Genomic DNA, 115,343 nt, shown 5'->3' on the forward strand with positions numbered 1-115,343 from the left:
TTAGTCCCGGAGGTATAGCTGACGCAGGCCCCCCGGTCAGGCGAGCTGCCGATATAGGCTGCGGAGCGGGGCCGGGCGCCCTCAGTATCGCGTTGGCTCGGCCAGCCTCTGAGGTGCTGGCATTGGATATTAATCCGCGAGCGCTCAGCTTTAGCTGCATCAATGCCACCGCAGCAGGGGTCTGCAACGTGCACGCACTGCACAGTGACCTGCTAAAGGACGTCGAAGGAGGTTTTGATCTTATTGTCGCCAACCCGCCTTATATGGCAGATCCAGAATGTCGTGCCTACCGTAACGGTGGCGGACAACTGGGATTGGGGCTGACACAGGCGATAGTAAAGGCCGCATTGCCGAGGCTGACAGTAGGTGGAACTCTGCTGCTCTACAGCGGAGTCGCCATTACGTCCAAGGGTGACCCGTTATATCCGTGGTTGCAGCTGCTACTGAACGAGCCGCAATACAACTGGCACTACCAAGAACTCGATCCTGATGTTTTTGGTGAGGAGCTGGAGGAACCCGGATATGAAAATGTGGAGCGCATCGCCGCTATTTTAGTGCGCATAACTCGCAAAAGTTAGCAGTTAGATTAATCTGGTGCCACGTCGAGCTGCGGTGAATTTTGTGGGAAAGACTTAACGCGGTTATACAACGCGAACAATTTCCAGAACCCTGGTTAGTTAAGTCATTCAGTAGGATCCCGCAGGGCCAACAGTAAGTACAAAAATGCTTCTACGATGTTTGTCCGCGAGCTTACACTCTCTACTTAAGAGCAGCGTAAACACTGTATAGCTACAAACAGAAACAGAGGGAAATGAACAACAACGCAAAAGCCCGCCATAGGCGGGCTTTTCAGAGCTCATCGCTACAACAAGAAACAATGAGAGACAGGATTATGGTCGGAGAGACTGGATTCGAACCAGCGACCTTCTCGTCCCGAACGAGACGCGCTACCAGGCTGCGCTACACTCCGTTATGAGCCGGCATTTTACCGAATTGGTCGTATCGCACAAGAGGGTCGCCGGAAAAATATGACCGTTTTCCGACAGTTAGCGTGACTCCCAATCATTCGGGCTGTTGCCGTTATGCAGCCTTGGATCATCTGCCGAGAGATCCAATACCCTGGCCCCTTGCGCCAATAACCAGCGCAAGGGGCTGCGCTGCCCCTGTCGCCAGGCGGCCTCCAGTTGCGGCAATAACACCTGCGGGATAACGCACAACAAAGGTTGCCAGCGCTCGCCCGCGCGCACCATGCAAGGCAGCTGCGGCGCCTCGGCCGCACGCGCCAGTAACGCCTGCAGCAACGCTAAATCTACCTTGGGCATATCGCAGGGCAGCACCACCAGGTGCGAACTGCGGCAAGCGTGCAGGCCGGCCAGAATACCGGCCAGTGGTCCGGGGAAGCCCGGTTCCACATCGCTCACCAACCTATCCGCCAAGGGCGCATAAACGGCCTGGTTGCGATTGCAACTGATCAGCAACTCACCGCCCAGTTGACGCAACAGGCGGCTGAGGTGGGCAGCGACCGGCTCGCCTGCGTACCTCATCAGGCCCTTATCGCGCCCGCCCAACCGACTGCCCTGCCCGCCGGCCAGTAGTAAAGAAGTGGGGACAAGGCTTTGCTGCATGGCTGAGGGCTCGGGTAATCAACAGCTGTGTGTTATAACACCCGGCCCAGCCCAATAGAAAGTTGGCCGTCGCAAGCTAGCCTGCGATGGCCAGCGCAGCCGTATCAAGGAACTCAGCATGGCCAAGCCAGACGCACCCTTCACTCCCCTGTCCATCGCCGTTCTGACCGTCAGCGATACCCGCACACTCGACACTGATACCTCAGGTCAACTGCTGAGCGATAGCCTGATCGAGGCAGGCCACCAACTGACCGACCGCCAGTTGCAGCCCGACGACATCTACCAGATTCGGGCCACGGTCTCGGCCTGGATTGCGCGGTCAGACGTGCAGGTCGTGCTGATTACCGGTGGCACCGGCTTTACCGGCCGCGACAGTACGCCCGAGGCAATTACGCCGCTGCTCGACAAGCTGGTGGACGGTTTCGGTGAGCTGTTCCGGCATATTTCCTGGCAGGAAATTGGCACTTCCACCCTGCAATCGCGCGCGCTGGCCGGTCTGGCCAATCGCACCCTGGTGGTCTGTGTGCCCGGCTCCACCAACGCCTGCCGTACCGCCTGGACCAAGATCCTGCAGGAACAACTTGATGCGCGCACCCGGCCCTGCAACTTTGTGCAGCACCTGGGCAGCACTGAGCTGTGCGACAGCCGCGCATGAGTCTGATGCCGGTCGATCAAGCCTTGTCGCAGTTGCTGAGCAGCGCGCGCAACCACGCTGCGCAGCCGGTCGACGATCTGCCGCTGGAGCAGGCGCTGGGCCATGTATTGGCCGCTCCCGTAATCGCCGCGCACGATGTGCCGCCCTGGGATAACAGCGCCATGGACGGTTACGCGCTCAATAGCGCGGACGCGGAGCAAGCCAGACAACAGGGCCTGCCGGTTAGCCAACGCATCACCGCCGGCATGGCGCCGACACCGCTGCAACCTGGCACCTGTGCGCGCATTTTTACCGGTGCGCCGCTGCCGGCGGGCGCCGATTGCGTCGAGATGCAGGAAAATATCGAGCTGGCCGACAACGGGCTGGCGCGACTCACCCAAGCGGTACAACCCGGCCAGAACGTGCGGCCGCAAGGGCAGGATGTACGCAGCGGTAGCACCTTGTTGCCCGCCGGGCTGCGCCTGCGGCCACAGGATCTTGGCGTCATAGCCTCGGTTGGGCTGGCCCGCGTCGCGGTGCGCAGGCCATTGCGCGTCGCGGTGGTGTCGACGGGCGACGAGTTGGTAGAGCCGGGTTCGGCATTGCTGAGCGGAAAAATCTACAACAGCAACCGTTTTACCCTGATCGGCGCCTTGCAACGGCTTGGGCAACAGATCATCGACGGCGGTATCCTGCCCGATGACAAGGCGCAGACCAGCGCTCGGCTGCGCGCGCTGGCCGAGCAGGCCGACCTGATCATCAGCTCCGGCGGCGTCTCCGTGGGAGAGGCCGATTGCCTCGGGCAAGTGCTGCGCGAGCAGGGTGAAGTCGCACTCTGGAAGCTGGCCATCAAGCCCGGCAAGCCTTTTACCCTGGGCCGCTTTGCCGACACTCCCCTGCTCGGCTTGCCCGGCAACCCGGCCGCTACACTGGTGACCTTTCTGCTGCTGGTGCGCCCCTACCTGCTCACGCGCCTCGGCTGTAACCAGGTAGACGCCGTCAGCTACCAACTACCCGCCGAATTTGACTGGCCGCGCTCCGGCTCCCGTGACGAATACCTGCGCGCCGGCCTGCGCGATGGCCGCGTAGTGCTCAGCGGCAACCAAAGCTCTGGCGTGCTAAGCAGCGCCAGCCAGGGCAGCGGGCTGGTGTTGATTACCGCCGGCAGCACAGTCGCCGCAGGCGAGTCCGTGCCCTTTCTACCCTTCAGTGGCCTGCTCGACTGAGCGGCCGCACACCCGCTCCCGGCGCTTATCCCCTGCTATCAACCTTGCCAATGCCACGGGCATTCAGGCGCAGGCCGGCTAGAATCGAGACAAACCAACAATAACAGGATCTCGCATGAAGCCTCCCTTTCAGGCTGCCGTTGTGGCCGCCCTCGTCAGCCTCAGCAGCGCCAGCATGGCCATCGAATACCAAGCACCCGAAGCGCTGGTGGCACCGTCCGCCTTCAAGGGCGTACACGGTCTGGCGGTAGATCAGCAGGGCCGCTTGCTGGCCGGCAGTGTGGTGGGCAGCAGCATCTATCAGGTAGACATCGACAGCGGCGAGGTGAGCACCTTGATCGGACCGGACCAAGGGCAGGCCGACGATATCGCCATCGGCCCCAACGGCGAGATGGCCTGGACCGGGTTCCAGACCGGCAAGCTGCTGATGCGCGATAACGACAATGCGCCGATACGCGAAGTCGCCAGCGGCCTGCCCGGCATCAACTCGCTCGATTTCAATGATGAAACCGGCCAGCTATACGCCAGCCAGGTATTTCTTGGCGATGCACTGTGGGAAATCGACCCGACCGGCAAGCAAGCACCGCGCTTGATCGCCAAGGATCTGGGCGGCTTCAACGGTTTTGAGGTGGGCAGCGATGGCTGGCTGTACGGCCCGCTCTGGTTCAAGGGCGAGGTAGTACGCATCAACCCCGCCGATGGCACGGTAGAAACCGTGGCAACCGGATTTGGCACACCGGCTGCGGCCAACTTCGACTCCCAGGGCAATCTCTACGCCATAGATACCCTCAAGGGCCTGCTTAAACGAATCGACCTTGCCAGCGGTGAAACCACCAATATCGCGCAGCTCAGCAGCTCGCTGGACAATCTGGCCATCGATAGCCAGGATCGCATCTTCGTCTCCAACATGGCGGACAACAGCATCCAGCAAGTTGATCCGACCACCGGCAAAGTGCGCATGATCACCAGCGGCGAACTGGCGGTGCCCGCCGGCATGGCGCTGTCCGAAGACGGAAATGCGCTGTATATCGCCGACATATTCGCTTTCCGTAAGGTCGATACCGCTACCGGCGAAGTAACCGATCTGCGCCGCGCCCATGGCTCGGATATCGAGTATCCGAGCAGCGTGGGGTTGAGCGCGCAGCGCTTGCTGCTAACCAGCCTGGCTACCAACACCTTGCAGATCATCGACCGCAACGACCACACCACCTTGCATCTTCTGCATGGCCTGCAAGCGCCCTCAGGCGCCGTCGAACTGGACAACGGCGACATCGTGGTCAGTGAAATGGCCAGCGGCAAGCTGCTGCGCCTGAGCGGCCCGAAGCTGGATCAGCAAAGCGTTCTGACTGAGGGACTGCAAGGCCCGGTGCAGATGATTCGGGGTCGCGACGGCAACCTTTACCTGACCGAAATGGCCGGCTTTCTCACCCGCGTCGATCCCGCCAGCGGTAAGCTGGAACGTCTGGTGAAGGACCTGCAGTTGCCCGAAGGCCTGAGCGAAACCGCGGACGGCAAGTTTGTTATCGCCGAGGGCGCGGCCCACCGCCTGCTATTGGTAGACCCTGCCAATGGCGACAAAACGGTGCTTGCCAGCGACCTGCCGATTGGCCTGCCTCCCGGCCCGGTCCTACCCCCCACCGGGATTCCCACCGGCGTAGCAGTTGCCGCAGACGGCCGGATTTTCTTCGGCTCGGATATCGACAACGGCCTGTACGAGCTGACGCCAAAATAAGCTGCCGGCACCCACGCGAGAGGCCACTGGCATGGGCGCCGCAACATTCGGTCAAACTCCGCTTTAAGCTTTTGGGTGAACGTTTTTACAGCGCATTAGTCCATTTCAACATATCGATTTGCACTGAGAAGCTGAAACAGGAGACGTACATGCACCATCTGCTGAAGAAATCGCTGGTTCCTGCCCTCGCTATTGCCGCCCTCGGCGCGTCCGCCATCAGCCACGCCGACACTGCCAAGCCACTGGGCTGGGTGGAAGAAGGCGTGATCATGCCGGAAGACCTGACGGTCAAGTTCAAGCTGGACTCCGGTGCACTCACCTCCTCCATGCACGCCGAAGACATTGAACGCTTTGAAAAGAATGGCGAGGACTGGGTACGCTTCCGCGTCGAATTGCAGGACATCAATACCGAGGAAACCGTGGCTTCGACTTTCGAACGCCCACTGGAGCGTAACCTCAAGGTACGCGGCGCCGGCGGCTCGGAAGAGCGCCCGGTGGTGAAGATGGATGTGTGTGTCGGCAACGAGATGCTCAAGGAGGAGTTCTCGCTGCGCGATCGCAACAACATGCACTATCCGGTACTGCTCGGCCGTCGCACGCTGAACGAACTGGGCCCGGTGGATACCTCACGCACCTTCACCACCAAACCCGCCTGCAACAGCGAACAGGCCTGAACCTCCGCTTACGGCCAGGCGGTTCAAACCGCCTCGGCCGCCTGCTCTGCCTGCATCAACGCGATCTCCCGGCTGACCGTCACCAAGGCGTCATACATGGGCGAACTGGCCTGGGTATAGTTGATGCGCAGGCAGTCGCGGTACTTGCCAGAAGCAGAAAACAGTGAGCCCGGCGCGATCTGAATCCCGGACGCCGCCAGGCGTTCATTCAGCCTGACCGAGTCCAACCCCTTTACCTCGACCCACAATAGAAAGCCGCCCTGCGGGTAACTCACGCCTGTACCCAGCGGAAACAGCGCCTGCACCCAGCCCAGCACCACATCCAGATTGCGTTGATACTGGCGCACCACATTACGCAGGTGACGCTCGTAATGCCCCTGGCCTATAAAGTCTGCCACCGCCAGTTGTGGCAGGGTCGCCGAGGCGCCGGTGGAGACGTATTTCATGTGCATCACCTGGTCGCGATAACGTCCCGGCGCTATCCAGCCGACCCGCAGCGACGGAATCAGGGTCTTTGAAAAGGAACTGCACAGCAGCACGCGACCGTCATCATCAAAGGACTTCAGGGTGCGCGGCCGTGGCGCACGGTAGGCCAGGTCACCGTAGATATCGTCCTCGATGATGGCGACGTCAAAGCGTTGCGCCAGCGCCACCAGTTCACGCTTGCGCGCCTCCGGCATGGTATAGCCCAAGGGGTTGTTGTGCGTTGGCGTGATTTGTATGGCCTTGATCGGCCACTGCTCCAGCGCCAGCTCCAAAGCCTCCAGGCTGATACCGGTTTGCGGGTCAGTGGGGATTTCCATGGCCTTGAGTTGGTGCGCCTTGAGAATCTGCATGCTGCCATAGAAACTCGGCGAATCGACTGCCACCACATCACCCGGCACTGTCAGGGTACGGATGGCGATCGACAGCGCCTCCTGACAACCGGTGGTGATCAGTATGTCGTCGGGATGCAGCAGACACCCCGAGCTGGATGCCAGGCGCGCCAGTTGCTCACGTAGCTGCGGACTACCGGCCAGTGAGTCGTACTTGAGACCGGCAGCGTGGCCGCGGCGATGCAGCGCGGCCAACTGCTGAAACAGCGGTTTCAGGGTCTTGGCCTCGACATCCGGAATACCGCGCCCCAACGAAATAACATGCTCGGCCCCTGGTTCACCCACCAGGTTCAGCACATGATCCCACTGCGACACATCCAGCGGCCGCTGCGTTGGCCGGGTTACCCCCGGCAACACCGGCGGCGCCGAACGCGGCAATACGTAATAACCCGACTTGGGCCGCGCCTCGATCAGCCGCTCTGCCTCCAGCCCGGCGTAGGCTGTCTGTACCGTGGAAATACTCACGGCAAACTCCCCGCACAGCTCACGGATCGACGGCAAGCGATCGCCCGCCCGGTACAAACCGTGCTCCATACGCTGCCGGATGGTAGCGGCCACCTCTTCATAACGTTTCATGACAACCCTCAGCCCACTGGTCACTATCAGTACAGATTGCGCATCAGAGCAGCATACAGCGCCTATTCCACCGACACTGTATCTGTTTTTTAATTTTCCGCTGTATCTGTATGCAAAAACAAGTCTCCCTTACCATTTCTCCACGCTAACCGGAGACCCGACCATGCCTATACCCTCACTTTTCAGACTTCTGCGCCTGGCGCTGCAACACCACCAGCAAAGACGCGACTATCGCCACCTGCTGAAACTCGACGAGCACTTGCTGGCCGACATCGGCCTGACCCGGGAACAAATCCAGCGGGAACTGGCCAAGCCGTTCAGCGCAGGCCTGCGGCTGAACCTGCGCTGCAGTCAGATGCTGAGCCAGCGTCACACCGCGCTCGACACGCGTCATTGAGCGCCATGTGATCACTCGGGCTTAATTTCCGCGCGGATCTTGAGTACGCTTGCACGCGTTCATCCCCCGCAGCGAATCAGCCCATGACCAGCCCTACCGCATCCACTCCCGATTTACCGGCGCGCTATGCGCTGGCCCAGCGCGTGGCCCAACAGGCCGCCGAACGTGGCCTGGCCTATTACCAGGGTCGCGAAGACCTGAATATCGAGCACAAGGGTGGCGACCGCCGTGATGTGGTCAGCGCCGCCGACCGCGCACTGGAAGACTTCATCCGCGCCGAATTGCAGGCGGCCTTCCCTGAAGACGGCTTTCTTGGCGAAGAAAGTGGTTCCGCTGACCTGCAGGCCCGCTGCCTCTGGGTGGTCGACCCCATCGACGGCACCGCCTGTTTCCTCAACGGCCTGCATAACTGGTGCGTGTCGATCGGCATGCTGCTGGATGGCGAACCGTATATCGGCGCGGTCGCCGACCCCAATCATCGGGAGCTGTTCCATGGCATGCGCGACCAGGGCGCCTTCGTCAACGATCAACCCTTGCGGGTCAGCTCCGCGAGCCATGTACGCGAAGGTCTGCTGGGCGTGGGCACCTTCTATGCCCGCGGCACCGAGCACTTTATTCCGTTTCTCACGCAACTGCTGGCCGAGGGCGGCATGTTTCTGCGTAATGGCTCCGGCGCGCTGATGACCGCCTACGTCGCCGCCGGCCGGCTGCTGGGCTACTATGAAACCCTGTTGAAGAGCTGGGATTGCGTCGCCGGACTGGTATTGGTGGCGGAGGCAGGCGGGCGCAGCAACGATTTCCTGCGTGGCGACGGCCTATTGCAGGGCAACCCCTACCTGGTGGCCTGCCCTGGCGTGTACCAGCAGGTGCGCGAGATGATCGGGCCCATGCTCGATCAAGACTGAAGCCAACACAGCTCTCGTTGAGGGCAGAGGCAAGGAAGCAACATGAACAGATTATTGATGCAATTGACCGCACTGGGCACGGCCGCCGGCATGGCGCTGCTATGCACCCACCTGCACGCCGCGATGCGCTGCGCCGGCGGTTTGATCGACGAGGGCGACAGTATGGATCAAGTAATGCAGCAATGCGGTGAGCCCGATCAGCGCGAAACGACGCCGCAATACATAGAAGCCGATGGCTTCCCGGCTGAAGGTTCGGTCAACGAAGAAGACTGGGTGTACGGGCCAGACAACGGCATGTACCGCTATCTGCATTTCATCGACGGCAAGTTGGTGCGTCTGCGCAGCCAGCGCAACTAGCCTAGCGCCAATTCCACCCGGTTGCGCCCCGCCGACTTGCCCGCATAGAGCGCGTGGTCGGCCCGGGCAATGGCGTTACTCAGGGCTTCTTCGGCACGGTACTGGGTAATACCGATCGAGAGCGTCACGCTGATGCGGGCGCCGTCGTTTTCGACCACCAGCGCCTCTACCGCTTTGCGAATACGCTCGGCGCTCGCCCACGCCTGATCCGTATCGGTCTCGGGTAGCACCGCCAGAAACTCCTCACCACCCCAGCGGCCAATAAAGTCCTGCTCTCGCATCGACTCCTGTAGCAACTGGCTCACTGCGCTGAGCACACGGTCACCGGTGTCGTGCCCGTAGTCATCGTTGATCTGCTTGAACAAGTCGATATCCATCAGCATGAACGTCAGGTCGCGTGGCCGCCGATGGTGGCGCGCCAGCTCCTTCTCGGTCAGGGCAATCATGTGCCGCCGATTGAACAGGTTGGTCAGCGAATCCGTGGTCGCCATGCGCGCCAGGTGCTTGTGCGCGCGGGTGACGGTAATCACGTAATACAGCGCCAGGTAGCTGAACATGAAGAACACGGTGGTCAAGTTGAAGATATGTACACCGAGCAGCGCGTTCGACGAGATGGGCTGCAGCGGCTCGATGTACCACATGAGCACATCCAGAGCGACGTAATAAATCCACAGACAGATGGCCAGTATCCAGGCGCTGCGCGCATGCATGCTGACAAAAAGTGCCGGAATGAACATCAGCAGAAAGTAGTGAAAGCCGCTTTCCCAACCCACCAGCACTGTACCCAGGCCAGCGTGCACCAATACCTCGATGCGAATCAGCAAGATCGCCAGGCTGTTGCGGCGTTGCTTGAAGGCGCGATAGGCATAGACATACATCGCCACGCTGATCACGTTGACCCAGGCCAGTATCGGCGAGCCCAGAATCAGAAAGATGAAGAAGAAGGCCACATCCACACTGCCGGCCAATTGGCAGCAGCGCATGGACAGATCCCAGAATTCCGGGCGCGCGTCTCTTTTTTGAGACTGGGCTGAATGCTTCCCTTGCATTGATTCTGCTACCTCAAACCCCGGGACTGCACCCGGTTTTCCTTGTATTTCCCACCGCAAAAGCGGCGGCTGAGCGTAGCCTGGAGTATAGAAAGGTATTGCGGCCGCAGCCATCCCTGCACGACTCACCGGGCTATTGGGTAGCATAGTGCCACCCTGCCCAGCTTATCGGCCGACATTAAATTTAATGCAGTATCTGACTGAGAAATAATTGCGTGCGCTCGTTTTCGGGGTTACTGAAAAATTTGTTGGGCTCCGCCTCCTCAACAATCTCACCCCTGTCCATGAAAATAACCCGGTTGGCCACCGTGCGCGCAAAGCCCATCTCGTGCGTTACACACAACATGGTCATGCCGTCCTCAGCCAGACCGATCATGGTGTCGAGCACCTCTTTTACCATTTCCGGGTCAAGTGCCGAGGTCGGCTCGTCAAACAGCATGATCTTCGGCTGCATGCACAGTGCGCGGGCAATGGCCACGCGCTGTTGCTGGCCGCCGGAGAGCTGACCGGGGAACTTGTGCGCCTGCTCAGGGATGCGCACACGCTCCAGGTAATGCATGGCCATTTCCTCCGCCTCACGGCGTGGCGTCTTGCGCACCCACATCGGCGACAGGGTGCAGTTTTGCAATACGGTCAGGTGCGGGAACAGGTTGAAATGCTGAAACACCATACCCACTTCACGGCGCACCGCCTCGATCTGCTTGAGGTCGTGGGTTAGCTCGGTGCCATCCACGATAATGCGCCCCTGCTGGTGTTCCTCCAGCCGATTTAGGCAGCGAATGGTAGTGGACTTGCCCGAACCTGAAGGCCCGCAAAGCACAATGCGTTCTCCCTGCTGCACATTCATGTTGATATCTTTGAGCACGTGGAACTGGCCATACCACTTGTGCACGCCGTCCATCTGGATAATCCCCTCGGGGAGTGTCGGCTGCATACTTGCTTCACTCATGTCGTACTCCTAACGCTTGTGGCCGGTATCCAGCTTGCGCTCCAAATGCATGGAGTAGCGGGACATGCCGAAACAGAAAATCCAGAACACCAACGCCGCAAAGACATAGCCTTCGGTCGCCATGCCCAGCCAGGCCGGGTCGGTGGTCGCTTGTTTGATGCTGTTGAGCAGGTCGAACAGGCCGATGATGATCACCAGACTGGTGTCCTTGAACAGCGCGATAAAGGTATTGACGATGCCGGGAATAACCAGCTTCAGCGCCTGCGGTAGAATCACCAGACCCATCATGCGCCAGTAGCCCAGGCCCATCGCCGCGGCAGCTTCGTACTGCCCCTTGGGGATCGCCTGCAGGCCGCCGCGCACCACCTCGGCGACATAGGCCGACTGGAACAGGATGACGCCAATCAGCGCTCGCACCAGCTTGTCGAAATTCATCCCCTCAGGCAGGAACAGCGGCAGCATCACCGAAGACATGAACAGCACCGTAATCAACGGCACACCGCGCCAGAACTCGATAAAGGTCACACAGATGACGCGAATGGCCGGCATGTCGGAGCGCCGTCCCAGCGCCAGCATGATGCCCAGCGGCAAGGCCCCGGCGATGCCTACAGCGGCGATCACCAGCGTCAGGGTCAAACCACCCCACTGACTGGTCGGTACGGTTTCCAATCCCAAAAAGCCACCGTGCAGCAGCCAGTAGGCCAGCAATGGATAGGCAACCAGAAAGCCAATGCCGTAACGCGCCTTGTGCCGCATGGCGTCAATAAACAGCGGCGCCGCCCCGACTATCGCCAGTATGACCGTCAGGTTCACCCGCCAGCGCAGCTCGGTGGGATAAAAGCCGTACATGAACTGGCCAAAGCGCTGTTGAATGAATACCCAACAGGCGCCCTCACTGGTGCAGTCCGCGCGGGTGGTGCCCACCCAATCGGCCTGGATGAAGGCCCAGTTGATCAGCGGCGGTACGATCAGCCACACCAGATACAGGGCAAATAGCGTCAACAGGCTGTTGAACCAGCCGGAGAACAGGTTCTCGCGCAGCCAGGCCAGCACGCCAATGTTCTGCTTGGGCGGCGGCATGTCCGGTTTGAAAGTATGTGTTTGCATAGCGGCTCCTCAGCGCTCAATCAGCGCTATGCGCCCGTTGTACCAGTTCATGAACAGCGAAATGCTGATACTGATGGCCAGGTAAACGCTCATGGTGATGGCAATGACCTCAATCGCCTGCCCGGTCTGATTGAGCACCGTCCCGGCAAACAGCGAGACCATATCCGGATAACCGATACCGGCAGCCAGCGACGAGTTCTTCGCCAGGTTGAGGTACTGACTGGTCAGCGGCGGGATGATGACACGCAGCGCCTGCGGGATGATGACCAACCGCAGCGTCTTGCCAGCCGGCAGCCCCAGTGAGTGAGCAGCTTCAGTCTGACCGTGATTGACCGACTGAATACCGGCGCGCACGATCTCGGCAATAAAGGCTGCGGTGTAGATACTCAAGGCCAGGGTCAGCGCCATCAGCTCGGGTATCAGCACCCAGCCGCCGGTGAAGTTGAAGCCCTTGAGTTCGGGCACCGTCCACACCAGTGGGTTGCCGGCAATGAGCACTGCCAGGCCGGGAATCACCAGCAGCAGTGCCAGCACCGAAATCAGCAGCGGGAAAGGTTGCCCCGTCGCTTCACGGCGCTTCTTTGCCCAGCGCCCCAGCAAGAACGAGGCAATAATCGCCACCAGCAGTGCCGCAAAAAACAGCCCAAAGGATTCGGACAGCCCAGGGGACGGCATGTACAGGCCGCGGCTATTGAGAAAAAAACTGTCCAGCACACCCAGGCTCTGTCGCGGCCCGGGCAACGCCAACATCACCGCAAAGTACCAGAACAGGATTTGCAGCAGCGGCGGAATGTTGCGGAAGGTTTCAATGTAAACCGTCGCCAACTGGCGGATCAGCCAGTTCGGCGATAGCCTCGCTACCCCCAGCAGAAAACCCACCAGCGTAGCCAGAATGATGCCGATAAAGGACACCAGCAGCGTATTGAGCAAACCAACAAAAAACACTCGGCCGTAGCTGTCAGTCTGGGTGTAATCGATCAGGTGCTGAGCTATACCAAAACCGGCGGTGTTATTGAGAAAGGCGAACCCGGAGGTGATACCCCGTTGTTCCAGGTTGGTCTGTGTATTGTCGAACAGATACCAGCCGAGCCCCACTACTGCAGCAATGGAAATCAGCTGAAAAATCAATGCCCGCCATTTCGGATCAGTCCAGGCCGACCCACTACGTCGCGGCGCATTGGCAACATTTTGCATATAAGCCTCTCGCATCCTCTGCTCGCACGGCGAGCGAAGATTTGCTTGTCAGAACGACATCAGCCCGACCGCAAGGGCCGGGCTGATGTGGCGGTAGAGATCAGCGCACCGGTGGTGCGTACTGGAGTCCGCCTTGGTTCCACAGGGCATTGAGGCCACGCTCAATCTTCAGCTCACTGCCGGCACCGACATTGCGCTCGAAGCTTTCACCGTAGTTACCCACCTGCTTGACGATCTTGACTGCCCAATCAGCCGGCAGCTTCAGATCCTTGCCATACTCGCCTTCGGCGCCGAGCAGACGCGCGACGTCCGGATTGGCAGTCGACTTGGCTTTCTCTTCCACATTGGCCGAGGTCACACCCAGCTCTTCGGCGTTAACCATGGCAAACAACGACCAGCGTACGATGTTGAACCACTCATCATCGCCCTGACGCACGACCGGACCCAGCGGCTCCTTGGAGATTACCTCAGGCAGCACCACGTACTCGTCTGGCGCACCCAGCTTGATGCGCTGCGCGTAGAGCTGCGACTGGTCAGAGGTCAACACGTCACAACGGCCTGATTCCAGCGACTTGGCGCTTTCATCCGAGGTGTCGTAGGTGATGGGGGTGAATTTCAGGTTGTTGGCGCGGAAGTAGTCAGACAGGTTGAGCTCGGTGGTGGTACCGGCCTGGATGCAGACGGTGGCGCCGTCCAGTTCCTTGGCACTACTTACACCCAGCTTCTTGTTGACCAGAAAACCCTGACCGTCGTAGTAGTTAACGCCGGCGAAGTTCAGGCCCAAGCCGGCATCGCGTGAACTGGTCCAGGTGGTGTTGCGCGACAGCATGTCGACTTCACCGGATTGCAGCGCAGTGAAGCGCTCCTTGGCTGTCAGCGGGCTGTACTTGACCTTGGTCGCATCGCCAAACAGCGCAGCGGCCACGGCACGGCAAACATCCACATCCAGGCCCAGATAATTGCCCTTGTCATCGGCATAGGAGAAACCGGGCAATCCGTCACTGATACCGCATTGCACAAAGCCCTTTTTTTGCACTGCATCCAGCGTGGCGCCTGCTTGTGCAAAACTGCTGACGCCCAATACTGCGGCGGTGGTAAATACTGCCAGGGTGGATTTCACCATCTTCATTTGTATCTCCAGTTTGCTATTTTTGTGTAGGAGTCTCGCGCCGACCCTGACCACTCTTATGGAGGGCGGGCTGGCAAGCCAGCGACAGGTCACGGTGTCGACCTGCCTGTTGACTATAGCGGACGCGGGACTGATAGCAATTTGCCTATGGTCGAACACAGTGCACTCGACCTTCCGTTTTAACCGCCTGAAAATTGCGCGGCCCTCTGCGACGCTGCTTTCGGCAAAACCGGTGATTTTGCCCAAGGGCATGCGCCAACAGCCGGAAGCATTAATGCAAGTGCCGTACCAGCGCCCGGAATAGAGCGGTCGGCGAATTGGCCATCAGATGAACTTGTATCAGTGCGACATTTTCTTCTTAAATTCGCCACAGAGTGTTCCGGGCCGCGCATCAAATAGGCGCAGCACGGTTACCAAGGGTGACAAAAGGGGGGCAATGGAGGGAAAACTGGGGGATATGCCGAGGCTGCTACGCGAAGCAGCCTCGCCAGACGATGCTTGCCTGAGGACAGTGCAAAACCGTCAGCCACGTTACGCAGCCGACCGCACTCGCGGTAACACACTCGGGTTACTTGCTGGGTATCTCCTGGACGCTGTCCAGGCTAGCCAGCAACTTTTCAGCCGCTACCGGGCGTCCCAGGTAATAGCCTTGCAATGTATTACAGCCGAGCCGCGTCAGCAGCGCCTGTTGCTCCGCAGTCTCCACCCCTTCGGCAACAATCTTCAAGCCTAGCGTTTTACCCAGCGCAATGATGGCCGAGACGATCGCCGCGTCATCATTGCCCTGAGCCAGTTCGGTGACAAAGCCGCGGTCGATCTTCAGCTCGTTGGCGGGCAGCCGCTTGAGGTACAACAGGCTGGAATAACCGGTGCCGAAATCATCAATCGAGATGCTCACACCCAGGCTGGTCAGTTGATCGAGAATGATCAGGCTGGTCTCCGCATCGCGCATAGCGGTGGACTCGGTCACCTCCAACACCAGACAAGCGGGCGCCACGTCATGCCGCTGCAAGGCATCGCGTACGGTGTCTACCAGCCCGGGGTGGCCCAACTGCACGGTAGAGAGATTAACCGCGATGCTCCAGCTGTCATGGCCCTGCCGGTGCCAGAGCTTGAGTTGGCGGCAGGCCTCGTTGATCACCCAGTTGCCGATCGCGACTATCAACCCGGTGCGTTCAGCCAGTGGCAAAAAGGCATCCGGCGCCACCATGCCGCGCTGCGGACTATTCCAGCGCAGCAAGGCTTCCACGCCGATCATTGGCCCTGCCGGGGCCACTACCTTTGGCTGGTAGTGCAGCAAAAACTCGTTGCGATCCAGCGCGCCAAGCAGCTCCTGCTGCAGCTGCAGCTGCGCGTGTGCGTTGGCGTTCATCTTTGGCTCAAAGAAGCTGTAGCAATTACGCCCTGCTTCCTTGGAGTGGTACATGGCCGCGTCCGCGTTAACCATCAGCTCATGCGCGGTTTCACCGTCGCCGGGGTACACCGCCACGCCAATACTCACCGACACATGCAATGTATTGCTCTCAACCTGATACGGCTTGGCCAGGCTCTCGACCAGACGCTGTGCCAATGCTGCCGCGTCCTCCGGCTCACCCGGATCAATCAGCAGCACGAACTCGTCGCCGCCCAGGCGGGCCGCGGTATCCTCACTACGTTTGGTATCCAGAATGCGCTGCGCCACTTCAGCCAGCAGGCGGTCGCCAGCATGATGCCCGTAGATGTCATTCACCGATTTGAAGCCGTCCAGATCCATGAACAGCACCGCAAAGTTGCGTCGCTCACGGGTCGACTTCTGGATCGCCTGATCCAGTCGGTCATCGAGCAGAATACGGTTGGGCAAACGGGTCAGGTTGTCGTGCAGTGCCAGCTGCACTAACTCGCTGTTGGCTTCATCCAGCGAGGACGCCAGCAAGCTGGTGCGCGCATCGAGCATGGAAATGATCAGTGCAATGGCAAACACCGCCAGGGTCACCACGATGACCACAATCGCCAGCCACTGGGTATCGATACCACTGTTGGCCGCGCCGCAGAAGCTACCAACGGGAAACTGCGCCGCCGCCATGCCGGTGTAGTGCATGCCGACGATAGCGACGCCCATGACCAGCGAGGCGCCGATGCGCGCAAAAAACACCTTGTCCGAGTCGCTGCGCAAACGAAAGGCGATCCACAGCGCCGCGCCGGAAGCCACAATGGCAATGACCACAGACAACACCAGAATCCAGGGCACATAAATCACCTGCGGCGTCATCAACATGGCCGCCATGCCGGTGTAGTGCATCGCGGCGATACCCGCGCCCATCAACAACGCACCGAGCACCAGATGCAGCCTGGGCATATCACGTTGGCACACCAGCCAAAGCGCAAAGGCGGATGATCCAATGGCAATCAGCAACGACAGGAGCGTCAACTCCAGGTCGTACCCCAGCGGTATCGGCAAGCTGAAGGCCAGCATACCGACAAAGTGCATCGACCAGATGCCGAACCCCATGGCAAAGGAGCCCCCGACCAGCCATAACACTGCAGCACGGCCCCGCGCGCTGGCCACGCGCGCCGCCATGTTGAGCGCCGTATAGGAGGCGAGAATGGCAACGATCAGAGAAAAGGTGACAAGAATGGTGTTGTAACTGCTGGCGAGCATGGTTCAGCGAGTCCGGATTGATATGGCAACTACGTGGCTTATGGCCATTATACGGATCAGCGCTGATGTAGAGCCCTAAAGCCAGCGCCAACCGACAGAAGGTAGCATGCCAGCCCTACCGCTCTCCAGCTCAAAATCGTCTCAGCATCACTGCGAATCCCCACCGTGAAGCGACAGGCACAGTGCAGGCCTATTATATTATTATTGACATCTAATAATTATAGGCATCATATTAAACACCAGATCAGATCGCCAAGCACGCGTGCGGGCGTCCCGCAAAATCCTCCAACCACGGAGCAATGACAATGAACAGCATCACCGCTGCCAACGCCCCTACCTTCTCCGCCGACCAAATTTTTCAACAGGCCTGCCGCGCCTTCAGCCGTCCCAGGCGCATCGCCGCCAGTCCGGCAGAGCAGGAATTATTGGCTCAGGCCAGCCACAGCGTGCATCGCCATGCCGATCAGGAAATCCAGGTGTGGACGCTGGGCAGTGGCCCACGCGTTCTTCTGGTACATGGCTGGGACAGCCGCGGCTCACACCTCGCCGCCTTCGTTGAGCCGCTGCTGCGGGCCGGTTTCGCGGTGACCCTGTTTGACCTGCCGGCACATGGCGACTCCAGCGGCGATCACAGCAGCGTCGTTCACGCCAGCCAGGCACTGCTGTCGCTGACCCGCGAGCTGGGTGATGTGCAAGCAGTGATCGCCCATTCGATTGGCTCTGCCGCTGCGCTGATTGCCTTCCAACAGGGATTGCAGGTGAAAGCCAGCGTGCACCTGTGCGGGCCGAGCTCCCTGTCCGCCATGGTCAAGCTGCAGGCGCGCGGCTTTAGCTTGAACCCCGCGCAGAGCGAGGCATTCCAGCGCTGGGTAGAAGACTTCATCGGCCAGCCGACGCAGTCGGTGGACCTGCCAAGCTTGCTCGACGGCCTGCGCCACCGCGCCCTGATCATGCATGACCCAGAGGACAAGGTGGTACCAGCTGCCGCCTCGCAAGACCTGCACGCTGCCTGGCCCGGCTCGGAGTTGGTGACGCTGCAGGGATTGGGGCATCGCCGCGTACTGACCGACACTCAGGTGATCACACGTGCGGTAACCCATGTGAGCCAGCAACTTGTCGCGAGCACAGCCCCATGAGCGTGCCGACACCGCCCGATCTGGCAGTCAGCGCGGCTGCGCCTGTAGACCGCCGTCTCAGTAGCTCGGTGCTGGTCGTGCTGGCGAGTCTGGCAGCACTGGGTACGCTATCGACCAACATCATCCTGCCCTCGTTCCCGGCCATGGGCGCAGACCTGGGCATGACATCACGCGATATGGGACTGACGCTGTCCTACTTCTTTGTCGCCTTTGCTATCGGCCAACTGGTGGTCGGCCCCCTCTCGGATCGCTGGGGTCGCAAGAAACTGGTCATCGGCGGCCTGCTGATCTTTGCGGCCGGCAGTGTGCTCTGTGCCTATGCCAATGACCTCACTACCCTGCTGACCGGGCGGGTGGTGCAGGCACTGGGCGTATGCGCAGCCTCGGTGCTATCACGCGCGATCGCCCGCGATTTGTTTGAAGGCGAAGCGCTGGCGCGCACGCTGGCGCTGATCATGGTCGCCATGGCGGCGGCCCCCGGCTTCTCACCGCTGCTGGGGAGCGCGTCCGAGAGCTTGCTGGGCTGGCGCGCGACCTTCGGCATTGTTGGCGGGCTGGGCATTCTGGCAGCGCTCGCCTACGCCAGCCGTATTGGTGAAACCCACGCGCTCGAACGGCGCCAATCGGTATCCGCACCGGCCATGCTCGGCCAGTACGTGGCGTTGCTCAACGACGCACGCTTCGCTCGCCCGGCGCTGGCTGTGAGTCTGATTGTCGGCGCGCTGTACGCCTTCTTCGGCGCGGCCCCGGCGGTGCTGATGGTCGGCATGGGCCTGAGCGCCTTTGAACTCGGTCTGTTGTTCGCGGGCACGGTAATAGTGGTATTTGCCTCGGGCTTGCTGGCACCAAAGCTCGCCCAGCGTTGGGGCGCTGTGCGCGTGGCGACCGGCGGCATACTGCTGGCCCTGTTTGGCGGCACCGCCGTGTATCTGGTACAGGATCAACACAATCTGGTGCTGTTCACCCTGGCACTCACCGTCTTCCTGGCGGGCATGGGCACGGTCAATCCGCTGGGTACGGCGCTGACCCTGCAACCCTTCGGCCAGCAGGCTGGCGCCGCCTCTGCCCTGCTCGGCTTTCTGCAAATGAGTTGTGCCGCACTGGGCACCTGGCTCACCAGCGCGCTTCCGCTCCCGGCCACCGCAACACTCGGCCTGACCCTGGCGGCCTTTTCGCTACTCGCGTTGTTTGCCTTCAGCTTTGCCCGCAGCACGGCGCGCGCAGCTTAAGACCAGGCCCTCGCTACAACTATAGCCAGACAACCATTGACTGGCTGCCCGGCTACAGGCGGATAATCAACCCCGCAAGGCGTCTGCTGCCCGCAGCAGCGCCTGCGAGGTACTCTCCCAACCAAGGCAGGCATCGGTCACCGACACGCCATACTTGAGCTCTTTGGACAGCGGCTGGCCGCCTGCAAACAGATGGCTCTCCAGCATGACGCCGCGCAGACTGGCTTGCCCTGCCAAGCGCTGCGCGACTACCGACTCCAGCACTTGGGGTTGCCGAGCCGGGTCTTTGCCGCTATTGGCGTGACTGCAATCGACGATCAGGCCCGGTGCAATGCCCTGCGCCTGCAACGTCGTGCAGGCGGCTGCCACGGCGTCGGGCTGGTAGTTCGGCCCGGCATGACCGCCCCGCAGCACCAGATGGGTATCCGGGTTACCGCGGGTATGAATCATGGCCGCACGCCCCTGCTCGTCCATACCAAAATGCTGATGCGCATGCGCCGCCGAGCGCATGGCATCGCAGGCAATAGCAATGCCGCCGTCGGTGCCGTTTTTGAAGCCTACGGGGAGATCCAGCCCGCTGACCATTTCCCTATGAATCTGCGATTCACTGGTGCGCGCACCAATCGCCGCCCAACTCAGCAGATCATCGAGGTAACCGGCGGCAAGCGGCTGCAGCAACTCAGTCGCCAGGGGTAAACCCAATTCAGCGATATCCAGCATCAGGCGGCGCGCCAGGGCCAACCCGCCGGCCATATCGCCGCTGCCATCCAGCTGAGGATCGTACAACAGGCCTTTCCAGCCAACGGTCGTGCGCGGCTTCTCTACGTAGGCACGCATAACCAACAGCATCTGGTCACTGACCTGCGGCGCCAGTTCGGCCAAGCGCTGCGCGTAGTCCAGCGCGGCATCCGGGTCGTGCAGCGAACAGGGGCCGGCGATGACCAGCAGCCGGGCATCCTCACCGCGCATGATCGCGCGAACAGCCTCGCGACCCTGCTGCACACTGGCAGCAGCACGCACGCTGAGGGGCAGCCGGGCACGCAGCTGGGCTGGTGTCGGCAAAGGCTGCGAACTGCGCGGGGCAGGCAGTGATGTAGGGGTGCAAAGAGCAGAAACCGTGGCGTTCATATAATGCTTTCCTCAGTCGGGCGATGTACCGCGCCGACGCTATCTGGGTGTTCGTTGATTACCGGTGCAATGGCCTGAAGTTGCGCTGCCGCCGAGCCAGCGGCTGACAGTAAATCGGCAGGTAAAGCGTGAATAAGTGCAATAAGTCAGCATCTGTAAACCCTCATCAAAGTTCGAATAAAAACCAATAAAAAACCCCGGGCGGGAGGCCGACCGGGGTTTGCGTACTGCGGGTGGCGTCCCTTTGATTCAGGGCGCCTGTGGGGTATCAGGCGCGCCTATGGCTAAACCAATACCCAAAATAAAATGCGTTCATTGCCAGTGCCGGCAGCGCGCGCAGCGATGCAACGCGAGATGCGTTGGCAGCAGACACAGTGCGATGAACAGGCATGACAGACATGTAACTCTCCGTTGAACTGGTGACGACTCTAGCCGATCACGCCAATGCTTGGCAACCACCCGCTGCCAGGCATCGGCGCCAAGGCACTACTTACGCTTGGGTGGGGCCAGCCCGTCAGAACTGGTGACCACCTGGCCCTGTAGTGGGCGCGATGGCCGTTTCCCCGCCTTGGGCTTCTTCGATTTGGCCGCCGGCTTCTTCTTGTCGTCTTTTTTCTTCTTCGCGCCAACCGGCTTGCCGGAGGACTTGACCTTTTTCGGACCCTTGAAGCTGCCGGGCACTTCCTTGAGGATGCGCCGTTCGAACTGGCGGCGCAGGTAGCGCTCGATGCTCGACATCAGATTCCATTCATGCGGACTAATCAATGAAATCGCCAGCCCGCTGGCGCCCGCGCGTCCGGTTCGACCAACGCGGTGCAGATAATCATCACCACTGCGCGGCATGTCAAAGTTGATCACCCGGTCCAGCTCGGCAATATCCAGGCCGCGGGCGGCAACATCAGTGGCTACCAGTACACCGCTCTGCCCCTGTTTGAAGCGCTCAACGGCGAGGTTTCGCTCCTTCTGGTCCTTCTCACCGTGCAACACATAAACCCGCAGGTCCATTGCTCGCAACACGCCATTCAAGCGATCTGCCGCTACCCGGGTGTTAGTAAAGACGATGCTCTTGCCTTCACCCTGGTTAACCAACAGCCATTTGAGCATGGCTTCCTTGTGGGGGTTGTCATCGGCAGGTATCACCTGCTGGGCGATGGCTGGCGTATCGTCGCGTACGCTGGTCAACTCCAGAATGTCCGGCTCGTGCAGTACCGAGTCGATCATCCGTTGCAAGCCACGGTTACCCTTGGTAGCCGAGTACAGCGCCGTCTGGCGCGGTTGCGGGCAGGCTTCTGCCAGCGTGGTTACATCTTCACTGAAGCCCATGTCCAGCATGCGGTCGGCTTCATCCAGCACCAGCGTCTGCACGCTGCCCAGCTCAAGGTTACCTGCGGCGAGTTGTTCCAACGCACGCCCCGGCGTGGCGACCACAATATCCGGATTCTTGCGCAACCGCGCTGCCTGAACCTTGAAGTCTTCGCCACCGGTGACCAGTTCGGCCTTGAGGAAGGTGAACTGGGCCAGGCTGGCAATATCCTTGACCACCTGACGGGCCAACTCACGGGTAGGCACCAGAATAAAACCGCGTGGTGCCAACGGCTTGGATTCGTCCTGCAATAGACGCTGCAACAGCGGCAGTACAAAAGCTGCCGTCTTACCGCTGCCAGTCTGGGCAATGACATACAGGTCCTTGCCGGCGATAGCAGCAGGAATGGTTGCACTCTGCACCTGCGTTGGCTGCTCGAAGGAGAGTTCTTCGAGCGCCTTGAGCAGGCGTTCATGCAGATCAAGTTGATTAAACGTGGATTCGCTAGACAAGGGCATCACTCTGGAAGGTCGGTATCAAGGCCGGTGCGGCAATGCCAACAGTCTAACAGATGTGCAGTCGTTCGCCGGCTGAAAGCCGCGCGCAAGGAAAATCGCAGACAAAAAAAGGGGTATCCGAAGATACCCCTTAAAAACCCAAACTTCTTACTAAAGCAGCATTAAAGCTTAACGGATACCCGAGGAGCGCAGGGCCGCCGGGGTGAACTGGTTGTAGTTCGGATCGTAATCGAAGTTAGGCGCGTAGGCCTCTTCGGTGAACATACCCAGTGCGATGTAACGACCAGCCAACAGGTCATACAGGGTCTCGATGGAGTAGCCCGGAATCTTGTTGGCATAGTTGAAGCCGATATGGCCTTCACCTACGCGCCACAGAGTGCCACGACCGTCGTAATGGTCAGCCAGGTTGATCATCCAGGAATCTTCGTCAACGAAGAAGTTACGCTGGGCGTAAATATGACGCTGACCTTCCTTGACGTTGCCCTGTACTTCCCACACGCGGTGCAGCTCGAAGCGAGTGTAGTCGGGGTTGATGTGGCCTGCATTGAGCACGTCTTCATACTTGACGCCACGATCGGTCAACTTGCCGCTGTTGTAAGGAACGTAGATTTCCTTCTTGCCAACCAGCTTCCAGTTGTAGCGGTCGGGTGCGCCGTTGTACATGGCGAAGTTATCCGACGTACGCATGCCGTCAGACGCGGTACCTGGGCCGTCATAGGCGACCTGAGGTGCGCGACGCACACGACGCTGACCGGCGTTGTAAACCCACGCCATGCGCGGCTCTTTCAACTGATCCAGGGTGTCGTGTACCAGCAGTACGTTACCCGCCAGACGTGCCGGGGCGTTTACGCGCTGTTTAAAGAACAGCAAGGTGTTCGGCATGGTGGACTCATCCACGTCGGACATTTGCTGCGGGTAACCCACTTCTTCTTCCAGCTTGATCAGCGTGAAAGAACCGTTGGTCTGCGGCATGGCCTGCATGTACAGACGCTGCACGTTCAGACGATAACGGGTGTTGTGGTTCCAGATCACTTCTACGCCCGATTGCGGAATCGGGAAGGCGAAGGTGCCGTGCGAGAAGTTGGAGATACCGTCGCCGCCGTTAACCAGCTTGGCTTGACCGGCGGTCTGCTTGACCTGGTCGTATACAGACTGCGGGTAACCAACAGTACGCTCGGACTTGTACACCGGCATCTTGAAGGTTTCCGGGTAGCGCTCGAACATGGCGACCTGACCGGGCGTCAGATTCTCTTTGTACTGCTGATAGTTCTGCGCAGTAATTACCATCTCGGGCTGCTGGCCCTTGAAGGGGTCTTCGTAGAAATTGTCGCCCAGTGCCTTACCGGCATCCGTCGGAAGGCCGCCGGTCCACTCGGGAATGGTACCGGCCGCGTTACCGGCCTTCTCGGCGCCAATGGGCGTGAGCGAGGAGCCCAGCTCATCGATCTGCGCCTGGGTCAGGCTTTGTGCCATGACACTGGAAGCCAACAGGCTCAGCGCCAAACCGCCTGCGCCCAATAGAGTTTTTTGCATACGCATATTGTTATTTCTCCTTTAAGCCGGTCTTAGAAGCTTACGCTGAAGGTGAGGGACGCGTAGTCACGGTCAACGTTGGTGTTGTACTTGCCATCAAAGAAGCTGGTGTAGCTGATACCGGCGTTGTAGCGGTTCGCGTAATCGGCATCCAGGCCAACGCTGATTGACTTGGCGTCTTCAGTGAAGTTGGGGCCAGTACCATCCACGTCATGAGACCACGCCAAGGTTGGAGTCAAGTTTACCCCGGCAAAAACGTTGCTGTAGTTAAGCGACGCTCGGATACGATAACCGTAAGACCAATCGGTGTAGAACCCTTCATTTTCGCACCAGCTGTCAGCGTTAGGGGACTGATCAGCAGGATCCGGTGCAGCCTGGGAAGAACAGGTTCCGTTAGCATACGGGCTCTGACCAAACAGAGAGTCACGACCGTACATGGTATCGCCCGCGCTATCGCCGATGCCGCCGATATAGTTAACACCCGCTTCACCAACCAGGGCCAAACGACTCGCACCAAGCACGCGCTCCACGAACTTAATGGCGGTTACCTGAGCCTGATAAAACTCTTTACGGTCGTAACCTTGGATGTAGTCGCCCGGCGCATAGGTAATGCCCCGATGAATATTATCACCGGCCAAAGTCAGCGCTGTCCGGCTCATGTCGCCCGTATTGAGCTGCATAGGCATGTTGGGACGATAGCTGACTTCACCGCCCAAGGACACGCCGGAGACGCTAGTTTGAAAGCTAACACCGTACAGCCGGATATCTTCGGGATATTCAAAGAAGTAGCCTGCAGCACCGCCTACACCGTCAATGCCCACCGAGGGACCAGCTCTATTTGAATAAATAGGTGCACGGCTGTGATAGTTCATCGCGTAAAAGCCAAACTCGGAATCATTCAGCTCAGGCGCAAAATAACGGAAGGCAACGCCAAACTGGCCATCATCCCTTGCTTCTTCGTTATGCTGAGTTCGAACGATATAAGTACCTGGGATCTGTTCGCCTTGGGGAGCGTCCGCTGGACCCGCGAAGTTCAGACGATCTACGCAACCTTCAGCCAACGTATCAGCGCCAAAGAATGTACCGCAGTTATCAATCGCATAAGGATGCCATTTCAACTGATAGAACGCTTCCATACTCAAGTTTTCAGTAAGGCCTTGAGAAAGGTATAGCATTTCAACAGGCAATAGACCTTCTTTCAGCTCGGCACCGGGACGACGCAATGCAGCAACGTCGATCGGATTGATTGAGTTGATAGAGTTCTGAATAAATGTGGACTCACCCCAACTGACCACTTGGCGACCAAGGCGAATATTGCCTGGATTGTTGCCAATAAAGTAGTTGTGATAAACGAAGGCGTCCAGCAGCGCTACACCTGAAGACTTTACCAGTGGGTTACGGCCTGAATCGTCGATATCATAAAAGCGCTGGTGGCCGTCCTTGGTTTCAAAGTCATACCAATACTTACCGCGTACAAAGGCGCCGGAGTTGCCATAACGCAGCTCAAGGTCATGCACGCCACGGAAGATCTTGGAAAAAGCGTCGCCCTTTTCATAGTTCAAACGACCGTCATCGGATGTCCGCGCTGCAGCTTCACCGCCATTTTTGGGGGAGATAAATCGCTTGTCGGCATCTTCCATGGACCAACTGGCACCCACAGACAGCTGTGAGTCAAACTGGCCTTCTACCTCACCCAGCGAGAAGCTAATAGCATTCGCCGACCCAGAGAAACTGGCCAGCCCGATTGCCAGAGGCAAAGCGGCGAGCGACCAAGCATGCATTTTTTTTGTCATTGTGCTGCTCCGTTAGAATGAATCATGGGCGCCAGACGACTGGGAGGCCTCTAGCACCGAGGACAAGTCTGTCACGAGATAAAAAACCGAATTGGCCGATTCGGACGAGTTTTTTGGCCGGTAAGGACATTCATGCAATGAATACCCTTTGGTTTTGACGTGCAATTATCCGTTGCAAAATTTTGCACAATCACCTGCATTCCTCTATGGTTGAGGCAGGATAAAGATGTATCCAATCACAATAATAAAATTCGAGACGTCTTCTGCTTATGAATCCGGAACTCCATCCGCTACCGTCCGAGCGCGTGCATGAACGCGCTCTGTGGGCGCAGGGCATTGCACAATGCCTTGAAGAGTACGACAAGAGCATCAAGGATCTCCCCGCCGACTTGCGCTGCCATTGCAAGCAAGCCGACCTCAGCCTGACCCATATCAGTCAAACCGATATCAATCGGCTCTGGCATGCCGCAGCACGGCTGTCGCAGGACGATTGCTTTGGCCTGCGCATGGGCCAGCGGCACCAGAGCAACACTCTCTCCCTGTTGTGCCTGGCCGCTGCTTCAAGCGACACACTGGGTGATGCCATTCAGCGCATCATTCGTTTCATGCCGGTGTTCAGCACGCAAGTACAGCTGTACTCGGTCGAAGATGATCAGTACCTGACGCTCTATTTTCAGCCAAAGGGCGCGCCACACCCGATGCATATGGAAGCGCTGATGAGCCAGTGCAGCCGTATCTGGGACGCACTGGGGATTGGCAAAGCCGGGCTGATGCTGGAAACCCGCCTGACGGGCGAACACGACAAGAGCCGCATTGACTGTGAAGCCATCCTCGGCGGCCGCGTGCGACTCGGCGCCAAGCGGCAGTCCGTGCGAATCAATCGTCGCTTCTTGAACTCTCGCCTGCCCAACGCCGATGCTTTTTTACGCAAGCGGCTGGATAACTCACTGGAGGACATGCTCAGCGACCTGCCCAACGTAGACTTTGCCGAACAAGTGAAGCAACGGATTCGCGTGTTGGTCTCGGAACGTACCGTGTCCGAGGAGCTGGTATCAACGCCGTTCAACATGAGCCCACGGCATCTGCGCCGCAAACTCAGCGAAACCCAAACCACCTATGAGAAGTTGCTGGATGAAGTGCGCATGGAATTGGCCGTACGCCTTATAAAGGAAGGCAAACTGAATCTCGGACGAATTGCGTTTGAGCTGGGTTTTCTCGACCCCAGCAGCTTTACCCGGGCTTTTCGCCGCTGGACGGGCGTCAGCCCTACAACCTTCCGCAGCCAGTACACTCAGGCCGCTGTGCCATCCTGATCCCGGTGCGGAACCTGTACCACCACAAGGGGCGCAAGAGCGCCCTTTTTGATGCCTGAAAAAAGCTTCGTCAATCGGGCGCGTTACCTGATCGTATTCTCAGACCCCGGCCAACGCAAAACGCCTGTACTCTGCTGCGTTTCTTGTCTCCCTGGCCGCGGAACCATCTGCACTGATGGTCCCGCCGCTAGCGCCGCTGCCTAAAAGCTTGCACCCACGCTGAAAGCCATGAAATCCCGATCCTTGACCACGCTGTACTTGCCGTCAAAGAAACTGGTGTAACTCAAGCTGGCGTTGTAGCGATTCTTGTAGTCGGCGTTCAAACCGAGGCTCACCGACTTGGCATCCTCGGTGAAGTTGGGGCCATACCCATCAACGTCATGCGACCAGGCCAGATTGGGCGTCAGGTTGATGCCCGCAAACACATTGCTGTAATCAAGCGCCGCACGCAGCCGATAGCCCCAGGAGTTTTCCGTCACAAAACCATCATCCTCGCACCAGCGTTCGCTGTTTTCGGCCGAGGTATGCGCCAGACAAGCACCACCTGCCAGCGGGCTAATAGGCGCCTGACCAAACAGCGGGTCGCGACCATAGCGCGTACTGCCAGCGCCGCTCTCAAGCCCCCCTATGTGGTTGAATCCGACCTCGCCGGCTACCGTCAGACGACTCGCCCCCCAGAACCCGATCAAAAAAGTGAATCATTGACAGCTGTGCCTGCCACAACTCCTTGCGCCGATAACCGGTGATCTCATCTCCCGCTTGCAGGCCCGGGTTCTGGCTGTTGTAGACCGGGCTGATTGCACCGTAATTGAAACCACCCAGGATCGCCGCCGGCAAAGCAGTAAGACTCAGGTCGGAGCTATTGATTTGCAGGTTGTAATTCGGTCGATAGCTCACCTCACCCGCCACGGTACTGCCCGCAATCAGGCTTGAGAAGCTCAGGCCATACAGCCGAATATCTTCGGCGTACTCCAGGAAATAACCCGCCGGACCCGAGGCGCCGTCAATGCCGGGAATACCCGGCAGCACGGTGTCATACCCGCGCACCGTCGAAAAGGTAGGCGCGCGGCTGTGGATGTTCATGGCATACAGACCGAACTCGGTATCATTCAGCTCTGGCACAAAAAAGCGCAAGGCCGCGCCAAACTGACCATCGTCACTGGCATCTCGATCTTTCATGGCCCGGGTGTTGTAGGCCGCCAACCCTGCAGGACCGCCATTGGTCAACCGCGGGTCACCCTGAGCGTAATCCACCCCGGCGACCACCACGCGGTCGTTACACCCCTTGGCCAACACATCACTGGTAGAGAAGAAGGTGCCGCAGTTGTCTACTACGCTTGGCGCCCACTTGAGCTGGTAGAAGAACTCCGCAGACAGGTTCTGGGTCAGCCCTTGCGAGAGGTAGATCATCTCAACCGGAATAAGCCCCTCTTTTACCTCGGCGCCAGGGCGACGGAACGCCGAAACATCAATGGGGTTGATCGAGTTAATGGAGTTGCCGATAAACAGGCTTTCCCCCCAGCTGACCACCTGTCGGCCAAGCCGAATATTGCCCGGGTTATTGCCAATGGTGTAATTGTGGTAAACAAAGGCGTCGAGCAATGCAACGCCAGAGGCCTTTTGCAGAGGATCGCGCCCAGCGTCGTCAATATCATAGAAGCGCTGATTACCGTCCTTGGCTTCAAAGTCGTACCAGTACTTGCCGCGGACCAACGCCCCGGAATCGCCATAGCGCAGCTCCAGATCATGCACGCCCTTGAATACGGTGGAGAACACATCCCCTTTCTCGAAATTCAGATGCCCGTCATCGCTGGTTCTGGCAGACGCTTCACCGCCATTGGTGGGGTGAATGTAATCGCTCTGCGGATCCTCCATCGCCCAGCTCACCCCTAGCGACAGCTCGGAATCAAACTGCCCCTGTACATCACCCAGTTTAAAGCTAGCAGCCATACCAGAGAAGCTGGCGGCCAAACCTATGGCCAATGGCAGCGAAGCCAGCGGGCGTGGCGCGGTTATCTTTATCATTGTTCTGTGCCTTATTGTTGTTATGCAGACTCTTCGATGCAGATGAAGCGCAGCGCGGGGGCACTTCAACGGCTCCTTCAAATCAGACTAGCACGCAAAGGAATGAACATTCATTTATTTTTTTGTGAGAAATAGCGCCTCAGAAACAGCTGCTCGCCCTTTAACAACAACAAAAAACAGGCACAAAAAAAGGAGCCATGAATGGCTCCTTTTTCATACACACAACCACTTACACCTTAACGGATACCTGAAGAACGCAGGGCCGCCGGGGTGAACTGATTGTAGTTCGGCTGGAAGTCGTACTGCGGAGCAGAGGCTTCCTCCGAGTACATGCCCAGCGCAATGTAACGGCCTGCCAGCAGGTCATACAGGGTCTCGATCGCGTAACCCGGGATCTTTTCCTTGTAGTTGAAGCTGATATGGCCTTCACCTACACGCCACAGAGTGCCACGACCATCGTAATGATCCGCCAGGCTGATCAGCCAGGAGTCTTCATCAACGAAGAAGTTACGCTGTGCGTAGATATGACGCTGGCCTTCCTTGACGTTACCCTGCACTTCCCACACGCGGTGCAACTCGAAGCGGGTGTAGTCAGGATTGATGTGACCGGCCTGCAGCACATCTTCATACTTGACGCTTGGGTCGGTCAGCTTGCCGCTAGTGTACGGAATGTAGACTTCCTTCTTGCCAACCAGCTTCCAGTTGTAACGGTCAGGTGCGCCGTTATACATGGAGAAGTTGTCGGAAGTACGCATACCGTCAGACGCGGTACCCGGACCGTCGTAGGCCACCTGCGGTGCACGACGTACACGGCGCTGACCGGCGTTGTAAACCCACGCCATGCGCGGCTCTTTCAACTGATCCAGGGTGTCGTGCACCAGCAGTACGTTACCTGCCAGACGCGCTGGCGCGTTCACGCGCTGCTTGAAGAACAGCAGCGTGTTCGGCATGGAGGACGCATCCACATCAGCCATCAGCTGCGGATAACCCACTTCTTCTTCCAGCTTGATCAGCGTGTAAGAACCGTTGGTTTGTGGCATCGCCTGCATGTACCAACGCTTGATGTTCACGCGGTAACGAGTGTTGTGGTTCCACACCACCTCGGCGCCCGACTTGGGAACCGGGAAGGCGAAAGAGCCGTGTGCGAAGTTGGAAATGCCGTCGCCGCCGTTAACCAGCTTGGCCTGACCGGCAGTCTGCTTGACCTGGTCGTACACGGCCTGCGGGTAACCCACCGAACGCTGGGTCTTGTAGACCGGCATTTTGAAGGTTTCCGGATAGCGCTCGAACATGGCGACCTGACCTGGGGTCAGGTTGTCCTTGTACTGCTGATAGTTCTGCGCCGTAATGACGAACTCAGGCTTATCTCCAGCGAAAGGGTTTTCCAGGAAGTTGTTAGCCAACTCCTTGCCTGCATCAGTGCCCAGACCGCCAGTCCACTCGGGAATGGTGCCCGCCGCGTTGCCGGCTTTTTCTGCGCCGATTGGCGTCAGGCTGCTACCCAATGAATCAATTTCAGACTGGGTCAGGCTTTGTGCCATGACACCCGTGGCCAGTAGGCTCAGAGCCAAACCGCCTGCACCCAACAGAGTTTTTTGCATACGCATCTTATTGTTTCTCCTGTGGTCGGTCTTAGAAGCTAACGCTGAAGCTGGCGGACAAGAAGTCGCGATCAACGTTGGTGTTGTATTTACCATCGAAGAAATCGGTATAGCTCAGGCTGGCGGCGTACTTGTTACCGTAATCCGCGTTCAGACCTACGCTGATGGACTTGGCGTCTTCAGTGAAGTTAGGGCCGTAACCTTCAACATCGTGAGTCCAAGCCAGGTTCGGGCTCAGGTTGATGCCGGCGAATACGTTGCTGTAATCCAGCGAAGCACGCAGGCGGTAGCCATAAGACCAGTCAGTATAGAAGCCGTCGTTTTCACACCAGCTAGCAGCATTGGGAGACCGGTCGGCAGGCGCAGTGCCTTGATTGGATGAGCAAGTACCAGTAGCAGCTCCGTCACCGTCTACATAAGGGCTCTGACCAAACAGCGAGTCACGACCAAACTTGACGTCACCCAACCCACCAATGTAATTGACGCCAGCTTCGCCGACCAACGCCAAGCGACTGGCGCCCATGACACGGTCAAAGAAGTTGATGACGGTAACCTGCGCTTGATAGAACTCTTTACGCTCATACCCTTGAATGTAGTCACCTGGCTGAAGAGTGCCTGCTAGGCCTCGGTGCGTATTGTCACTACCAGGCACAGTAATGTTACCAACACCAGGAACAGGAACTCCCGCAGCAACAAGCGCTGTGCGGCTCATATCGCCGGTATTGATCTGCATCGGCATATTCGGACGATAGCTTATTTCACCCGCGACCGAAGCACTGCCCGCCATAGTTTGGAAGCTCATGCCGTACAGGCGAATGTCTTCCGGGTATTCAAAAAAGTACCCAGCCGGGCCCTCTACACCATCGACACCAGTCACAGTGTCGATCATGCCTGGAATAGTAAGAATAGCGCTTGGTAAGGCGTTCGCCTGAACCAACGCAGCCGGGCCTGCCAAACGTCCAGCGACGTTAGAATAATAAGGTGAACGGCTGTGGTAATTCATGAAGTAAAAGCCGAACTCGGAGTCATTCAGTTCAGGAGCAAAGTAGCGGAACGCCACACCGAACTGGCCATCGTCTCTTGCTTCTTTGTCTTTACTCGCCCGTACGATGTAACTTGAGCCACCCAAAGCAGAATAAGCGCCATTTTGCAGCTGGGGGTCGCCTTGAGGGTAGTCAGTACCAGAAACAACAAGACGGTCATTACACCCTGTCGCCAAAGTGTCTGAACCAAAAAAAGTACCGCAGTTATCAATTGCGTAGGGGGCCCACTTCAGTTGGTAAAAAGCTTCCATACTCAGGTTTTCGGTCAGACCCTGAGACAGATAAAGCATTTCAACCGGCAACAACCCCTCTTTCAACTCAGCGCCTGGCCGACGCAGCGCAGCGACGTCAATCGGGTTGATAGAGTTGATGGAGTTCTGGATGAAAGTAGACTCACCCCAGCTCACTACCTGGCGACCCAAACGGATGTTGCCTGGGTTATTACCGATAAAGTAGTTGTGATAAACGAAAGCATCGAGCAGCGCTACACCAGCACCTTTCACCAGTGGTGAGCGGCCAGAGTCGTCAATATCATAGAAACGCTGGCTGCCGTCTTTGGTTTCAAAGTCGTACCAGTACTTGCCACGTACAAAGGCACCGGAATCGCCATAACGCAGTTCCAGGTCGTGTACGCCGCGGAAAATTTTGGAGAAGACATCCCCCGCTTCGTAGTTCAGACGACCATCGTCAGAAGTACGCGCAGCAGCTTCACCACCGTTGGAAAGAGAAACAAAACGCTTGTCCGCGTTCTGCGTGGACATGCTGGCGCCGATGGAGAGCTGAGAGTCCAGCTGACCTTCCACTTCGCCAAGGTTGAAGTTGACTGCGCTAGCAGTACCCGAAAAGCTGGCCAGGCCAATTGCCAGAGGCAATGCGGCTAGGGACCAGGCATGCATTTTTTTTGTCATTGTGCTGCTCCGTTTGGGTGACATGAACCTGTGTATCGAGGGACACGTTCAGGACAAACGCAGTCTGTCACGAGGCCAGCACAAATAACCTGCCCGCATCGGCCAATTTATTTGTCCCAAGAGGACATTCATCAATTGAATTGCCACTATAGATGTTGCCGGAGTTCACCCGTCCGGGTGACTGGCAGACACTCTGCAAACAGCGCTAAATAATCCCATTGAAGTGGGACTAAAGCGCTCTGGATAGCGCGATACCCACAGCGAAAGCAGAACAATTGGCACCCGATTACATTTCTTTACAGCACCCTTACTCCGGCGTTACTGCGGCGTGGGCAACGCCAACCGTGGCCTGCAAGCTAATACCACATTACTTGTAACAACATTCTGCTCTGCGAAACCACATTCCGGGCTTCTACCCGTATTTTTTATCGTTATAATCCGCCGACAAGACAAACAACGCTTTTGTCGCCCAAACAAGAAAAACAGGCTGGTGATGATGTTCGAGCAGTCCAGTTCCCACTCCTTCTTCCGCCTGCGCGAAAGTGCGTTCTGGGCTACGGCCGTGGAACAGACGCTCAAGCAGTATGACCTCTCGCTGCGCCACTCCAGCGTTGGCGGCTGCCTGTTCAGTGAGCAATTTGAAGCGGAAGGGTTTATCGACCAGCAGTTCTGCTCGCTGATCTGGAGTGAAGCGACGCGCATTGCTGACGACCCGCTGCTGGGGCTGCGAATGCACCGCGTATTCAGCCCAACCGCGTTCAATACTCTAGCGCTGGCAGCCTCTGCCTCACCGACCATCGGCGACGCACTGAACCTGCTCACCCGCTACTTCCCTATCGTCAGCACGCAGTTAACGCTGAAGGTTGAAATGCAGGAAGACACCGTACAGCTGCTGCTGCGGCCTATCGGCGAGACCCACCCGCAACATATGGCGTCCATTACCGGCTACCTGGCACGCTACTTTACCCGGATAGACCTGGACGGTGAGGGACTGTTGTTCGCTATTCAGTTGGCAGATCACCATCAACTGCACGAACACAGCTGCAAGCAGCTGTTGAAGAACCAGGTGGTGAGCTTTGCCGACCACTATACCCTGTCACTCAAACGCGCCCTGCTGAGCAAAACGCTGCCCACCGCCTCCAGCCTGCTGTTGCCCAAGCTGACCGAGATTCTGCAACACATGCTCGCGACGCTGCCCAGCAGCGCACTGTCTGAGCAGGTCAAGCGACGCATTCACCTGCTGCTTGGCTCGGGCGACATCAGTGCCGAGAGGGTGGCTGGGCCGATGAATATCAGCCAGCGCCACCTGCGCCGCAAACTCAGCCAGGAGGGTACCTCCTACGAGCAACTGGCCGATGAAGTACGCCGGGAGGCGGCGCTGCGAATGATTACTGACGGCCAGTTATCGTTGACCAGCATTGCCTACGAGCTGGGCTTTCTGGACCCCAGCAGCTTTACCCGCGCCTTTCGCCGCTGGACCGACATGAGCCCGACCGCCTACCGCCGCGAGCTCAGCAAAAAAAGTCCCGCTGCCAGTTGAGCCGCCGCCGTTATTCCGGCTTGATAAACAGCAAGGTCATGCGATCGCTTTCCCCAATCGCCAGATAGCGCGCGCGATCCTTGTCGCCCAGGCGCAGCGTAGGTGGCAGCGTCCAGACACCCTCGGGGTGATCGGTTGAATCTTGTACGTTCTGGTTTACCGGGCTGACCGATACCAGCTCGAAGCCTGCCGCCTCGGCCAGCTCCCGCACCTTGGATTCGGTCACGTAACCGGTTTTGATCATTTCTTCCAGGCTGGTGCCGGCACGGGCCTGATGCTCGACCACACCCAGCATGCCGCCCGGCTTGAGCGCCGCATAGAACTTGTCAAACACCTGCGCCGCCTGCTCCTCACCCGCCTTCAGCCAGTTGTGTACATTGCGGAAGGTCAGCACGCGATCGGCTGAGCCCGGCGCTGCGATAGGCACCTTGGGATCGTAATTGAGGGTGGTCAGCTCGACCTTGTCGTAGACATCCGGCGCGTCGGCCATTTTCTGTTCATACTCGGCGCGCGAGCGACGATAAAACGCAACGTCCGACTCGGCATCAAAGTGCGCCGCGATCAGCTTGCCGTCATCACGCAACAGCGGCGCGAGAATCTCGCTATACCAGCCACCGCCAGGCCAGATCTCGATCACCGTCTGCTGCGGCGTGATACCAAAGAACGCGAGCGTGCGCTCCGGGTTGCGATAGGCATCGCGCATCACGTTGTTGATGCCCCGCGCGGTACTGCCGACCGCGGCATGCAGCGCCTGCTGCTGGGCCTGAGTAATCTGCGGCGGTGAGACCGCGTCCTGCGCCAATGCCGAGCAACTGAACAGCATCGCCCCGGCAGCTATCCAAAGACCTTTCATCATGCTTCTCCTGCAGCAATGGAAAAATGTGAGCACAGGCCGGGCGTACCCGGCGATAGCTGTTGTGACAAAGCTGATTCGCAATGGTGCCCCCACTATGAAAACATCAGCGCCGGCTGTAACAAAGCCGGTCATGCATGCTCTACTCTGTAAGTAGTCATCGATGAGGAGCCCTCCGTGCTGGATACCCTGCCGCTGTTGAACCGTCTGGACTTTCCGCCGATCCGGCGGCGTGCGCTGGAGACCCTGCAGGTCAACCTGACCTACCAGTGCAATCAGCGTTGCCTGCACTGCCATGTGAATGCCGGCCCCACCCGCACCGAAGCCATGAGCGACGCGGTCATTGCTGACCTTTATCAGGTGCTGGACGCCCATTCGGTCAAGACGCTCGACCTTACCGGCGGCGCCCCGGAAATGCATCCGCGCTTTCGTGACATAGTGCGGCACGCCCGCGCTGAGGGCATCGAGGTCATCGACCGCTGCAACCTGACCATCCTCAGTGAACCGGGTTACGAGTATCTGGCCGAGTTTCTCGCGGAGAACAAAGTGCAGGTCTCTGCCTCACTACCCTGCTACTCGCGTGACAACGTCGACCAACAACGCGGCGATGGCGTGTTCGAGCGCAGCATTCAGGGCCTGTTGCAACTCAACCGATTGGGCTACGGCAAACCGGACAGCGGCCTGGAGCTCAACCTGGTGTACAACCCGCAAGGCCCCAGCTTGCCGCCGCCCCAGGCTGCCTTGCAGGCCGATTACAAGGCGCACCTGCAAGAAGACTTCGGCATTGTCTTCAGCCAGCTGTTTACCATCACCAACCAACCCATCGCGCGCTTCGGCAGCACCCTCGCCAGCCGGGGGCAGTTCAACGATTATATGCAGCTACTGCGCGACAACTTCAGCGCTGCAAACCTGCCGGGCCTGATGTGCCGCAACACCATCAGTGTGGATTGGCGCGGCCATTTGTACGACTGCGATTTCAACCAGATGCTTGATCTCGACATGCCGATCATCGCCAAGGACCGCCCACACCTGCGCCAACTCGCCACCCAGACGCTGGAAGGCTTGCCGATTGCCACCCGCGATCATTGCTTTGCCTGTACCGCCGGCCAGGGCTCCAGCTGTGGCGGCGTCATCAGCTAAGCCACCCACTTATTTGCAGTTAGACCACTGACAGGAAACGTCATATGGCGATCAGCAGCATGACCGGCCTCTTTTTCTGGGGATTTCTTTTTGCCTACGGCGCGCTCATGTACGCGCTGTCACCGCGCAGCGTCACCCTGGGCGGCTTTTTCAACGGCGAAGACAGCCAGGGCCGCCCCGCCTCGCCGTTACTGCTGACCATCAGCATTTTCATCAGCTGGATTTTCGCCAAGTCGGTCACCAACGCCGCAAACCTAGGGGCCGAGTTTGGCCTGGTGGGCGGCCTGGCTTACGCCACTTACTGGCTGTCTATTCCCTTGTGTGGCTACGTCATCTATCGCCTGCGCCGCCGCTTTGGCGCCACCAGCATGGTCAGTTTTCTGACCAGCAACTACGGCCGCGCCGCCGCCCTGGCCTTCTCGGCGGCAATTCTCATCCGCCTGTTCAACGAGGTTTGGAGCAACACCGCCGTGGTCGGCGGTTACTATGGCGAAAGCGGCAGTACGCCTTTTATCGTCGCCGCGCTGTTGTTTACCGCCGTGACCCTGGCCTACAGCCTGCGCGGCGGACTGCGCAGCTCGATTCTGACCGACGCCGCCCAGGCCGCTATTTTCGTGGTGGCGCTGGTGTGGGTGCTGGGGCTGGTATTGCCCAATCACTCTGCAGCCGAGTTGCGCAGCACCAGCAACTGGGCGATGAACGCCGGGGTCGATCTGTTTCTGGTCGCCTGCCTGCAGCTGTTTAGCTACCCCTTCCACGATCCGGTGTTGACCGACCGTGGCTTTATCAGCGAAGAAAAGTCCATGCTGCGTGCCTTTACCCTCGCCGGCGTGCTGGGCTTTATCGCCATTCTGGCCTTCAGCCTGATTGGCGTACACGCCAGCCTCAGCGGCCTTGAGGCGTCCGGCAACGTACCGGCGGCGCTGGCCCGCAGCATGGGCGTAGGCGCCCTGATCGTGATGACGCTGGTGATGATCTCCGCCGCCGGCTCCACGCTCGACTCCACCTTTTCTAGCCTCGCCCGCCTGACGGGTCGCGAATTGCCAGCCCTGGCCGGCCGCAATCTCGGGCAGAAGGCCATCGCCGTCGGCATGACCGCCATGCTGCTGTTTGCCGTGCTGGGCAACCTGCCCATGTTGGCCGGCACCGATATTCTCAAGGCCACCACCATCAGCGGCACCATGGTCATGGGCCTGGCGCCGGTATTTCTGTTGCACGGGCTGGTACGGCCCACTGCGCTGGGTTTTCACCTGGGTTTCTGGTGCGGTCTGCTGCTGGGCGTCGCCCTGACCGTCGGCTGGATACCTGACAGCTGGGCCATAGGTGATGGCCGCTACGCCCTGCTGCTGGGCACCAACCTGTACGGTTTACTGCTGTGCACCGCTGCGTACCTGCTCAGTGGCCTGCGGAGGCGAGTATGACCCCCGGTCGCAGTTGCCCGCTGGACTATCAACTGCCCGCAAACGCCTTCCGCGGTGAGCCCGCGTTCGAGTGCGACACCCTGTATGTGGTGGGCGGTCTGTACGGTAACGAGCAGGCACTGGCCGCGCTGCACAAGCGCTTGCTGCGCGAGCCATTGGCAAAGGTGGTGTTCAATGGCGACGCGCACTGGTTCGACGCAGAGCCGGGCCTGTTCAGCCGTATCGAGCAGCAACTAACGCCCCACCTGCTGCTGCGCGGCAACGTGGAGACCGAACTCGGCCGTCCTGGAACCGGCGAGCATGGCTGCGGCTGCGCCTATCCCGACGACGTACCCGAGCAGGCTGTCGCCTGGTCCAACGCCATCCATCAACGGCTCACCGCTGCGGTGCGCCAGCTGCCTGGTATGCCAGAGCAACTCGCCGCCCGCCCGGCCACCGCCCTGGTCAGTGTTGGCGGGCAGCGCGTGGCCATCAGCCATGGCGACGAGCAGTCACTGGCGGGCTGGCAATGCGACCGTCAGGCGCTGCGCTCGGCCGAACGGCAACAAGAGATTGGCCGCTGGTGTGAGCAACAACAGATCAGCGTGCTGACCACCAGTCACACCTGCTCGCCGGCCGCACTGGCCAGCGAGCATTGGGCGGTAATCAATAACGGCGCCGCCGGCATGCCCAACTTCAACAACGGTTGCTATGGATTGGTCACACGCATTGCGGCGCAGCCCAGCATGGCAGCCTTGTATCGCGCGCAGGTGGCTGGATTGTATATCGAGGCGATCCCGCTTAATTACGATAACCAGGCGTTTCTCGCCGAGTTTGACCGCCAATGGCCAGCAGGCAGCCCCGCGGCCCTGTCGTACCGCGAACGCATTACCCAAGGCACCGCCGAGCAACCGCTAGACGCCCTGCTCGGCGGCTTCACGCTGGCCAGCACTTTATGCGCCCTGGAGGCCCACTTCGTATGAACCTCAAGAAAGCCGCTGTGTTGCTCGCGCTCGTGGCGCTGATCGTTGCGTTCTTTGTGTTCGACCTGAACCAGTATTTCAGCCTGGACGCGATCAAGGCGCAGCAGCAAAACCTCAATGCCCAGGTAACGGCTAATCCGCTGCTGGCGGGCGGCCTGTTCTTTCTCGCCTATGTCGCGGTCACCGCCTTGTCGTTGCCGGGGGCTGCGCTGATGACCCTGGCCGGCGGCGCGCTTTTCGGCCTGGGCTGGGGCCTGTTGCTGGTTTCCTTCGCCTCCAGCCTGGGCGCGACCCTGGCCATGCTGATCAGCCGTTTCATGCTGCGCGACTGGGTACAAAGCCGCTTTGGCCGCCGCCTGAAGCCTTTGAATGAGGGTATCGAACGCGAAGGCGCGTTTTACCTGTTCGCGTTGCGCCTGGTGCCGGCCTTCCCCTTCTTCATGATCAACCTGGCCATGGGCCTGACCGCCATCAAGGCACGCACCTTCTGGTGGGTAAGCCAGCTGGGCATGCTGCCCGGCACCTTTGTGTATGTGAACGCCGGGCGGGAGCTGAGCCAGCTCGAATCGCTTGGCGGCATACTCTCGCCCGGCGTGATCGGCGCCTTCGTGCTACTTGGCGTATTTCCGCTGATCGCACGCAAGATACTCGACCAGATCAAGGCCCGACGCGTGTACCGCGGCTGGCAGAAGCCCAAACAGTTTGATCGTAACCTGGTGGTGATCGGCGCCGGCAGTGGCGGCCTGGTCAGCGCCTATATAGCCGCCGCGGTCAAAGCCGAGGTCAGCCTGATCGAAAAGCACGCCATGGGCGGCGATTGCCTGAATACCGGCTGCGTACCCTCCAAGGCACTGATCCGCTCGGCGCGACTGGCCGCAGAAGTAAAACGCGCCACCGCACTCGGCTATACCAACGCCAGCGCGACCGTAGACTTTGCCCGGGTGATGGAGCGCGTACAGCGGGTCATCACCGACATCGAACCGCACGACTCGCCCGAACGCTACCGCGAACTGGGCGTGGATGTGATTCAGGGCGCCGCACGCATTACCTCGCCCTGGAGCGTCGAAGTGGCTGGGCAAACCCTGACCACACGCAACATCATCATCGCCGCCGGCGGCCGCCCGGTGATGCCGCCGATCCCCGGTCTGGACCAGGTGCCCGCCTACACATCAGATACCCTCTGGGGCCTGCGCGAACAGCCCGCGCGCTTGCTGGTACTGGGCGGCGGCCCGATTGGCTGCGAGCTGGCGCAGGCCTTTCAGCGGCTCGGCACACAGGTTATTCAGGTCGAACAAGGCGAGCGCCTGCTGGCCAACGAGGACGAAGACGCCAGCGAGCTGGTAAGCCTGGCGCTACGCAGTGAAGGCGTAGACCTGCGCCTGCGGCATAAGGCCGAGCGTTTTGAACAAGGCGAACAGGGAGCACTGTTACAGGCACGGCAGTTGGACAGCGACGAGCTGGTCACAATCGAGTTTGACGCCGCACTGGTTGCCGTGGGCCGCAAAGCCAACACCCAAGGCTATGGCGCAGAAGAGCTGGGGCTGAAACTACGCGATAACGGCACGCTGGACACCAATGAGTACCTGGCCACGCGCTTCCCCAATATCTATGCGGTGGGCGATGTCACCGGCCCTTATCAGTTTACCCACGCGGCCGCGCATCAGGCCTGGTACGCCGCCGTCAATGCGTTGTTCGGCAGCTTCAAGCGCTTCAAGGTGGATTACCGGGTGCTGCCACATGTGACCTTTACCGAGCCGGAAGTCGCCCGCGTGGGGCTATCCGAGAACGAGGCAAATGAGCAGGCGATCGAATTTGAAGTCACGCGCTACGGCATCGATGACCTAGACCGCGCCATCGCCGACGAAGCAGCCGAAGGCTACGTCAAGGTGCTTACCCAGCCCGGCAAGGATCGTATTCTGGGCGTGACCATCGTCGGCGCCCACGCCGGTGAGCTGATTGCCGAATACGTGCTGGCGATGAAGCACAACCTGGGCCTGAACAAGGTACTCGGCACCGTACACAGCTATCCGACCCTGGCCGAGGCCAACAAGTATGCCGCCGGCGAATGGAAACGCGCCCATGCGCCGCAAGGCCTGCTGGGCTGGGTACAGTGCTGGCACCGTTGGCGCCTGAAGTGATGGGGCATGGCATAACCGAGCCTGGAATATTGGAGCCTGGAATAACTAAGCCTGCAACACCGCCGCCAGCCCTCAGCATCGTCATACCGGCGCGCAACGAAGCGCAGCACATCGTTGCCAGCTTGCAACCGCTGCAAGGCTATCGCCCCCAGGTCGAAATCATCCTGGTAGACGGCGGCAGCAGCGATAACACCGCCGCGCTGGCTAGTCCCCTGTGTGACCGCGTGCTGCCCAGCCCGCCCGGACGTGCGCGACAGATGAACCTGGGTGCCAGCGCGGCACGCGGCGATGCGTTGTTGTTTCTGCATGCCGACACACAGTTGCCGCCCGGCTTTGCCCACCGCGTGCAAAGCAGCCTGACGGCCGGCCACCGCTGGGGCCGCTTCGATGTGCGCCTGGAGCCCGGCAGCCCCCTATTACGGTTGATTGCCTGGATGATGAACCAGCGCTCACGGCTGACGGGTGTGTGTACTGGCGATCAGGGAATTTTCGTCCAACGGCAACTTTTTGCGGAACTTGGCGGCTATGCCGACCTCCCACTTATGGAGGACATAGAGCTCAGCAAACGGCTACGCCGCCACGGTCGCCCTGCCTGTCTGCAACCTGCGTTATGCACCTCCAGCCGCCGCTGGCAACAGCACGGCACCCTGCGCACCGTAGTCCTCATGTGGTGGTTGCGCGCACTCTACTGGTTTGGCGTGTCACCGCACCGTCTGGCCAAGTGGTACTAGCTCGCTGGATAGACGGACACTGACAGAGGCCCACGCCGCATGCCCAATCGCCCTCGCCCGCTGTTGATCTTTGCCAAAGCGCCGATTCCAGGCCAGGTGAAAACCCGCCTGATCCCTGCACTGGGCGCTGAAGGTGCCTGCAATCTGTACATCAAACTGCTGCGCCACAGCCTGCAACAGACCATCGACTGGCCAGCAACGCGCTATCTCTACGCGCCGCAGACCGATCATCCACTGCTTAAACAGCTGGCCAGAGAGCATGATCTTGTGCTCTGCCAACAAGTGGGCACAGACCTGGGCAAGCGCATGACCAACGCGCTGGCCGAGCACCCCGACGGCGCCCTGTTGATCGGCAGTGATTGCCCCGACATGAACACCGCCGCGGTGCAACAGGCGAACGCCGCACTGGCCACCCACGACACCGCCATCATTCCCAGCGAAGACGGCGGCTACGTACTGATCGCTCAGCGCGAACCCAACCCCGCGCCCTTCGTCGGCATGCAGTGGAGCCATAGCAACGTCATGCGGCACACCCGCCAGCGTCTGCAGGCAGCTGAACAAAGCCTCTGGATCGGGCCAACCCTGTGGGATCTAGATGAGCCCCGCGACCTGGCCCGCTTGCCGCTGTCGTTGCGTACCGAGATCGCTGGCGCCGCCTGACCTCCTGGCGTGCCGGCCACGGTCTCGCCAGTACTGATAATACCCACCCTCCTTTATCACGCTTTTTTATACACCCCCATTCCACGCGCGGGACATTGTTCTTATTGCGTCTCGCTGACTATATGGTCAGCTGCATTGCGTCACCCGTGCATAACAACACGCTTACCAAAGCCAAGGATCCAACATGTTTGAACTCAGCCCACGCGTAAAAGAAGTAAAACAGCAAGTCGAAGCCTTCATGGATGAGCACATCTATCCCAACGAGGCCCTGTTTTACAAGCAAGTCAAAGACAACAAGTGGGGCCACCCGCCGATTCTTGAAGAGCTGAAAGCCAAGGCGCGCAGCCAGGGCCTGTGGAACATGTTCCTGCCGCACTCCGAGCGTGGCGCCGGTCTGAGCAACGAAGAGTACGCCCACCTGTGCGAAATCATGGGTCGCGTCTCCTTCGCCGGTGAAGTCTTCAACTGCAGCGCGCCGGACACCGGCAACATGGAAACCATCGAACGCTACGGCAACGAAGAGCAGAAAGAAAAGTGGCTGAAGCCACTGCTGGCCGGCGAAATTCGCTCCTGCTTCTCGATGACCGAGCCCGACGTCGCCTCCTCCGACGCCACCAACATCCAGTGCGAAATCCGCCGCGATGGCGACGAGTACGTGATCAACGGCACCAAGTGGTGGTCATCCGGAGCCCTGAACGAGCATTGCAAGATTGCCATCGTCATGGGTAAAACCGACCCCGATGCACCCAAGCACGTACAACAGAGCATGATTCTGGTGCCCCTCGACACCCCCGGCGTGACCATCGTGCGTGACCTGCACGTATTCGGATACGACCACGCGCCACACGGCCATGCCGAAATCACCTACGAGAACGTCCGTGTACCGGTCTCCAACATCCTGCTGGGCGAAGGCCGCGGCTTCGAGATCGCCCAGGGTCGCCTTGGGCCAGGCCGTATTCACCACTGCATGCGCAGCATCGGCATCGCCGAACGCGCACTGGAAGCCATGTGCCGCCGCGCCGCCGAGCGGGTTGCCTTCGGCAAGCCGCTGTACAAGCACGGCAGCACCTCAGAAGCCATCGCCAAGTCACGTTGCGAGATCGACCAGGCGCGCCTGCTGACCCTGCACGCCGCCCGCAGCATGGACCTGCACGGCAACAAGGTCGCGCGTCAGCAGATTGCCATGATCAAAGCCGTTGCGCCCACCATGGCCTGCAACGTGATCGACCGCGCCATCCAGGTTTTCGGCGCCAAGGGCGTGTGTCAGGACACTTTCCTGGCCTCTGCCTACGCCAAAGCCCGCACCCTGCGCCTGGCCGACGGCCCGGACGAGGTCCACCTGGGCACCATCGCCAAGCTGGAAATGGGGCAGTACCTTTAACCCAGCCGTAAGCGACAAGCTTCAAGCCGCAAGCTGATTTTGCCTGGCTTGCAGCTTGTTGCTTATAGCTTTTCGCTCGAGCGCAGCGAGGACTTATGAGCACACTTTTTGATTTGACCGGCAAGGTCGCCATCATTACCGGCTCGACCAAAGGCATTGGTAAGGCGATTGCCGAGGAATACGCCAAAGCTGGCGCCAAGGTGGTTATTTCCAGCCGCAAGGCGGATGTTTGCGAGCAGGTTGCCAGCGATCTGCGCGCGCAGGGGTTTGAAGCCTTGCCGGTGGCCTGCCACGTAGGCGACAAGGCGCAATTGCAGAACCTGGTTGATCAGACTATCGCGGCCTATGGCCAGATCGACATTCTGGTCTGCAACGCCGCTACCAACCCGGTTTACGGTCCCACGCACAGCGTCAGCGATGAGGCCTTCGACAAAATCATGGGCACCAACGTCAAGGGCACCTTCTGGCTGTGCAACATGGCGATTCCGCACATGGTCAAGCAGGGCGGTGGCTCTATCGTGCTGCTGTCGAGCATTGCCGGCATTCGTGCCAGCGCCAACATTGGTGTCTATGGCATGTCCAAGGCGGCCGAGGCCGGCCTGGCGCGCAACCTGTCGCTGGAATGGGGCCCGCAGAATATTCGCGTCAACTCCATTGCACCCGGCCTGATCCGCACCGACTTCGCCCAGGCCTTGCTGGACGATCCGGACCGCCTCAAGCGCGTGGAAGAAAAACTGCCGCTGCGCCGCGTGGGTGAGCCGACGGATATCGCCGGAGTAGCGCTGTTTCTGGGCTCCCAGGCAGGCGCCTACGTTACCGGACAGACCATCGTGGCCGACGGCGGCGATACCATTACCTGATAACGCCTGATTCATAAGGCTTTTCTATACGCCAGGCAGCCGCCTGGCGTGTTACTTTCTGTACAGACCCATTCACTACAGGATCACAAGATGAGCGGAGCCACCCTGATTGACGTATTGCCTGCACACCAGTTTGACGAGGCCAAATTGGCCAAGTATCTGCAGGATTACCTCCCCGGAGCCAACCAGGGCATGAAAGTCCAGCAGTTCCAGGGCGGCCAGTCCAACCCGACCTTCCTGCTGGAAATCGGTGAGAAGCGCTACGTACTGCGCAAGAAGCCACCGGGCAAACTGCTGCCCTCCGCACACATGGTCGAGCGCGAGTTCCAGGTGATCAACGCGCTGGGCAGCACTGACGTACCCGTGCCCACCGCCCACCTGCTGTGCGAAGACCCCGAGATCATCGGTACCGCGTTCTACGTCATGGATTACGTTGACGGCCGCGTCTACTCCCAGCCGCTGCTGGCCGAAGTAGCCCAGGAAGAGCGCATGCCGATCTATCAATCGATGATCGAGACCATGGGCAAGCTGCACAACGCCGACTACAAGGCCATTGGCCTGGAAGGCTACGGCAAGCCCGACAACTACATTGCCCGTCAGCTCAAGCGCTGGGGCGGCCAGTTTGAGGCCAGCCGCACCGACGACATGCCCGCCATGGACGCGCTGATGAAGTGGCTGCCGGAAAACATCCCCGCCGACGACAGCACCACCATCGCCCACGGCGACTTCCGCATCGGCAACCTGATGGTGCACCCCACCGAGTCCAGGATCGTCTCGATCCTCGACTGGGAACTGGCCACCCTGGGCCACCCGCTGTCGGATCTGGCCTACTGCTGCCTGCCCTACCACATGCCGCTGAACGTCGATGGCGCCAAGGGCCTGGCCGGTGCCGATCTGAAATCCCTCGGCCTGCCGGAAGAGCAGCAAGTGCTGGACTGGTATTGCCAGTACACCGGCCGCAGCGGTGTGCCGGACTGGAACTTCTACCTGGCCTTCTCGCTGTTCCGTCTGGCCGCCATTGTGCAGGGCGTGTATCACCGCGCGCTGCAGGGCAACGCCAGCAACGCCGACGCTCTGGAAGTCGGCAAACGCGCCGGGCTGCTCGCCCAGCGCGGCTGGGAAATTGCCCAGAGCAAGTAAGCAGCACTACCCTAGCGGGGCACCTGATCAGGTGCCCCGCCTTGTTTCCGACCTACAAACTTCGCCAAGGAATCCTGATGTCCAAGCCCATCAAGCGCGTACTGCTGACCAACGATGACGGTTGGCGCGGCCCCGGCCTGAAAGTGCTGGAGGAAATTGCCGCGCAGATCGCCGAAGAGGTCTGGATAGTCTCACCCGACCTGGACCAGAGCGGCGTCTCCATGTCGATCTCGGTTCACCACCCGCTGCGCGTGCATCACTTTGAAGAGCGCCGCTTCAGCGTCAGCGGCACGCCAAGCGACTGCGTGCTGTTGGGCGTGGCCGAGCTGATGCCCGAGAAGCCCGACCTGGTGCTCTCCGGCGTCAACCACGGCGCCAATATCAGCGACTCGGTGGCCTACTCCGGCACCATCGGCGGCGCCCTCACCGGCACCCTGCTGGGTATCCCTGCCATTGCACTCAGCCAGGCCTATCACGCCGGCGTGCCCACCGAATGGGATACCGCCCGCGAGTACGGTGGCAAACTGGTGCGCGAACTGCTGGCCGAAGGCTGGCCGGAAGACTGCGCCATGAATATCAACTTCCCCGCCTTGCCGCCCAGGATGGTGCGTGGCGTAGCGATTTGCCGGCCACAGCGTGGCAGTATCGGTGGTGTCAATATCGAACGCCGGGAAGACACCCGCGGGGTGCCCTACTACTGGCTCGGTTTTCAGCGCCAGACCGAAAAGGTCACCGGCCTGCAATCCGATGTGGGCGCCCTGCGTGAAGGCATGATCAGTCTGTCGCCGGTGCGCATCGAGCGCGACATCGCCAGCAGCTGGCAGGTCGATACTGGCGTCATGGCCAGCAGCATCGGCATAGACGTGACCCAGGCCAACAGCCCGTCACCCAACAGCGACGTCAGCATCGATCACTAACAACCGGGGTGTGGCGGTCGCCGCACTCGCTTACAACGCAACGCAGCAGAGGACAGGAACCATGCAACGCTTTGATAACAAGATTGCCCTGATCACCGGCGCCGGCAGCGGCATCGGCCGCGCCACCGCCAAACGTCTGGCCAGCGAAGGCGCCAAGCTCATGCTGGTCGACCGCAACGCCGAAGGCCTGCAACAGACCCTCAGCGAGCTGCCTGCCGGCACCGAGGTGCAGCACCGCACACTGGACGTCTCTGAAGAAGCCGCCGTTGAACAGTGCGTGGCCGAGACCATCAGCCACTACGGCAGCCTGGATGTGCTCTGCAACAACGCCGGTATTGCCGGTGGTGATTACAGCGGCGCCCCCGAGCAAAGCCTGGACACCTGGCAGAAGATTATCGGCGTCAATCTGTACGGCGTCATGCTGTTCACCAAGTACGCCTCGCGGCAAATGCTCAAACAGGGCAAGGGCGCCATCGTCAACACCGCCTCCGTGGCCGGCATTCGCTCAGGCGCCGGCGGCAATGCCTACAGCGCCTCCAAGGCCGGCGTCATCAACTTCACCATGACCTCAGCCTGCGACCTCGGCGGCTCCGGCATTCGCGTTAACGCTGTGTGCCCCGGCCTGATCGAAACCGGCATGACCGCACCGGTCTTCGACTACGCCCGCAGCAACAAGAAGGAAGACAAGCTGGGTTCGCGCTGCGAGCTGCGCCGCTATGGCCGCCCGGAAGAGATCGCCGGCGCCATTGCCTTCCTTGCCAGCGACGATGCCAGCTACGTTACCGGCCAGGCCCTGGCGGTAGACGGCGGTAATACAGCTTCGCTGAATCTGCCTGGTATGAAATTCTAACTATCGGTTATATCTCGCCTGCTGGCCGGCAGCACTTGCTGCCGGCCAACGGAAGTCGGACACTGAACGCTGACAAGCCACCACAGCAGCGTACACGCCCATGTCTACCCAACCCCTTGCCATCGACTACATCACCGGCCATTGCTCCCTTGGCGGCCTGCTGCTGGGCGCCTGCGAGCTGGGCTTCTGCGCCATACTGCTGGGAGACGACGACGAAAGCCTGCTGCAGGATCTGCAACGGCGCTTCCCTGGCGCCAGTCTGCAGGCCAATCCGGACCGCCTGCGTGCCGACATGCAGCAACTGCTGGCCTTTATCGAACGCCCGCGTCAGCCGCTGGAGCTCAGCATGCCGCTGAACGCCATCGGCACCGCCTTTCAACAGCACGTATGGGAAGAACTGCAGCAGGTCAGCAATGGCCACACCATCAGTTACAGCGACCTGGCCGGCCGCCTCGGCAAGCCCAAGGCCACCCGCGCTGTGGCCAGCGCCTGCGCTGCCAACCCGCTAGCCATAGTCGTGCCCTGCCACCGCGTACTGCGCAGCGATGGCGACATCTCCGGCTACCGCTGGGGCGTAGCGCGCAAACGAGAACTGCTGCGCCGGGAGGCGGCCTTTGCAGAACAGCCTTGATCTCTTCGCCCCGCCGCCCGCAGAACCCATTGCCATTGGCCCCGATGCCTGGCTGCTGAAGGGCTTTGCCCACGCGCAGGCAGATGAGCTGTTCGCGCAGATTGGCCAGATCGAGCAGCAAGTTGCCTTTCGTCATCAGGTCACTCCCGGCGGCCACGCCATGTCATCCGCCCAATGCAGCTGCGGCACCTATGGCTGGGTGACCGACAAGCGTGGTTATCGCTATACCCGTGAAGACCCGTTGACCGGCCAGCCCTGGCCCGCCATGCCCGCCTCGTTTCGCGAGCTGGCGGTGCAGGCTGCTGCGCGCGTGGGCTTTGCGGGCTTTGATCCGCAGTCGTGTTTGATAAACAAGTATCAGACCGGCGCCAGTATGGGCTTGCATCAGGACAAGGACGAGCAGGACCTGGCGGCACCTATTGTGTCGGTGACCCTGGGCGCGCCCATCAAGTTCTTGTTTGGCGGATTGCTGCGGTCGGACAAACCCAGCCGGTGGCTGTTGGAGCATGGGGATGTAGTGGTGTGGGGTGGGGTTAGTCGGCTTTTCTTTCATGGGGTGGCGCCGCTTGGCAAGAAAGCTGTGCATCCGGTTACCGGAGCGGTTCGGTATAACCTGACTTTTCGGCGGGTGTTGAGTTAGGCCTGCCTTGCACTGGCTCGTTATCGCTTTTCGCCTCTAGGCGAGTCAGAGGGGAATGCTTGCCCATTCCCCTCTAACAACTCCCCTGGGCACCCAGCTGCGCGGCCCTGCGGGTTCGCTGCGTTGCTCGATCTGCCGGGGGCACTTGCAAACTCGGCGCTACGCACCTCAGACACCGCAAGCGCCTTTTTCCCGGCAGTTCTGCGCTACTCGCCCGCTCAGATGGGAATTTGTGGTCCGTGCAAGATTAGGGTCGTGTTGAAAATTACAATGAAAAATCCAATCACCGGCTCTCAGATCCCACATCATTGAAAGCAGCTTTGCGCTGCTCAGTCGCAGGCGCCCTGGAAGCCACCCCCCCGCGCACATCGCCGCAAAAACTATCGCCAACATTCGCTTGAACAGCCGCTCAAGTTGGCCGCCAAGAGCCCCTATATCGCAACCGCCTGAGCCCCGGCCCCACCTAGGGTCGAGAAACTTAATAGCGACCGGCGTGTCCGATTTTCAAGGCCGCATCGATCGTCTCGATCAGCAGCACCTTTATCCAATTGCGCTATCACCGCAAGAGCAGTGCCCAAAACCAGCCTCCTGCGGGAGCGCTAAGCTGGTTATTTTATGTGCAAACACAGCGTCAGTACAGGCCGCTCTCCTGCGGTTACGACAACAGTAGCCGTTAGCTTTCTGTTGCGTGTCGCGCACTAAACAAGTCGAGCCTGTCATGGGTATCAGGTAGAGCCAAGGACGAATTATGAACGGATTTTTGACATGGCTAGGACGACGTGAAATAGCCTTCTGGGTATTGCTGGTAATGCTGACGGGGTCATTGTGGCTGTTCATGAGCGTCGCCGATGAGGTGATGGAAGGCGAAACGCTTGAGTTGGACAAAAGCATATTGCTGTCACTGCGTAACCCAGCCGACCATGAAGACCCGCTTGGGCCGCCCTGGCTTGAACAGGTAGGGCACGACATTACGGCATTGGGTGGCAACACCGTCCTTACCCTGCTCAGCATCTGGGTTATCGTCTTTCTGGTACTGGTCCAGAAGCGCGAACTGGCACTGGTCGTGCTGCTGGCGACCGGTGGCGCCTTGATCGCCAGCCTCTTGCTTAAAAGTGGTTTTGATCGCGCCAGACCCGATCTGGTGACGCATGCCACCCAGGTTTATACCTCCAGCTTCCCCAGCAGCCATTCCATGCTGTCTGCCAGTGCCTACCTCACGCTCGGCGCCTTGCTTGCGCAATTTCAAACGAGCCGGCGGGTCAAAGCGCTCATCATGTTTACCTCGGTGTTGCTCACGCTGTTGATCGGTGTCAGCCGCATTTACCTCGGCGTGCACTGGCCTACTGATGTCGTCGCAGGCTGGACGGTTGGTGCCGCCTGGGCGTTGATGTGCTGGTATATCTCTCGACAGTTTGTACACCAGAAAATAGACAGCAAACTAAGGGAGTAACTGGCGTTGATCAATCTCAATAAATACAAGGCGTGGGCGCGAATGGGATACGCTGCCAGAGGCGTTATTTATCTCACCATTGGTGCCCTGGCTATTTTATCTGCAACCGGTAACGGTGGGTCTGAGGCAGATAGTAAAGGCGCCATCATGAGCCTTAAAGGCCAGCCCTTTGGCGAAGCCTTGTTGGTCGTGCTGGTGATCGGCCTGGCTGGTTACATCATCTGGCGAGCCATCCAGGGCATAGGCGACGCCGATGATCATGGCACCTCAGCAAAAGGCCTGGCCATACGCAGCGGCTTAATAATCAGTGCTATTACCCATAGCGTGCTGTGTTTCTGGATTATCAAACTATTGCTGCACAACACCGATGACTCCTCTGGGCAGTCCGCGTCTTCCACTGTCTCAGATTATGTGGGCTCGGATGTAACCACCTGGTTGGTGGGGCTGGTGGGCGTTATTGTCATCGGGGTTGGGCTGGCACATCTGTATAAGGGCTATACCTGCGGTTTCAAGAAATACATGGCCTTCCCGGCGGATAAAAGCGCTTGGATGACCCGCGTCTGTCAGTTCGGCCTGATTGCCCGTGGCGTGGTATGGGGCATCGTTGGCTGGGTGGTCCTGCGCTCTGCCATTGTTGCCGGTTCCAGCGATAAAAAAGGCATCAGCGATGCGTTTGAGTGGCTACGCACTTCGCCCTTTGGCACCTGGCTCATCCTGATCGTTGCGGCGGGCCTGTTCGCCTTCGGTGTGTATAGCTTCCTGGAAGCTCTGTATCGCCGAATCAGCAAGTAAAGCGGACCTGACCAAGGAACCGATACATGAAACATGCATTGCTGATCATCAATCCCCATAGCCGCAGCGGACAGGTAACCGCTCTCGACGATGCCATTGAGGTGCTGAAAATCGCAGGCATTGAGGTGACCGTCCGCGAATCCGAGAGCGAGAAGCACCTGGCCTCGCTGATTGAGCAATATGATCGAGACGACGGCATAGTCGTAATCGGCGGGGGCGATGGCACCATCAGTTCGGCGCTCCCCGCTCTGTACCGCTGCCAACGCACCTTCGCTATTCTGCCCATGGGCACGGCCAATGACCTGGCCCGTTCCATTGGCGTACCTGAAGACCTCGCCGGCGCCGCCAAGGTGATAGTCCAAGACAAGCGCAAGCGCGTCAGCCTGGGCCAGATCGACAATGAACACCTGTTTATCAACGTCGCGCACGTGGGCCTTGGGGTGGATGTAACCCACGAACTGAGCTCTGACAGCAAGAAGTTCTTTGGTGTATTCGCGTACCTTGGTGCCTTCCTGCGTGCGCTAAAACGCAACAGGAGCTTCAAGCTGCACATTCAGGCCGAAGGCTGGGATTGCTCAACCAAGGTTATTCATCTGGCGGTAGGGAACGGTCGATATTACGGCGGTGGTAACATCGTTGACGAAAGAGCCACCTTGCTGGATGACGAGTTCTATCTGTTCTTCATCAAGCCCAAACCCTGGTGGCAATTGCTGTTGCTGGGCCCCACGCTGCGCAAGGGCGCGTCCCAGACGACAGAGCACATTGTGCGCAACACAGCGAGGAAGTTCAGCATTCGGACGTCGCATGCCAAGGAGCTGGAAGCCGATGGCGAATTTGTAACGCGCACGCCGGCTGAGTTTGAGCTCATTCCTGAGGCGATAGAAGTCATAGTGGGAGACGTGCCTGAACCAACCACGGGAGCGAATTGATATGTCGATACTGCGTACAGATGAGCAGGTTGATGCCCTGGAGATACTGAAATCAGTCATGAAGACTGCCCACTTCTACCGCGCAATGAGTGAGCAGTTAGCGCAAGAACCTGTTGGCGATCTGCTGGCTGATATCGCCGCGAAGCGGGAGGCCTATGTGGCACCCTTTGAGCAGGTGGTGAAACAGCTGCACGAACTACCTGCCCCACCGGATGCGGACGAGGAGTGGCTCGAGGAGCTGGGAGGTAAGATTGCCAAGTTTCTTTCTGGCGATTCCAAAACCACAGTGCTGGAGAAGTGTCTTGAAAAGGACGATTCGCTCGTTGAGCTGCTCAAGGGGGCTGAGCTGGGTGATAAGGCGCCGGAGTTCAAGCGGTTGATTGATGATCTTGAGGGGCATGTTGCGGAGACCAGGGAGCGTCTTCGCTCTGCCGAGTAGGCGCTGTTTACGCGGTCATTTAAGTCAGGATTTATTTTATCCGTCTTTCGCCGACCATCTGTGTGCAAGTTGATTAGCGTTTTCGCCTCTAGGCGAGTTAGAGGGGAATGCTTGCCCATTCCCCTCTAACAACTCCCCAGGGCACCCAACTGCGCGGCCCTGCGGGTTCGCTGCGTTGCTCGACCTGCCGGGGGCACTTGCAAACTCGCTGCGCTCAGACACCGCAAGCGCCTATTTCCCGTCAGCTCTGCGCTACTCGCCCGCTCAGATGGGATTTTACGGTCCGTCTAGCACCGAGCTTCGTGCTAAAAAAGTCAGAATGTAAGTCGCGTTTCAAATACGCCTAGCTTTTGAAAATAGCTGTCTAATTTAGACAAAGGAGTCACTCATCAACCCCCTAACTCCTATGTGTCCTTTTAAAGCCTCTCGAAATGCATTGTCCTATCGTTCATGTTACAGATAACACGGCCGCCTTTATTCTCTCTAAGATGGCGCCACATATCATAACCCAGTAAAATTGCCTCCTCCCACTGCTTTGTGGTGCAAATTTTAACCTCGAGATTCTTGGTGAGGCTTTTGATCGTTCTGAGTAGTTGGTAATCAACGCCGCCTGCACCATCAAAATAGTTATGTTGGCTTGCGTACTCGAAAACAAGTATGGATATAGCTTCATCAATAACGGCTCCACGACCACCATCTTCCACCTCATCTCTTGTGCTGTCGGAGCGACGCTTGCAACCAAGAAGTTTCCTACAAACCGGGGACCATCCTAAAACGGCGACATAAGAGAGATGAAATATATCGTGAAACCTATAATAATCATCACTATATGCGTTATCTCTGACTTTATCACCGAACTCAATACCGTTAACCCTGACATTCACTACTGATTTCTCATCACTCCCAAAACCCTCTTTGAAATCCGCTACAAATTCACGTGGGAATTGTTCACCTGGCTTGCAATCATCATCAAGAAGCCCGCGATTAAAAGGTAATTGCCCATCTGGGTATAAGTCTTTCCACCGGTCTTTTGTCTTTTTCAGGCTAGATGTCAAAACCTCGCTTAAGGAAATATTCTCTAGTGAAGCTAGCGAAGAAAGATACCAAATAGCATCACCAAGTTCCTCAGTAATCTTCTCATTAAATATTTTATAGCTATCTCCGTCGCGTAGTTGCTTTTTGTATTCCGTCGCAAGCTCGCCAACTTCGCCAGAAAGGCCAAGGAGTGAAATTTGCCGAGCCTTATCTATATCATCCTTGAGCTGAATTGTCTCAGCAGCTTCCGCCTGATACTTGTCCACGTCCATATAAAACCTCCATATCTATATTCCATTTTGGGGGAAAAAAGTACTCAATCGGATCATCATTTCTCTTAAACAGTTGTTTGATCTTTGTACGCCCAGATACTCCCTGCACCTCAGGATGTACGACGCGACAATACTTGTCTGTTTCACAGAAAATATTTTGGATGTCAATATATTGAAGCGGCCTCCCGCCGAGCGTTTGAAAATCAAGCCCAAGCCTCTCGAACTCATACTCCTGACGATCTGTCAGGATTTTAATCAATTCCGCTTCGGCAATACCACTATGAGAAACAAAACATTTACGTATACCGTCTCTAGCACCTGGTCCTGGTATCGTGAACTCCCTTTCTGAAAAATCTGTAATTTCGCTATAATTAAGATCAGTCGTATACTGATATGCCAGAAACCTCCCAATTAGCGGGTAGGACAAAAGAAGTTCATAGGCCTCTTTCATAGTTTTACAGTCCTGGATCTTTTTCGGCAGGTCATCCTTTAGCATGTCGTCCAGCAGCAGCATATGAGCTTGATGCTTTCTAGTAACCCTATATTCTTTGCAGCCTGAGGCCATCATATAAGCATTGGAGTAGAGCACGCGCCCCCGGTTCATCTCTGCATCGAGAAACGTACTGTAATGCTTAACACTGAAGCTTTCTGCTGAAATTGTACCGAATTTCTCCTCAAGGAGCTTCCAAGTGTCGATTTTGTTGAACAGCTTGAAAAGAATAATCCGAAAAAACTGATCTCGGCTTCCGAATGTCTCTTTATAGATGACATCCTTAATTAAATATTGACTAACTCTATCGCAAGCACGATACGCATTAGTAAATTTGTATTTCTGGATAATTTCATCTGAGACCAACTCATTTGACTGTCCGCGCAACCTATTCAAGAAAACTTTTTGTCGCGCATGTGCAAACCTCCAGTACGTGTCGTAAGCAATCGAAGGTTTAATAGGGTCGAGCGTACTAAATGAATAAATATTTTTAGTCATAGGTATTTAAACTTACTTCTATATGGTTTTTTCTATCTCACACTCAATCATAGGAATGAGCAGGAAAAAGCCTAACTCGTTTATCTCTACTCCCAAATTGGTTACATTCCAATATTCAGCGCGAGCAATGTAAAGCCCACCTAACATAGGCTTTCAATTTTGCTCATGCCCTTTGGACCTGCGCATATTTTTGAGTCCCTTTAAAATCAAATGTAGACTCTCATCAACAAAAGGCGTGCACATCAAGTTCCGATATTCTTCTTCTGAGAGACCGACACTGTTAGCCAATTTGGGCAAACTCAATTTTTGCAGCACCCCCACTATATTCTCATAGTTAGCGGCATACCCTCTGGCTCGAGCAACTTTCTGAAGCTCCGCGTAGCCCGAGTTATTAAATTGCTGCCATTCCTCTGACAATGCATTAGGAACATTGTTACCTAGTATAACTTCGCATACATCAGCCACGATACCTCCAAAGCCGCCAAGTAAGTATATTGGCTTCTCAGCGTCTAAAGCGAAAAGGGTTTCTTCCAAGACACCTGGCATTTTCCCTTTGTATGCAAAACGCTTACCCCCTGCACAAATTCTTACGGTAGAAGAATTGATGGATTGTTTGCGCATCTGAGTCAAACATCTTGACCAAATATATAGATTCTCTGGTGTGGTTGGAGCCAAGAAATTTTGATCATCGACCAGTTCGGAAACATCAGGCGGCACTGGGTGCGGGATGGTATTCATCACGCGCGAGTATGTGGCTTGCCATGCGATCACCTCAGGTGAAGCAAGGTGTAACGGCCATGCAAGATGATTTTCAACTACCGGAATATCTGCACCGATGCGGTCCTGGAGAATCATCGCTTCGTCGAGGACAAACTCAGTAAATCCATTTTTACGCAAGTCACCACCGTAAAGTAGCGTTGCTGAACGAGCGAGCAGATGGCGGGATACATCCTGGGCGAGCCGGACTAGTTGGTCTTGATGCAGGTGGTGACTAACGTACCCATCCCCGGCAAAATCCGAGATAGAAATACCTACTCTTTCTTTATACAGAATATTCTTCTCTTCGATATGCCAAAGCGGTGTAAATGCATGCACATCTAAGTCTTTATGCCAGTCTGCTTCATTTGAGTAAACCGGTGGCTCTGGATAACACACATCGCGTTTACCCAAACCCTTATATCCTAAAACCTTGCGAATTTCTGGCGGACGAGAGGTCAGCTCGCAGCCAGCAGGAATCCATTCAAATTCTCGATACGCCTCGAGACACTGCTTTGCATGGAAGAACCTGATAGTTTCAACGATGGTCGACGAAAGAACACGCAAAATGTCATGCTGGGACATCGGTGTTTCTGGAGAAATGTGTACGCAGGGAACATTGGAAGCAGCTGGAAAAACCCGGTCCTCATAATCTTCCAAACAGTTTACAACAACTATAGGGCGGTCGTTCTGCTTTGCACTCAGTATTTCCCTCTGACACCAATAGCGGGATGAATACGCATCACTTTCCAAAGCTAGCAATGTAGAATTCGCTATATGCTTTTCGATTTCTTCATCAAATTGGTAGCCTGGGGAAATTTCCGTGGTATCGAAAAACCGGTGCATGTTTGTATTATCAATAAATCGTTTTATCTCCTCAGCATGGAGCCTCCCTGTACAACCTGTTTTGGCGTGACTAAGAAATATAGATATTGAATGTGCCTTCCCTGCTTGAGTTAAATCTTGGCCATTCAAACCAAATCGATAAACTTCATGCGCAAGAGCTACCACTGCATGGAGACCTCTATCTTCATCAGGCCAATCGAACGCGCGAATACAGTTAATTCGACTCAGCGAACCACCATGAGCTAGGCCACTTTGATCTATAGCTACGGGTATCAAATTCTGGGTATCTGATAATGGAAATCCGTCGATATACCTCCTCCATTTTTGTATACCAAGCGTGTTAACACTCGTAAAAACAAAAATAATATTGTGCTGTGCAAGTGTTTTGGGATAATCCTGAGGCAAATCCAAGCAATTATTTGAACTATAGAAAAATAGCGGAATATTTAGACCTCTTGAGAAAGGCCTATTCTTATCGCGCGCAAACTGAGCCTTTACATTATCGAGGATAGGTTTAACCTGAGCCGTATCTGCTGGATTCCAAACAAAACTAATTGCCATAGGGGGCGTATAGTTAGTTCCCATTAGCGCACCTCTTCAATTTTCTTTAACTTGGCAGAGCGAACATAGTTACCGACGAATGCATAATTTCCTGCACAGCCTATTTTGCGATTAAATATAAAACTGTGCCTTGCAACAGTCATAGAGAAGCCCCCTAAGACACCTTCCCCGTTTTTTGGTCGGCACGCAAATGGGAGTCTTTAAACTGACAAGGATCGGCTACTATAAAGTTTCGATCCGTTCTATTGGCGTCTACTAACGACAATATAATTTCTCGGGCCTCTTCAATATCATCTAAAGAAGATTTTTTACAGTCGCGAATTTTTTTGTATCCAATGCCAACTAAGTCTACAGGCACCGCCTGCTGACCAAAATAGTAAAAGCACTCAGAAACCAGAACTTGATCTGTGCTACCAGTATCTGTATTCAAATTCCATTCATTAACTGATCCATCAGCTAAGCTATGGTGCGAATTTTCTTGAATCCAATTTCCAGCCGCATCTTTGTGATAGATGTTGTCACCTAACATTTGGACTCTGCTACCATTACGAGCGGGCTTCTTCAATACGAAACGGCTATCATTCCAGTATTCTTGAAAACTGAGCTTTTCCGTGACTTTCATTAAATAAATACATTTACGCTTAACCCTTGGCAGGTTGCAACCACCAACCCCCATCACCCAATCGCCGACCTTTGCGGATTTTCGGATTTTCGGTTTACAGGTTGCGAGAGTGCACACTCCGTGGAATGGGTTGGGCGCAAAACCAAAATCCCTTGTAATTGGATACGAGTACAGAAATGAATGTGGTTCAATTAGCACGTTACATTCCCGCCTTGTGATGTCGGGAACGGCGTCCCATCAGGATATTGAAACCCAACCTTCCCTTCTAGCGCATCTATAACTGAATTTGCGCGCCAGCCAACGATTGAAGAGCCATAATCCTTAAGGTTCTCTGGAATCTCAACTTTATCCTTTAAGCCATTTTCATAAACGCCCAATATAGGCTTTCCCAGTCTGTATGCAGTGTCAATTTCCCACTTAACCCAATCTCTCTTATAGGTATCTTTCCCAATCACAACTATGACTTGGCTAGCCCATCGCATCTTCATCCGCAGTAGGCGCTTGATAGTATTATCACTTACTTTTCTCTGATTTAAGCGCTCTTGGTTCTCTGGCTTTGCGCGTATAGAGCTATTCCTAAACTTGTACCCCTTTCCCGCCACCATTGTAGAGAGCCCGTCTACGCTCGCGTCATCCTTATGGTGGTGGCTTACAAATACGTTTTTAATTTTATCTGCCATCTAGAACTCCTCCTTGATTTCACTACTTCAAAAACTGAGGACTTTATGCATTCTTATCAGCAATTAATATGCTGGAGCACAGTTCAGGCGATCTTCTCAGTTTATTCTCCACACCTATCGCGCACTCAATATACTTCTTCTCCAACTGCTAGTTCAAAGCAAATGGGATCCAATGAACATTAGCTCCTTTGGTCAGCTTGGTCGACCTGATTCCTCTAATCTGAATGATTGCGCATACCATGCGGGTTCACGCTTTCGCCAACCCACCGCTAAATTTGACCTAAGGGAACACATCCACCTCCCATCCAAGCTCACCCCGCGTGATCGACAACAGCTGCTCCTGCAACGCGTCGAGTGCGGTAGCAGGGAGACTCACTTGCAAGCGCACCGACTCCCCGTGACTAACGTCGAGCAGCTCGCCGCGGAGCTCGGCTATCAGATTGCGAGCGACACCTTCGTGGGCGTAGGCCAGTTCGCAGTAGAAGGTTTGGGTGGGAATGTGTTCGATTTTTTCGGCTTGCAGCAGGGCTTGGGCTACGGCGTCGGTGTAGGCACGTACCAGCCCACCGGCGCCCAACTTTACCCCGCCAAAGTAGCGCACCACGGTGGCCAGTACGCCGTCCAGTTGTTGATGGCGCAGTACGTCGAGCATGGGGCGGCCTGCGGTGCCGCTGGGTTCGCCGTCGTCTACGGCGGCGCTGTGGCCGCCGGCCAGCAAGGCCCAGCACACGTGGGCGCAACCCGGATGCTCCGCGCGCAATTCGTTCACCCGTGCCTGGGCAGCGGCACGGTCGGCGATGGGTTCGACGCAGGCGAGGAACCGGCTTTTGCGGATTTCCAGTGTATGGGTGACGGGGTGAGCGAGGCTGTACATGGCGTAAGGATAACCCGGCGGCTGAAGGGCATACAGGACAAGACCGGAGTGACGCATCAAGCGGCATAAAAAACCGGGCACAAGGCCCGGTTTTTCGTCACACGCACCGAATCAGAAACTATCCAGCGGCATGTCCAGCGTGGTGCGGTCTGCGCTGCGCAGCACTTCTGCCAGAGCCAGGGGCTTGGGCAGTTCGTAGCGCAGGAAGTACTCGCAGGTGGTCAGCTTGCCTTGGTAGAAAGCAGGCTGGCGGGCGCCGCCGTCTTGCAGGCCTTTGAGTGCGGTTTGCGCCTGGCGCAGCCAGAGCCAGCCGACGACCACGTGACCAAAGCATTCCAGGTACAGATAGGCATTAGCCAGGGCGCGGTCGGGGTCGGTTTTCTTCATGGCTTGCAGGGCGCTGGTGGTTTCTTCCAGCGTGGCCAGGGCGTTGCTCAGCAGCTCGGCGCTGGCTTTCAGCTCAGCAGCGCCGCTGGTGGCCTCGATGGTCGCGCGGATGCGTTGCAGCAGCGCCTGGTAGTGCTCACCACCGGCCATGCTGACCTTGCGGCCCAGCAAGTCCTGACCTTGAATGCCGTGGGTGCCTTCGTGGATCGGGTTGAGGCGGTTGTCGCGGTAGAACTGCTCGACCGGGTACTCGCGGGTGTAGCCGTAGCCGCCGTGTACCTGAATCGCCAGGCTGTTGGCTTCCAGGCAGAACTGCGACGGCCAGGATTTGACGATGGGCGTAAGCAGATCGAGCAGGCCGGCGGCGGCTTCGCGCGCTTCTGCTGTGGGTGCGTGCTTTTTCTCGTCTACCAGGGTGGAGGAGAACAGGCACAGCGACAGGCCGCCTTCAACAAAAGCTTTTTGCGCCAGCAGCATGCGGCGGACGTCGGCGTGCTGAATCAGCGGGATCATCGGCGTGGCCGGGTCGCGCTCGGCCAGCGGGCGGCCCTGGGTCCGGTCGCGGGCGTAGTCCAGCGCGTGCAGGTAACCGGTGTAACCCAGCATGACCGAACCCAGGCCAACGCCGATGCGGGCCTCATTCATCATGTGGAACATGCCGGCCAGGCCGTTGTGCGGCTCGCCGACCAGATAACCGACCGCCCCGCCCTTCTCACCAAAATTGAGCATGGTGGAGGTGGTGCCGCGGTAACCCATCTTGTGGATCAGGCCGGCCAGGATGACGTCGTTACGCTCGCCCAGGCTGCCGTCTTCATTGACCAGGAACTTGGGCACGATAAACAGCGAAATACCCTTGGCGCCAGGCGGCGCGTCGGGCAGCTTGGCCAGTACCAGGTGAATAATGTTGTCGCTCAGCTCGTGGTCACCGGCAGAGATGAAGATCTTGTTGCCGCTGATGCGGTAGGTACCGTCATCCTGCGGTATAGCGCGGGACTTGATGTCGCCCAGCGAGGAGCCGGCGTGCGGCTCGGTCAGGCACATGGTGCCGAAGAAGCGGCCGGCCATCATCGGCTCGGCAAAGCGCTGCTTCTGCTCGTCGGTGCCGTGCGCCATGATCAGGTTGCTGGCGGCGATGGTCAGACCGGCGTAGGCCTGGGTGCTGACGTTGGCGCCCTTGATCAGGCCGATACAGGTTTGCGAGACCACGGCGGGCAGCTGCATGCCGCCGCGCTCGTAATCCTGCGAAGCGGCCATCAGGCCGGTCTCGCGCAGTACTTTCAGCGCTTCTGCCACTTCCGGGCGAATCACGACTTTGCCGTTTTCGAAACGCGGCTCGTCTTCATCACAGGCGTGGTTGTGCGGCGCGAAAGTTTCGCTGGCGACTTTCAGGGCCAGTTCAATGGCGGCATCAAAGGTGTCGCGGCTATGGTCTTCATAGCGCGGGAATTGGGTAAAGCGTTCAATATCCAGCAGCTCATAGAGCAGAAACGCCAGATCGTCGGTGTTGATAATCTTTTGAGACACGGAAAATTCCTCTGGAATTTTTAGCTGCAAGCTTCGTGCGGCGAGCTTTAAGCCAAACCCGAAAAGCGAAACCCGAGCGTGGCCCGGGTTTGCTTGCAGCTTACGGCTGGGGTCAGACGATTTCGAACAGGCCGGCAGCACCCTGGCCGCCGCCGATGCACATGGTCACGACCACGTACTTGACGCCGCGGCGCTTGCCTTCGATTAGCGCGTGGCCAACCAGACGTGAACCGGTTACGCCGTAAGGGTGGCCAATGGAGATAGAGCCTCCGTTGACGTTAAGGTTTTCCATCGGGATGCCCAGGCGCTCGGCGCAGTAGATCACCTGCGAAGCAAAGGCTTCGTTCAGCTCCCACAGACCGATGTCGTCCATTTTCAGGCCGTTGCGCTCCAGCAGACGCGGAATCGCGAAGACCGGGCCAATGCCCATTTCATCAGGCTCGCAACCGGCAACCGCGAAGCCGCGGAAGATGCCCATGGGCTGGATGCCCAGCTGCTCGGCGACCTTGCTGTTCATCACGGTGCAGACAGAGGCGCCGTCAGACAGCTGGCTGGCGTTACCGGCGGTGATGAAGTTGCCCGGGCCACGCACAGGCTGCAGACCTGCTAGACCTTCCAGGGTGGTGCCCGGACGGTTGCACTCGTCTTTTACCAGGTTGACGGCCTGATCGGTGATCTCGCCGGTTTCCTTGTTCTGCACCTTCATGATGGTGTCGTAAGGCACGATTTCGTCAGCAAACTTGCCGCTTTCCTGGCCGGCGGCGGTGCGCTGCTGGCTCAGCAGGGAGTATTCGTCCTGTGCTTCACGGCTGACGTTGTAACGCTGGGCAACGATGTCGGCAGTTTCGATCATCGACATGTAGAGCGCAGGCTTGTTCTGTTTGATCCACTCGTTGGTGCCGTGGAACATGTTCAGCTTGTCGTTCTGGCACAGGCTGATGGATTCAACGCCACCGGCAACGATGGCCGGGATTTTCTCGCTGACGACGCGCTGGGCGGCGATGGCGATGGACTGCAGACCGGAGCTGCAGAAACGGTTGATCGACATACCGGCGGTGGTCACCGGCAGGCCGGCGCGGATGGCCGCCAGGCGAGCCATGTTCTTGCCCTGTGCGCCTTCGTGGAAGGTCGCGCCCAGGATCACGTCTTCAACCAGCGAAGGGTCGATACCGGCGCGCTTGACCGCGTGCTCGATAACGTAGCCAGCCATGTCGACACTGTGCGTGTTGTTCAGCGCACCGCGATAGGATTTGCCCAGAGCCGTACGGGCCGTGGATACGATAACTGCGTCAGTCATGTTGTTGCTCCTGTTGAAATAAATAAATCAGCTGGCTACTCCGAGTCACATACTCAACCAGGCTGGCCCTGCTGTTCACTCCAGTTTTCCAGCGTGTCCCGTGCTGCTCGGTAGGGCTTGAGGCCCATCCAGAGCAGAATAATCGAACCCACGGTAATCACGCTGGCCACGATGAAAATCGAATAACGTACCGCCATGTCGTCCTGGAATACAAAGTCGGTAAACATGGCGACGGCGGTTGGTCCAATACCCAGACCGATCAGGGTAATGGTAAACAGGTAGATTGCCGAGGCCTGGCCGCGCATGGCGTTGGGCATGATCTCCTGAATCGCGGCCGGTGCCACGCCAAAGGGCATGGCCACGGTAAATACGTTGAAGAACATGATAGCCCACAGCAGCGGCATGTTATCAACCAGGTACACCGCGTTGCACAACAGCGTCAGCACGGCGGCCAGCAAACCTACCCGCATGTTGGCATCACGGTAGCCGCGACGCGCCATGTAGTCCGCCAGGCGGCCGCCAAAGACGATACCGGTAGAGCCGGCGACCATTACCAAGCTGCCGTAGTAAATGCCCACTTCACCGGGCGTGAGCCCATGGGTACGAATGAAGAAGGTCGGAATCCAGGCCGAGGCGCCGTACGAGGCGAACGACAGACAGGCGAAGCCGAAGTTGTGGCACAGCACGGCCTTGCGAATGGTCAGCAAGTAGGCGCCGACCTCTTTCAGCGGTACCGCAACGCCGGCGCCCACGCCCTTGCGGGTCGGCTCCTTGATCGCCAGCAGCACCAAGCAGAACATCAGGCCCACAGCGCCCAGCACCAAAAAGATCAGCTGCCAGGGCCGCACTATGCCCAGCACTGGCAGGGTCATCGGGCCCTGGGCGTTGGCCCAGGTCACCACAATGCCGCCCAGCAGAAACGCCATGCCGGCGCCCAGATAAATGCCCATGGCGTACACGCTGATGGCGGTAGCGCGGCGATCCGCAGGGAAACTGTCGGCAATCAGCGAGTAAGCCGCCGGCGACAAGGCCGCTTCACCGGCGCCCACACCAATGCGGCAGAGGATGAAATGCCAATACTGTTGCGCCAGACCGCAGGCGGCGGTCATCAGGCTCCAGAAGGCCACGCCCCAGGCAATCAGGCCACGACGGCTTTTGCTGTCGGCGATGCGCCCCAGCGGAATACCGGCCACCGTGTAGAAAATGGCGAATGACAGCCCCATCAGCAAGCTCATCTGGGTGTCGCTGATGCCCAGATCTGCACGAATGGGCCCCACCAGCAGGTTAAGAATCTGTCGATCAATGAAGGAAAGAACATAGGCCACCAGCAGGATACCCACGGTTACCCAGGCTCTGATGGATGTTGGATAGCGATTATTGTCGATCACGCCATGCTCCTTCATTTTTTACTTGGAATTGTCAGGTCTGGAGACTATCAGGTTCGCACAGCGAAAGTCGATTTCGAAATAAACGCATCATTCAGCACAATGCGTATCCATCAATGCCAGCAATGTGACATTTTGAAACACCCCACAGGGTAGACCCGAAATGCCCCTGCCCTGCCCCTTTCCGACCAGCTGCAAGGGCTTCCCCTGCGGCCGTGCCGAGGCTAGGCTAGCGGCATGCCAACCTCTACCCCGCAAGCACCGCTGATCATGGTCGGCGGTGGCCACGCTCACCTGGTCGCCCTGCGCCAATGGATTGCCAACGGCCAGCGTGCGCCAGCCGGCAGCCTGTTGGTCAACGCCCAACCCTACGCCTGGTATTCCGGCATGCTGCCGGGGCTGCTGGCCGGCCGCTTTACCGCCGCGCAATGCAGTATCGAGCTCGCGCCCCTGGCGGCCGCCTGCGGCATGCAGCTGATCTGCGATGAGCTGTTGGCGCTGGATGCCCACAACCAGGCCATTTTGCTGGCCAGCGGCAAGCGCATGGGCTTTGCCAGACTTTCGCTCAATAGCGGCGCCTTGCCGGTGATCGACTTCAATACCGATGGCAGCCTGCCGCTGGTGGGTGCCAAGCCCTTTCCCGGCATCGTGCAACAATGGCGCACCTGGCAGGCGCAGCCACCCGCGCACCTGGCCATACTGGGCGGCGGCGCCGCCGGGGTCGAGCTGGCGCTGGCGCTGCGTCTGAGCCTGCCGCAAACCACAGTGTCGCTGTTCTGCCGCCACGCCCTGCTGACCAGCCACCCGCTGCGCCTCGCCCGGCTGGCGCGGGCTCGTCTTGGCAAGGCCAACGTAAAGCTGCACGAGAAGCTGCCGATAGAAAGGATTAGCGACGGGCAGTTGTATAGCGACGGGCACGCCGTGGCGCAGCCTGACGCGGTAGTGCTGGCCACCGGCGCCGCTGCAGCTGATTGGCAGGCAACCAGTGGTCTGGAATGTGATGCGCAGGGTTTTATTCGCATCGACGCTCAGTTGCGCAGCAGCCATCCGTGCATATTCGCCGCCGGTGATTGCGCCAGCTTGCCTGATACCCCGCACGCCGGCGTCTACGCCGTGCGCCAGGGGCCGGTGCTAGCCCACAATCTACTGGCAGCGGCGCAAGGCAGCTTGCAGCACTATCAGCCACAGCCGCGCGCACTGGCGCTACTGGCCTGTGGCGATGGCCGTGCGCTGCTGAGTTATGGCGCGCTGGCCACCCAAGGGCGGCTCGCCGGCCAGTTGAAGGACTGGCTGGATCTGCGCTTTATGCGCGCGCACCGTTTGCCCGTGCAAGGCGATTGAATTGCCAGATGGGCGGTGGCCTAATCGCCACGGGGCTGACTTCACAATAACAATGAGCAGTAGCGGCACCTGACGGAACACTTCATGCAAACAGGAATCATCGGCAAGGCGGCCTTGGCCGGCATTCAATTGGGCATGCTGGCCTGGCTCTTTCACAGCCACGGCGGCTACGCCCTGGGCCCGGCCTTGGTACTCTGCGTGGTGCCGTGGCTGGGCCTGCCCTGGCGCTACCCGCCGGCCGATTTGCCCTCCAGTGCCAACGCCGACAGCATCCATTCAGCGGTCGCCGCCGAAGCGGCAACCCATACCGAAAAGGCCGCGCAACAGGCCGCCCGCTTGCAGGCCCTGGCCACAGGCGCAGCGCCATTGCCAGAGCAACTGCAGGCCACGCAAAACGGGTTGCAGCATCTGGGCGCGCTCTACGATCAGGCACAGCATCAGGCCGCCAACGGTCAGCAGCACAACGAACAGCTCCGCCAATCCATCGCCCAGCTGTGTGGCGCGCAGAGCGCGGCACAAGGCGGTCTGCAGGATTGCCTGCGCCAGGCCGGTCTGTTGCGTGATCACAGCGCGGCCAGCCTGCAACTGCTCAGCCAGCTGCAGCAGCAAAGCGCGCGCATCAGCAAGGTCACCCAGGTGATCGATGGCATCGCCAGCCAGACAAACCTGCTGGCGCTGAATGCCGCCATCGAGGCGGCGCGTGCCGGTGAAAGCGGTCGCGGCTTTGCCGTGGTGGCCGACGAAGTACGCGCACTGGCCACCCGCACCACTGCCGCGACCGCAGAGGTAGGCGACATCATCAGTCAGATGGATGAGCAAAGCTCGCAGGTCAGCCACGAGATCACCGCGCTGGACGCCTGCGTGCAAGGGACTGATGCCCTGCTGACTCAATCGGCCGAGCAGGTGCAGCAGGCCAGCCACCTGGGCAATGACCTGCAGGAGGCACTGCGCAGCAGCGCGGAGCACGGCGACCCTGCCCTCTGCGCCGAGCTGTCGGGGCAACTGGCAGCGCTTGAGCAGTTATTGCAACAGAGTGAACAGGCCAGCCACCAGCTGATCGCCGAGCTGAATCAGCTCAGCCATCACTAGCGCCTCAGGGGGCGCCCAAGGCGCTGGCCGATGGCCGATGGCAAGGCCAACAGCGTACGGGCTTGGTCTTCTCCCGCTGCCAGGGCGGCCAGGCAGGCGCTGATCGCCTCGGCATCGTTCTCGCGGCGCAGCGCCGCAAACACAGGCTTGGCCTCGGGATAGGTCAGCCCCAGCATCGACAACCACTGCTTGAGCCGACCCGGCGCATGGCGGTCGACCACGCGCGCGCGGGTCTGCTCGAAAAAATCAGCGATCCACGGCAGCAGCGTAGGCCAGGGCGCCATCTCGGCATCGGCGCCATCCAGCCCGCGAATCTGCCGCGCCAGATCGGGCCGGCGCACCAGTCCGCGACCAATCATCACTTGTTGGCAGCCGCTGACCTCGCGAATCCGGTGGTAATCCTCGGGCGTCCAGACGTCGCCATTGGCGATCACCGGTACCTCCACCGACTCGCGAATCCGCGCCAGCCAGTGCCAGTGCGCTGGCGGCTTGTAGCCATCCATCTTGGTGCGCGCGTGCACGGTAATTTCGCTGGCGCCGCCGGCGGCCAGCGCAGCAGCACACTCCAGGGTCTGCGCGGTATCGCTGTAACCCAGGCGCATTTTGGCGGTGACCGGGATATGCGCCGGGGTTGCAGCGCGCACACTGGCGACAATCTGCTGCAGCAGTTCCGGCTCACGCAGCAGCGAGGCGCCGCCACGGTGACGGTTGACCGTCTTGGCCGGACAGCCAAAATTCAGATCAATCGCCGGCGCGCCCATGCTGGCCAGCAGCGCGGCGTTCTCCCCCATCCAGCGCACATCTGAGCCGAGCAATTGTGGCCGCACCGGTACACCGGTGCGGGTTTTCCAGCCCTGGCTCAGCTCCGGCACGATGCGCTGAATAGTGCCGCGGTTGAGCAGGCCGGTGGTGACGCGAATGAATTCGCTGACGCACCAATCGATGCCGCCAATGCGGGTGAGAATGTCGCGCATCGGCGGGTCGACCAGCCCTTCCATCGGCGCCAGTACTATCACTGGCTTGGCTGACAATACGTCTGCGCCCCGCTGCGTCATGGCGTGATGCCCTGCTCTGCCAGCATGCTCAGCAGCCCGGACTCGTCCAGCACCTGCACACCCAACTGTTCAGCCTTGGCCAGCTTGCTGCCCGCACCCGGGCCGGCGACCACGCAGTGGGTTTTGGCCGACACGCTACCGGCCACCTTGGCGCCCAGACTTTCCAGGTGCACCTTGGCCATGTCACGCGGCATCGCCTCCAGGGTGCCGGTGAGCACCCAGGTCTGGCCGCTGAGCGGCAGGCTATCGGCTTGGGCGCGTTCCGACTCCCAGTGCATGCCAAAGTCACGCAGTTGTTGCTCGATGCTCAGCGCCTGCTCGCGGGCCTGCTCATTCAGCGCAAAGGCACGCAGCTCCTTGATGGCTTTCTCGTTCAGGCGCTCGACCTGTTTGAGATCCAGCCAATCAGCATCGAATATCGCCTGCAAGCTGCCAAATTTGTCTGCCAGACGCTCGGCGCCGGTCTTGGCAATATGCGGAATATCCAGCCGTGCGAGAAACTCGGCCAGCGACACGCTGGCGGCAAATTCGGCGCCCAGCTCTCCGGTTTCCTGCGGGGCCACGCCCCGCGCCAGCAACTGGTCAATCACCTGCTGGTTGTGTTCATCGGCAAAGAAATTGTGAATCTCGTAAGCTACCTCGGCGCCCACATCCGGCAGGTACACCAGCACCTGCGGCAGCGCCTCGCGGATGCGCGCCAGCGAACCGAGCGCGCGCGCCAGCAGCTTGGCGGTCTCTTCACCCACGTCCGGAATACCCAGCGCGTAGATGAAACGCGCCAAAGCCGGTGTGCGGCTGTCGGCAATCGCGGTGAGCAGATTGCGGGTCGAGAGATCAGCAAAGCCTTCGAGCGGCAGCACCTGATCGTAGGTCAATTGATACAGATCAGCCGGCGAGCCGACCAGACCGGTGTCCACCAGCTGCTCGACGCTCTTCTCGCCCAGGCCATCGATATCCATGGCGCGGCGCGAAACAAAGTGAATGATCGACTGCTTGAGTTGCGCTGCGCAGGTTAGCCGACCCACACAGCGATACACCGCGCCTTCGCTGGTGGTTTCCCGCCCCTTGCCGCGCTTGGTCAGCTGGGTACGCTCCACCGCCGAGCCACACACCGGACATTCACTCGGCACATCAATCGGCCGCGCATCCGCCGGGCGCCGCTCGCTGACCACCTGCATCACCTGCGGAATCACATCACCGGCGCGGCGGATGATCACGGTATCGCCGATCATCACCCCCAGCCGGGCAACCTCATCCATGTTGTGCAGGGTAGCGTTGGAAACGGTGACACCCGCCACCTGTACCGGCTTGAGCCGCGCGACCGGGGTAATGGCGCCGGTGCGGCCGACCTGAAACTCCACGTCGAGCAGCTCGGTCAGCTCTTCCGAGGCGGGGAATTTATGCGCAATGGCCCAGCGCGGCTCGCGCGCGCGAAAGCCCAACTCGCGTTGGTAGTCGAGCCGGTTGACCTTGAACACCACGCCATCAATCTCGTAATCCAGCGCAGCGCGGCGCTCGCCAATGTCGCGGTAGTACTCCAGGCAGCCGGCCACGCCCTGCTTGATCTTCAGCTCGCGGCTGATGGTCAAACCCCAGCCCTTGAACGCCTGCAGAATGCCTTCCTGAGTTGCCGGCAAATCACCTTCCACGCGACCAAAGCCGTAGCAGCAGAACTCCAATGGCCGGCTGGCGGTAATCGCCGGATCGAGTTGGCGCAGGCTTCCGGCCGCGGCATTACGCGGATTGGCGAAGGTCTTGCTGTCGTTGGCGCGCGCGGTCTCGTTCAGCGCCTCGAAACCGGCCTTGCTGATGAACACCTCGCCGCGTACCTCCAGCACTGCCGGCCAGCCTTCGCCGCGCAGCTTGAGCGGCACATTGCGGATGGTGCGCACGTTGCTGGAAATATCCTCGCCGGTGCTGCCGTCGCCACGGGTGGCGCCGCGCACCAGCAGGCCATTCTCGTACAGCAGGCTGACCGCCAGACCGTCGAGTTTGGGCTCGCAGCAGTACTCGACGTCTTCCCCGCCGCCAAACAGATCGCCCGCTGGAAGATCCAGGCCTTCGCGCACCCGGCGATCAAAATCCAGCATGTCCTGCTCGGCAAAGGCGTTGCCCAGACTGAGCATGGGCACCTCATGCTGCACCTCGCCAAACCCGCCCGCCGGCGCGCCGCCTACCCGCTGGGTAGGTGAATCGGGGGTTATGAGATCAGGGTGTTGCGCCTCAATCGCCTTGAGTTCATTAAACAGGCGATCGTACTCGGCATCCGGAATGGCCGGCTCGTCCAGCACGTAATAACGGTGGTTATGCTGCGCGATTTCCTCGCGCAGCGCCAAGGCGCGGTCGGCGGGGGTGGTGTGCTGGGTCATGGGTAACCGGCGGTATTGGGAAACAGGGAGGTAATTGTAACCGGGCCAGCCGCTGCGGCAAACGCAGTGGCTGCAAACTATAAGCTGCAGGCTTAGAGTCAATAGCCACAGCGCAGTGCAGTTTGGGTTTGGGGCTTCACTTGAAGCTTGAAACTTGCCGCTTGAGGCTGGAAGGCAGGCGCCTTCCAGCGCTGTCTTTAGCGCCTGAGGCTGTAGTGCCGGCGTTCAAACTCGGCAATACGCTGACGGTAATGCTCAATGGTTTGCGCCGTGAGCACACTGCGCTGCTCATCTTTCAGATCGCCACCCAGCTCGTGGGACAACTTGCGCGCAGCGGCAATCATCAGGTCCAGCGCCTGCTTGGGATGGCGGGGACCGGGCAGGCCCATGAAGAAGCTGACCGCACGTACGTAACCGCTGTCCATCTCATCCAGGTCAAATATGCCGGGTTTCAGCGCGTTGGCCATGGAGAACAGCACATCGCCGTTGCCGCTCATGCTCTCGTGGCGGTGGAATATGTTCATATCGCCGAAGCGCAGGCCGCTTTCCAGAATGCTCTGGTGCAGCGCCGAGCCAAGGAAGCCCTGTTCGTCACGCGCCACCACGTTGATCACCAGTACTTCCTCTACCGGCAGGGATTCTTGCTCGGGCTTGGGTTCCGGATTGGTTGCGCTGTCGGGCTTGCGCGGCTTGCCCGGTTTGGCTGCCGGTTTCTGCGCAACTGGGTCGACCAGCACTGGCGGCTCTTCAAGATCAAGGCCCACCTGCTCTGGCTCGTGCCAATCGGTCTGCGGCTGTTGGTCAGCAACGTCGTCCAGCGCCGAGCCAAACGAGGGTTCTTCACGTTCATGCCGGCCACCAACCACACGTGGCGGCCCCAGCAGCTCATCGCTGCCCGCTTCGTCTTCCGGCAAGTCGCTGAGGTTGCGTTCCAGTTTGAAGCGAATGCGCGAACGCCCGCCCATGCGGCGCCAGCCATCAAACAGAATGCCGGCGATGACAAGAAGGCCGATAATGAAAAGCCACTCACGCAAACCGAAATCCATGAATACCCGTTCCTGTTGTCACAATTCTGTTTGGGGCCAAGGCCCGCCTGTTATCTGGCCGGATGCTAGCATGCCCGTCGCCAACTTTACACTGCCGCCAGTGCTGCCGCCTCTTCCACGTCGACTGTGACCAACCTGGAACAACCGGGTTCATGCATGGTCACGCCCATTAACTGATCTGCCATCTCCATCGCAATTTTGTTATGTGTGATGTAGATAAACTGGACCCGTGACGACATTTCCTTGACCATGCGCGCGTAGCGCCCCACGTTGGCGTCGTCCAGCGGCGCGTCAACCTCATCGAGCATGCAGAACGGCGCGGGATTGAGCTGGAAGATGGAAAACACCAGGGCAATCGCGGTCAACGCCTTCTCGCCACCCGAAAGCAGGTGAATGGTGCTGTTCTTCTTGCCGGGCGGCCGCGCCATGATGGTCACGCCGGTATCCAGCAAATCATCGCCGGTCAGCTCCAAATAGGCATTACCGCCGCCGAACACCTTGGGAAACAGCGCCTGCAAGCCGTGATTGACCTTGTCGAAGGTTTCCTTGAAGCGGGCACGGGTCTCGCGGTCGATCTTGCGAATGACCTGCTCCAGCGTATTCAGCGCCTCTTCCAGGTCGGCATTTTGCGCATCCAGATAGCGTTTGCGCTCTGACTGCTGCTCATATTCCTCAATGGCCGCCAGGTTGATCGCGCCCAGGCGCTGGATGCGCGCATCGAGTTGCGCCAACTGCTGTTCCCAGTCGGCCTCGCTGGCGCCTTCCGGCAAGGTTTCGATCACGCCGTTCAGGTCGTAGCCGGCTTCCAGCAACTGCTCCTGCACACCCTGACGGCGGGTTTGCAGGTCGCGCGCGGTCAGCCGCTGTTCGTCCAACTGCTCGCGCAATACCTGCGCCTGCTGCTCGGCCTGCACGCGGCGGGTTTCCTGCATGCGCATCTGCTGATCGACGCCTTCCAGCGCTTCGCGCGCGCGGCCAAGCTCGTGCTCTACTTCAACGCGCTGCTCCAGCAGGGTTTCCAGCTCAATGCGCTGATCGTCTTCCGGGGCCTGGCTTTCTTCCAGGGTCATGCGCAGCTGTTCGCGGCGTTCGCCCAGGCGCTCGACCTGCAACAACTGCCGCTCCAGCCCCTGCGAGGTACTGTTCTGCTGCGCGCGGAGTGACTGCACGCGCAAGGCCAACTGGTGCGAGCGGTCCTTCTGCTGACGGCCTTGCTGGCGCGCCTGATCCAGTGTTGCGCGTGCTTCGTCACGCTGGCGCAGCAGGGCTTCGCGCTGCCCGGTGTCTTGCTCCATGCTGTCGAGCGCGGCTTGCAGGGTCAGCCGCGCCTCACCAATTTGCTCAAGCTCGTCGCTGCGCTGCAGTTTGATGTCTTGCAGGTCATCGCCGATACGCTGGCGCCGCGCAGTTATCTGCTCCAGCCGCACCTGTTTGGCTGACCACTGCGCTTTCAGGTCGCCCTGCTGGCGACCCAGGCCGGCAATCGACTGCTGCAGGCTTTCGCGTTTTTGCTCCAGGCTGCGAATGCTGTCGCGCAGATCGCCCAAGCGCTGCTGGCTGCTATCGAGCGCCAGCTCCTGCTGGCTGAGCAGCGCCTGCAACTGCTCCATTTCCTGTTGCCGCGCCAGCACGCCGGTCTCGCTGGCTTCGCCACGCCGGTAGCGCAGCCAGTTGGGCCCAAGCCAGTGGCCCTGCGGGGTAATCAGCGATTCGTGTGCTGCCAGCTGATCGCGCTGCGCCAGCGCATCAATCAGGTTTTCGACCGGCCGTATACTGCCCAGCCAAGGACTCAGGTCAAGCTTCGAGGTAACCTTGTCGAGCAGGCTGCCGGGCGCAACGTGGCCGGCACTGCGTGAATCCAGCAGGCGTAGCTTGCCCTGCTCAAAGCCGGCCAGGGCATCGCCCAGCGCGGCCACGTCATCCAGACAGACTGCCTGCAAGTCGTCCGCCAATACGGTTTCTACCGCCTGCTCCCAACCGCTGGCGACCTGAATCTGCTCCGCCAGTTGCCGTCCGCCAGCCAAGCCTTGCGCAGCCAGCCAGTCGCCAACGTCGCTGCCCTGATCCAGCGCTGCTTGCTGCAGTGCCTCAAGTGACGCCAGCCGCCCGCTGCCGCGCTGCATCTCACCGCGGCGAATATCCTGCTCCTGCTGCAGGGCGTTGAGATTGTCGCGCTCGTGTTGCAGTGTCTCGCTGACATCAGCGAGGGCCAGCTGATCACCCTCACCGCGCATCTCCAGCTCGGCCAATTGTTCGCCCAGTTCGGCCAACTCGTCATCCAGCGGCCCGGAGCTCAAGCCACTGCGCTCATCCTCAAGACGCTGAATGCGCTCGCCCAGCCGCTCGATGGACTGCTCCATGTGCCGGATGCGCGATTGCTCCACTTCGGCCTGCTGACGCGGTACGGCGGCTTGCTGGTTGAACTGCTCCCAGGCCTGCTGCCAGCTTTGCATGGTCTCTTCTGCGGTCTGCAGCGCAATGGCGGTATCTTCATCGGCGGCACCGGCCAGTTCCAGCTCGGGTTCCAGTTCTGCCAGTTCATTCTGCAGGTCGGCGAGCAGCGCCTGATCCTGGGTCAGGTGGCTCTGCGCCTCCTGCCAAGCCTGTTCGGTTTGCTCGATATCATCGTGCAGCTGACGCTGGCGATCATGGTTGAACTGCAGAATCTGCTCGATGCGGCTGATATCGGCGCCCAGGCTGTAAAACCGCGCCTGAACCTGGTTGAAGCGCTCGTTCAGGTCTGAATGCTGGTCACGCTGCTTCTCGATTTCGCTGTCGGCGTTGCGCTGCTCGGCAATCAAGGCTTCCAGCGCCACTTCCAGATCACGCACGCGGTGCTCGCGTTCGCCGGCCTGCTGGTTGAGGGTCTGCCAGCGCAGGGCCTGCAGCTGCGCCTTGAGCTGGCGCTCCTCGGCCTTGTACTCCTTATACTTCTCGGCGGCCTGCGCCTGCCGATGCAAGTGGCCCAGCTGGCGCTCCAGCTCGTCGCGCAGGTCGGTCAGGCGCGCGAGATTGTCGTGGGTGCGGCGAATGCGGTTCTCGGTTTCGCGGCGACGCTCCTTGTACTTGGAGATACCCGCGGCCTCTTCAATAAACAGGCGCAGCTCATCGGGCTTGGCCTCGATCAGCTTGGAGATCATGCCCTGTTCGATGATCGAGTAGCTGCGCGGGCCCAGGCCGGTGCCCATGAAGATGTCGGTAATGTCGCGGCGGCGGCACTTGGTGCCGTTGAGAAAATACTGGTTCTGCGCCTCGCGGGTCACGCGGCGGCGGATGGAGATTTCGTTATAGCCGGCGTACTCGCCCTGCAGGGTGCCGTCGCTGTTGTCGAACACCAGTTCGATCGAGGCCTGGCCGACCGGCTTGCGGGTATTGGAGCCATTGAAGATGACGTCAGTCATCGATTCGCCGCGCAGGTTCTTGGCCGAGCTTTCACCCATTACCCAGCGCACTGCATCAATGATGTTGGACTTGCCGCAGCCGTTCGGCCCCACCACGGCTCCCATGTTGGTCGGGAAGTACACGGTGGTGGGGTCCACGAAGGATTTGAAGCCTGCCAGCTTGATGCATTTCAATCGCATGGGTGAGGCGTGTCCTTGCTCTGCTCGGCGGTTGCTGCAGCATCTGGCTGCCGGCAACAGAATAAACCCGCATTTTTACCCGCTCTGCCGCGCAAAGAGAAGCCCCGTACGCCAATTAGCCCTGCATTCACCCGGTAGCCAACGGCGGATATCTGCGGCAAACTCTTGCGCCCACGCTTAAACCGCAATGAGAACACCCCGCCCATGCCACTTGATCCAGACCTGAACGGCCTGTACAGCAAGTTGATGAACGAAGAGGACGCCCGGGTCTGCAAGGACATTCCGGACGGCGCCTGTACCGATGTACCGCAGAACTTCTTTCGTCAGGTGCTGGCCAATACCCTGACCAGCCTGGGCGACACCCTGACCAATCCAAAAACCACACTCGCCTGGCTGCTGGGCGTAGTGGGCGCGCCAGTCGCGCTGATCGCCTGGCTGGTACCGATTCGCGAATCCGGCTCCATGCTGCCGCAGTTGTTCATCGCGTCGTACGTGCGACGCTTCCCTTACCGCAAGGGCACCTGGATCATCGGCAGCCTGCTGCAGGCCCCTGCCTTGCTGGCAATGGGCGCGGTAGCCTGGCTGACCGAAGGCACGCTGGCGGGGGTACTGATCATCCTGTGCCTGATTGTGTTCAGTCTGGCGCGCGGGCTGTGCTCGGTGGCCAGCAAGGATGTGATCGGCAAGACAGTTCCCAAGACCCGCCGCGGGCGGCTCAACGGCCTGGCCACCAGCCTCTCTGGCTGGCTGGCGCTGGCCTTCGGCGGCTATTGCCTGATCTGGCCGCCGCAGGACGACGACACCTTGTTCTACGCCAGCCTGCTGGTCGGCTCCGCGCTGCTCTGGGTACTGGCGGCACTGGTCTACCGCAGCATCGACGAGTCGCCCGGCGCGACCGATGGCGGTGGCAATGGCCTGCGCGAAGCTATCGGCCGCATCAGCCTGCTGCGCGACGACAAACCCTTTCGGCGCTTCGTCATCACCCGCGCACTGCTGCTCTGTTCCGCGCTCTCAGCGCCCTACTACGTGGTCCTGGCGCAGGACCTGGAAGCCAGTTTCGGCATGCTGGGCGCCTTTCTGGTAGCCAACGGCCTGGCCAGCAGCCTCAGCGCCATGGTGTGGGGCCGGATGTCGGACAAGTCGAGCAGGCAGGTGATGATTCGCGCCGCCTTCATTGCCAGCCTGCTGGGGCCACTGGTGATAGCACTACACAGCTTTGCGGTGTTGCCGGAGGGCCTGCAGGCCTGGCTGTTTCCTGTAGCGTTCTTCATTCTTGGCATCGCCCACAGCGGCGTGCGCGTGGGCCGCAAGACCTATGTGCTGGACATGGCTGGCGGCAGCAAACGCACCGACTACGTAGCAGTCAGCAACAGCGCCATAGGCTTGATTCTGCTGGCAACCGGGCTGTTCGGCCTGCTCGGCTCACTGATTGGCGCTGCGGGCATGCTGCTGCTGTTGTCCGGCATCGGTCTACTCGGTGCGCTGCTGGCGTTCAGCCTGCCGGAAGTGCAGCAGGACTGAGGCCAACTGCCGCGAGAATTGCGGCTAATTAGCCTGCACCCAATCGCGCGCCGCGTCGGTCTGATTTGAGGGAAACACGCGCACGTCGATCGAGCTGAACAGCTTGTCGGCCACGCTGGCCATTTTTTCCAGCCAATGCCGATCAGTCACCACGGCCTCGCGCTCGAAACGCCCCCAGTTGCTCAGGCCGTATTTCATGTCCTTGTAAAAGGCCTCGACCGAGATGCCGTCGAAGCTGGGCATTTCCACGTAGAGACGCACCCTGGGGTATTTTGCCAGGCCCACCTCGATCAGCTCGATGGCCTGATCCAATACCTCGGCGGTGATTTTACCTTCGATGCGAAAGCCCACCACGCGGTCGTCGGCGAACGGGATGGAAGTCAACATGATTCACCTCTCCTGCCTGCCGTGCAGGCGCTGAGTGCGACAACAACCCAACCACAACAGGGCCCTGGGGGCCACGCTGGCAGTGCAACCGACGCGCGGAGCATTGGTTGCACTGCCTCTGATTTGGACAAGAGCGCCGTGATCGGGTTCAGTGACAACCTTTTGGCGGGCTTGGCAAGCGTAGAAAAAAAACGCCCCGCCGGAGGTCTCCGGCGGGGCGTTGGCTGACGCAGCGAGCCAAAGGGCTCAGTCGGCGGCGCGATCAATCACCAGTTCGAGCTGTTCGTCACTGCCGGCGTGCACATCATCGAGCTGACCCAGGTGGGTACCTTCGCGCGCATCGCCGGTCGGCGACACCCGCGCCACCAGTTGCAGCGATTGCTCGCTGCTCAGGGTCACGCCGGGCAACATGGCATCTGCCTGCGTCAGGGTGATATCCAGCGGCAACTGGGACAGCGTCAGCCGCTTGGCAATCAACGGCATGGGCGGGCCATTCGGTTCGCGGGCAAAGACGAATACGCTGGATGCCGGGTCCAGTTCGGCCATCAGCTCCGGCGCCACACTGACGCGTAAACTGATGCTCGGCCCCGACTGCGCCTCTGGCGGGGTCTGCCCGGCAGCGGCCATGCGCTCGCGCGCGCGATCAATCCCGCCCTGAATCGCCTGGGCGCCCTGGCTACCGGGCTCGGTGCTCTGCAGCAGACGCTCCCAGTAACCAATGGCGCCGCTGTAGTCGCCAGCCTCAAAGGCGGCGATACCCAGCAGACCAAGCGCCGTGGCGTTGTTGGGTTGCAACTCCAAGGCCTTGTCGAGCGCGGCGACCGACTCGGGGTCGAGCTGGTTGCCATTGGCGAAGTAACGCGCCTGCGCCAGCTGGGCCAGCACATCCGGCGCCTCACCAATCTGGTTCAGGCTGTTGCCAAAGGCCTGCACCGCGTCGGCCGGACGCTGCGCGCTCATGTAGGCGCGGCCCAGCATGTACCAGGCCTCACCGTTGGTCGGTTGCACCTCGACCACCCGCTCGGTGCGGTCGATCAGTGCCTCAAGGCTGCTGACCTGCGGGGTATCCTGCATTTCCCGATAGAGCGCCAACCCCTCAGGGTTGCCCCACAGCTGATACAAGCCAACCACCGCCGCCGGCAGCACCACTGCGGCGGCGATCAGTACGCCCGCGACCTTGCGCGTCAAGGGTGCACGCTGGGCATCGGCGTTGGCGGTGTCTTCCAGCAGCAACCGGCTGGCTTCCTGCCGGGCGGCCTCAGCCTGAGGTTCAGTCAGATCACCCGCGCGCTGCTGGGCCTGCAGCTCAGCCACACGTTCTTCATACAGCGCCACGTTCAACGCGGTGCGATCAACCCGCTCATGGGCGCGGCGACGCCACAGCGGCCAGACAACAACAACGACTGCCAGCAGCAACAGGACGGCAGCACTCAACCAGAAATCAATCATCGTGATTCTTCTTTTCTTCCAACAGTTGATCCAGCCGCTGCTGCTCTTCGCTGGTCAGAATGTTATCCAGTGGGTTGCTGGCGGCGCGCTGACGGCGGCGGATCAACATGAATACGGCGAGAAAGCCCGCCAACAGGAAAAACAGCGGGCCGAACCAGAGCACCAGCGTGTCTGCGGTCAAGGCTGGCTTGTAGCGCACAAAGTCGCCGTAACGCGCGACCATGTAATCGACTATTTCATCGTCGCTCTTGCCCTCGTTCAGCAGGCGGTAGACTTCCTTGCGCAGGTCATCGGCAATGGGCGCGTTGGAGTCGGCGATGTTCTGGTTCTGGCATTTCGGGCAGCGCAGTTCGGTGGATATGGCGTAGAAGCGCTCCCGCTCCTGCTCCGAGGCAAACTCGAAGGTGTCCACAGCCGCCTGCGCGCTCAGCAGCACAGCAAACAGGCTAAACCCCAGGAGTAAGCGCTTCATGGTTTTGCCTCCTCGACCAGCGCCTGATAACGCGCCGCCAGCTCGTTCTGCCATACCGTCTCGTCAATCACGCCGATGAACTTGTAACGCACCACGCCCTGGGCATCGATGAGGAAGGTTTCCGGAGCGCCATAAACGCCCAGATCCAGCCCCAGCCGGCCCTCGGTATCGCTGATGTTCAACTGATAGGGATTGTGAAAGTCGCGCAGCCACTTCTGCGCCGCGGCCTGGTCATCCTTGTAATTGACACCATGAATCACCACGCCCTGCGCCGATAGCTTGTTCAGCACCGGATGCTCGACGCGGCAGGCGACACACCAGGTGGCCCAGACATTGACCAGTGCTGGCTTGCCGAGCAGATCGCTGCGGGTGACGGTCTGCGAGGCGTCGGTGACCGAGCTCAGGGTGAAGTCCGGGAACGGCTGATTGATCAGCGGCGACGGTAACGCCAGCTCGCTCTCACCCGCCTTCTTGCCACTAAGCCCCGATAACGCGAAGCCGGCAATCAGCAGAAAGATGGCCAGTGGTACCAACAGGAACAGGCGGCGCATCAGACTGCCTCCCCTACGCTGGCCGGCGCGCTCTGACGCTGGCGTGCTTTCAGGCGGTAGCGTTTGTCACTGGCCGACAGCAAGCCGCCGGCCATCATCAGCAGACCACCCAGCCAGACCCAGCGTACGAACGGCTTGATGTGCACGCGAATGGCCCAGGCATCACCCTCCAGCGGCTCGCCCATGGCGACGAACAAGTCACGGGTGAAACCGGCATCGATCCCAGCCTCGGTCATCAGCTGATTCTTGACCTTGTAGAGGCGCTTTTCGGGATGCAGCAGGGTGACTTCACGGCCGCCTTTCATCACCCGTATATGGCCTTGATCGGACACCCAGTTGGAACCTTCACGGTGCTGCACGCCCTCGAAGGTGAACGAGTAACCGCCCAACTCCAGGGTATCGCCCGGCGCCATGCGCAGGTCGCGCTGGTTATCGAACAAGCTGGCACCGATGATGCCCACCGCACACACGGCAATGCCCAGGTGCGCCAGGGTCATGCCCCAGTAGCTGCGCGGCAAGGCACGCAGCCCCTTGGCCAGACCCTTGTTACGGGTCTTGTGCAGAATGTCGCGAAGACTGGCACCGGTAACCCAGAACACCAGCAGCAGCATGCTGCCCACCGCGAACAGGTGATCGCCAATCCACACGGCGATGGCAACCGCGCCCAGCGCTGCGAATACCAGTACCCACTTCAGCTGGCCGGTCAGCCAGGACAGTGGGGTTTCTTTCCAGCGGCTGACAATACCTACGCCCATGGCCAGCATCAGAATCGACATCAGGGGCAGGAACATGCCATTGAAATACGGCGGCCCCACCGACACCAGGGTATCGAAGGCCGACATGATCAACGGATACAGCGTGCCCAGCAGTACCATGAGGGCCGCGACCACCAGCACCAGGTTATTCACCAGCAGCAAGGCTTCACGCGAGCTCCAGGCAAAACCGATCTGGCTTTTCACCACCGGCGCGCGCAGGGCGTAGAGCAGCAGCGAGCCGCCCACTACGACCAGCAAGAAACCGAGAATGAACACGCCGCGCTCGGGGTCGGTGGCAAAGGCATGCACCGAGGTCAACACCCCGGAGCGCACCAGGAAGGTACCCAGCAGGCTGAGCGAGAAGGCGGCAATCGCCAGCAGCACCGTCCAGCTCTTGAACACGCCTCGCTTCTCGGTCACCGCGAGCGAGTGAATCAGCGCGGTACCGACCAGCCAGGGCATGAAGGATGCGTTTTCCACCGGGTCCCAGAACCACCAGCCACCCCAGCCAAGCTCGTAATAGGCCCACCAGGAGCCGAGCACGATCCCCAGGCTAAGGAAGGCCCAGGCGATGATGGTCCAGGGCCGCGACCAGCGCGCCCAGGCGGCGTCCAGACGGCCACCCAGCAGCGCGGCGATGGCAAAGGCAAAGGCGACCGAGAACCCTACATACCCCATGTAGAGCATGGGCGGGTGCACGATCAGGCCAAAGTCCTGCAACAGCGGATTGAGATCATTGCCGTCAGCCGGGTGGAATGGCAGTTGGCGATCAAAGGGGTTGGAGGTCATCAGCATGAACAGCAGAAAACCGACACTGATCATGCCCATCACGGCCAGGACCCGACTCAGCATGTCTTCCGGCAGATCGCGCGAGAAGATCGCCACGGCAAAGGTCCAGGCGGCCAGGATCAGGGCCCACAGCAACAGCGAACCTTCGTGCCCACCCCAGACTGCACTGACGCGGTAGTACCAGGGCAGCGCCGAGTTGGAGTTGAGCGCCACATAGGTGACGCTGAAGTCGTTGGTGACAAAGGCATGCACTAGGCAAAGAAAGGCAAAAAATACAAACAGACACTGGGCCATGGCCGCCGGCTGAGCGAACCCCATGGCCAGCGAGTCGCCGCGCCAGGCGCCGTACAGGGGCACGGTGGCCTGCAGCAACGCGAGGCAGAGGGCGATAATCAGGGCAACCTGCCCAAGTTCAGGAATCATGCGATCGGCACCTCAGTAATTGCTGGCTGGCGCGTCTGCGGCTGCTTCGCCGGCCGCCGCTTTGTTGGCCTTGGCATCGTTCATGGCCTTGGCCACTTCCGGTGGCATGTACTCTTCATCGTGCTTGGCGAGCACCTCATCGGCCTGCAATACGCCGTTGGCGTCCAGCCGACCCAGCGCCACAATGCCCTGCCCTTCGCGGAACAGATCCGGCAGGATGCCGCTGTAGGCGATGGTCACGGCGTGAGCGCCATCGCTGACGTCAAAACGCACATCCAGGCTATCCTTTGAGCGCACGACACTGCCCTCCACCACCATACCGCCAGCGCGGATACGCGCCTGATCCGGTACTTCCCCGGCGACGATCTGGGTCGGCGTGTAGAACAGATTGATATTCTGCTGCAACGCCGACAGCGCCAGCGCCACAGCAGCGCCGACACCCAACATCACCAGCACGATCAGAATCAGGCGCTTTCTGCGCAACGGATGCATTACAACCCCTCCCGCCGACGTCGGCGTGCTTCAGCCTGAACCAGCTGGCGCTTTCCCAGCACCGGTGGCAGGAACAACAGAATCAGAACCGTCGCCGTAATCCCGTAGGCAGACCAGACGTAAACACCGTGACCGCCCATGGCAATGAACTCGGACAGGTTACTCATGCACTCTTCTCCAGAATCTCGCGGACCCAGCGCGCCTTGTGTTCGCGGCGCAGCACTTCCAGGCGCATGCGCAGCAACAGGTTGAGCGCAAACAGACCGTAGAACGCCAGCACCATCACCAGCAGTGGCAACCACATTTCCACCGGCATCGCCGGTTTTTCAGTGACGGTGAAGGTGGCCGGCTGGTGCAGGGTATTCCACCAGTCGACCGAGTATTTGATGATCGGAATGTTGACCACACCGACGATGGCCATCACCGCAGTCGCCTTGGCCGCCGTGTCACGATTGCTGATCGCCATGCGCAGGGCAATGATGCCAAAGTACAGAAACAGCAGGATAAGCATGGACGTAAGGCGCGCATCCCACTCCCAGTAGGTACCCCAGGTGGGCTTGCCCCAGATGGAGCCGGTAATCAGTGCCACAAAGGTCATCCAGGCACCGATGGGCGCAGCGCATTGCAGCGCCACATCGGCCAGTTTCATACGCCAGACCAGCCCGACAATGCCAGCAACGGCAAGCATCATGTAACAGGACTGGGCCAGAATCGCGGCGGGCACGTGGATGTAGATGATGCGAAAACTATTACCCTGCTGGTAATCCTGCGGGGCAAACACCAGCCCCCATACCACGCCCATCATCAGCGCCAGCACGCTGAACGCAGTTAGCCAGGGCAACAGCTTGCCGCTGATCTCGTAAAACCACTTGGGCGAGCCCAATTTGTGAAAAAAAGTCCAGCTCATTCGCTGTCAGTCTCCGCGCCTATTCACTCACGCCAATTCGTAATCCGGCGGCTATCGCCAAGGGTGCCAGACTCAGTGCCAGCAACGCCAGGCAACCCAGCCAGAGCAGATAACCGAGTACCGGCAAGCCTTGCAATGCGGCGTCCATGGCGCCGGTGCCCAGAATCAGTACCGGGATGTACAACGGCAGTATCAGCAGCGCCAGCAACATGCTGCCGCCACCCTTCAAACCTACGGTCAGTGCCGCGCCTATGGCGCCCAGCAGGCTGAGCACGGCAGTACCCAGCAGCAGGCTGAGGCACAAGGTCGGCATAACCGACCAGGGCAGCGCCAGCATCAGGCCGAGCACCGGCGCCAACAGCACCAGCAGCAAGCCGCACATCAACCAGTGGTGCAGCACCTTGACCAGCACCAGCAAGGTCAGCGGGTGCGGTGACAGCACCCACTGCTCCAATGAGCCGTCTTCAAAATCGCTGCGAAACAGGCCATCCAGGGACAGCAAGGTAGCCAGGAGCGCGGCCACCCAGATGATGCCCGAGGCCATGCGCTGCAACAGTTGCGGCTCCGGCCCCACCGCCAGCGGAAACAGGGTAATGACGATAGCGAAAAAGATCAGCGGATTGAGCAGGTCGCCGGGGCGACGCCAGGCCAATTGCCATTCACGCTTGAACAACAGCCAGATGATCTGCCGCATCAGCTCGCCCGCCCCAGCTCAAGCCGGCGCACACCCGGCACATGGGCCAGACTGTGGTGCGTAGTCAACACCACGGTACCACCACCGGCTGCAAAGGCCATGACATGCTGCTCCAGCGCCTGCACACCGGCCTGGTCGAGCGCCGTGAAAGGTTCATCCAGAATCCATACAGGAGCGCCCGGCAGATACAACCGGGCCAGAGCCACGCGGCGTTGCTGGCCGGCCGAGAGCTGCCGACAGGGCACATCCTCGAAGCCGCGCAGGCCGACCTGCTGCAGCGCCTGCCAAATGGCCTCACGGGTCACTGGTTGGGTGAGCGCACAGAGCCAGCTGAGGTTTTCCTCCGCGCTCAACGCGCCCTTGACCGCCGGCGCGTGCCCTATATACAGCAGGTTGCGCCGCCAGTGCTCGCGACCGCGCCTCGACAGCACGGACTCACCGGCAAAGCGGATATCACCGCCGCTGGCTGGCATCAGGCCGGCCAATATACGCAGCAGGCTGGTTTTACCCGCACCATTGGGGCCAGCGACCTGCAGCACGTCACCGGGTTGCAGACAGCAGGAGACTGCGGAGAAAAGCTCGCGCTCATCCCGCTCACAGGCCAGTTCGCTGATGTCGATCTGCTGCTTGCTCACTACTACTCCAGACCCAGGCTGAATCGCGCCGATACCATTGCATTGATGATTCCGGCATGCTGGCCGCTATACTCTTTGCAAGCGCCACCAGCAGCGGGCTGGAAGGCCCGTCAATGGGGCGCCATTATACATGCCCCCCTACCCCGGGGGACCTCGATTTACATCAACATGTGACAACATGAGCTCGGACTTTCGCCTACCACCCAGCACTGTCATTCCACCCAGCGCGCCAACCACGCCGGCTGCGGCGGTAGCTGCGCGTGGCGCTGAAGCAATCAGCATGGCCCTGCAACTCTTGCGGCCAATTGACGCAGCGCTACTGCCAGAGGGTGAAAAGATCAGCGCCGAGGTGATCCAGAGCAGCCCGCGGGCCAACGGCAGCGGCCAGTTTGAGGTGCTGCTGCGCCTCGCCCGGGGCACGGCAACCAGCGCACCAGCCACACTGCCCGCCAGCAGCCCACAGCCACTGACCACCGGTACCCAACTGGTGGTTCAGGCACTGACCCAAACCCAGCTGATGGCCGTGCTGCAACCGGCCAGCAGCGCGCCCGCCAGCGAGCCTTTGACGCGCCTTGATCCTGCGCAGTTTCCGCCCGGCAGCGCCTTGCAGGCACGGGTATTAAGCCAACAGCCGGTTACCGACAACGCCGGCCAACAGGTCGCCTTTGCCGTGCTGGCCAAAATCGTACAGGGGGCCGCTACTGGCAGCCTGCTGCAACTCACCAGCAGCCAGCCGGTAGAACCCGGTACCCGGCTGAATGCCAATGTGGGTGCCCAGGGTGAATTGCGCGTGCTGGCTAGCAGTGCGCAGCAGCGCCAGCTCGATCTGCTGCAAGGTTTGCGCAGCACCCTGCAAAGCCAGGCCTCAAGCGAGCCCCTGTTCAACCGGCTCGACCAATTACAGGCCAGCCCGCGCGACCTACCTGCCATCCCGGCGCTGCAGCGGGCCATAGCCCAAGTGCTGCAGCAAGTCACTACCGCGCAGCAGCTAACAACGGCTGACGGGGTGGCCAATGCGATCAAGCAGAGCGGCCTGTTCCTTGAGCCCAACTTGGCCAAAATCGCCGAGTCCCTGGTTGCCCAGAGCGCCGCAAAACAGGCCGCCAACTCAACAGCACCCGCCGGCGCGGTGGATGCCGCCAGCCAACCGGCCGGCACCTTGCAGCGCGCGCTGCCGGCGCTGGACAAGCTGCTGCCGCTACTCGCCAGCCTGTCGACGCCCGGCGCTCCCGAGCCCCTGGCCGGGGTCGATCTCAAGGGCACTCTGGTCAACTTGCTGATTACCCTGCAACAACAATTGCCGCCCGGCAGTCTCAACGCCCTGAACCTGCCACCCGGTCCCTGGCAGCAAGCCAGCCAGGCCGCAGCGCAACAGCAACTCAAGCCCGGCATGTTTCCGTTGCCGACCCGCGCCTTGCAGGCATTGGGCGAAAACAATGATTTGGGGAGCCTGCTGCGCCTGACCGCAGCCTTGCTGTCACGCATTCAGCACCACCAGTTTCAGAGTCTGGGGCAGACCCAGAGCTTTGCCGACGGCAGCACTCAAACGACCTGGCAGCTGGAAATCCCCATGCGCGACGGGCACCAGTTCAATCATGTGCAGCTGCGCATCGAACGCGAGACGCCGCCGCCGAGCGCCAAGCAGGCCGAACCCACGCCACAGTGGGAAGTACGGCTGTCGTTCAATCTCGACGAACTGGGCAACCTGCAAGCCATTGCCCGATTGCGCAAGGACAAGGTCAGCAGTGAATTCTGGGCCGAGCAGGCCGCCACGCTGAAACTGGTCAATAACGAACTGACCCAGCTGCGTGACCGTCTGCTGGCGAAGGGACTCGATGTTGGTGAATTGAGCTGCCATCGCGGCACACCGCCACCGCCGCGCCAGGCACTGCAACAAACCTGGATTGACGAGGTCACCTGATGAGCAAAAACCGCGAAGCCATTGCGCTGATGTATGACGGCGAACAGGCGCCGACGCTGACCGCCAAGGGCGAGGGTGAACTGGCCGAACAAATCATTCAGTTGGCGCTGGATTACGAAGTGCCGATTTACGAGAACGCCGATCTGGCGCGCATGCTGACGCAGTTGGAGCTGGGTGATCAAATACCCGAAGCGCTGTACCGCACCATCGCCGAAATCATCGCCTTTGCCTGGTACCTGAAGGGTAAACGCCCCGCCGGCTTCAATCCCGACGGTGACCAGCCAGTGCCCAAGCGCTTGATGCGGGATAATCCAGATCAGGATTGAGCAGCATCAGGGCTAGGGCTGGCCAACACTCAACCCGCGTCGGTACTCGACGCAGTTTGCCCAGTGGGGCGATATCAGACACGAGACTCAGACAGAGCGCTGGCCGGTACCCTTGAGCGAGATGGAACTCTGCTTTGCAGCGGGGGAGACGGTAATAAAAGCACCGCAAGCGGCGACCCAGCGACTGCTCAGCCGCGGCGGCCACCGTGCAATTTGACGAAGAGTTCGGCTTCGGCCTTGGACAGGCCGCAGGATTGGGTGAGGTCCTCAATACTGGCGCCCATACCCACCAGCCGTGCCGCCTGGTTATAGGGCAACGCTTGCGGATCCTGGGTTTCCAGCTTCAGCTGTTTGTCTTCCAGACGTTTGAGCTGCAAGCGCAATGCGGTCAGCTCCTCGCCCATGCGAATACTGCCCTGCTGAAAGGTGGCCAGGTCGCGTGTCAGCTGCTCCTGGCGCTGACGCAGATGCTCGGACTGCTGCTGCAGCTCGGCAGGCAACTGACGGATCCGCGCGAACAGCACCACCAGAGCCGCCAAAACCACGCCCATCAGACTGCCCAGCAGTAACAGCAACCAAGGCTCATTCATGCCGATCAAAAGCCGGACAACTCCGCCCACTCATCCTCGGTCATCATCTTTTCCAGATCGACCAGAATCAGCAGCTCGTTGTTCTTGTTGCAGACGCCCTGAATGAATTTCGCGGATTCATCGGTACCCACGTTCGGCGCGGTCTCGATTTCCGACTGACGCAGATAAACCACCTCGGCCACGCTGTCGACCAGAATCCCGACCACTTGCTTGTCGGCTTCGATGATCACGATGCGGGTGTTGTCGGTGATCGGAGCAGGCGTCAGACCAAAGCGCTGGCGAGTATCGATCACCGTAACCACATTGCCACGCAGGTTGATGATGCCCAATACATAGGAAGGCGCGCCCGGTACGGGAGCAATCTCGGTATGGCGCAACACTTCCTGCACCTGCATCACGTTGATGCCATAGCTTTCGTTGTCCAGGCGGAACGTCACCCATTGCAGGATCGGATCTTCAGCGCCTTGTCCCGAATTATTTTTCATTGTCATGCTTCCCGATCATCGTTGATAGCAGTCCAGCAGCCTGGAACGCCGGACAAGGGTACCGACCATAAGGTCTGCACCGGTTTACGGTTATCCTAATGCTGGCGTTGCGGCATTACCAGACGCCTGACGCGCCATACCATTGACTATCAGGCTAGCCAGCGCCGAGACATCCAGCAAGGCACACATATGATCAATCACGGTGCCAGCCAACCACGGACGCTTGCCTTGCTGTGAGCGCCACTTGATCTGGCTCGGCTCCAGTCGAATCGACTGATGCACACCGTGTACCGCCATACCCCAATCATATCCTTCAACCGAAATGACAAAGGACAGGCTCTCTTTCAACTCGTCGCTGTAGCGCTCGGGCATGACCCAGCGCGCGGTATCCAGCACCTTCAGATTTCCCGCCTGGGTAGCCAGTATGCCGAGGAACCAGTCCGGCTGACCAAATAACGGAGTAATTTCCGCATCCAGCGGATAGATAGTCCCCAGCGATACCAGCGGCACGGCCAATTTCAAGCCGCCCACATCAAACAGCAAGGCCTCGAAGGCCTGCTCGCGCCACTGCGGCTGTGCCACTGGCGCGGGTGGTGCCGGTTGCTCGGCGGGCATCTCGACAACTGGCTCAGCAGGCACAGGAGTGGGCACTGGCGCCGGCGGCGCGCGCAATACCGGCGCTACGACGGCGGGGCGCGGCGGAGCCGGCGGCCGTTCAGGCACAACCGCCGGTGCAGGCGCCGCTTCCTCGCGGGCCAGCTCCTCGGCTGCGTCCTGCAGCAGCGCATCCAGATAATGCTGAATGGTCTGTTCCGGTACGAACTCCTGCACCGGCAATCTGGATTTACTCATAACACCCGTATCATCCTGGTTTAGCCACGAAATGGTTGGGACATGGCAATCATGGCTCATGCAACTGTATCGGCGGTGTGTGACAAAGCATTAGCCTGGCCTACCGCGCGTCAGGCCACCTGCTCGCTGCGTGACAGGCTTTGCGCCAACAGGTAGCGCAGTAACGCACGGTACGCCAGCACGCCCCGCGCGCTCGCATCCAACTGTGAAGGCACGACCCCGGCCAGACTGGCGTCGCGCAGCTTGGTATCAATCGGAATGTAGGCCTGCCAGAGATGATCCGCGTAGTCCCGGCGCAACATGCGCAGGGTACTCAGCGAGGCCTGGGTACGGCGGTCGAACAAGGTTGGCACGATAGTATAGGGCAGCGCCTGCTTGCGCGAGCGGTTCACCATGTTCAGCGTGTGTACCATGCGCTCCAGCCCCTTGAGGGCGAGAAACTCGGTCTGCACCGGGATGATCAACTGCTCGCACGCAGCCAGGGCATTGATCATCGACACGCCCAACAGCGGCGGGCTATCGATAATGACGAACTGGAAGTCGTTCCACAGCTGCGCCAGCGCGCGCGAAATCACCAGGCCATAACCGCCCTGCGCTGCCGACTGACGCTCCAGCGTGGCCAATGAGGTGCTGGACGGCAGCAGGTGGATATTAGGATGCGAGCTGTCCAGCAGCAGCGCCGCTGCCAGCCCGTCCGGCACTTGCCCGTTGTGCTGAAACAGATTGAAGACGCTGCTGGTCAGTTGGTCCGGGTCATGCCCAAAGTAGCTGGTCATGGAGCCGTGCGGATCCAGATCGACCACCAATACACGTTGCCCCTGATCTGCCAGCAGGCCAGCCAGTGCCACAGCGGAGGTGGTCTTGCCCACCCCACCCTTCTGATTGGCTACAGCCCAGACTCTCATGGCGTACCTCCGGGGGCATTCCAGCCGTGATAGGCCCCATAACATGCGATAAACGACAACATTTTGACAGCTCAGACCTGTTTACAGCTAGGGAGCAGGACTCGATGCAGAACCCGTGCCAGAAGGACCCGCTGCACCCGATGGGGCAGCCGTTTCACTACGCGCTTCGCGCATCACATTGACCGACTCCGGCTCACCGCCAAAAGGCTCGTGCCGCTTATCCACATAACGCGACACCAGCAATACCACCCGGCGGTTAGCCTTGCGACCAGCAGCGGTCGTGTTATCGGCAACAGGCCTGAATTCACCATAGCCTACGGCAGCCAGTCGGTCAGGGTTGACGCCGCCATTACTCAGCATACGCACCACACTGGCCGCCCGCGCCGCAGATAGCTCCCAGTTGGTCGGGTAGTTGCCCGAACGCATCGGCACATTGTCCGTAAAGCCCTCAACGTGCACCGGGTTTTCGTAGGGCGCCAGTATTTCGGCAATCCGGTCGATCAAACCAAAGGCCGCATCCAGCGGCAACGCATCACCACTGGGAAACAGCAGCCCGGAGCTCAGCTCAATCTCGACCCACAGTTCGTTGCCGCGCACCTCCAGGTCGCCCGCCTGGATAAGGTCACCAAAGGCTTGTTGCATCGCCTGGGTGATGTCCTGCAGCGCATCACTGCCACCATCCTGCTGCCCGGTCTGGGTGCCATCGCTATCCTGGGTGCCGATTCCGCGTGGTTTTTCCTGGCCTATCTGTATGGGATCGATGGCCCTCTGCGGCTGATTGAAAGCGCCCTCAAGGGTATCTGACAGTACCTTGTACTTGCCTTCATTGACCGAGGAGATGGAATACATGACAACAAAAAACGCGAACAGCAGGGTGATGAAGTCGGCGTAGGACACCAACCAGCGCTCATGATTTTCGTGCTCTTCGTGGCGACGTCGCCGCATGCCGCTATCCTCGGTTCGTTAGACGTTGGGCGCTAATCGAGGAAGCCTTCAAGCTTCATTTCAATAGAGCGAGGATTTTCCCCTTCGGCAATCGACAGCAGACCTTCCAGCAACATCTCGCGATAGCGCGACTGCTGCAGCACTACCGCCTTGAGCTTGTGCGCAACCGGCAACAGGAACAGGTTGGCCAGCGCCACACCGTAAATAGTGGCGACAAAGGCCACCGCAATGCCCGAGCCCAGCATGGAGGGGTCAGCCAGGTTGCCCATGACATGAATCAGCCCCATGACGGCGCCAATGATGCCAATGGTGGGCGAATAACCGCCCATGCTCTCATAGACCTTGGCCGCCATCAGGTCGTGGTTTTCACGCGTCATCAGCTCAACTTCGAGAATCCCGCGCAACGCCTCGGGCTCACTACCATCAACCAGCAACTGCAGGCCCTTGCGCGCATAGGCGTCGGGCTCCAGCTCCGCGATGGACTCCAGGCCCAACAGGCCATCCTTGCGCGCGATGGTGCTCCAATTGATGACCTGACCAATCCCCTCACGCAGGCGATTGGTCGGTGGAAAAATAATCCAGCGCAGAATCACCAGAGCCCGCTTGAACACGGTCAACGGGGTCTGAATGAAGGCGGCGCCGAGGGTGCCGCCGATGACGATGAGTGCGGCAGGCGCGTTGAGCAGCGCCGAGGCGTGGCCACCTTCCAGGTAGTTGCCACCGATGATGGCAACAAACGCCAGAATGACGCCAATGATACTGAGAATATCCATCAGCCGATCTCTGCCAGATAACGACCGATTTCATCCAGGTTATAGATGCCATCGGCCAGATTGGCCTTTGCAACCGCCATGGGCATGCCGTAAATCACGCAACTGGCTTCATCCTGAGCCCACACGGCGCTACCCGCCTGCTTGAGCATGCGCGCCCCTTCCCGCCCGTCCGCACCCATACCGGTGAGCACGACCGCAAGCACCTTGTCCTGAAATGCCTTGGCCGCCGAACCAAAGGTGACGTCGACACAGGGCTTGTAGTTCAGGCGTTCATCGCCGGGCAGAATACGCACCACGCCACGCCCGTCCACCATCATCTGCTTACCGCCAGGTGCCAGCAACGCCAGGCCTGGGCGCAGCACATCGCCGTCTTCGGCCTCCTTGACGGAGATACGGCAGAGCTTGTCGAGGCGTTCGGCAAAGGCCTTGGTGAACGCAGCCGGCATGTGCTGAATCAGCAACAGCGGCGCAGGGAAGCTGCCGGGTAACTGCGTCAGCACTTTCTGCAGGGCGACAGGGCCGCCGGTGGAGGTACCGATAGCGACCAGCTTGTAGCTGCGCTTGCGTGGCGCTGGACTGGTACGCGCCACCGGGGCCGCCGGCTTGGCGGTCGTCGCCCCGCCGAGCGGACTCGCGCCAGGGCGCGCTGCGGGGGAGGCAGTAGCGGCGCCCGGTGCAGGCGCAACAGGCGGCGCTGCCGCACTGCCACTCAAGCCCAGCGAACGGCGGTTGGTGCGTGCCAGCGCGTTGACCCGCTCGCACAGCAGCTGGCGCACCTTGTCCGGGTTGCGGGAAATGTCTTCGAAATTCTTCGGCAGGTAGTCGGCGGCGCCGGCGTCCAGCGCATCAAGACTGACGCGGGCGCCCTCGTAGGTCAGCGAGGAAAACATGATCACCGGCGTGGGGCAGCGCTGCATGATCTGCTTGACCGCGGAAATGCCGTCCATGACCGGCATTTCGTAATCCATGGTGATAACGTCAGGGCGCAGCGACAGCGTCTGCTCGATGGCTTCTTTGCCGTTGGTTGCCGTGCCGACAACCTGAATCTGCGGGTCACCCGCCAGAATTTCCGTTACCCGGCGGCGAAAGAAACCCGAGTCATCCACCACCAGAACCTTGACCGCCATACCCTCTCCTGAACCCGCATCGCCATCCGGCGCACTAATGCGCCTGTTTCGAGTAATCCTACCCGTCTACCGCCTCAGCTCACTACGCCACAGCAATCGGCAGATGCGTCTGATACAGCATGATACAACCTATCACACCCGCCGCGCGTAGCGCTTGAGCAGGCTGGGAATATCCAGAATCAGCGCGATGCGACCGTCCCCGGTAATAGTCGCCCCGGCCATTCCGGCGGTGCCTTGCAGCATCCGTCCCAACGGTTTGATTACCACCTCTTCCTGGCCGACCAACTGGTCGACCACAAAACCGACCCGCTGGGTGCCAACCGAAACGATCACCACACTGGCAGCGGAATGATCGCTGGTGTCTTGCACACCCGGCATCAGCCAGCGCTTGAGGTAAAACAGCGGCAGCGCTTTTTCACGCACGATGATCACTTCCTGACCATCGACAATGTTGGTGCGTGACAGGTCAAGACTGTAGATCTCGTTGACACTGACCAACGGCAAGGCAAAGGCCTGATTCGCCAGCATGACCATCAGCGTCGGCATGATCGCCAGCGTCAAGGGTACCTTGATCGCAATCCGGGAGCCTTGGCCCTTGGTCGATTCGATATTGATGGTGCCGTTGAGCTGGGAAATCTTGGTTTTCACCACATCCATGCCCACGCCACGCCCGGACACATCGGAAATTTCCGTCTTGGTCGAGAAGCCGGGCGCCAGAATCAGGTTGAAACACTCGCTGTCGCTCAGGCGATCAGCAGCGTCCTTCTCCATCATGCCCTTTTCCACGGCCTTGGAGCGCAGCACATCGGGGTCCATGCCACGACCATCGTCAACGATCGTCAGCAGAATGTGATCGCCTTCCTGCTGCGCGGCCAGCACCACCTTGCCGGTACGCGGCTTACCGGCCGCTTCACGCTCATCGGGCGTTTCTACGCCGTGGTCTACCGAGTTGCGCACCAAGTGAACCAGCGGATCGGCCAACGCCTCGACCAGATTCTTGTCGAGATCGGTTTCTTCGCCCACCAGCTCCAGGTTGATTTCCTTCTTGAGGTTGCGCGCCAGATCGCGTACCACCCGCGGGAAACGGCCAAATACCTTCTTGATTGGCTGCATGCGGGTTTTCATCACCGACATCTGCAGGTCCGCGGTGACTACATCGAGGTTACCGACCGCCTTGTTCCACTCCTCATCACCGCTGCTCAGGCCAAGGCGCACCAGGCGGTTACGCACCAGTACCAGCTCGCCCACCATGTTCATGATTTCATCCAGCCGCGCGGTGTCTACCCGTACCGTGGTTTCGGCAGCTGCGGGCGCTTCCTGCGCAGGCGCGGCTTTCGCGGCGGCTGCCGGGGCGGCGGCAGGTTTGGCAGCCGGCTTGGGCTCAGGCTTGGCAGCGGGCTTGCTAGCCGGCGCCGGTGCGGGCTTGGCAGCGGGCGGCGCAGCTGGAGCAGCCGCCGCCTCGGCCTCGGTTTTACCAGGTGCCGCGCCTTTACCGTGCAACTGATCCAGCAGCGCTTCAAATTCGTCGTCGGTGATCTTGTCGGCTTCGACGGAACCGGCAGCCGCGGCTGGTTCAGCCGCTTCAGTCGACGCGCCGTCCTTCAGACCGGGCGCACTGCCCTTGCCATGTAGCTCGTCCAGCAGGGCTTCGAATTCATCGTCGGAGATATCGTCGGCGGCGGCAGTCGCCGCTGGCGCGGGAGCCGCACTGACCGGGGCCTGACCACTGCCGTGCAGCTCGTCGAGCAGGGCTTCAAATTCATCGTCGGTGATGTCGTCGCCCGAGGTGGCAGCCGGCGTGGGTGCCGGTGCTGATGCAGGGGCCGTCGCAGCTGCGGCAGGCGCGGCGTCACCGTGCAGCGCGTCCAGCAGCTGTTCGAACTCATCATCGGTAATATCGCCATCGCCGCTGGCGATGGCATCCAGTGTGGCAGTAGGGGGAACGGGCTCGGGTTCGACCACCGGCGCGGCCGCTTCGGGGGCGGCGGGTTCTGCACCACCTGGCTGCGCCAGGGCGGCCAGGGCGTCGAGTAAGGCAGGGTCTGCGGGCGTAGGCTCCTGCTGGTTGCGCACCTGATCAAACATGGTGTTGACCGCGTCCAGCGCTTGCAGAACCACGTCCATCAGGTCGGACGTTACCGGACGCTCACCTTTGCGCAAAATATCGAATACGTTCTCGGCAATGTGGCAACAGGCGACCAGCGCATCAAGCTGCAGGAATCCAGCGCCACCTTTGACGGTATGGAAACCGCGAAAAATGGCGTTGAGCAGATCCATGTCATCGGGACGGTTCTCCAGTTCGACCAACTGCTCGGACAACTGCTCGAGAATTTCACCTGCCTCGACCAGAAAGTCCTGGAGAATCTCTTCATCCGCATCGAAACTCATGCACCCACTCCCCTCGGGCGTGTTGACGTAAACGGCTATGCGCGGCCACTGATACTGCTGCCTGTGTGCAGTCCGTTGTTATTAGACGTTATTCCGGAACCCGTAAACCTGACTACTTCCTGTGCTGCCTGGCTCTTGCCGCCACAACGCTGTGGCGGTGCATCTTGGCAGGAGTCAGAAGCCCAGACTGGACAGAAGGTCGTCGACTTCATCCTGACCGGAAACCACGTCTTCTCTTTTATCGGCATGAATCTGTGGACCTTCACCCCTGGACGAAGGTTTTTTTGCCTCACTGACGGTTTCAGGGTGGTTTATGCCGGTAATCCGATCCACCTGACCTGCCATGCGCACCAGATTGAGCAGGCTTTCCTCGACATCGTGAACCAGGGTAATGACACGCTTGATCACCTGGCCGGTCAGATCCTGATAGTCCTGCGCCATGAGGATATCGTTGAGGTGGCCAGACACGTCGTTACTGGTGTTCTCGGCCTTTTCGAGAAAGTCGCCCATACGCTTGTACAGATCACGAAACTCGTCTGCGGCCATTTCACGACGTTGCAGTCGCTGCCAATCGGCGCGCAGCGCCGCCGCCTCGCCACCCAGTTCAGAGATTTTTGGCGCACTGCTTTCCACCAGATCCATGGTGCGATTGGCGGCCTTGTCGGTCAGCTGCACCACATAGTCAAGGCGGTCGGACGCATCGGAAATCTTGGAGGTCTCGCTGTCGTCTTCGAGCGCGTGGGAGGTGTCGAGCTGAAAATTGACGATAGCGTTATGCAACGCGCGGGTCAGTTGCCCGACCTCGTGATAGAGACCGCGATCTCGGGCTTGATTGATTGCGTGGATCACCAGCAGAGCTTCGGCAAAGTCGCCTTGCTCCAGGTGGTCGACCAGTTGGCGCGCATTGTCCTTGAGGGAATGTTCAAATTCCTGAGCAGTCGCCTGGCCGGGATCCTTACTTAACGCCATAACCTGTACCCCGGTTGGTTGTTATTTTGCTTGTACTCGCTCAAAAATCTTTTCGATTTTCTCTTTCAAGGCTTGAGCGGTAAATGGCTTGACGACGTAGCCGTTGACGCCTGCCTGCGCGGCTTCAATGATCTGGTCGCGTTTGGCCTCAGCGGTGACCATGAGTACCGGCAGGTGCTTGAGGCGGTCATCGGCACGCACCGCACGCAGCAAATCGATGCCGCTCATGCCCGGCATGTTCCAGTCGGTCACCAGAAAGTCGAAATTACCGCTTTGCAGCATCGGCAACGCGGTATTGCCATCATCGGCTTCAGCCGTGTTGGTAAAACCCAGGTCGCGCAACAGGTTCTTGATAATGCGCCTCATCGTCGAAAAATCATCAACGATGAGAATTTTCATATTCTTGTCCAAGTCGACCTCCGTACAAACCAGGGAAAGTGCAGGCCTGCACCCCGAAAACCCATTGCAATGGCCAAACTAGCCGTATAAAGACGTTCTGAACAACCCTCTGCCGTGCAAACTGCTGTTCACAACACCCTCGCTACCACCATCAAAACAGGATCGGGCACAGTGCTACCATCAGCGCGATCCGAGCATTGTCCGGATGTTGGCGACAAAATCAATCATTTCGCCAACTCGACAAGCGTGCGCGCAGACGTGCGGCACATTGACTGTGCAATTGACTGACCCGTGACTCACTGACGCCCAGCACAGCGCCAATCTCCTTGAGATTCAGTTCTTCATCGTAATACAGCGACAACAGCAGCTTTTCACGCTCGGGCAAGCCGTTGATCGCCTCGGCCAGCGCCGCCCTGAAGCGCTCATCTTCCAGCCCGGCGAAGGGCTCAAAATCGCCCTGTACATCGGCCGGCGCGCCACTCTCCAGCAAATCATCAAAACTGAACAGCTTGCTGCCGGCGGTATCATTGAGGATCGCGTAATATTCCTCAAGGCTCATATCCAATTCGGCCGCAACTTCGTGATCTTTAGCGTCGCGCCCCAAACGGGACTCTACCGAGCGCATTGCGTCACTGACCATACGGGTGTTGCGATGCACCGATCGCGGCGCCCAGTCACCCTTGCGCACTTCATCCAGCATGGCGCCACGAATACGAATCCCGGCATAGGTTTCGAAGCTGGCGCCCTTGCCAAAATCAAATTTACGCGAGGCTTCGAGCAACCCGATCATGCCGGCCTGCATCAGATCTTCCACCTGTACGCTAGCCGGCAGGCGACCCAACAGGTGGTAGGCAATACGTTTTACCAGCGGAGCATATTGCTCAACGAGTCGATCCTGATTGTCTGCAGAAACTTGTGCTCGTGTATACATGCTCAATCCGCCAGCCGATGCAATCATAGGCCTGACCCGGTGGGCCGTACCAGACGTTCGACGAAGAACTCGAGATGTCCGCGTGGATTGGCCGGTAAAGGCCAGGCATCCACCTTCTGTGCAATCGCCCGAATGGCCATAGCCGCCTTGCTGCGCGGAAAGGCTTCGTAGACTGCACGTTGCTTCTGTACGGACTTGCGCACCGCTTCGTCAAAGGGTACGGCCCCGACGTATTGCAGCGCTACGTCGAGAAACCGGTCAGTTACTTTGGAGAGTTTAGCAAAGACCAGCCGACCTTCCTGCGGTGTGCCGACCATATTGGCCAACACGCGGAATCGGGTCATGCCGTGATCACGGTTGAGCAGCTTGATCAGTGCGTAGGCATCGGTAATCGAGGTTGGCTCGTCGCAGACGACAATCAGTGCCTCCTGTGCAGCACGCACGAAGCTGACCACCGAGTCGCCAATACCCGCCGCGGTGTCGACAATCAGCACGTCGATGTTATCGCCGACCTCGCTGAAGGCCTGGATCAAACCGGCATGTTGCTGATGATTCAGGCTGACCATGCTGGCGGCGCCGGACGCGGCGGGCACCACGCGTACACCACCCGGGCCATTGAGCATCACATCGCGCAGGTCACATTTGCCTTCCAGCACATCCGCCAACGTTGCCTTGGGTTTGAGACCCAGCAACACATCGACGTTGGCCAGCCCCAAGTCGGCATCGAGCAGCACGACGCGACGGCCCATGTCTGCCAGCGCCAGACTGAGGTTGACCGACACGTTGGTTTTGCCGATACCACCCTTGCCGCCAGTGACTGCGATAACCTGAACCGGATGATTGCTACCCATCTACGTTGATTACCTTGAATTATTGATTTTGCTTAGCTTGCCCGCTGGCCATGCATCATGCCGGCAAACACATCCGCCATCGCCTGATCGGCTGGCGCTTCATTACCTGCCATGCTGACCGCACGGCTGACCAGCTGGTGACCGACGGCCCGGTTGATATCGTCCGGAATCCGCTGGCCATCTGCCAGATAGGCTACCGGCAAACCCTGCTCCATAGCCAGCCCTAATGACTCACCCAGGGTCGCCGCTTCGTCAACCTTGGTCAGGATACAGCCACTCAAACCGCAGGTCTTGTAGTTGTGGTACGCCGCCTTCATTACCCGGTACTGACTGGTCGCTGCGAGTACCAGCAGATTGCGAACCTGGCGGCCCTGCTGTGCCAGTGCGCTCAACTGGCCACGCAGATAGGGATCGTTGGCCTGCAGCCCCGCGGTATCTACCAGCACCAGGCGCTTGCCGGAGAAATCAGCGAGAACATCTTCAAGACTGTTCTGTTCATCCACCACGCGCACCGGCACATCCAGGATACGGCCCAGCGTACGCAGCTGCTCGTGGGCGCCAATCCGGTAGGTATCCATGGTCACCAGCGCGACGTGCTGACTGCCGTGCTTGAGCACGTAACGCGCGGCCAGCTTGCCCAGGGTGGTGGTCTTACCGGCCCCGGTCGGGCCCACCAGGGCAATGATGCCACCCTGTTCCAGCACTTCTTCACGCAGCGTGGGAATGCGGTGGGACAGGTGAGCCAGCAGCAGCCGCCAGGCCTGACGAATATCCGGCACATCGGCGACCTGGCGCAGCAGCTCCTGACAGGTTTCCGCTGGCAGGCCGATCTGGGTCAAACGGCGCCACAGGCCAGCCTGCTTGGGCTGCCGTTGGTTCAATTGGCCCCAGGCCATACCGCCCAGCTGCGACTCCAGCATTTCACGCAAACCCGCCAATTCGGCGCGCATCGCGCTCAAGCCGGAGCTCTCGGCCGGCTCCGCTGCGGCGGGCGCCGCACTGGCGGCCACCGCGGGCTTGCGTGCTACAGGCTCCTCACTGGGCTCCTGCACCAAACGGTCGAGCAGATCGCGCGCCACGGGCGAGCCTTGCTCGGCGGCCGCACGCATGCTGTCACCAAATAATTGACGGTTGACGGTCGGCTGGTTGCGCGAGGCCATCTTGCCGACTTCCAGCTCGGCGCGAGCGGCAACGATACGTTCCTGGGTTTTCTTCAGCTCCTGGTCCAGACCGGGCGTCGGCGGCGTGATGCGCGGCGCGACGTAGTCCAACGCGGCAGTCAGCTCAACACCACCCGCCACGCGGCGGTTGGCGATGATGGAGGCGTCAGCACCCAACTCGTCGCGCACCAGCTTCATCGCCTGGCGCATATCGGCGGCAAAGAAACGTTTTACTTTCATGGCTGACCTCATCTGTTACCGGTGCCCCGCGCAGGGCGCCAGGCGGCTGTTAATCTCTATTCGCACTAGGCGTTCAGTTCTGGCCGACGGTGGCGACTATGGTCACCTGTTTGCTGTCCGGGATCTCTTGGTAGGACAGCACGTGGGCTCCGGGGGCGGCGTAGCGGACGAACTTGGCCATCATCATGCGGATCGGCCCAGCTACCAGCAGTATCGCTGGCTTGCCCTGTACTTCCTGGCGCTGCACCGCTTCAGAGAGAGAGCGTTGCAGTTTTTCCGCCATCCCCGGCTCCAGCAGCATGCCATCATCAGCACCCTGCCCGGCCTTCTGAAGACTCTGTAGCAACATCTGTTCCAACCTTGGCTCAAGGGTGATCACAGGCAGCTCGGAGTCAAGCCCCACAATGCTTTGCACGATGGAGCGCGACAACGCCACTCGCACCGCGCCGATCACAGCGCCAGTATCTTGACTCTTACCTGAGCTGTTGGCGATGGCCTCGGCAATGGTCCGAATGTCACGCACTGGCACCTGCTCCTGCAGCAACCCCTGCAACACCTTGAGCAGGTTCGACAGCGAAATCAGCCCCGGCACCAGCTCCTCGGCCAGCTTGGGTGAGGCCTTGGCCAGCACCTGCAACAGCTGCTGCACTTCTTCGTGACCGATCAGCTCATGCGCGTGCTTGTGCAGGATCTGGTTGATATGGGTCGCGACCACGGTACTGGCGTCGACCACCGTGTAACCCAGTGATTGCGCCTGATCCTTCTGCGAAGGCTCAATCCACACCGCATCCAGACCGAAGGCCGGGTCTTTGCCTGCCAGCCCCTTGATTTCGCCAAACACCTGGCCGGGGTTGATCGCCAGCTCGCGGTCCGGGTATACCTCCGCCTCGGCCACGCCCACACCCATCAGCGTCAGTCGGTAAGCATTGGGCGCAAGATCGAGGTTGTCGCGGATATGTACCGAGGGCATCAGAAAACCCAGATCCTGCGACAGCTTCTTGCGCACGCCCTTGATCCGCGCCAGCAACTGGCCTCCCTGATTGCGGTCAACCAGCGGAATCAAACGGTAGCCGACCTCCAGCCCCACCATGTCGACCGGGGTGACATCATCCCAGCCAAGCTCACGGGTTTCCGGACCCTGCACGGCTGGCGGCTGCGCCTGTTTGCGCTCCACTTCGGCCTCTTCATCGGCCTTGACCTGCTGACGCTTGGCGATCACATAGGCGCCGCCGGCCGCCAGCAAGCCCAGGCCAATAAAGGCGAAGTGCGGCATGCCCGGAATCAGGCCCATGATGATCAGGATCGCAGCGGCAATCGCCAGCGCCTTGGGCGAAGCGAACATCTGCCGTTGCACCTGCGCGCCCATGTCCTCAGAGGTGGAGACCCGCGTCACCATAATGGCGGCGGCGGTAGACAGCAGCAGTGAAGGTATTTGTGCTACCAGACCGTCACCGATGGTCAGCAGCACATAGATCTTGCCCGCTTCGGCAAACGGCAGGCCGTGCTGGGCCATACCGATTGCCAGACCGCCGATCACGTTGATAAACAGGATCAGCAGGCCTGCTACGGCGTCCCCACGAACGAACTTGCTGGCACCGTCCATGGAGCCGTAAAAGTCCGCTTCCTGGGCCACTTCCGAGCGCCGGGTCTTGGCCTGCTCCTGATCGATCAGGCCGGAGTTGAGGTCAGCGTCAATCGCCATCTGCTTACCGGGCATGGCATCCAGGGTAAAGCGAGCGCTCACTTCGGAAATACGCCCCGCACCCTTGGTTACCACCACGAAGTTGATGATCATCAGGATGGCAAACACCACCAGACCCACCACATAGTTACCGCCGATCACCACCTCACCAAAGGCCTGAATCACCTTACCGGCGGCATCGCCACCCTCGTGACCGTACAGCAACACGACCCGCGTGGACGCCACGTTCAGCGCCAGGCGCAGCAAGGTAGCCACCAGCAAAATGGTCGGGAAAACAGCAAAATCGAGCGGCCGCAGGGCGTAGGCGCAGACCAGCAACACCACCAGCGCCAGGGCAATATTGAAGGTGAAGAGGACGTCCAGCAGGAACGGCGGCACCGGCAGCATCATCATGCCGAGCATGACCAGCAACAGAATCGGCACGCCCAGGCTGCCGTGCCGCAGCCCGGCCAGGTTGGTTCGCATATTACCCATCAGTTGTGCGCGATCGACAGCCATTGCCCGGTAGATTCCTAATCAATAATTTGACGCAAATTGCGTGCTTGCAAAGGCCTACGCAAGAAGTGTTCCAGCTCGCCGCGAACTGTTCCGCACAGATGATGTCGAAGTGCTACACAACAAAGCTCAAAGCCGGTGCTATGCTTTGCTGGCGTCGCCACTCTGGTACACTGGCGTCTCTATGACGGCAATGGATGGCCCCGCTCAGTACAGTAAGACTGGCTGGGCAGAAAAGCGCTGAAAGTTACCCTGTGCCGATGCTCGGCACAGGCCTGTTTCAGGCATTTTCAGGAGCACGAACCAGCGTTATCCGGCCATCACAGAGAGAGTTCATGCGCGTACTTCTTGTTTTGCTGCTCAGCATTACAGCGGCCCTGACCGGCTGCGAGAGCCTGTCCAAACCCGACGGGCTGCTGGCACGTTCAGGCGAAGCACTGGAAAATCAACGCCAGCGCCTGGCTGAGCTGGCCGCCAGCCTGACCAGCGATCCGCAAGAGCAGCAACGTCACGCCGAAGTCGAAGCGCTGTTCAATCAGCAGTACATAGACCCGCTTACCAGGTACCTGAACGCCCACGCCAGCGATGCGGACTACGCGCCCTATTTGCCGCTGGTGCGCGAAGAACGCCAACAGCGCTGTAGTGCCATTGCCGAGCGTTATGCCTTACAAGCCCCCAGCCAGGAAGCATTACAGCGCCTCAAGGGTGGCTACAATTTCTCCTGCCCTGAGGTGATCAACGCCTTCGCCCAGCGCGTTCGCGACCTGCCGGCTGACGCGAACGCGCTGCCCGCCGCCGAGCCACGTCCGGCGACAGCCGCCAAGCCGGCCAGCAGCCAGCAGCCGGCCAGCGATGACGCCAAGGATTGCTACCTGCTGTTCAGCATCAAGAATCTGCAACAGGCCGCCGCTCCCTGCCTCGCCTCGGCCAACAGAGGTGACGCCAAGGCTGAGCACCACATGGCGGTTATCGAGCAAACCGCCAACAACCAGAGCGAAGCGCTGCGCTGGGCTCGCCGGTCGGCGGAGGCCGGCGACGCTGCAGGGCAACTGTTGCTGGCGAAGATGCTCAGCAAGGCTGGCGAACAGGAGCAGGCCTTCGCCTGGCTGCAAAAAAGTGCCAAGCAGAATCAGCGTGAAGCCAACTATCTGCTGGCCCAGGCCTATCAGCAAGGCAACGGCACCAGCACCAACTTTCCGCAATCGCAAATTCACCTGCAGCGCGCTGCCAGCGCCGGCCATGTCCCCGCCATGCTGCAGTTGGCCGGGCAGCAGCAAGGCTCGCCGAGTGCCCGTCATTGGCTGAAGGAAGCCGCCCGCAGAAACTCCGCCGCAGCGCAGTATCAGTTGGGTATGGATTACCTGAAGGGCAGTAGCGGTGATATCGACCTGCAGGAAGCCTACGTGTGGCTCAGCCTGGCACTGGTGAACGGTGATAACCGCGGAAAACGCGCCGTGGAGCAACTATCTGGCCAATTAAGCGCAGAGGAGTTGACGCAAGCCCAAGGCCGCATCCATTCTGGCTTGAACGGACTCTAGCCAAGGAATGCCCATGCTCCCGGTCAAGCCAGCGATCATGTTTCTGCTCAGCCTGCTGGTGTGCATTTTCATGTTCGGCACCTGGCTGATGTCGAGCCTGAACCTGGATTACGCCCAAAGCGCCATGGCCGAGTTGCGCCAGCGGCAGATTACCGACACCTTTTACGCCAACCTCGACCGCATCAATGCCCACCATCGGCAGATGGAACACAATACCCAGGGGCTGGCGCGGATGGGGCGCCTGTTCAACAGCCTGCAGGATAGCCCCGGCGTCACCGAACAGCGCCTGCGCCAAAGCCTGCAACAGGCGTTGCGCGACTTTCCTGACAGCTACGGCGGCAGCGTCTGGTTCGCCGATGGGCAGAGCGAACGAGCGCTCTACGCCTATCGGCAAGAAAACCGCATTCTGGTAGAACCGATCCCGGCGGCAGAACAGCAGTTGATCAGGCAGTGGTACGAACAACTAGTCAACCTGAAAAACCAGCCTGACACCCTCCCAGACCCCGCCAACAACTGGATGCCGGCCTACTACAAAGCCAGTATCGACAGCGCCGTGATCAGCCATGTGGTCCTCATTCTCGATCCGCAGCAACAACCCGTGGGCCTGGCGGTGACCGATTGGCGGGCCGAAGACATCGTGCGTACCGTCAGCCGCGTGGAGGTTACGCCCAGCACATTCTCGTTCCTGCTCGACACCGAAAACCGCAATCTTTCCAGCCTGTCGGAAGCCGAGAACGTTACCCAGGCGCAAGCCTTGATCAACGGCATCGTCGACCTGAATCTGTACGAGCAACTCAAGCCCCAGGCGGCGCCGCAGATAATCAGCACCCGCCAACTGGCCTCGCCGATGCAGCAACTGGAGCTTGACCTGAACCAGCGTGATTACGCGCTATTCTTCTCCCGTACACAGGCTGGCATGCTGTTTGGCATCGGCGTGCCACGTGCAGAAATCGATGCGGTGCTTGAGCCCATGCGGGAAAGCAACTTCCGCATCGTCAGCATTACGGCGCTGATTTTGTTGCTGATTTCAGCCCTGATCCTTTACCTGGTTGCCGGCATTTTGCGCCAGCTGCATAACCTGTATACCGACAGCCTGACCGACCTGCCCAACCGCGAGCGGTTACTGGTCGATCTGAAAAAACGCCGTACCGCCGCGCTCATCCTACTGAACATCGACTCCTTCAAGGAGATCAACGACTTCTACGGGCATGAGTGTGGCGACCATGTCATTTCGCAGCTCGCCGACGCGCTCGATGAGTACCTGTCCAGCGAGAGCCAATGGCAGGGTAGCCGACTCTATCGGATGCCCGCCGACGAGCTGGCGATCTGGCTGCCGGGCGACCACAACGAAGCATCGCTGCGCCCTCAGCTCAACGACCTGCTCGACTTCATCAGCGAGCTGCGCATTACCTGGCACGATCAGGAAGTGCCGGTAAACGCCAGTCTGGGCGCAGCCAGTAGTGCTCAGCGCAGCAGCGAGGCCACGGGCGAAGCGCTGCTGCCCGGCGCCAACATTGCGCTGGAACTGGCCCGCCTGCACAAGGACAACTACGTCATCTATGACGAACGCCACAAAGTGCGCGAGAGCTACGAGCAAAATCTGATCTGGGCCAGCCGGCTGAAAGGCGCGCTGGAAACCGGCCGCATCGTGCCTTTCTTTCAGCCGATCATGGATATAAAGACCAACCGCATCGAGAAGTTCGAGTGCCTGGTGCGTCTACTGGATGAACAGGGTGAGCCGATCAGCCCATCGCAATTTCTCGATCTGGCAAAAAAGGTACGGCTATACCGTTCCATCACGCGGTGCATGGTAGAAAGCAGCTTGCGCCAATTTGCCGACCTGCCGTACACCTTCTCGCTCAACCTGTCCTGCGAGGATCTGCTTGATCAAGCGCTGTCGGATCACATCATCGAAACCGTGGAGCACAATCAGATCGGTTCACGGGTGATATTCGAGATTCTGGAATCTGAGGGGATCGAGAACTATGCCGCGGTGCGCCAGTTCATCGACCGCGCCAAGGCGCTGGGCTGCCGTATCGCGATTGACGATTTTGGCACCGGCTACTCCAACTTCGAGCACCTGTTGCGCCTGGATGTTGACCTGATCAAGATTGACGGCAGCCTGATTCAACAGCTCGATACCAATCCGACCGCCATGACCATCTGTAAGGGGATTGTGCAGTTTGCCGAAGAGCTGCACATGCAGACCGTGGCCGAGTTTGTGCACAGCCCGGCGATTCTGGCCAAAGTCCGCGAGCTGGGGGTCACCTTCGCCCAGGGCGCGGCCATCGGCATGCCCTCGGCCAGTCTTATTACCCGCATCACCATGCCCGGCGAGTGACGCCGGCGAACGCGGCTCTAACGGTAAATGATGTCGCCGCGCATCGGCGCCAGCCGCTGCAACAGACGATTCTGCGCGCGGACCGAGATACCCTCTGCGGTCATCGCCTCGATCAGGTCTTCCACCAGTGCGTTAAAGTCCGCCTCGGTGATGGCAAAGCCGGCATGCACCTCGGCCATGCTGTCGCCGGTGTACTCACAGGGGCCGCCCGCCTCTACGCAGAGCTGCTCCTGGAGTTTTTCCTGCAACCGCAGGATGTCGGTGTCGGCAAAATGATGAACAATCCGCTCGTCATCGGCGATGCGGTAGAGCAAGCCCTCAACCACGCGATTGATGCCAGGCTGCCCGCCCAGCGCCTGATACAGGCTGTCGTCGGGCAAGGGCGGCGGTGCCGATGCCGCGCAGGCGGTAAGAACCACAACACAACAGCCGCCTAGAGTTCGGGAAAAAGCCTTGAGCATGCGCGCCTCAGTAACTCAGTTGCAGCGATAGATACAAGCCCTGCTGGTCTTCCAGGGTGGCTATCTCGCCCAGACCGGCCCAGGCTGCCACCACGGCCAGCTGTTTGCTGGGGAAGTAGCCAACGAATACATCCTGCCAATCACTCTCACCGGCAAAAGACAGGTTGTCAGGTTTCTCGCGGTACTCCACGCCAACCGCCCATTGCGGACTGGGCATCAGTACCGCACTACCCTCACGCAACAGACTGCGGCTGTCGCGCCGGTCGCCGCCAAATCCCAGCAGGCCGGTTTCGTTGGCGCGCGAGTAACGCAGCGTGCCGTTAAGCAGCAGGTTGTAGCCGCCCACCGCGCCCATGAACAGCCGCGAGGCCGCCAGGTAATAATCGGCATCCGAATCACGTTCGGCACCCACCAGCGAGGGGACCAGAAAGTTGCGCTGGCGTTTGTATTGGGCGCCCAGCGCCACCTGCGGCAAGCGGTCATAGATCAGATCGCCAAACAGCCGCAGCTTGAGGCTGTAAATATCCTGATTCAGGGTTTTGTCGGGCAGGCTGGCGGCCTTGGTCAGCGCATCCATATCCAGACGCTGTCGCGCTACCGAGACTTCCAGGCGATTGCCGAAAGAGAGCGCCGCACCGTAGCTGTCGAGCCGATAGTCGCCGGTGTCGACGCGGGTTGCGAAGGCGGTCCCACCCCACTCATCCCGCGCTGCATATCCCGACATGACGGCCCAGGGGACGATGCCGCCACCGGCCGCCCCTTCAATGCTGCTCGCCCCACCGGTGGCCAACAAGCGCCCGCCGGGCTCTGCGGCAACGCCATTGGCACAGACCGCCAATACGGCAGCCACAACTGTTTTTTTCACGCAGGCTCCACTACTCCGAACGAGCCCCGGGTATCGTCGAGCCAGCGCTCCAGATCAGCCACCGCCAGCGGCCGGCTGATGAAATACCCCTGGGCTACATCACAATGGCGTTCTTTCAGCCAGTTCAGGCTGTGACTATTTTCAATGCCTTCGGCGATTACCTTCAGGCCCATGTTGTGTGCCAGCTCGATGGTCGATTTGACGATCACCGCGTCATCGCCACCTTCGGCCAGCTGCAACACAAAGGATTTGTCGATCTTCAGATCCTGTACCGGCAAGCTTTTCAGCGTGGCCAGCGAGGAGTAGCCAGTGCCGTAGTCATCCACGGCCAGCTCTATGCCCAGGTCACGCAGCGCCCTGAGGCTGCTGAGGTTGCGCTCAGGGTCAGTCATGACTGCGCTTTCAGTCACCTCCAGCGCCAGATAATCGGGGCTGATCTGCTGCGCCTGCAGCATTTTTTCGATGCGCTGCGGAAACTGCGGATCATCCAGATCGCGCGCGGAAATATTCATTGCCACCTGCAGATGAATCCCACGCTCTATCCAGTTGCGCAATTGTGAGGCTACTGCCGCCATCATCCACTGCGTCAGCATGCCGATACTGCCGGTCTGTTCGGCCAGGGTTATAAATTCGTCGGGGCTGATGGGCCCAAGCTCGCTGTGGTTCCAGCGCATCAAGGCTTCGACCTGACGCACCTCGCCACTGGCCAGGTCCAGTTTGGGCTGGTATACCGCGCTCAGCTCCTTGTACTGCGCGGCGTAGCGCAGGTCGCGCGCCAGGCGAATACGCCGCTGGTAGGCCTGATCACGTTGCGCTTGATACACCGCAATCCGCTCCGGGCCCGGCGCCGCATCGGCCAGCGCAATACTGGCTTGGCGCAGCAGGTCGTTGGCATCGCTGCCATGCAAGGGCCAACTGACCACACCGGCCAGCCACTGCGAACGTAGCTTGATGTCATCAACCTGAATCTTTTCGCCGAGTTTGCCTAGCATCTCATCCACGACTACCACGGCTTCATCCAGCTCACGGTGCTCCAGCAGCAGCAAAAAGCCGACACCGGGCTGCCAGGCCAGCAAGGCGTCCGCCGGCAGATGGCCGTGCAGATGCGACACCGACTGGCACACCAGAGTATCCATGAAATCCTGACCACGGGCCTTGGCCATCAATTCGGCAGAAACCAGATTACACTGGGCCAATACGCCCTTCTGCCCGCTGATCAACGCGCCCCTGAGCCGCTCGCGCACCACACTGACATTGGGTAACCCCGTCAGCGGATCGTGCATGGCGTTGTGTGCGATCAACTCCTCACGCTCGGCAATGCCGCTGCGCATGGTATCGATGCTGTCGGCGAGCAATCCCAGCTCATCATCACGCGCCAACCCTACCTTGCTGGTGTAATCGCCGCGGCCAATGCGCCTGGCCGCCTCGGCCAGCAAGGTTACTGGCCTAGCCAGGCTGCCCGACAAACGCACCGCCAGCAGCGACGAGGCCAGCAGCGCAACCAGGGTGATGATCAGCAGTTCCCGCTTGAGGTCATCAAAGCTCGCCAGCGCCTCACTCAGCGGGCTCGCCAATTGCGCGCTCACGCTGTATGGCGCCTGATCCAACAGCGTAATCACCGTGGTCAGATAGCCCTCACCTTCCAGCGTGCGCGTGCCCTCTTGCAAGTCCATGTCCTGCTGGGCGTAGGGCGAGGTGGAGTAGGTGCTCATGATTTCTTCGTCGCGGCTGCTGATAAACCGGATCTCCAGCCCAGTCAGTTTTTGCAGCTCGCGCGCCAGGGCTGCATCAAGGCTGAAGACCATGGCTACCTGCCCCACTGGCACCGGCGCACGCACTACCGCCTCGACCAACAAATACGGCTGGTGATCTATTACCGCGATGAAGGCCTGCTCGGAGAACGCCTGCAACGCCTCCACCTCGGCTCTGCTACCCCCCTCGTTACCCGCTGACGAGGTTTGCAGCGCGCCCTGCACATCGAAGAACATCGCCTGATCGGCGCCAATTCGCCGCACCTGGTTCTGCAACGCAGAGCGAATGGTAGGCAAATCGCCAGTGGCAACCGCTTGGCGAAAGCCAAAATCGGCTACCAGTATCTGCGTCGCATTGGTCAGCTCGCGCGCCCGCGCCTCGAGCAGGTTACTGAACACCTTGCCACCCACTTCCAGCTGGTGCTGTGCCTGACGCTTGGCGGAAAAGTTGGTGCTGGTGTAGACCGCCAGAAAGACCGCGCCAAGCACCAGGGCCAGCAAACCGACCGAGGTCACTATCAGACGGGTGCGCAGGTAGCGGACGCGCATCGGATCAGTATCCCGACTTGAAGCGTTGCTGCAGCGGCGACAGCATCGGCACCGGCCTTGCCTGCGCCGCAGAGACCGGCAAGCTCAGCGTCTGCTCCTGCCCCAGATCCAGCTCACCGAGGGATACCGGGCCTTTCTGCAAACGCGATGAGTGCCACCAGGAGACCGGCCATTTGCCCGGCGGCAGCTCAGGCAGTGAAACGCGCCCCTGCGCGTCACTGACAGCAAAGCGCGGGCTTTCGGTAATCAGGATGTAGCCCAGCATGGCGTCGTGAATGTTGCAGCCCAGCACCACCACGCCGGCCCGGCCAAAGATGACCGGCGGCGCCTCAGAGCCCTTGAACAGGCGTAACTCAAAAGACTTGGTTTCGGAAAACGAATAAACGTGATGACGCACATCGTCGCTATTGGGGAAGTCGACCTCGGCGCCGACCGGCGCCGCCAGTACATGCGGCACAAACTGGCGATCAATCTGATCCATCACATAGCCATCGGCCGGCAGTGACGGGACGCCATCCACCAGCAGCACGGCGTTAGCCAGCGGCGCACCGGTCTCATCCGTGAGGATAACCTGGACAGCCAGTGCAGGGCCGACAAGCAGCAGCTGTGCCGCGGCCAGCAAACCTGCCCATAAAATGCGCCGTAGACGACCGCCGTAGGGAAAATACTGCATAAGGGCTTTCACTCTCCATCTGTGAGGTTGTTACTGAGGAACTATCCTGCTCCGCGGCCCTGGAACCTGTTGTCGCCGGACCACAGATTCTCCAAGTAGCCCTGTTTAGCGGTGTCACCTGACATCATTCAACGTTAGCATAGCGTGATTGCAAATTGATGTGCAGGAGTGAAGATGACTACCTCGGCCATAAAGCTGTCCATACTGGATCTGTGCTCTGTCAGCGAAGGTGCCACCCCGGCAGATGCACTGCACAACGCCCTGGCTCTGGCGCAGGTGGCCGAAGCCGAGGGCTATAACCGCTTCTGGGTCGCCGAACACCACAACATGACCGGCATCGCCAGCGCCGCCACCTCGGTGGTGATGGGCTATCTGGCTGCTGGCACCCGGGCAATCCGGATCGGCTCGGGCGGCATCATGCTACCCAACCACGCGCCACTGCAGATCGCCGAACAGTTCGGCACCCTGGAGTCACTCTACCCCGGGCGCATTGATCTGGGCCTTGGCCGCGCGCCCGGCACCGACCAGTCGACTGCGCAAGCCCTGCGCCGCGGGCGCACCGACGGTGAAGACTTCCCGTTGATGCTCGAGGAATTACGCAAGCTCTTCGCCACCCCGGAACCCGGCCAACGCCTGCGCGCCGTGCCCGGCGCCGGCCTCAACGTGCCCATCTGGCTGCTCGGCTCCAGCACCTTCAGCGCCCAGCTGGCCGGACGCCTGGGCCTGCCCTTCGCCTTCGCTGGCCAGTTCTCGCCCGACTACCTGTTCAGTGCCCTGCGCCTGTACCGCGAGCACTTCACCCCCTCGGAGCAACTGAGCGAGCCCTACGCCATGCTGGGCATCAACGCCTACCTGGCCGACGACCGCGAACAGGCACACTACCTTGCCACCTCACACCAGCAGGCCTTCCTCAACCTCATTCGCGGCCGGCCAGGACAGCTGCCCGCCCCGGTACACTCGATGGAAAACCTCTGGCAGGCACATGAACGGCATCAGGTCATGTCGACTCTGTCAGGCAGCTTGATTGGCGACCCGCAAGCCGCCGGCGAACAGCTTGAGCAACTGCTGGAGCGCACGGGCGTGAATGAACTGATCGTCAACAGCCCGATAGTCGATCAAAGCGCCAGGCAGCACAGCTACCGTCTATTGATGCAGCTCAACCGGCAGCGCTAGGGCTGCCGCGCGGCGGCGCGCAAACAAATATCCGCGCCCCCTTCCCCACCGCCAGCGACTCTGGTAAAAAGAGCGCCTGTGCGGGTGTAGCTCAATGGTAGAGCAGAAGCTTCCCAAGCTTACGACGAGGGTTCGATTCCCTTCACCCGCTCCAGTTTTAGCCTTCCGCACCCCCCATCCCCTACAGAACAATGCCTCGACTCGCCCGCTGCCCTTTATTTTCCCGGCCGGCGCACTAAACTTCAGGTATCGCCAATCGATAATCGATGGTGGCGAAAACAATGCGAGCAAGAAGTACTCTCACCACGCTTTTCAATACGACCTATACAAACATAACCCATTGTAAGTATTGGTATTTTATTTAAAGAACGGGTGGTATTGCTTGCCGTACTGAGGCACAATTTGTCACTTGCTAACTAGCCGCAGGAGTCGCGTTACATGAAAGGCCATCCAGACGTTGTTAATTGCCTGATCGAACTGCTGCGCGGTGAGCTTGGCGCGCGCGATCAGTACTTTCTGCATTCGCGCCTGTATGAAGACTTTGGCTACAGCAAGCTGTACGAGCGCATCAACCACGAGATGGAAGAGGAAACCCAGCACGCCGATGCCATCCTCAAGCGCATCCTGTTCCTCGAAGGCAAGCCGGACATGCGCCCTCATGCGATCACCCCCGGCTTTACCGTGCAGGAGATGCTGGAGTCGGATCTGAAGCTGGAATACGAAGTGCGCGAGAACCTGGCCAAGGCCATCGCCCTGTGCGAGAAGGTCGGTGACTACCCCAGCCGTGAGATGCTCGAAGTGCAGCTCAAGGATACCGAAGAAGACCACGCCTACTGGCTTGAACAGCAGCTGCGCCTGATCAAGATGGTTGGCGAGAAGAATTACCTGCAGTCGCAGATGTAAGCACCCCGCTCTTTCGCGCTTCACACAATGCCCCGGCAACTCAGGTCGCCGGGGCATTGTTTTTTCTGCTTACGCGATTTTCCGCAGTTTTAGGCGAACGCGCTTTTTAGGCGGCATCAACGGCTCGCGACCTTTACCAAATATTTACATTCTCCCGGCGGCGACTGACACGCCAATGGATACGCTGGGCACAGGTAGCTCAACTGACCCGCACCATGCCAGCCCTACCTCTCATTCTCCCTATTATCCGACTGCGCTGGATGGCAGAGGGTTAACCGACCTGGACGTCGCTATCAGGGCTACAGCATGCACACTATCTTCTCGCACAAACCCCAACGATTGGCCTTGTTGCTAGCCGCGGTCCTGCTCGGCAGCACAGCAGTAATGGCAGCACCGGGCGGACAGGACCGGCATGAAAACGCAGGTCCGGGCACTCACCAGCAAAGCCAGCACAATAATCCGCACAACAGCCCTCAGCCGTTACACGAGCCCGGTCGGCAGCAGCAGAGCGCGCCGGCCAGAGCTCCGGCACAGCCACAAATGCGTCCCGGCAACAAAGTTGCGCAACTACCGAGCGGCTACCGGCAGATTCACCACCGTGAAAGCGATTACTATTACGCTCGGGGCGCCTGGTATCGCCCGCAAGGCGCTGGATTCATTATCGTTATGCCACCCATAGGGCTGTCGATTCCGGTGCTACCTGGCGGTTACATCACCGTCATCATCGGCGGGCGTCCCTATTACCGCTACAACGATATTTATTACGTACAGCGCGGCACCAGCTATGTGGTGGTCGATGCGCCAAGCGAGGATCAGGCCGGCACTGCCTCCCAGGACGAGCTGTATATCTACCCCGCAAATAACCAGTCCGCCGCGCAGCAATCCAAGGATCGCTACGAGTGCCACCAATGGGGCAACAGTCAAACCGGATACAACCCAACCCAGGCCTATGGCGGTGTCGCTGCCAGCGAGACAGCTACCGCACGGGCCAATTATCAGCGCGCCATGACCGCCTGCCTGGAGGCACGAGGCTATACCGTTCGCTGAAAGCTGCAGCGACCGAAAACCTAGATGGTTTTTAAACCCAAGAAGAAGGAATTGGTGAATCAGCTGAGCATCAGCCAATGACGACCATCTGCCGGACTGACTGATATCGCCCGTCTGGCAGATGGTCGCGCTGCGACCGCTAAAGGCGTAGCGGCTAGATCCGGAAGCTACCGACCAACTGCCGCAGGCGCGCCACCTGTTGTTCCAGCGAGGTACAAGCGCGCAAGGTCGCTTGCAGGTTGTCGACGCCCTCCTGGTTGAGCATGTTGATGTCGGTAATATCCACGTTCAGGCTTTCGATTACCGAGGTCTGCTCCTCGGTCGCGGTCGCCACCGATTGGTTCATATTGTCGATTTCGCCAATGCCCAGGGTAATCTGCTGTAGCCGCTCGCCCGCCTGCCCGGCTACCGAGACGCTGTGCTGGCTGTACTCCTGACTGTCGCTCATCAGCGTCACGGCAGAGCCGGCGTCGGAACGCAGGCCTTCGATCATCACCTGAATTTCCTGCGCCGAGCTCTGGGTGCGATGCGCCAGATTGCGCACTTCATCGGCGACCACGGCAAAGCCGCGGCCGGCTTCACCGGCGCGGGCCGCCTCAATCGCGGCATTCAGCGCCAGCAGGTTGGTCTGTTCGGATATCCCCTGAATCACCTCGAGAATGCGGCCAATATCCGCCGTTTTGTGGCTCAACTGCTGAATGGTCTGGCTGGACTCGCTGATCTTGCTCGACAACTCCTGCATCGCCACGATGGTCTTGCTCACCACCTCACTGCCCTGCTCGGCGCCGTCGCGCGCCTGACTGGCCTGATTGGATGCATCAGCGGCATTGCGCGCAATCTCCTGCGCCGCCGCGCCCAGTTCGTTGATCGCTGCGGCGACGCTGTTGGTGCGCGCCGCCTGCTGATCGGAGCTCGCCATGTTGGCATTGGAAGCGTCTACCACGCGCAGCGCCACATCATTCAATTCACTGCTGGTCTGCGCCACCTGACTGATAGAGTCGTGGATCCGCTCCACAAACTGATTGAAGGCGCCGGCCAACCGGCCGAACTCGTCATTGCTGGTTATCGGCAAGCGGCGGGTCAGGTCGCCTTCACCCTTGGCGATGTTATCCAGCGCCAACCCCAACGAGGTCAGGGGGCGCAACAGGTAGCGCATCAACACACTGAGCAGGAACACGATAAGCACCAGCGCAATCACCGCCGCAATCAAGGCGGAAACACGGAAACTGGTCAGGCTGGCAAAGGCCTTGTCACGATCCACTGACAGCCCCACATACCACTCCACGCCCGGCAGGCCGCTGACCGGCACGAATGTCAACAAGCGTGCCTCGCCGTTCAATTCGGCCTCGCTCAATCCACTGCTGATCTGCGGAGTGTTTTGCGGGTAAATGTCCTGCAGGGTCTTCATCTGCAACGCGCTGTCGGGATGCACCAGAATGCTCCCGTCGCGACTGACCAGAAACGCGTAGCCCAGGCCATTGAAGTCCAGCGCATTGATGATATTCGAGATGACCTTGAGGTTGAGGTCACCGCCAACCACCCCACTGCCGGCAGGGGTGGCGATTGTCATGATCAGCGCGCCGGTGGCTGCATCCACGTAGGGCGCGGTGAGAATGGTCTTGCCTGCGGTTTTCGCATCCTTGAACCAGGGCCGGGTGCGTGGATCGTAATCAGCCGGCATCTCCGACTCGGGGCGCATGGTGAACTCACCCGTGGCGCTCCCCAGGTAACTGAAGTCGAAAGTCTGCGCCAGCGTGCGCTGCTCCAGTAGCGGCACCAGGCGATCCGGCGCTTCGCTTTGCGAATTGGCGGCCAGGTTTTCCAGCAGCAGAATACGCCCGGACAACCAGTTGCTGATGTTCTCCGCGGTTAAACTGCCGGCATCGGCAAGGTAGGTCTCGAGGTTATCCTGCAGGGTCTTGCGCTGCAGATAATCGTTATAGACGGAAAACGCGGCGAAGGCGGCGATGACCACCACGCACGCAGCACTGACAATTTTCTGGTTGAAACTGAGTTGTGCGGCCACGCTGGATGCCTCGCAGACATAGGTAATACCTATTTGTCGTCCAGGCCCCGCGAAACTTTATTACCCACTGGCTAATTTATTGCCGGCAGCCGGCGCGCTCAGGCGCTGCCAGTCCTGCCGCCAGATCACCCGTAGCCCCTTGATCAGCAGATAAAGGAACAGCAGCGGCAGAATCAGCGTGCGTAATACAAACAGCGTCATCGCCTGCAGCACGCTGTCTACTGCGCTATCCAGCGCCCGTTTGATACTCAGGTAGGTCTCGGGGTCCGCCGCGCGTGCCAACTGCTCACCCAGCCCGGCCCAGCCGCTATCGGCAGCGGCGGTTTGGGCTGCCTTGGCCTGCTGCAAGGCAGCTCGCTGTCGTACCAACTCATCCAGCTGACGGCTTAGCTGCTCCTGCTCCTGCGCCACCTGCGTTTGTTGCTGGCTAAGCCTGGCGACCTGCTGCGCCAGCGCGGCGTGATCCTGGTCACGGGCAAAGGGGTTGAGGCGCTCCAGTGCGCCCAATTGCGCTTCGCGCTCGCTCAGCGCACGCTGGCTTTGCGCCAGGGCGCGCGCGAGGCGCTGCTGTTCCGCCTGTAGCTGCTCACGCCGCTGCTGCAAATCCTGCTCACGCGCCGCCAACGCCGCCAGTGCCGGCTCGCTGTCGAGCACGTTGTCGTTGTTGTTCTCGCTCAGCGCCTCTACCTGCGCGGGCAGATTATCCAGGCGGGCCACTTGCTGCCGCGCCTGCGCATCGAGAAAGTAATGATCTACCGCACCATTGAGCAACACCACGGCGGCCAGCGCGAAACGCAGGAACAGAAGCGCCAGAAACAGGCGCAGACACGAAGTCAACCAGTGGCCCTGACGCCAGAAAAGGCTGCCCAGCAGGAGCGCTGCACTGAGCGTCATGAGGATCTTGAACAGGGCGTGCGAAACCACGCCAAGCAGGATTTTCTGCGTCAGCAGGGAGCCGATCGCCCACTGCATCAGCGTGCCGTACTGCTCGATCAGATCATTGAACGGGTCGAGCAATTCACCCAGGGTGACCGCTACCCCGCCGAACAGGCTGAAGCTCAGGGTGGTGGATTGCAGCACCGAGACCAGTGCGTTCAATGCCCGCGCCGAGGCAAAGGCGACCGAGGCCTGCAGCAATGCGCTATCCACGTACTCCACCGAGACCCGGTCAGCGCTGCCCAGCCATGAGAGCAGCACCGCCAGCGCCGCGAGAATGAACACCGCCACCCGAAATCGCAATGCCTGCCCTGTGTCTTGGCCGCTGTGCATCACCTTCCCCCTGTACCGCGATATGCGAGTGGCTCAGCATACCGGCAGCTCAGATGATGCGCGAGAAACGTTGCGTACTCTGCTCGCTCTGATAGGCATCAAACAGCATGCAGATCGAGCGGATCAACAAGCGCCCGGCTGGCTGCACGCGGATGCTGCGGGGCGTCAGTAGAATCAGCCCGTCACGGGCCATCTGCTCCAGCATGGGCAGACAGTCGGCGAAGTAGTCATGAAAGTCGATGCCAAAGCGCCGCTCGATGCTGGCAAACGACAACTTGCAATGGCAAATGAGCTGCGCGATCACCGCGCGCCGAATATGGTCGTCGGTATGGCAGACCAGTCCGCGGCAGGTCGCCAGTTCGTCTGCCTGCAGGCTCTGTTGATAGCGCTTCAGATCACTGGTGTTCTGACTGTAAAGATCACCGATCTGGCTGATCGAAGACACCCCGAGCCCAATCAGATCACAGTGGCCGTGAGTGGTGTAACCCTGAAAGTTGCGCTGCAGCTCGCCGTTGTCCTGGGCGATGCTCAGGCTGTCATCGGGCAGCGCAAAGTGATCCATACCAATGTAGCGGTATCCCGCGGCCAGGAGTTGCTGCACGCTGTTCTCGAACATGCGCAACTTGTCTGCCGGGGATGGCAAGTCGGCGCTGTTGATGCGCCGCTGCGGCATGAAGCGTTCTGGCAGATGGGCGTAATTGAATACCGACAGACGATCCGGCTTGAGCGCAATGATGGCATAGACCGTGCGCGCAAACCGTTCCGGCGTCTGTTTTGGCAGGCCGTAGATCAGGTCGATATTGATCGAGCGATAAGCCAATGTACGCGCAGCGT

The 115,343-nt window shown here is 59.7% G+C and carries 97 protein-coding genes, 2 tRNA genes and 2 pseudogenes (2 of these 101 only partly in view); 40 read left to right on the forward strand and 61 right to left on the reverse strand.

Annotation, left to right across the window (positions count from 1 at the left end; genetic code table 11):
• Positions 1-578, forward strand: the 3' portion of a protein-coding gene (locus tag BLU26_RS05630; RefSeq protein ID WP_092284644.1) for a methyltransferase. 403 nt of this gene lie to the left of the window's left edge; 578 of the gene's 981 nt are visible here — the last part of the coding sequence; the start codon falls outside the window, past its left edge; it ends in the stop codon at positions 576-578.
• A 315-nt stretch (positions 579-893) separates the two neighbouring features.
• Here the strand turns inward: BLU26_RS05630 and BLU26_RS05635 are convergent.
• Positions 894-970, reverse strand: a tRNA-Pro gene (locus BLU26_RS05635).
• Between the two features lie 76 nt (positions 971-1,046).
• Positions 1,047-1,625, reverse strand: coding sequence for a molybdenum cofactor guanylyltransferase MobA (gene mobA, locus BLU26_RS05640; protein WP_092284646.1), 579 nt, complete (start codon positions 1,623-1,625; stop codon positions 1,047-1,049).
• Between the two features lie 118 nt (positions 1,626-1,743).
• On the opposite strand from mobA, the gene moaB reads away from it, so the two are divergent.
• From moaB to rloA3, 4 genes are all read left to right on the forward strand, one after another.
• A complete protein-coding gene (gene moaB, locus BLU26_RS05645; RefSeq protein WP_092284648.1) occupies positions 1,744-2,280 on the forward strand; it encodes a molybdenum cofactor biosynthesis protein B in 537 nt (178 codons plus the stop codon).
• Positions 2,277-3,485, forward strand: coding sequence for a molybdopterin molybdotransferase MoeA (locus BLU26_RS05650; RefSeq protein WP_092284650.1), 1,209 nt, complete (start codon positions 2,277-2,279; stop codon positions 3,483-3,485). Before moaB ends, BLU26_RS05650 begins: the two co-directional genes overlap by 4 nt.
• Positions 3,486-3,600: 115 nt before the next feature.
• Positions 3,601-5,217 carry a Vgb family protein gene (locus BLU26_RS05655; protein ID WP_092284652.1) on the forward strand — a complete coding sequence of 539 codons (1,617 nt, stop codon included), beginning with the start codon at positions 3,601-3,603 and terminating at the stop codon, positions 5,215-5,217.
• A gap of 149 nt (positions 5,218-5,366) precedes the next feature.
• Positions 5,367-5,891, forward strand: coding sequence for a retropepsin-like aspartic peptidase RloA3 (gene rloA3 / locus BLU26_RS05660; RefSeq protein WP_092284654.1), 525 nt, complete (start codon positions 5,367-5,369; stop codon positions 5,889-5,891).
• Positions 5,892-5,914: 23 nt separating this feature from the next.
• Here the strand turns inward: rloA3 and BLU26_RS05665 are convergent, their stop codons facing one another.
• Entirely contained in the window at positions 5,915-7,342 is a 1,428-nt protein-coding gene (locus BLU26_RS05665) for an aminotransferase-like domain-containing protein (protein WP_092284656.1), read from the reverse strand.
• 163 nt (positions 7,343-7,505) lie between these two features.
• On the opposite strand from BLU26_RS05665, the gene BLU26_RS18555 reads away from it, so the two are divergent.
• The 3 genes from BLU26_RS18555 to BLU26_RS05680 all read left to right on the forward strand — a co-directional run bounded on the left by BLU26_RS18555 (position 7,506) and on the right by BLU26_RS05680 (position 9,001).
• Entirely contained in the window at positions 7,506-7,739 is a 234-nt protein-coding gene (locus tag BLU26_RS18555) for a DUF1127 domain-containing protein (protein ID WP_157719308.1), read from the forward strand.
• 83 nt (positions 7,740-7,822) lie between these two features.
• Positions 7,823-8,644, forward strand: a complete 822-nt coding sequence (locus BLU26_RS05675; RefSeq protein WP_092284660.1) for an inositol monophosphatase family protein — start codon at positions 7,823-7,825, stop codon at positions 8,642-8,644.
• Between the two features lie 42 nt (positions 8,645-8,686).
• Positions 8,687-9,001 carry a DUF2845 domain-containing protein gene (locus BLU26_RS05680; protein WP_231702010.1) on the forward strand — a complete coding sequence of 105 codons (315 nt, stop codon included), beginning with the start codon at positions 8,687-8,689 and terminating at the stop codon, positions 8,999-9,001.
• Here the strand turns inward: BLU26_RS05680 and BLU26_RS05685 are convergent.
• The 6 genes from BLU26_RS05685 to BLU26_RS05715 all read right to left on the reverse strand — a co-directional run bounded on the left by BLU26_RS05685 (position 8,998) and on the right by BLU26_RS05715 (position 17,067).
• The gene (locus BLU26_RS05685) at positions 8,998-9,984 is read right to left on the reverse strand and encodes a GGDEF domain-containing protein (protein ID WP_197674537.1); all 987 of its coding nucleotides are present in this window, start codon (positions 9,982-9,984) and stop codon (positions 8,998-9,000) included. The two genes, BLU26_RS05680 and BLU26_RS05685, sit on opposite strands and share 4 nt — an antisense overlap.
• Before the next feature lie 250 nt (positions 9,985-10,234).
• On the reverse strand, positions 10,235-10,999 hold the full coding sequence (locus tag BLU26_RS05690) for an amino acid ABC transporter ATP-binding protein (RefSeq protein WP_092284664.1): 765 nt from the start codon (positions 10,997-10,999) through the stop codon (positions 10,235-10,237).
• Between the two features lie 9 nt (positions 11,000-11,008).
• On the reverse strand, positions 11,009-12,106 hold the full coding sequence (locus tag BLU26_RS05695) for an amino acid ABC transporter permease (RefSeq protein ID WP_092284666.1): 1,098 nt from the start codon (positions 12,104-12,106) through the stop codon (positions 11,009-11,011).
• Positions 12,107-12,115: 9 nt separating this feature from the next.
• Positions 12,116-13,300, reverse strand: a complete 1,185-nt coding sequence (locus BLU26_RS05700) for an amino acid ABC transporter permease (protein WP_092284668.1) — start codon at positions 13,298-13,300, stop codon at positions 12,116-12,118.
• Between the two features lie 100 nt (positions 13,301-13,400).
• Positions 13,401-14,429, reverse strand: coding sequence for an amino acid ABC transporter substrate-binding protein (locus BLU26_RS05705; RefSeq protein WP_092284670.1), 1,029 nt, complete (start codon positions 14,427-14,429; stop codon positions 13,401-13,403).
• A gap of 568 nt (positions 14,430-14,997) precedes the next feature.
• Complete coding sequence (locus tag BLU26_RS05715; protein WP_092284674.1) at positions 14,998-17,067, reverse strand: putative bifunctional diguanylate cyclase/phosphodiesterase; 2,070 nt, start codon at positions 17,065-17,067, stop codon at positions 14,998-15,000.
• Between the two features lie 305 nt (positions 17,068-17,372).
• Here BLU26_RS05715 and BLU26_RS05720 point away from each other — a divergent pair, with 305 nt between their 5' ends.
• Both BLU26_RS05720 and BLU26_RS05725 read left to right on the forward strand, forming a co-directional pair.
• On the forward strand, positions 17,373-18,203 hold the full coding sequence (locus tag BLU26_RS05720) for an alpha/beta fold hydrolase (RefSeq protein WP_157719309.1): 831 nt from the start codon (positions 17,373-17,375) through the stop codon (positions 18,201-18,203).
• Positions 18,200-19,432, forward strand: coding sequence for a multidrug effflux MFS transporter (locus BLU26_RS05725; RefSeq protein ID WP_092284678.1), 1,233 nt, complete (start codon positions 18,200-18,202; stop codon positions 19,430-19,432). The genes BLU26_RS05720 and BLU26_RS05725 overlap by 4 nt, the downstream gene beginning before the upstream one ends.
• Positions 19,433-19,498: 66 nt before the next feature.
• Here BLU26_RS05725 and BLU26_RS05730 read toward each other — a convergent pair whose 3' ends face one another.
• The 4 genes from BLU26_RS05730 to BLU26_RS05745 form a co-directional block, all read right to left on the reverse strand.
• Positions 19,499-20,560 carry a 3-deoxy-7-phosphoheptulonate synthase gene (locus tag BLU26_RS05730; protein ID WP_092284680.1) on the reverse strand — a complete coding sequence of 354 codons (1,062 nt, stop codon included), beginning with the start codon at positions 20,558-20,560 and terminating at the stop codon, positions 19,499-19,501.
• A 486-nt stretch (positions 20,561-21,046) separates the two neighbouring features.
• Positions 21,047-22,381, reverse strand: coding sequence for a DEAD/DEAH box helicase (locus BLU26_RS05735; RefSeq protein ID WP_092284682.1), 1,335 nt, complete (start codon positions 22,379-22,381; stop codon positions 21,047-21,049).
• A gap of 168 nt (positions 22,382-22,549) precedes the next feature.
• Entirely contained in the window at positions 22,550-23,914 is a 1,365-nt protein-coding gene (locus tag BLU26_RS05740) for a DUF1329 domain-containing protein (protein ID WP_092288381.1), read from the reverse strand.
• 32 nt (positions 23,915-23,946) lie between these two features.
• Positions 23,947-25,707 (reverse strand): DUF1302 domain-containing protein, encoded by a 1,761-nt coding sequence (locus BLU26_RS05745; RefSeq protein WP_092284684.1) that lies wholly within the window; start codon positions 25,705-25,707, stop codon positions 23,947-23,949.
• A gap of 269 nt (positions 25,708-25,976) precedes the next feature.
• Between BLU26_RS05745 and BLU26_RS05750 the strand changes: the two genes are divergently transcribed.
• Complete coding sequence (locus BLU26_RS05750) at positions 25,977-27,020, forward strand: AraC family transcriptional regulator (protein ID WP_092284686.1); 1,044 nt, start codon at positions 25,977-25,979, stop codon at positions 27,018-27,020.
• A gap of 200 nt (positions 27,021-27,220) precedes the next feature.
• Here the strand turns inward: BLU26_RS05750 and BLU26_RS05755 are convergent.
• The 3 genes and pseudogenes from BLU26_RS05755 to BLU26_RS05765 form a co-directional block, all read right to left on the reverse strand.
• Positions 27,221-29,045, reverse strand: a pseudogene (locus tag BLU26_RS05755) (DUF1302 domain-containing protein).
• Positions 29,046-29,281: 236 nt separating this feature from the next.
• Positions 29,282-30,646, reverse strand: a complete 1,365-nt coding sequence (locus BLU26_RS05760) for a DUF1329 domain-containing protein (protein ID WP_231702046.1) — start codon at positions 30,644-30,646, stop codon at positions 29,282-29,284.
• Positions 30,647-30,677: 31 nt separating this feature from the next.
• Positions 30,678-32,597 (reverse strand): DUF1302 domain-containing protein, encoded by a 1,920-nt coding sequence (locus BLU26_RS05765; protein ID WP_092284690.1) that lies wholly within the window; start codon positions 32,595-32,597, stop codon positions 30,678-30,680.
• Between the two features lie 496 nt (positions 32,598-33,093).
• Here BLU26_RS05765 and BLU26_RS05770 point away from each other — a divergent pair, with 496 nt between their 5' ends.
• A complete protein-coding gene (locus BLU26_RS05770; protein WP_172830641.1) occupies positions 33,094-34,137 on the forward strand; it encodes an AraC family transcriptional regulator in 1,044 nt (347 codons plus the stop codon).
• 10 nt (positions 34,138-34,147) lie between these two features.
• Here the strand turns inward: BLU26_RS05770 and BLU26_RS05775 are convergent, their stop codons facing one another.
• Complete coding sequence (locus BLU26_RS05775; protein WP_092284694.1) at positions 34,148-34,993, reverse strand: class I SAM-dependent methyltransferase; 846 nt, start codon at positions 34,991-34,993, stop codon at positions 34,148-34,150.
• 174 nt (positions 34,994-35,167) lie between these two features.
• Between BLU26_RS05775 and arsS the strand changes: the two genes are divergently transcribed.
• The 17 genes from arsS (at position 35,168) to BLU26_RS05860 (ending at position 52,071) form a co-directional block, all read left to right on the forward strand.
• Positions 35,168-36,130: an arsenosugar biosynthesis radical SAM (seleno)protein ArsS gene (gene arsS, locus BLU26_RS05780; RefSeq protein ID WP_092284696.1), complete on the forward strand. Its 963-nt coding sequence runs from the start codon at positions 35,168-35,170 to the stop codon at positions 36,128-36,130.
• Between the two features lie 50 nt (positions 36,131-36,180).
• On the forward strand, positions 36,181-37,551 hold the full coding sequence (locus tag BLU26_RS05785; protein ID WP_407920346.1) for a sodium:solute symporter: 1,371 nt from the start codon (positions 36,181-36,183) through the stop codon (positions 37,549-37,551).
• The gene (locus tag BLU26_RS05790) at positions 37,548-38,513 is read left to right on the forward strand and encodes a hypothetical protein (RefSeq protein WP_092284700.1); all 966 of its coding nucleotides are present in this window, start codon (positions 37,548-37,550) and stop codon (positions 38,511-38,513) included. The genes BLU26_RS05785 and BLU26_RS05790 overlap by 4 nt, the downstream gene beginning before the upstream one ends.
• Positions 38,510-40,651, forward strand: a complete 2,142-nt coding sequence (locus BLU26_RS05795) for an FAD-dependent oxidoreductase (RefSeq protein ID WP_092284702.1) — start codon at positions 38,510-38,512, stop codon at positions 40,649-40,651. Before BLU26_RS05790 ends, BLU26_RS05795 begins: the two co-directional genes overlap by 4 nt.
• 29 nt (positions 40,652-40,680) lie before the next feature.
• Entirely contained in the window at positions 40,681-41,382 is a 702-nt protein-coding gene (locus BLU26_RS05800) for a TIGR04283 family arsenosugar biosynthesis glycosyltransferase (protein WP_231702011.1), read from the forward strand.
• A 39-nt stretch (positions 41,383-41,421) separates the two neighbouring features.
• Positions 41,422-42,042 carry a TIGR04282 family arsenosugar biosynthesis glycosyltransferase gene (locus tag BLU26_RS05805; protein WP_092284706.1) on the forward strand — a complete coding sequence of 207 codons (621 nt, stop codon included), beginning with the start codon at positions 41,422-41,424 and terminating at the stop codon, positions 42,040-42,042.
• Positions 42,043-42,226: 184 nt separating this feature from the next.
• Positions 42,227-43,423, forward strand: a complete 1,197-nt coding sequence (locus BLU26_RS05810; protein WP_092284708.1) for an acyl-CoA dehydrogenase family protein — start codon at positions 42,227-42,229, stop codon at positions 43,421-43,423.
• A 95-nt stretch (positions 43,424-43,518) separates the two neighbouring features.
• Positions 43,519-44,283, forward strand: coding sequence for an SDR family NAD(P)-dependent oxidoreductase (locus BLU26_RS05815; protein WP_092284710.1), 765 nt, complete (start codon positions 43,519-43,521; stop codon positions 44,281-44,283).
• Between the two features lie 90 nt (positions 44,284-44,373).
• Positions 44,374-45,423 carry a phosphotransferase gene (locus tag BLU26_RS05820; protein ID WP_092284712.1) on the forward strand — a complete coding sequence of 350 codons (1,050 nt, stop codon included), beginning with the start codon at positions 44,374-44,376 and terminating at the stop codon, positions 45,421-45,423.
• Between the two features lie 77 nt (positions 45,424-45,500).
• Positions 45,501-46,340: a 5'/3'-nucleotidase SurE gene (gene surE, locus BLU26_RS05825; protein ID WP_092284714.1), complete on the forward strand. Its 840-nt coding sequence runs from the start codon at positions 45,501-45,503 to the stop codon at positions 46,338-46,340.
• Between the two features lie 61 nt (positions 46,341-46,401).
• Positions 46,402-47,190, forward strand: a complete 789-nt coding sequence (locus BLU26_RS05830) for an SDR family NAD(P)-dependent oxidoreductase (protein WP_092284716.1) — start codon at positions 46,402-46,404, stop codon at positions 47,188-47,190.
• A gap of 100 nt (positions 47,191-47,290) precedes the next feature.
• Positions 47,291-47,821 (forward strand): methylated-DNA--[protein]-cysteine S-methyltransferase, encoded by a 531-nt coding sequence (locus tag BLU26_RS05835; protein ID WP_092284718.1) that lies wholly within the window; start codon positions 47,291-47,293, stop codon positions 47,819-47,821.
• Positions 47,805-48,461, forward strand: coding sequence for a DNA oxidative demethylase AlkB (alkB, locus tag BLU26_RS05840; protein WP_092284720.1), 657 nt, complete (start codon positions 47,805-47,807; stop codon positions 48,459-48,461). Before BLU26_RS05835 ends, alkB begins: the two co-directional genes overlap by 17 nt.
• A 748-nt stretch (positions 48,462-49,209) precedes the next feature.
• Positions 49,210-49,911 carry a phosphatase PAP2 family protein gene (locus BLU26_RS05845; protein WP_092284722.1) on the forward strand — a complete coding sequence of 234 codons (702 nt, stop codon included), beginning with the start codon at positions 49,210-49,212 and terminating at the stop codon, positions 49,909-49,911.
• A gap of 6 nt (positions 49,912-49,917) precedes the next feature.
• Complete coding sequence (locus tag BLU26_RS05850) at positions 49,918-50,703, forward strand: DUF1206 domain-containing protein (RefSeq protein WP_197674538.1); 786 nt, start codon at positions 49,918-49,920, stop codon at positions 50,701-50,703.
• Positions 50,704-50,729: 26 nt separating this feature from the next.
• Entirely contained in the window at positions 50,730-51,632 is a 903-nt protein-coding gene (locus tag BLU26_RS05855; protein WP_092284726.1) for a lipid kinase, read from the forward strand.
• A 1-nt stretch (position 51,633) separates the two neighbouring features.
• Entirely contained in the window at positions 51,634-52,071 is a 438-nt protein-coding gene (locus BLU26_RS05860) for a hypothetical protein (protein WP_092284728.1), read from the forward strand.
• Positions 52,072-52,487: 416 nt separating this feature from the next.
• Here BLU26_RS05860 and BLU26_RS05865 read toward each other — a convergent pair whose 3' ends face one another.
• From BLU26_RS05865 to BLU26_RS05905, 9 genes are all read right to left on the reverse strand, one after another.
• Positions 52,488-53,378, reverse strand: coding sequence for a nucleoside triphosphate pyrophosphohydrolase family protein (locus BLU26_RS05865; protein WP_092284730.1), 891 nt, complete (start codon positions 53,376-53,378; stop codon positions 52,488-52,490).
• Positions 53,344-54,366: a nucleotide kinase domain-containing protein gene (locus BLU26_RS05870; protein ID WP_092284732.1), complete on the reverse strand. Its 1,023-nt coding sequence runs from the start codon at positions 54,364-54,366 to the stop codon at positions 53,344-53,346. The genes BLU26_RS05865 and BLU26_RS05870 overlap by 35 nt, the downstream gene beginning before the upstream one ends.
• A 153-nt stretch (positions 54,367-54,519) precedes the next feature.
• Positions 54,520-56,553, reverse strand: coding sequence for a TIR domain-containing protein (locus BLU26_RS05875; protein ID WP_092284734.1), 2,034 nt, complete (start codon positions 56,551-56,553; stop codon positions 54,520-54,522).
• Between the two features lie 130 nt (positions 56,554-56,683).
• Positions 56,684-57,349 carry an Nmad2 family putative nucleotide modification protein gene (locus tag BLU26_RS05880; protein ID WP_092284736.1) on the reverse strand — a complete coding sequence of 222 codons (666 nt, stop codon included), beginning with the start codon at positions 57,347-57,349 and terminating at the stop codon, positions 56,684-56,686.
• Positions 57,343-57,831, reverse strand: coding sequence for a TIR domain-containing protein (locus BLU26_RS05885; RefSeq protein ID WP_172830642.1), 489 nt, complete (start codon positions 57,829-57,831; stop codon positions 57,343-57,345). Before BLU26_RS05885 ends, BLU26_RS05880 begins: the two co-directional genes overlap by 7 nt.
• Before the next feature lie 280 nt (positions 57,832-58,111).
• Positions 58,112-58,705, reverse strand: a complete 594-nt coding sequence (locus BLU26_RS05890; RefSeq protein WP_092288383.1) for an IMPACT family protein — start codon at positions 58,703-58,705, stop codon at positions 58,112-58,114.
• Positions 58,706-58,816: 111 nt separating this feature from the next.
• The gene (locus BLU26_RS05895) at positions 58,817-60,616 is read right to left on the reverse strand and encodes an acyl-CoA dehydrogenase (RefSeq protein WP_092284738.1); all 1,800 of its coding nucleotides are present in this window, start codon (positions 60,614-60,616) and stop codon (positions 58,817-58,819) included.
• 112 nt (positions 60,617-60,728) lie between these two features.
• Positions 60,729-61,913: an acetyl-CoA C-acyltransferase gene (locus tag BLU26_RS05900; RefSeq protein ID WP_092284740.1), complete on the reverse strand. Its 1,185-nt coding sequence runs from the start codon at positions 61,911-61,913 to the stop codon at positions 60,729-60,731.
• A gap of 53 nt (positions 61,914-61,966) precedes the next feature.
• Positions 61,967-63,301 carry a spinster family MFS transporter gene (locus BLU26_RS05905; RefSeq protein ID WP_231702012.1) on the reverse strand — a complete coding sequence of 445 codons (1,335 nt, stop codon included), beginning with the start codon at positions 63,299-63,301 and terminating at the stop codon, positions 61,967-61,969.
• Between the two features lie 234 nt (positions 63,302-63,535).
• Between BLU26_RS05905 and BLU26_RS05910 the strand changes: the two genes are divergently transcribed.
• Both BLU26_RS05910 and BLU26_RS18870 read left to right on the forward strand, forming a co-directional pair.
• Positions 63,536-64,639, forward strand: a complete 1,104-nt coding sequence (locus BLU26_RS05910; RefSeq protein ID WP_092284744.1) for an FAD-dependent oxidoreductase — start codon at positions 63,536-63,538, stop codon at positions 64,637-64,639.
• A 618-nt stretch (positions 64,640-65,257) separates the two neighbouring features.
• A pseudogene (locus BLU26_RS18870) lies at positions 65,258-65,728 on the forward strand (methyl-accepting chemotaxis protein); the annotation flags it as partial.
• Here BLU26_RS18870 and BLU26_RS05920 read toward each other — a convergent pair.
• From BLU26_RS05920 to smc, 4 genes are all read right to left on the reverse strand, one after another.
• On the reverse strand, positions 65,725-66,783 hold the full coding sequence (locus BLU26_RS05920) for a tRNA dihydrouridine synthase (protein ID WP_092284747.1): 1,059 nt from the start codon (positions 66,781-66,783) through the stop codon (positions 65,725-65,727). The pseudogene BLU26_RS18870 and the gene BLU26_RS05920 sit on opposite strands and share 4 nt — an antisense overlap.
• The gene (gene ligA, locus BLU26_RS05925) at positions 66,780-69,152 is read right to left on the reverse strand and encodes an NAD-dependent DNA ligase LigA (protein WP_092284749.1); all 2,373 of its coding nucleotides are present in this window, start codon (positions 69,150-69,152) and stop codon (positions 66,780-66,782) included. The genes BLU26_RS05920 and ligA overlap by 4 nt, the downstream gene beginning before the upstream one ends.
• A 197-nt stretch (positions 69,153-69,349) precedes the next feature.
• Positions 69,350-70,198, reverse strand: a complete 849-nt coding sequence (zipA, locus tag BLU26_RS05930; protein ID WP_092284751.1) for a cell division protein ZipA — start codon at positions 70,196-70,198, stop codon at positions 69,350-69,352.
• Positions 70,199-70,284: 86 nt separating this feature from the next.
• Complete coding sequence (smc, locus tag BLU26_RS05935; protein ID WP_092284753.1) at positions 70,285-73,779, reverse strand: chromosome segregation protein SMC; 3,495 nt, start codon at positions 73,777-73,779, stop codon at positions 70,285-70,287.
• 204 nt (positions 73,780-73,983) lie between these two features.
• Here smc and BLU26_RS05940 point away from each other — a divergent pair, with 204 nt between their 5' ends.
• Positions 73,984-75,300 (forward strand): MFS transporter, encoded by a 1,317-nt coding sequence (locus BLU26_RS05940; protein WP_092284755.1) that lies wholly within the window; start codon positions 73,984-73,986, stop codon positions 75,298-75,300.
• 24 nt (positions 75,301-75,324) lie between these two features.
• Here the strand turns inward: BLU26_RS05940 and BLU26_RS05945 are convergent, their stop codons facing one another.
• The 10 genes from BLU26_RS05945 to ccmA all read right to left on the reverse strand — a co-directional run bounded on the left by BLU26_RS05945 (position 75,325) and on the right by ccmA (position 82,854).
• The gene (locus BLU26_RS05945; RefSeq protein ID WP_092284757.1) at positions 75,325-75,687 is read right to left on the reverse strand and encodes a SpoIIAA family protein; all 363 of its coding nucleotides are present in this window, start codon (positions 75,685-75,687) and stop codon (positions 75,325-75,327) included.
• A 246-nt stretch (positions 75,688-75,933) separates the two neighbouring features.
• A complete protein-coding gene (ccmI, locus tag BLU26_RS05950) occupies positions 75,934-77,136 on the reverse strand; it encodes a c-type cytochrome biogenesis protein CcmI (protein WP_092284759.1) in 1,203 nt (400 codons plus the stop codon).
• The gene (locus tag BLU26_RS05955) at positions 77,129-77,608 is read right to left on the reverse strand and encodes a cytochrome c-type biogenesis protein (RefSeq protein ID WP_092284761.1); all 480 of its coding nucleotides are present in this window, start codon (positions 77,606-77,608) and stop codon (positions 77,129-77,131) included. The genes ccmI and BLU26_RS05955 overlap by 8 nt, the downstream gene beginning before the upstream one ends.
• Positions 77,605-78,159 carry a DsbE family thiol:disulfide interchange protein gene (locus BLU26_RS05960; protein WP_092284764.1) on the reverse strand — a complete coding sequence of 185 codons (555 nt, stop codon included), beginning with the start codon at positions 78,157-78,159 and terminating at the stop codon, positions 77,605-77,607. The genes BLU26_RS05955 and BLU26_RS05960 overlap by 4 nt, the downstream gene beginning before the upstream one ends.
• The gene (locus BLU26_RS05965) at positions 78,159-80,126 is read right to left on the reverse strand and encodes a heme lyase CcmF/NrfE family subunit (RefSeq protein ID WP_092284766.1); all 1,968 of its coding nucleotides are present in this window, start codon (positions 80,124-80,126) and stop codon (positions 78,159-78,161) included. Before BLU26_RS05965 ends, BLU26_RS05960 begins: the two co-directional genes overlap by 1 nt.
• A 12-nt stretch (positions 80,127-80,138) precedes the next feature.
• Positions 80,139-80,618 (reverse strand): cytochrome c maturation protein CcmE, encoded by a 480-nt coding sequence (ccmE, locus tag BLU26_RS05970; RefSeq protein WP_092284768.1) that lies wholly within the window; start codon positions 80,616-80,618, stop codon positions 80,139-80,141.
• Positions 80,618-80,785 carry a heme exporter protein CcmD gene (ccmD, locus tag BLU26_RS05975; protein WP_092284770.1) on the reverse strand — a complete coding sequence of 56 codons (168 nt, stop codon included), beginning with the start codon at positions 80,783-80,785 and terminating at the stop codon, positions 80,618-80,620. Before ccmD ends, ccmE begins: the two co-directional genes overlap by 1 nt.
• Positions 80,782-81,525: a heme ABC transporter permease gene (locus BLU26_RS05980; protein ID WP_092284772.1), complete on the reverse strand. Its 744-nt coding sequence runs from the start codon at positions 81,523-81,525 to the stop codon at positions 80,782-80,784. The genes ccmD and BLU26_RS05980 overlap by 4 nt, the downstream gene beginning before the upstream one ends.
• A gap of 19 nt (positions 81,526-81,544) precedes the next feature.
• The gene (gene ccmB / locus BLU26_RS05985) at positions 81,545-82,219 is read right to left on the reverse strand and encodes a heme exporter protein CcmB (protein WP_092284774.1); all 675 of its coding nucleotides are present in this window, start codon (positions 82,217-82,219) and stop codon (positions 81,545-81,547) included.
• Positions 82,219-82,854: a cytochrome c biogenesis heme-transporting ATPase CcmA gene (ccmA, locus tag BLU26_RS05990; RefSeq protein WP_092284776.1), complete on the reverse strand. Its 636-nt coding sequence runs from the start codon at positions 82,852-82,854 to the stop codon at positions 82,219-82,221. Before ccmA ends, ccmB begins: the two co-directional genes overlap by 1 nt.
• A 178-nt stretch (positions 82,855-83,032) precedes the next feature.
• Here ccmA and fliK point away from each other — a divergent pair, with 178 nt between their 5' ends.
• Positions 83,033-84,775: a flagellar hook-length control protein FliK gene (fliK, locus tag BLU26_RS05995; RefSeq protein ID WP_157719310.1), complete on the forward strand. Its 1,743-nt coding sequence runs from the start codon at positions 83,033-83,035 to the stop codon at positions 84,773-84,775.
• Positions 84,775-85,101, forward strand: a complete 327-nt coding sequence (locus BLU26_RS06000; RefSeq protein ID WP_092284780.1) for an EscU/YscU/HrcU family type III secretion system export apparatus switch protein — start codon at positions 84,775-84,777, stop codon at positions 85,099-85,101. Before fliK ends, BLU26_RS06000 begins: the two co-directional genes overlap by 1 nt.
• A gap of 188 nt (positions 85,102-85,289) precedes the next feature.
• Here the strand turns inward: BLU26_RS06000 and BLU26_RS06005 are convergent, their stop codons facing one another.
• The 14 genes from BLU26_RS06005 to flhA all read right to left on the reverse strand — a co-directional run bounded on the left by BLU26_RS06005 (position 85,290) and on the right by flhA (position 99,916).
• Positions 85,290-85,691: a DUF2802 domain-containing protein gene (locus BLU26_RS06005; RefSeq protein WP_092284782.1), complete on the reverse strand. Its 402-nt coding sequence runs from the start codon at positions 85,689-85,691 to the stop codon at positions 85,290-85,292.
• A gap of 5 nt (positions 85,692-85,696) precedes the next feature.
• Positions 85,697-86,176: a chemotaxis protein CheW gene (locus BLU26_RS06010; RefSeq protein WP_092284784.1), complete on the reverse strand. Its 480-nt coding sequence runs from the start codon at positions 86,174-86,176 to the stop codon at positions 85,697-85,699.
• A 90-nt stretch (positions 86,177-86,266) separates the two neighbouring features.
• Positions 86,267-87,028, reverse strand: coding sequence for a CheW domain-containing protein (locus tag BLU26_RS06015; RefSeq protein ID WP_092284786.1), 762 nt, complete (start codon positions 87,026-87,028; stop codon positions 86,267-86,269).
• Between the two features lie 110 nt (positions 87,029-87,138).
• Positions 87,139-87,933, reverse strand: coding sequence for a ParA family protein (locus BLU26_RS06020; RefSeq protein WP_092284788.1), 795 nt, complete (start codon positions 87,931-87,933; stop codon positions 87,139-87,141).
• An 87-nt stretch (positions 87,934-88,020) separates the two neighbouring features.
• Positions 88,021-88,878 (reverse strand): flagellar motor protein MotD, encoded by an 858-nt coding sequence (gene motD, locus BLU26_RS06025; RefSeq protein ID WP_092284790.1) that lies wholly within the window; start codon positions 88,876-88,878, stop codon positions 88,021-88,023.
• Between the two features lie 32 nt (positions 88,879-88,910).
• Positions 88,911-89,651, reverse strand: coding sequence for a flagellar motor protein (locus BLU26_RS06030; RefSeq protein ID WP_092284792.1), 741 nt, complete (start codon positions 89,649-89,651; stop codon positions 88,911-88,913).
• On the reverse strand, positions 89,651-90,778 hold the full coding sequence (locus BLU26_RS06035) for a protein-glutamate methylesterase/protein-glutamine glutaminase (protein ID WP_092284794.1): 1,128 nt from the start codon (positions 90,776-90,778) through the stop codon (positions 89,651-89,653). The genes BLU26_RS06030 and BLU26_RS06035 overlap by 1 nt, the downstream gene beginning before the upstream one ends.
• Before the next feature lie 132 nt (positions 90,779-90,910).
• The gene (locus BLU26_RS06040) at positions 90,911-93,166 is read right to left on the reverse strand and encodes a chemotaxis protein CheA (RefSeq protein WP_092284796.1); all 2,256 of its coding nucleotides are present in this window, start codon (positions 93,164-93,166) and stop codon (positions 90,911-90,913) included.
• A gap of 174 nt (positions 93,167-93,340) precedes the next feature.
• Positions 93,341-94,135 carry a protein phosphatase CheZ gene (locus BLU26_RS06045; RefSeq protein ID WP_092284798.1) on the reverse strand — a complete coding sequence of 265 codons (795 nt, stop codon included), beginning with the start codon at positions 94,133-94,135 and terminating at the stop codon, positions 93,341-93,343.
• A gap of 21 nt (positions 94,136-94,156) precedes the next feature.
• Positions 94,157-94,534, reverse strand: a complete 378-nt coding sequence (locus BLU26_RS06050; RefSeq protein ID WP_172830643.1) for a chemotaxis response regulator CheY — start codon at positions 94,532-94,534, stop codon at positions 94,157-94,159.
• Between the two features lie 220 nt (positions 94,535-94,754).
• The gene (locus BLU26_RS06055; protein ID WP_092288384.1) at positions 94,755-95,489 is read right to left on the reverse strand and encodes an RNA polymerase sigma factor FliA; all 735 of its coding nucleotides are present in this window, start codon (positions 95,487-95,489) and stop codon (positions 94,755-94,757) included.
• Entirely contained in the window at positions 95,489-96,316 is an 828-nt protein-coding gene (fleN, locus tag BLU26_RS06060) for a flagellar synthesis regulator FleN (protein ID WP_092284802.1), read from the reverse strand. The genes BLU26_RS06055 and fleN overlap by 1 nt, the downstream gene beginning before the upstream one ends.
• 32 nt (positions 96,317-96,348) lie before the next feature.
• Positions 96,349-97,716 carry a flagellar biosynthesis protein FlhF gene (gene flhF, locus BLU26_RS06065; RefSeq protein WP_092284804.1) on the reverse strand — a complete coding sequence of 456 codons (1,368 nt, stop codon included), beginning with the start codon at positions 97,714-97,716 and terminating at the stop codon, positions 96,349-96,351.
• Between the two features lie 73 nt (positions 97,717-97,789).
• Positions 97,790-99,916 carry a flagellar biosynthesis protein FlhA gene (gene flhA, locus BLU26_RS06070; protein WP_092284806.1) on the reverse strand — a complete coding sequence of 709 codons (2,127 nt, stop codon included), beginning with the start codon at positions 99,914-99,916 and terminating at the stop codon, positions 97,790-97,792.
• Between the two features lie 332 nt (positions 99,917-100,248).
• Between flhA and BLU26_RS06075 the strand changes: the two genes are divergently transcribed.
• Positions 100,249-101,451, forward strand: a complete 1,203-nt coding sequence (locus tag BLU26_RS06075) for a tetratricopeptide repeat protein (RefSeq protein WP_172830644.1) — start codon at positions 100,249-100,251, stop codon at positions 101,449-101,451.
• Positions 101,452-101,464: 13 nt separating this feature from the next.
• Positions 101,465-103,792 (forward strand): bifunctional diguanylate cyclase/phosphodiesterase, encoded by a 2,328-nt coding sequence (locus tag BLU26_RS06080; RefSeq protein WP_231702013.1) that lies wholly within the window; start codon positions 101,465-101,467, stop codon positions 103,790-103,792.
• A gap of 17 nt (positions 103,793-103,809) precedes the next feature.
• Here BLU26_RS06080 and BLU26_RS06085 read toward each other — a convergent pair whose 3' ends face one another.
• The 4 genes from BLU26_RS06085 to BLU26_RS06100 are packed head-to-tail and all read right to left on the reverse strand — an operon-like array spanning position 103,810 to position 108,091.
• Positions 103,810-104,253 carry a group I truncated hemoglobin gene (locus BLU26_RS06085; protein WP_092284812.1) on the reverse strand — a complete coding sequence of 148 codons (444 nt, stop codon included), beginning with the start codon at positions 104,251-104,253 and terminating at the stop codon, positions 103,810-103,812.
• 7 nt (positions 104,254-104,260) lie between these two features.
• Positions 104,261-105,118 carry a DUF3034 family protein gene (locus BLU26_RS06090; RefSeq protein WP_092284814.1) on the reverse strand — a complete coding sequence of 286 codons (858 nt, stop codon included), beginning with the start codon at positions 105,116-105,118 and terminating at the stop codon, positions 104,261-104,263.
• The gene (locus BLU26_RS06095; protein WP_092284816.1) at positions 105,115-107,418 is read right to left on the reverse strand and encodes a putative bifunctional diguanylate cyclase/phosphodiesterase; all 2,304 of its coding nucleotides are present in this window, start codon (positions 107,416-107,418) and stop codon (positions 105,115-105,117) included. The genes BLU26_RS06090 and BLU26_RS06095 overlap by 4 nt, the downstream gene beginning before the upstream one ends.
• 4 nt (positions 107,419-107,422) lie before the next feature.
• Entirely contained in the window at positions 107,423-108,091 is a 669-nt protein-coding gene (locus BLU26_RS06100) for a methylamine utilization protein (protein WP_092284818.1), read from the reverse strand.
• Positions 108,092-108,265: 174 nt separating this feature from the next.
• On the opposite strand from BLU26_RS06100, the gene BLU26_RS06105 reads away from it, so the two are divergent.
• From BLU26_RS06105 to BLU26_RS06120, 4 genes are all read left to right on the forward strand, one after another.
• A complete protein-coding gene (locus BLU26_RS06105) occupies positions 108,266-109,264 on the forward strand; it encodes an LLM class flavin-dependent oxidoreductase (RefSeq protein WP_092284820.1) in 999 nt (332 codons plus the stop codon).
• 80 nt (positions 109,265-109,344) lie between these two features.
• Positions 109,345-109,418 (forward strand) — tRNA-Gly (locus BLU26_RS06110).
• A 284-nt stretch (positions 109,419-109,702) separates the two neighbouring features.
• A complete protein-coding gene (gene bfr, locus BLU26_RS06115; protein WP_092284822.1) occupies positions 109,703-110,167 on the forward strand; it encodes a bacterioferritin in 465 nt (154 codons plus the stop codon).
• A gap of 306 nt (positions 110,168-110,473) precedes the next feature.
• Positions 110,474-111,214, forward strand: a complete 741-nt coding sequence (locus tag BLU26_RS06120; RefSeq protein WP_157719311.1) for a DUF6515 family protein — start codon at positions 110,474-110,476, stop codon at positions 111,212-111,214.
• 154 nt (positions 111,215-111,368) lie between these two features.
• Here BLU26_RS06120 and BLU26_RS06125 read toward each other — a convergent pair whose 3' ends face one another.
• The 3 genes in view from BLU26_RS06125 to hemN are tightly spaced (at most 60 nt apart) and all read right to left on the reverse strand, a layout consistent with a single transcriptional unit that may run on beyond the window.
• Positions 111,369-113,240, reverse strand: coding sequence for a methyl-accepting chemotaxis protein (locus BLU26_RS06125; protein ID WP_092284826.1), 1,872 nt, complete (start codon positions 113,238-113,240; stop codon positions 111,369-111,371).
• Positions 113,241-113,300: 60 nt separating this feature from the next.
• Entirely contained in the window at positions 113,301-114,509 is a 1,209-nt protein-coding gene (locus tag BLU26_RS06130; RefSeq protein WP_092284828.1) for a hypothetical protein, read from the reverse strand.
• Positions 114,510-114,558: 49 nt separating this feature from the next.
• Positions 114,559-115,343, reverse strand: the 3' portion of a protein-coding gene (gene hemN, locus BLU26_RS06135; RefSeq protein ID WP_092284830.1) for an oxygen-independent coproporphyrinogen III oxidase. It continues 598 nt past the right edge of the window; 785 of the gene's 1,383 nt are visible here — the last part of the coding sequence; its start codon lies off the right edge, out of view — the gene reads right to left on this strand; its stop codon occupies positions 114,559-114,561.

The organism is Halopseudomonas sabulinigri (assembly GCF_900105255.1).
In the GTDB taxonomy this organism is placed as follows: Bacteria; Pseudomonadota; Gammaproteobacteria; order Pseudomonadales; family Pseudomonadaceae; genus Halopseudomonas; species Halopseudomonas sabulinigri.

Excerpts from the sequence above, each read along its gene's own strand:
- BLU26_RS06005 (WP_092284782.1), bottom strand. The coding sequence starts at position 85,691 with ATGAATGAGCCTTGGTTGCTGTTACTGCTGGGCAGTCTGATGGGCGTG.
- BLU26_RS06035 (WP_092284794.1), bottom strand. The coding sequence starts at position 90,778 with ATGGCGGTCAAGGTTCTGGTGGTGGATGACTCGGGTTTCTTTCGCCGC.
- flhF (WP_092284804.1), bottom strand. The coding sequence starts at position 97,716 with ATGAAAGTAAAACGTTTCTTTGCCGCCGATATGCGCCAGGCGATGAAG.
- BLU26_RS05680 (WP_231702010.1), top strand. The coding sequence starts at position 8,687 with ATGAACAGATTATTGATGCAATTGACCGCACTGGGCACGGCCGCCGGC.
- BLU26_RS06100 (WP_092284818.1), bottom strand. The coding sequence starts at position 108,091 with ATGCAGTATTTTCCCTACGGCGGTCGTCTACGGCGCATTTTATGGGCA.
- fleN (WP_092284802.1), bottom strand. The coding sequence starts at position 96,316 with ATGGGTAGCAATCATCCGGTTCAGGTTATCGCAGTCACTGGCGGCAAG.
- bfr (WP_092284822.1), top strand. The coding sequence starts at position 109,703 with ATGAAAGGCCATCCAGACGTTGTTAATTGCCTGATCGAACTGCTGCGC.
- BLU26_RS06095 (WP_092284816.1), bottom strand. The coding sequence starts at position 107,418 with ATGCGCGTCCGCTACCTGCGCACCCGTCTGATAGTGACCTCGGTCGGT.
- BLU26_RS06010 (WP_092284784.1), bottom strand. The coding sequence starts at position 86,176 with ATGAAAAATAATTCGGGACAAGGCGCTGAAGATCCGATCCTGCAATGG.
- BLU26_RS05795 (WP_092284702.1), top strand. The coding sequence starts at position 38,510 with ATGAACCTCAAGAAAGCCGCTGTGTTGCTCGCGCTCGTGGCGCTGATC.
- BLU26_RS05820 (WP_092284712.1), top strand. The coding sequence starts at position 44,374 with ATGAGCGGAGCCACCCTGATTGACGTATTGCCTGCACACCAGTTTGAC.
- BLU26_RS05730 (WP_092284680.1), bottom strand. The coding sequence starts at position 20,560 with ATGAACGCCACGGTTTCTGCTCTTTGCACCCCTACATCACTGCCTGCC.
- BLU26_RS05890 (WP_092288383.1), bottom strand. The coding sequence starts at position 58,705 with ATGTACAGCCTCGCTCACCCCGTCACCCATACACTGGAAATCCGCAAA.
- BLU26_RS05860 (WP_092284728.1), top strand. The coding sequence starts at position 51,634 with ATGTCGATACTGCGTACAGATGAGCAGGTTGATGCCCTGGAGATACTG.
- BLU26_RS05725 (WP_092284678.1), top strand. The coding sequence starts at position 18,200 with ATGAGCGTGCCGACACCGCCCGATCTGGCAGTCAGCGCGGCTGCGCCT.
- ccmB (WP_092284774.1), bottom strand. The coding sequence starts at position 82,219 with ATGCGGCAGATCATCTGGCTGTTGTTCAAGCGTGAATGGCAATTGGCC.
- BLU26_RS05720 (WP_157719309.1), top strand. The coding sequence starts at position 17,373 with ATGAACAGCATCACCGCTGCCAACGCCCCTACCTTCTCCGCCGACCAA.
- BLU26_RS06045 (WP_092284798.1), bottom strand. The coding sequence starts at position 94,135 with ATGGCGTTAAGTAAGGATCCCGGCCAGGCGACTGCTCAGGAATTTGAA.
- BLU26_RS05765 (WP_092284690.1), bottom strand. The coding sequence starts at position 32,597 with ATGACAAAAAAAATGCATGCCTGGTCCCTAGCCGCATTGCCTCTGGCA.
- moaB (WP_092284648.1), top strand. The coding sequence starts at position 1,744 with ATGGCCAAGCCAGACGCACCCTTCACTCCCCTGTCCATCGCCGTTCTG.
- BLU26_RS05675 (WP_092284660.1), top strand. The coding sequence starts at position 7,823 with ATGACCAGCCCTACCGCATCCACTCCCGATTTACCGGCGCGCTATGCG.
- BLU26_RS05910 (WP_092284744.1), top strand. The coding sequence starts at position 63,536 with ATGCCAACCTCTACCCCGCAAGCACCGCTGATCATGGTCGGCGGTGGC.
- ligA (WP_092284749.1), bottom strand. The coding sequence starts at position 69,152 with ATGACCCAGCACACCACCCCCGCCGACCGCGCCTTGGCGCTGCGCGAG.
- BLU26_RS05695 (WP_092284666.1), bottom strand. The coding sequence starts at position 12,106 with ATGCAAACACATACTTTCAAACCGGACATGCCGCCGCCCAAGCAGAAC.
- BLU26_RS05665 (WP_092284656.1), bottom strand. The coding sequence starts at position 7,342 with ATGAAACGTTATGAAGAGGTGGCCGCTACCATCCGGCAGCGTATGGAG.
- BLU26_RS05750 (WP_092284686.1), top strand. The coding sequence starts at position 25,977 with ATGAATCCGGAACTCCATCCGCTACCGTCCGAGCGCGTGCATGAACGC.
- BLU26_RS06085 (WP_092284812.1), bottom strand. The coding sequence starts at position 104,253 with ATGCTCAAGGCTTTTTCCCGAACTCTAGGCGGCTGTTGTGTTGTGGTT.
- BLU26_RS05690 (WP_092284664.1), bottom strand. The coding sequence starts at position 10,999 with ATGAGTGAAGCAAGTATGCAGCCGACACTCCCCGAGGGGATTATCCAG.
- BLU26_RS18555 (WP_157719308.1), top strand. The coding sequence starts at position 7,506 with ATGCCTATACCCTCACTTTTCAGACTTCTGCGCCTGGCGCTGCAACAC.
- BLU26_RS06000 (WP_092284780.1), top strand. The coding sequence starts at position 84,775 with ATGAGCAAAAACCGCGAAGCCATTGCGCTGATGTATGACGGCGAACAG.
- BLU26_RS05870 (WP_092284732.1), bottom strand. The coding sequence starts at position 54,366 with ATGACTAAAAATATTTATTCATTTAGTACGCTCGACCCTATTAAACCT.
- BLU26_RS05705 (WP_092284670.1), bottom strand. The coding sequence starts at position 14,429 with ATGAAGATGGTGAAATCCACCCTGGCAGTATTTACCACCGCCGCAGTA.
- BLU26_RS05805 (WP_092284706.1), top strand. The coding sequence starts at position 41,422 with ATGCCCAATCGCCCTCGCCCGCTGTTGATCTTTGCCAAAGCGCCGATT.
- fliK (WP_157719310.1), top strand. The coding sequence starts at position 83,033 with ATGAGCTCGGACTTTCGCCTACCACCCAGCACTGTCATTCCACCCAGC.
- BLU26_RS05835 (WP_092284718.1), top strand. The coding sequence starts at position 47,291 with ATGTCTACCCAACCCCTTGCCATCGACTACATCACCGGCCATTGCTCC.
- BLU26_RS05685 (WP_197674537.1), bottom strand. The coding sequence starts at position 9,984 with ATGCGCTGCTGCCAATTGGCCGGCAGTGTGGATGTGGCCTTCTTCTTC.
- BLU26_RS06105 (WP_092284820.1), top strand. The coding sequence starts at position 108,266 with ATGACTACCTCGGCCATAAAGCTGTCCATACTGGATCTGTGCTCTGTC.
- BLU26_RS06015 (WP_092284786.1), bottom strand. The coding sequence starts at position 87,028 with ATGAGTAAATCCAGATTGCCGGTGCAGGAGTTCGTACCGGAACAGACC.
- BLU26_RS05980 (WP_092284772.1), bottom strand. The coding sequence starts at position 81,525 with ATGAGCTGGACTTTTTTTCACAAATTGGGCTCGCCCAAGTGGTTTTAC.
- BLU26_RS05900 (WP_092284740.1), bottom strand. The coding sequence starts at position 61,913 with ATGACTGACGCAGTTATCGTATCCACGGCCCGTACGGCTCTGGGCAAA.
- BLU26_RS06050 (WP_172830643.1), bottom strand. The coding sequence starts at position 94,534 with ATGAAAATTCTCATCGTTGATGATTTTTCGACGATGAGGCGCATTATC.
- BLU26_RS05940 (WP_092284755.1), top strand. The coding sequence starts at position 73,984 with ATGCCACTTGATCCAGACCTGAACGGCCTGTACAGCAAGTTGATGAAC.
- BLU26_RS05715 (WP_092284674.1), bottom strand. The coding sequence starts at position 17,067 with ATGCTCGCCAGCAGTTACAACACCATTCTTGTCACCTTTTCTCTGATC.
- BLU26_RS05945 (WP_092284757.1), bottom strand. The coding sequence starts at position 75,687 with ATGTTGACTTCCATCCCGTTCGCCGACGACCGCGTGGTGGGCTTTCGC.
- BLU26_RS05770 (WP_172830641.1), top strand. The coding sequence starts at position 33,094 with ATGTTCGAGCAGTCCAGTTCCCACTCCTTCTTCCGCCTGCGCGAAAGT.
- BLU26_RS05920 (WP_092284747.1), bottom strand. The coding sequence starts at position 66,783 with ATGACGCAGCGGGGCGCAGACGTATTGTCAGCCAAGCCAGTGATAGTA.
- BLU26_RS06080 (WP_231702013.1), top strand. The coding sequence starts at position 101,465 with ATGCTCCCGGTCAAGCCAGCGATCATGTTTCTGCTCAGCCTGCTGGTG.
- BLU26_RS06040 (WP_092284796.1), bottom strand. The coding sequence starts at position 93,166 with ATGAGTTTCGATGCGGATGAAGAGATTCTCCAGGACTTTCTGGTCGAG.
- BLU26_RS05965 (WP_092284766.1), bottom strand. The coding sequence starts at position 80,126 with ATGATTCCTGAACTTGGGCAGGTTGCCCTGATTATCGCCCTCTGCCTC.
- BLU26_RS05815 (WP_092284710.1), top strand. The coding sequence starts at position 43,519 with ATGAGCACACTTTTTGATTTGACCGGCAAGGTCGCCATCATTACCGGC.
- BLU26_RS06030 (WP_092284792.1), bottom strand. The coding sequence starts at position 89,651 with ATGGATATTCTCAGTATCATTGGCGTCATTCTGGCGTTTGTTGCCATC.
- ccmI (WP_092284759.1), bottom strand. The coding sequence starts at position 77,136 with ATGATTGATTTCTGGTTGAGTGCTGCCGTCCTGTTGCTGCTGGCAGTC.
- BLU26_RS05865 (WP_092284730.1), bottom strand. The coding sequence starts at position 53,378 with ATGGACGTGGACAAGTATCAGGCGGAAGCTGCTGAGACAATTCAGCTC.
- BLU26_RS06130 (WP_092284828.1), bottom strand. The coding sequence starts at position 114,509 with ATGCACAGCGGCCAAGACACAGGGCAGGCATTGCGATTTCGGGTGGCG.
- BLU26_RS06120 (WP_157719311.1), top strand. The coding sequence starts at position 110,474 with ATGCACACTATCTTCTCGCACAAACCCCAACGATTGGCCTTGTTGCTA.
- smc (WP_092284753.1), bottom strand. The coding sequence starts at position 73,779 with ATGCGATTGAAATGCATCAAGCTGGCAGGCTTCAAATCCTTCGTGGAC.
- mobA (WP_092284646.1), bottom strand. The coding sequence starts at position 1,625 with ATGCAGCAAAGCCTTGTCCCCACTTCTTTACTACTGGCCGGCGGGCAG.
- BLU26_RS05845 (WP_092284722.1), top strand. The coding sequence starts at position 49,210 with ATGAACGGATTTTTGACATGGCTAGGACGACGTGAAATAGCCTTCTGG.
- BLU26_RS05745 (WP_092284684.1), bottom strand. The coding sequence starts at position 25,707 with ATGACAAAAAAAATGCATGCTTGGTCGCTCGCCGCTTTGCCTCTGGCA.
- BLU26_RS05960 (WP_092284764.1), bottom strand. The coding sequence starts at position 78,159 with ATGCGCCGCCTGTTCCTGTTGGTACCACTGGCCATCTTTCTGCTGATT.
- BLU26_RS05855 (WP_092284726.1), top strand. The coding sequence starts at position 50,730 with ATGAAACATGCATTGCTGATCATCAATCCCCATAGCCGCAGCGGACAG.
- BLU26_RS05650 (WP_092284650.1), top strand. The coding sequence starts at position 2,277 with ATGAGTCTGATGCCGGTCGATCAAGCCTTGTCGCAGTTGCTGAGCAGC.
- BLU26_RS05830 (WP_092284716.1), top strand. The coding sequence starts at position 46,402 with ATGCAACGCTTTGATAACAAGATTGCCCTGATCACCGGCGCCGGCAGC.
- BLU26_RS05760 (WP_231702046.1), bottom strand. The coding sequence starts at position 30,646 with ATGCAAAAAACTCTGTTGGGTGCAGGCGGTTTGGCTCTGAGCCTACTG.
- ccmE (WP_092284768.1), bottom strand. The coding sequence starts at position 80,618 with ATGCATCCGTTGCGCAGAAAGCGCCTGATTCTGATCGTGCTGGTGATG.
- BLU26_RS05700 (WP_092284668.1), bottom strand. The coding sequence starts at position 13,300 with ATGCAAAATGTTGCCAATGCGCCGCGACGTAGTGGGTCGGCCTGGACT.
- rloA3 (WP_092284654.1), top strand. The coding sequence starts at position 5,367 with ATGCACCATCTGCTGAAGAAATCGCTGGTTCCTGCCCTCGCTATTGCC.
- BLU26_RS05740 (WP_092288381.1), bottom strand. The coding sequence starts at position 23,914 with ATGCAAAAAACTCTATTGGGCGCAGGCGGTTTGGCGCTGAGCCTGTTG.
- BLU26_RS05655 (WP_092284652.1), top strand. The coding sequence starts at position 3,601 with ATGAAGCCTCCCTTTCAGGCTGCCGTTGTGGCCGCCCTCGTCAGCCTC.
- ccmD (WP_092284770.1), bottom strand. The coding sequence starts at position 80,785 with ATGAGTAACCTGTCCGAGTTCATTGCCATGGGCGGTCACGGTGTTTAC.
- BLU26_RS05810 (WP_092284708.1), top strand. The coding sequence starts at position 42,227 with ATGTTTGAACTCAGCCCACGCGTAAAAGAAGTAAAACAGCAAGTCGAA.
- flhA (WP_092284806.1), bottom strand. The coding sequence starts at position 99,916 with ATGGCTGTCGATCGCGCACAACTGATGGGTAATATGCGAACCAACCTG.
- BLU26_RS05955 (WP_092284761.1), bottom strand. The coding sequence starts at position 77,608 with ATGAAGCGCTTACTCCTGGGGTTTAGCCTGTTTGCTGTGCTGCTGAGC.
- motD (WP_092284790.1), bottom strand. The coding sequence starts at position 88,878 with ATGCGGCGACGTCGCCACGAAGAGCACGAAAATCATGAGCGCTGGTTG.
- BLU26_RS05775 (WP_092284694.1), bottom strand. The coding sequence starts at position 34,993 with ATGATGAAAGGTCTTTGGATAGCTGCCGGGGCGATGCTGTTCAGTTGC.
- BLU26_RS06020 (WP_092284788.1), bottom strand. The coding sequence starts at position 87,933 with ATGAGAGTCTGGGCTGTAGCCAATCAGAAGGGTGGGGTGGGCAAGACC.
- zipA (WP_092284751.1), bottom strand. The coding sequence starts at position 70,198 with ATGGATTTCGGTTTGCGTGAGTGGCTTTTCATTATCGGCCTTCTTGTC.
- BLU26_RS05885 (WP_172830642.1), bottom strand. The coding sequence starts at position 57,831 with ATGGCAGATAAAATTAAAAACGTATTTGTAAGCCACCACCATAAGGAT.
- BLU26_RS05790 (WP_092284700.1), top strand. The coding sequence starts at position 37,548 with ATGACCCCCGGTCGCAGTTGCCCGCTGGACTATCAACTGCCCGCAAAC.
- BLU26_RS05735 (WP_092284682.1), bottom strand. The coding sequence starts at position 22,381 with ATGCCCTTGTCTAGCGAATCCACGTTTAATCAACTTGATCTGCATGAA.
- BLU26_RS06075 (WP_172830644.1), top strand. The coding sequence starts at position 100,249 with ATGCGCGTACTTCTTGTTTTGCTGCTCAGCATTACAGCGGCCCTGACC.
- BLU26_RS05875 (WP_092284734.1), bottom strand. The coding sequence starts at position 56,553 with ATGGGAACTAACTATACGCCCCCTATGGCAATTAGTTTTGTTTGGAAT.
- surE (WP_092284714.1), top strand. The coding sequence starts at position 45,501 with ATGTCCAAGCCCATCAAGCGCGTACTGCTGACCAACGATGACGGTTGG.